This window comes from Vibrio sp. B183, assembly GCF_000740665.1.
In the GTDB taxonomy this organism is placed as follows: Bacteria; Pseudomonadota; Gammaproteobacteria; order Enterobacterales; family Vibrionaceae; genus Vibrio; species Vibrio coralliilyticus.
This window is the reverse complement of record NZ_JPQB01000002.1, coordinates 288,149-391,822: the sequence shown is the minus strand read 5'-3', so window position 1 is coordinate 391,822 and position 103,674 is coordinate 288,149. Positions and strand designations below refer to the sequence as shown.

Annotated in this window: 90 protein-coding genes and 4 pseudogenes (1 of these 94 running past the window's edge); 40 read left to right on the top strand and 54 right to left on the bottom strand. The window is 45.3% G+C overall.

Annotation, left to right across the window (positions count from 1 at the left end; translation table 11 throughout):
• Nucleotides 1-121: 121 nt before the first annotated feature.
• The 8 genes and pseudogenes from IX95_RS01950 to IX95_RS01915 form a co-directional block, all read right to left on the bottom strand.
• Nucleotides 122-747, bottom strand: a pseudogene (locus IX95_RS01950) (recombinase family protein).
• Between the two features lie 38 nt (nucleotides 748-785).
• Nucleotides 786-1,250 (bottom strand): thioredoxin-dependent thiol peroxidase, encoded by a 465-nt coding sequence (gene bcp / locus IX95_RS01945; protein WP_038156316.1) that lies wholly within the window; start codon nucleotides 1,248-1,250, stop codon nucleotides 786-788.
• Between the two features lie 174 nt (nucleotides 1,251-1,424).
• Nucleotides 1,425-1,928, bottom strand: coding sequence for a hypothetical protein (locus IX95_RS01940; protein WP_038156314.1), 504 nt, complete (start codon nucleotides 1,926-1,928; stop codon nucleotides 1,425-1,427).
• Nucleotides 1,928-4,123: a tyrosine-type recombinase/integrase gene (locus IX95_RS01935; RefSeq protein WP_038156312.1), complete on the bottom strand. Its 2,196-nt coding sequence runs from the start codon at nucleotides 4,121-4,123 to the stop codon at nucleotides 1,928-1,930. Before IX95_RS01935 ends, IX95_RS01940 begins: the two co-directional genes overlap by 1 nt.
• A gap of 11 nt (nucleotides 4,124-4,134) precedes the next feature.
• Complete coding sequence (locus tag IX95_RS01930) at nucleotides 4,135-6,483, bottom strand: hypothetical protein (RefSeq protein WP_038156310.1); 2,349 nt, start codon at nucleotides 6,481-6,483, stop codon at nucleotides 4,135-4,137.
• The gene (locus IX95_RS01925) at nucleotides 6,483-7,886 is read right to left on the bottom strand and encodes a tyrosine-type recombinase/integrase (protein ID WP_038156308.1); all 1,404 of its coding nucleotides are present in this window, start codon (nucleotides 7,884-7,886) and stop codon (nucleotides 6,483-6,485) included. The genes IX95_RS01930 and IX95_RS01925 overlap by 1 nt, the downstream gene beginning before the upstream one ends.
• A gap of 76 nt (nucleotides 7,887-7,962) precedes the next feature.
• Nucleotides 7,963-8,310 (bottom strand): annotated as a pseudogene (bcp, locus tag IX95_RS01920) (thioredoxin-dependent thiol peroxidase); the annotation flags it as partial.
• Nucleotides 8,311-8,322: 12 nt separating this feature from the next.
• Nucleotides 8,323-8,865, bottom strand: a complete 543-nt coding sequence (locus tag IX95_RS01915) for a glycine cleavage system protein R (protein ID WP_038156305.1) — start codon at nucleotides 8,863-8,865, stop codon at nucleotides 8,323-8,325.
• 300 nt (nucleotides 8,866-9,165) lie between these two features.
• Here IX95_RS01915 and dapA point away from each other — a divergent pair, with 300 nt between their 5' ends.
• Both dapA and bamC read left to right on the top strand, forming a co-directional pair.
• Nucleotides 9,166-10,044 carry a 4-hydroxy-tetrahydrodipicolinate synthase gene (gene dapA / locus IX95_RS01910; RefSeq protein WP_038156303.1) on the top strand — a complete coding sequence of 293 codons (879 nt, stop codon included), beginning with the start codon at nucleotides 9,166-9,168 and terminating at the stop codon, nucleotides 10,042-10,044.
• A gap of 55 nt (nucleotides 10,045-10,099) precedes the next feature.
• Complete coding sequence (bamC, locus tag IX95_RS01905; RefSeq protein WP_038156301.1) at nucleotides 10,100-11,125, top strand: outer membrane protein assembly factor BamC; 1,026 nt, start codon at nucleotides 10,100-10,102, stop codon at nucleotides 11,123-11,125.
• 74 nt (nucleotides 11,126-11,199) lie between these two features.
• Here the strand turns inward: bamC and IX95_RS01900 are convergent, their stop codons facing one another.
• Nucleotides 11,200-12,525, bottom strand: coding sequence for a Na+/H+ antiporter family protein (locus tag IX95_RS01900; protein ID WP_038156299.1), 1,326 nt, complete (start codon nucleotides 12,523-12,525; stop codon nucleotides 11,200-11,202).
• A 28-nt stretch (nucleotides 12,526-12,553) separates the two neighbouring features.
• Complete coding sequence (gene rnt, locus IX95_RS01895) at nucleotides 12,554-13,213, bottom strand: ribonuclease T (protein ID WP_006963080.1); 660 nt, start codon at nucleotides 13,211-13,213, stop codon at nucleotides 12,554-12,556.
• 204 nt (nucleotides 13,214-13,417) lie between these two features.
• On the opposite strand from rnt, the gene motY reads away from it, so the two are divergent.
• Entirely contained in the window at nucleotides 13,418-14,299 is an 882-nt protein-coding gene (gene motY / locus IX95_RS01890) for a flagellar protein MotY (RefSeq protein ID WP_038156297.1), read from the top strand.
• A 47-nt stretch (nucleotides 14,300-14,346) separates the two neighbouring features.
• On the opposite strand, the gene IX95_RS01885 is transcribed toward motY, so the two are convergent.
• The 13 genes from IX95_RS01885 to flgA all read right to left on the bottom strand — a co-directional run bounded on the left by IX95_RS01885 (nucleotide 14,347) and on the right by flgA (nucleotide 24,962).
• Nucleotides 14,347-14,784 carry a DUF2753 domain-containing protein gene (locus tag IX95_RS01885; RefSeq protein WP_006963078.1) on the bottom strand — a complete coding sequence of 146 codons (438 nt, stop codon included), beginning with the start codon at nucleotides 14,782-14,784 and terminating at the stop codon, nucleotides 14,347-14,349.
• 116 nt (nucleotides 14,785-14,900) lie between these two features.
• A complete protein-coding gene (gene gloA / locus IX95_RS01880) occupies nucleotides 14,901-15,317 on the bottom strand; it encodes a lactoylglutathione lyase (RefSeq protein WP_038156294.1) in 417 nt (138 codons plus the stop codon).
• Between the two features lie 12 nt (nucleotides 15,318-15,329).
• Nucleotides 15,330-15,971 carry an endonuclease III gene (nth, locus tag IX95_RS01875; RefSeq protein ID WP_006963075.1) on the bottom strand — a complete coding sequence of 214 codons (642 nt, stop codon included), beginning with the start codon at nucleotides 15,969-15,971 and terminating at the stop codon, nucleotides 15,330-15,332.
• Between the two features lie 33 nt (nucleotides 15,972-16,004).
• A complete protein-coding gene (locus IX95_RS01870; protein ID WP_019277143.1) occupies nucleotides 16,005-16,697 on the bottom strand; it encodes an electron transport complex subunit E in 693 nt (230 codons plus the stop codon).
• Complete coding sequence (gene rsxG / locus IX95_RS01865) at nucleotides 16,690-17,325, bottom strand: electron transport complex subunit RsxG (RefSeq protein ID WP_019277144.1); 636 nt, start codon at nucleotides 17,323-17,325, stop codon at nucleotides 16,690-16,692. The genes IX95_RS01870 and rsxG overlap by 8 nt, the downstream gene beginning before the upstream one ends.
• A gap of 8 nt (nucleotides 17,326-17,333) precedes the next feature.
• Complete coding sequence (rsxD, locus tag IX95_RS01860) at nucleotides 17,334-18,380, bottom strand: electron transport complex subunit RsxD (RefSeq protein WP_038156292.1); 1,047 nt, start codon at nucleotides 18,378-18,380, stop codon at nucleotides 17,334-17,336.
• Nucleotides 18,380-21,139 (bottom strand): electron transport complex subunit RsxC, encoded by a 2,760-nt coding sequence (gene rsxC / locus IX95_RS01855; protein ID WP_038156289.1) that lies wholly within the window; start codon nucleotides 21,137-21,139, stop codon nucleotides 18,380-18,382. Before rsxC ends, rsxD begins: the two co-directional genes overlap by 1 nt.
• Before the next feature lie 8 nt (nucleotides 21,140-21,147).
• Nucleotides 21,148-21,732: an electron transport complex subunit RsxB gene (gene rsxB, locus IX95_RS01850; RefSeq protein ID WP_038156287.1), complete on the bottom strand. Its 585-nt coding sequence runs from the start codon at nucleotides 21,730-21,732 to the stop codon at nucleotides 21,148-21,150.
• Entirely contained in the window at nucleotides 21,732-22,313 is a 582-nt protein-coding gene (gene rsxA / locus IX95_RS01845; RefSeq protein WP_006963066.1) for an electron transport complex subunit RsxA, read from the bottom strand. The genes rsxB and rsxA overlap by 1 nt, the downstream gene beginning before the upstream one ends.
• A gap of 268 nt (nucleotides 22,314-22,581) precedes the next feature.
• On the bottom strand, nucleotides 22,582-23,274 hold the full coding sequence (locus IX95_RS01840) for a lytic transglycosylase domain-containing protein (RefSeq protein ID WP_038156284.1): 693 nt from the start codon (nucleotides 23,272-23,274) through the stop codon (nucleotides 22,582-22,584).
• Nucleotides 23,271-23,714 (bottom strand): flagellar protein FlgN, encoded by a 444-nt coding sequence (gene flgN / locus IX95_RS01835; protein ID WP_006963064.1) that lies wholly within the window; start codon nucleotides 23,712-23,714, stop codon nucleotides 23,271-23,273. Before flgN ends, IX95_RS01840 begins: the two co-directional genes overlap by 4 nt.
• An 18-nt stretch (nucleotides 23,715-23,732) precedes the next feature.
• Complete coding sequence (flgM, locus tag IX95_RS01830; protein ID WP_006963063.1) at nucleotides 23,733-24,014, bottom strand: flagellar biosynthesis anti-sigma factor FlgM; 282 nt, start codon at nucleotides 24,012-24,014, stop codon at nucleotides 23,733-23,735.
• A gap of 150 nt (nucleotides 24,015-24,164) precedes the next feature.
• Nucleotides 24,165-24,962, bottom strand: a complete 798-nt coding sequence (flgA, locus tag IX95_RS01825) for a flagellar basal body P-ring formation chaperone FlgA (protein WP_038156282.1) — start codon at nucleotides 24,960-24,962, stop codon at nucleotides 24,165-24,167.
• 78 nt (nucleotides 24,963-25,040) lie between these two features.
• Between flgA and flgB the strand changes: the two genes are divergently transcribed.
• The 12 genes from flgB to IX95_RS01765 all read left to right on the top strand — a co-directional run bounded on the left by flgB (nucleotide 25,041) and on the right by IX95_RS01765 (nucleotide 35,102).
• Nucleotides 25,041-25,403, top strand: coding sequence for a flagellar basal body rod protein FlgB (gene flgB, locus IX95_RS01820; RefSeq protein ID WP_006963061.1), 363 nt, complete (start codon nucleotides 25,041-25,043; stop codon nucleotides 25,401-25,403).
• A 2-nt stretch (nucleotides 25,404-25,405) separates the two neighbouring features.
• Nucleotides 25,406-25,840 carry a flagellar basal body rod protein FlgC gene (gene flgC, locus IX95_RS01815; RefSeq protein WP_006963060.1) on the top strand — a complete coding sequence of 145 codons (435 nt, stop codon included), beginning with the start codon at nucleotides 25,406-25,408 and terminating at the stop codon, nucleotides 25,838-25,840.
• Nucleotides 25,840-26,520 (top strand): flagellar hook assembly protein FlgD, encoded by a 681-nt coding sequence (gene flgD, locus IX95_RS01810; RefSeq protein WP_038156280.1) that lies wholly within the window; start codon nucleotides 25,840-25,842, stop codon nucleotides 26,518-26,520. Before flgC ends, flgD begins: the two co-directional genes overlap by 1 nt.
• A gap of 25 nt (nucleotides 26,521-26,545) precedes the next feature.
• Nucleotides 26,546-27,742, top strand: coding sequence for a flagellar hook protein FlgE (gene flgE / locus IX95_RS01805; RefSeq protein WP_038156278.1), 1,197 nt, complete (start codon nucleotides 26,546-26,548; stop codon nucleotides 27,740-27,742).
• A gap of 11 nt (nucleotides 27,743-27,753) precedes the next feature.
• Nucleotides 27,754-28,485 (top strand): flagellar basal body rod protein FlgF, encoded by a 732-nt coding sequence (locus tag IX95_RS01800; RefSeq protein WP_038156275.1) that lies wholly within the window; start codon nucleotides 27,754-27,756, stop codon nucleotides 28,483-28,485.
• Between the two features lie 21 nt (nucleotides 28,486-28,506).
• A complete protein-coding gene (flgG, locus tag IX95_RS01795) occupies nucleotides 28,507-29,292 on the top strand; it encodes a flagellar basal-body rod protein FlgG (RefSeq protein WP_038156273.1) in 786 nt (261 codons plus the stop codon).
• 25 nt (nucleotides 29,293-29,317) lie between these two features.
• Nucleotides 29,318-29,989, top strand: coding sequence for a flagellar basal body L-ring protein FlgH (gene flgH, locus IX95_RS01790; protein WP_006963055.1), 672 nt, complete (start codon nucleotides 29,318-29,320; stop codon nucleotides 29,987-29,989).
• A gap of 113 nt (nucleotides 29,990-30,102) precedes the next feature.
• Nucleotides 30,103-31,200, top strand: a complete 1,098-nt coding sequence (locus IX95_RS01785; RefSeq protein ID WP_269147973.1) for a flagellar basal body P-ring protein FlgI — start codon at nucleotides 30,103-30,105, stop codon at nucleotides 31,198-31,200.
• 9 nt (nucleotides 31,201-31,209) lie between these two features.
• Complete coding sequence (locus IX95_RS01780) at nucleotides 31,210-31,755, top strand: rod-binding protein (RefSeq protein WP_038156271.1); 546 nt, start codon at nucleotides 31,210-31,212, stop codon at nucleotides 31,753-31,755.
• Nucleotides 31,756-33,129 (top strand): flagellar hook-associated protein FlgK, encoded by a 1,374-nt coding sequence (gene flgK / locus IX95_RS01775; protein WP_038156269.1) that lies wholly within the window; start codon nucleotides 31,756-31,758, stop codon nucleotides 33,127-33,129. It begins immediately after the preceding gene.
• A 15-nt stretch (nucleotides 33,130-33,144) separates the two neighbouring features.
• Complete coding sequence (flgL, locus tag IX95_RS01770; protein ID WP_006963051.1) at nucleotides 33,145-34,041, top strand: flagellar hook-associated protein FlgL; 897 nt, start codon at nucleotides 33,145-33,147, stop codon at nucleotides 34,039-34,041.
• A gap of 17 nt (nucleotides 34,042-34,058) precedes the next feature.
• Nucleotides 34,059-35,102: a hypothetical protein gene (locus tag IX95_RS01765; protein ID WP_038156267.1), complete on the top strand. Its 1,044-nt coding sequence runs from the start codon at nucleotides 34,059-34,061 to the stop codon at nucleotides 35,100-35,102.
• Nucleotides 35,103-35,196: 94 nt separating this feature from the next.
• Here IX95_RS01765 and IX95_RS01760 read toward each other — a convergent pair whose 3' ends face one another.
• The 18 genes from IX95_RS01760 to IX95_RS01675 all read right to left on the bottom strand — a co-directional run bounded on the left by IX95_RS01760 (nucleotide 35,197) and on the right by IX95_RS01675 (nucleotide 50,121).
• Entirely contained in the window at nucleotides 35,197-35,484 is a 288-nt protein-coding gene (locus tag IX95_RS01760) for a hypothetical protein (protein WP_019277544.1), read from the bottom strand.
• Nucleotides 35,485-35,532: 48 nt separating this feature from the next.
• Nucleotides 35,533-36,525: a flagellar motor protein MotB gene (locus IX95_RS01755; protein WP_006963048.1), complete on the bottom strand. Its 993-nt coding sequence runs from the start codon at nucleotides 36,523-36,525 to the stop codon at nucleotides 35,533-35,535.
• Nucleotides 36,525-37,382, bottom strand: coding sequence for a flagellar motor stator protein MotA (gene motA, locus IX95_RS01750; RefSeq protein ID WP_006963047.1), 858 nt, complete (start codon nucleotides 37,380-37,382; stop codon nucleotides 36,525-36,527). The genes IX95_RS01755 and motA overlap by 1 nt, the downstream gene beginning before the upstream one ends.
• A 9-nt stretch (nucleotides 37,383-37,391) precedes the next feature.
• On the bottom strand, nucleotides 37,392-38,120 hold the full coding sequence (locus tag IX95_RS01745) for a FliA/WhiG family RNA polymerase sigma factor (RefSeq protein WP_006963046.1): 729 nt from the start codon (nucleotides 38,118-38,120) through the stop codon (nucleotides 37,392-37,394).
• Nucleotides 38,121-38,132: 12 nt separating this feature from the next.
• A complete protein-coding gene (locus IX95_RS01740) occupies nucleotides 38,133-38,630 on the bottom strand; it encodes a flagellar basal body-associated FliL family protein (protein WP_019277545.1) in 498 nt (165 codons plus the stop codon).
• Nucleotides 38,631-38,644: 14 nt separating this feature from the next.
• Nucleotides 38,645-39,652 carry a flagellar hook-length control protein FliK gene (locus IX95_RS01735; RefSeq protein ID WP_038156265.1) on the bottom strand — a complete coding sequence of 336 codons (1,008 nt, stop codon included), beginning with the start codon at nucleotides 39,650-39,652 and terminating at the stop codon, nucleotides 38,645-38,647.
• Nucleotides 39,653-39,654: 2 nt separating this feature from the next.
• Nucleotides 39,655-39,969 (bottom strand): hypothetical protein, encoded by a 315-nt coding sequence (locus IX95_RS01730; protein WP_019277547.1) that lies wholly within the window; start codon nucleotides 39,967-39,969, stop codon nucleotides 39,655-39,657.
• A complete protein-coding gene (fliS, locus tag IX95_RS01725) occupies nucleotides 39,953-40,339 on the bottom strand; it encodes a flagellar export chaperone FliS (protein ID WP_006963042.1) in 387 nt (128 codons plus the stop codon). The genes IX95_RS01730 and fliS overlap by 17 nt, the downstream gene beginning before the upstream one ends.
• A gap of 21 nt (nucleotides 40,340-40,360) precedes the next feature.
• Nucleotides 40,361-41,698 carry a flagellar filament capping protein FliD gene (fliD, locus tag IX95_RS01720; protein WP_038156263.1) on the bottom strand — a complete coding sequence of 446 codons (1,338 nt, stop codon included), beginning with the start codon at nucleotides 41,696-41,698 and terminating at the stop codon, nucleotides 40,361-40,363.
• 340 nt (nucleotides 41,699-42,038) lie between these two features.
• On the bottom strand, nucleotides 42,039-42,872 hold the full coding sequence (lafA, locus tag IX95_RS01715) for a lateral flagellin LafA (protein ID WP_021458296.1): 834 nt from the start codon (nucleotides 42,870-42,872) through the stop codon (nucleotides 42,039-42,041).
• A 191-nt stretch (nucleotides 42,873-43,063) separates the two neighbouring features.
• Nucleotides 43,064-43,870: a diguanylate phosphodiesterase gene (locus tag IX95_RS01710; RefSeq protein ID WP_038156260.1), complete on the bottom strand. Its 807-nt coding sequence runs from the start codon at nucleotides 43,868-43,870 to the stop codon at nucleotides 43,064-43,066.
• Nucleotides 43,863-45,953 (bottom strand): flagellar biosynthesis protein FlhA, encoded by a 2,091-nt coding sequence (gene flhA, locus IX95_RS01705; protein WP_038156258.1) that lies wholly within the window; start codon nucleotides 45,951-45,953, stop codon nucleotides 43,863-43,865. Before flhA ends, IX95_RS01710 begins: the two co-directional genes overlap by 8 nt.
• Nucleotides 45,954-45,983: 30 nt before the next feature.
• Entirely contained in the window at nucleotides 45,984-47,111 is a 1,128-nt protein-coding gene (gene flhB / locus IX95_RS01700) for a flagellar biosynthesis protein FlhB (protein WP_038156256.1), read from the bottom strand.
• Nucleotides 47,108-47,884: a flagellar biosynthetic protein FliR gene (gene fliR, locus IX95_RS01695; protein ID WP_038156254.1), complete on the bottom strand. Its 777-nt coding sequence runs from the start codon at nucleotides 47,882-47,884 to the stop codon at nucleotides 47,108-47,110. Before fliR ends, flhB begins: the two co-directional genes overlap by 4 nt.
• The gene (fliQ, locus tag IX95_RS01690; protein ID WP_006963035.1) at nucleotides 47,884-48,153 is read right to left on the bottom strand and encodes a flagellar biosynthesis protein FliQ; all 270 of its coding nucleotides are present in this window, start codon (nucleotides 48,151-48,153) and stop codon (nucleotides 47,884-47,886) included. Before fliQ ends, fliR begins: the two co-directional genes overlap by 1 nt.
• Before the next feature lie 11 nt (nucleotides 48,154-48,164).
• Nucleotides 48,165-48,923, bottom strand: a complete 759-nt coding sequence (gene fliP / locus IX95_RS01685; protein WP_038156252.1) for a flagellar type III secretion system pore protein FliP — start codon at nucleotides 48,921-48,923, stop codon at nucleotides 48,165-48,167.
• A 14-nt stretch (nucleotides 48,924-48,937) separates the two neighbouring features.
• Nucleotides 48,938-49,306: a flagellar motor switch protein FliN gene (gene fliN / locus IX95_RS01680; RefSeq protein WP_006963033.1), complete on the bottom strand. Its 369-nt coding sequence runs from the start codon at nucleotides 49,304-49,306 to the stop codon at nucleotides 48,938-48,940.
• The gene (locus IX95_RS01675; protein ID WP_038156250.1) at nucleotides 49,306-50,121 is read right to left on the bottom strand and encodes a FliM/FliN family flagellar motor switch protein; all 816 of its coding nucleotides are present in this window, start codon (nucleotides 50,119-50,121) and stop codon (nucleotides 49,306-49,308) included. Before IX95_RS01675 ends, fliN begins: the two co-directional genes overlap by 1 nt.
• Nucleotides 50,122-50,623: 502 nt before the next feature.
• Between IX95_RS01675 and IX95_RS01670 the strand changes: the two genes are divergently transcribed.
• The 11 genes from IX95_RS01670 (at nucleotide 50,624) to IX95_RS25770 (ending at nucleotide 61,349) form a co-directional block, all read left to right on the top strand.
• Entirely contained in the window at nucleotides 50,624-51,448 is an 825-nt protein-coding gene (locus IX95_RS01670) for a MotY family protein (RefSeq protein WP_038156341.1), read from the top strand.
• A gap of 2 nt (nucleotides 51,449-51,450) precedes the next feature.
• Nucleotides 51,451-52,782 carry a sigma-54 dependent transcriptional regulator gene (locus IX95_RS01665; RefSeq protein WP_038156248.1) on the top strand — a complete coding sequence of 444 codons (1,332 nt, stop codon included), beginning with the start codon at nucleotides 51,451-51,453 and terminating at the stop codon, nucleotides 52,780-52,782.
• 12 nt (nucleotides 52,783-52,794) lie between these two features.
• Nucleotides 52,795-53,151, top strand: coding sequence for a flagellar hook-basal body complex protein FliE (gene fliE, locus IX95_RS01660; protein WP_006963029.1), 357 nt, complete (start codon nucleotides 52,795-52,797; stop codon nucleotides 53,149-53,151).
• A gap of 3 nt (nucleotides 53,152-53,154) precedes the next feature.
• Nucleotides 53,155-54,903 (top strand): flagellar basal-body MS-ring/collar protein FliF, encoded by a 1,749-nt coding sequence (gene fliF / locus IX95_RS01655; RefSeq protein ID WP_038156246.1) that lies wholly within the window; start codon nucleotides 53,155-53,157, stop codon nucleotides 54,901-54,903.
• Complete coding sequence (locus tag IX95_RS01650) at nucleotides 54,866-55,885, top strand: flagellar motor switch protein FliG (RefSeq protein ID WP_038156245.1); 1,020 nt, start codon at nucleotides 54,866-54,868, stop codon at nucleotides 55,883-55,885. The genes fliF and IX95_RS01650 overlap by 38 nt, the downstream gene beginning before the upstream one ends.
• A 3-nt stretch (nucleotides 55,886-55,888) precedes the next feature.
• Nucleotides 55,889-56,638: a flagellar assembly protein FliH gene (fliH, locus tag IX95_RS01645; RefSeq protein ID WP_038156244.1), complete on the top strand. Its 750-nt coding sequence runs from the start codon at nucleotides 55,889-55,891 to the stop codon at nucleotides 56,636-56,638.
• Complete coding sequence (locus IX95_RS01640) at nucleotides 56,631-57,971, top strand: FliI/YscN family ATPase (RefSeq protein ID WP_038156242.1); 1,341 nt, start codon at nucleotides 56,631-56,633, stop codon at nucleotides 57,969-57,971. The genes fliH and IX95_RS01640 overlap by 8 nt, the downstream gene beginning before the upstream one ends.
• 16 nt (nucleotides 57,972-57,987) lie before the next feature.
• Nucleotides 57,988-58,428, top strand: coding sequence for a flagellar export protein FliJ (locus tag IX95_RS01635; RefSeq protein ID WP_038156241.1), 441 nt, complete (start codon nucleotides 57,988-57,990; stop codon nucleotides 58,426-58,428).
• A 76-nt stretch (nucleotides 58,429-58,504) separates the two neighbouring features.
• Entirely contained in the window at nucleotides 58,505-59,875 is a 1,371-nt protein-coding gene (locus tag IX95_RS01630) for a hypothetical protein (RefSeq protein ID WP_038156240.1), read from the top strand.
• A gap of 179 nt (nucleotides 59,876-60,054) precedes the next feature.
• Nucleotides 60,055-61,023 (top strand): M23 family metallopeptidase, encoded by a 969-nt coding sequence (locus IX95_RS01625; RefSeq protein ID WP_038156239.1) that lies wholly within the window; start codon nucleotides 60,055-60,057, stop codon nucleotides 61,021-61,023.
• Nucleotides 60,909-61,349 carry a bactofilin family protein gene (locus IX95_RS25770; protein WP_129542192.1) on the top strand — a complete coding sequence of 147 codons (441 nt, stop codon included), beginning with the start codon at nucleotides 60,909-60,911 and terminating at the stop codon, nucleotides 61,347-61,349. Before IX95_RS01625 ends, IX95_RS25770 begins: the two co-directional genes overlap by 115 nt.
• Before the next feature lie 77 nt (nucleotides 61,350-61,426).
• Here the strand turns inward: IX95_RS25770 and IX95_RS01620 are convergent, their stop codons facing one another.
• Both IX95_RS01620 and IX95_RS01615 read right to left on the bottom strand, forming a co-directional pair.
• On the bottom strand, nucleotides 61,427-62,020 hold the full coding sequence (locus IX95_RS01620) for an outer membrane beta-barrel protein (RefSeq protein WP_038156238.1): 594 nt from the start codon (nucleotides 62,018-62,020) through the stop codon (nucleotides 61,427-61,429).
• 546 nt (nucleotides 62,021-62,566) lie between these two features.
• The gene (locus tag IX95_RS01615; protein ID WP_038156236.1) at nucleotides 62,567-63,580 is read right to left on the bottom strand and encodes a hypothetical protein; all 1,014 of its coding nucleotides are present in this window, start codon (nucleotides 63,578-63,580) and stop codon (nucleotides 62,567-62,569) included.
• A gap of 557 nt (nucleotides 63,581-64,137) precedes the next feature.
• Between IX95_RS01615 and IX95_RS01610 the strand changes: the two genes are divergently transcribed.
• From IX95_RS01610 to IX95_RS01595, 4 genes are all read left to right on the top strand, one after another.
• A complete protein-coding gene (locus IX95_RS01610; protein ID WP_038156234.1) occupies nucleotides 64,138-64,527 on the top strand; it encodes a helix-turn-helix transcriptional regulator in 390 nt (129 codons plus the stop codon).
• Between the two features lie 334 nt (nucleotides 64,528-64,861).
• Nucleotides 64,862-65,542, top strand: a complete 681-nt coding sequence (locus IX95_RS01605; protein WP_038156232.1) for an inovirus Gp2 family protein — start codon at nucleotides 64,862-64,864, stop codon at nucleotides 65,540-65,542.
• A 194-nt stretch (nucleotides 65,543-65,736) separates the two neighbouring features.
• Nucleotides 65,737-66,273 (top strand): YagK/YfjJ domain-containing protein, encoded by a 537-nt coding sequence (locus tag IX95_RS01600; RefSeq protein ID WP_235202554.1) that lies wholly within the window; start codon nucleotides 65,737-65,739, stop codon nucleotides 66,271-66,273.
• Nucleotides 66,274-66,312: 39 nt separating this feature from the next.
• A complete protein-coding gene (locus IX95_RS01595) occupies nucleotides 66,313-66,912 on the top strand; it encodes a YagK/YfjJ domain-containing protein (protein ID WP_038156229.1) in 600 nt (199 codons plus the stop codon).
• A gap of 305 nt (nucleotides 66,913-67,217) precedes the next feature.
• Here IX95_RS01595 and IX95_RS01590 read toward each other — a convergent pair whose 3' ends face one another.
• From IX95_RS01590 to IX95_RS26740, 5 genes and pseudogenes are all read right to left on the bottom strand, one after another.
• The gene (locus IX95_RS01590) at nucleotides 67,218-67,934 is read right to left on the bottom strand and encodes a 4'-phosphopantetheinyl transferase family protein (RefSeq protein ID WP_051912421.1); all 717 of its coding nucleotides are present in this window, start codon (nucleotides 67,932-67,934) and stop codon (nucleotides 67,218-67,220) included.
• Nucleotides 67,935-67,955: 21 nt separating this feature from the next.
• Nucleotides 67,956-69,230 carry an MFS transporter gene (locus tag IX95_RS01585; protein WP_038156227.1) on the bottom strand — a complete coding sequence of 425 codons (1,275 nt, stop codon included), beginning with the start codon at nucleotides 69,228-69,230 and terminating at the stop codon, nucleotides 67,956-67,958.
• On the bottom strand, nucleotides 69,223-82,578 hold the full coding sequence (locus IX95_RS01580) for a non-ribosomal peptide synthetase/type I polyketide synthase (protein WP_200876928.1): 13,356 nt from the start codon (nucleotides 82,576-82,578) through the stop codon (nucleotides 69,223-69,225). The genes IX95_RS01585 and IX95_RS01580 overlap by 8 nt, the downstream gene beginning before the upstream one ends.
• Nucleotides 82,575-90,941, bottom strand: coding sequence for a non-ribosomal peptide synthetase (locus tag IX95_RS01575; RefSeq protein WP_038156224.1), 8,367 nt, complete (start codon nucleotides 90,939-90,941; stop codon nucleotides 82,575-82,577). Before IX95_RS01575 ends, IX95_RS01580 begins: the two co-directional genes overlap by 4 nt.
• A 77-nt stretch (nucleotides 90,942-91,018) precedes the next feature.
• Nucleotides 91,019-91,525: pseudogene (locus IX95_RS26740) on the bottom strand (DDE-type integrase/transposase/recombinase); the annotation flags it as partial.
• A gap of 223 nt (nucleotides 91,526-91,748) precedes the next feature.
• On the opposite strand from IX95_RS26740, the gene IX95_RS01565 reads away from it, so the two are divergent.
• The 10 genes and pseudogenes from IX95_RS01565 (at nucleotide 91,749) to IX95_RS01525 (ending at nucleotide 100,072) form a co-directional block, all read left to right on the top strand.
• Complete coding sequence (locus IX95_RS01565; protein WP_038156221.1) at nucleotides 91,749-92,309, top strand: hypothetical protein; 561 nt, start codon at nucleotides 91,749-91,751, stop codon at nucleotides 92,307-92,309.
• A 556-nt stretch (nucleotides 92,310-92,865) separates the two neighbouring features.
• A pseudogene (locus IX95_RS25765) lies at nucleotides 92,866-93,024 on the top strand (RNase H family protein); the annotation flags it as partial.
• A 242-nt stretch (nucleotides 93,025-93,266) separates the two neighbouring features.
• Nucleotides 93,267-93,848 (top strand): hypothetical protein, encoded by a 582-nt coding sequence (locus IX95_RS01555; protein ID WP_081885388.1) that lies wholly within the window; start codon nucleotides 93,267-93,269, stop codon nucleotides 93,846-93,848.
• A gap of 22 nt (nucleotides 93,849-93,870) precedes the next feature.
• Entirely contained in the window at nucleotides 93,871-96,645 is a 2,775-nt protein-coding gene (locus IX95_RS01550) for a DUF4150 domain-containing protein (RefSeq protein WP_038156219.1), read from the top strand.
• Between the two features lie 8 nt (nucleotides 96,646-96,653).
• Nucleotides 96,654-96,788, top strand: coding sequence for a hypothetical protein (locus tag IX95_RS26925; protein ID WP_268745318.1), 135 nt, complete (start codon nucleotides 96,654-96,656; stop codon nucleotides 96,786-96,788).
• Between the two features lie 6 nt (nucleotides 96,789-96,794).
• Nucleotides 96,795-97,274: an AHH domain-containing protein gene (locus IX95_RS01545; RefSeq protein WP_081885387.1), complete on the top strand. Its 480-nt coding sequence runs from the start codon at nucleotides 96,795-96,797 to the stop codon at nucleotides 97,272-97,274.
• Between the two features lies 1 nt (nucleotide 97,275).
• A complete protein-coding gene (locus IX95_RS01540) occupies nucleotides 97,276-97,896 on the top strand; it encodes an imm11 family protein (RefSeq protein ID WP_038156217.1) in 621 nt (206 codons plus the stop codon).
• A 56-nt stretch (nucleotides 97,897-97,952) separates the two neighbouring features.
• On the top strand, nucleotides 97,953-98,579 hold the full coding sequence (locus IX95_RS01535; protein WP_038156216.1) for an imm11 family protein: 627 nt from the start codon (nucleotides 97,953-97,955) through the stop codon (nucleotides 98,577-98,579).
• Nucleotides 98,580-98,798: 219 nt separating this feature from the next.
• On the top strand, nucleotides 98,799-99,371 hold the full coding sequence (locus IX95_RS01530; protein WP_038156215.1) for an imm11 family protein: 573 nt from the start codon (nucleotides 98,799-98,801) through the stop codon (nucleotides 99,369-99,371).
• Nucleotides 99,372-99,451: 80 nt separating this feature from the next.
• Entirely contained in the window at nucleotides 99,452-100,072 is a 621-nt protein-coding gene (locus tag IX95_RS01525) for an imm11 family protein (RefSeq protein ID WP_038156213.1), read from the top strand.
• 87 nt (nucleotides 100,073-100,159) lie between these two features.
• Here IX95_RS01525 and IX95_RS01520 read toward each other — a convergent pair whose 3' ends face one another.
• From IX95_RS01520 to IX95_RS01495, 6 genes are all read right to left on the bottom strand, one after another.
• Nucleotides 100,160-101,500, bottom strand: a complete 1,341-nt coding sequence (locus IX95_RS01520; RefSeq protein ID WP_038156211.1) for an IS4 family transposase — start codon at nucleotides 101,498-101,500, stop codon at nucleotides 100,160-100,162.
• 147 nt (nucleotides 101,501-101,647) lie between these two features.
• Complete coding sequence (locus tag IX95_RS01515) at nucleotides 101,648-101,884, bottom strand: hypothetical protein (protein WP_038156209.1); 237 nt, start codon at nucleotides 101,882-101,884, stop codon at nucleotides 101,648-101,650.
• A 38-nt stretch (nucleotides 101,885-101,922) separates the two neighbouring features.
• Nucleotides 101,923-102,279: a hypothetical protein gene (locus tag IX95_RS01510; protein WP_038156207.1), complete on the bottom strand. Its 357-nt coding sequence runs from the start codon at nucleotides 102,277-102,279 to the stop codon at nucleotides 101,923-101,925.
• 23 nt (nucleotides 102,280-102,302) lie between these two features.
• Nucleotides 102,303-103,043 carry a WYL domain-containing protein gene (locus IX95_RS01505; RefSeq protein WP_038156205.1) on the bottom strand — a complete coding sequence of 247 codons (741 nt, stop codon included), beginning with the start codon at nucleotides 103,041-103,043 and terminating at the stop codon, nucleotides 102,303-102,305.
• A gap of 139 nt (nucleotides 103,044-103,182) precedes the next feature.
• On the bottom strand, nucleotides 103,183-103,359 hold the full coding sequence (locus IX95_RS26200; RefSeq protein WP_038156203.1) for a hypothetical protein: 177 nt from the start codon (nucleotides 103,357-103,359) through the stop codon (nucleotides 103,183-103,185).
• Nucleotides 103,360-103,362: 3 nt separating this feature from the next.
• Nucleotides 103,363-103,674: the 3' portion of a DUF2787 domain-containing protein gene (locus IX95_RS01495; RefSeq protein WP_038156202.1), read on the bottom strand. Its footprint extends 132 nt past the window's final position; only the last 312 of its 444 coding nucleotides appear in the window; its start codon lies beyond the right edge, outside the window; it ends in the stop codon at nucleotides 103,363-103,365.

Genomic DNA, 103,674 nt, shown 5'->3' with positions numbered 1-103,674 from the left:
CTCGCCTAATGCGAGGCTTGCTCAGATTAGATTTCCTTATGGCTATCTATAAGGCCAAAAACACATTTAGGGGCAAAAACGAGTTTGCGAAAAGTGAGGGACGTCAGGCAAACTAGGCTTGCTATGAGAACATGTCCACCTGAAATTCAGCTTTTTTGTTATGAAGCCCACGGGCTTCCAACCAAGAGTAGAATCGACTTTGAGAAATCGATACACCACGTTCGTTTAGTTGCCTAAGAATTTCAGCTTTGGTGGTCTTTGTGTCGAGAAGGTTCAATATAAACGCTGTATGCTCATCAAGCCTTGATTTCACCTTCTGCCCCTTCTGACGACCAGATGATAGCCCTTTGGCCTTACGTTTAGCGTGGCCAGTTTTAGCTCGCTCAGAGCGCTTCTGGGCTTCTACAGCGCTGGCAAAAGACTGCCCAATAACCGTAATTTCAGCATTGTCAACGTTCTCTGAGTTTATGACGGTGTCGCTGTATGCTAAATGTAGCTCACCGTATGAGGTTATTTGACCAATGGCACCTACTAGCTCCATAACTTTATGGCGACCTAACCGAGTGATATCCGATACAATAATACTTTGTTGAGAGGTGATGAGAGAAAATAACTTCCGCTCGCTCAACTCTGTCTTGGTGGCAGACTCGTGCTCTTCTATCCAATCCGTTATTTGTATGCCACGTTTAGCAGCTACGCCTTGATAGCTTCTCTTTGTGAATCTGATACTCGAATGTAGCCAATCATGCCTGCCCCCAAGTTAAGAGTTAATTGCTCATGGAAGCTTATTTGCTGTTTAGGTAGTCTAATACGGCTTCATGGTGATCTTTGGTCTTGAACTTGTTAAATACATGCTCAAGGTTACCAGACTCATCAATCAGGAAGCTTGTTCGTACTACCCCCATATTTTCGCGGCCCATAAATTTCTTGAGTTGCCAAACATTGTACTTTTCACAAACTGTGTGGTCTTCATCGGCTAGCAAAGTGAAGTTAAGCTCTTGCTTGTTGATAAAGTTAGTTAATTTTTGCGGTGTGTCTGGACTGATACCAAGAACAACAACATTGTGGGCATCTAACTCAGCTTTAGTATCTCGTAACCCTTTAGCCTGAACTGTACAGCCAGGTGTTGAAGCGCGTGGGTAGAAATAGATCAGTACCTTTTTTCCCTGAAACTCGGATAGCGTCACTGGGTTATTGTCTTGGTTATTCAGGGTAAAATCTGGTGCGATTTGTCCAGCTTCGATTGCCATTGGTTTTGTCCTTACTTTCTCAATTAATGGTATTTGGCGTAGCGTTATTCGCTACGTCCTTTTTAGGGCATTTTTATTACGTTAGAGTGTACGTTTTTATCGTTAATTTAGTGTCCTGTCTAGCGTTCACACTAAACATAAACAGGACGACCTTTGAGGTTACAGTGCTAAAAGCTACTTTGGTTTTCTAAATTGGGGAGCAATAATATTATCTGAACGAGCCGATACGATTTTATCCATTGCCTTTTCGCGCTGACTTTCATGTAACATCTCCATAAGTTCTTGAACTACCTTAATATGAGTGGCAGTTTGAACGGCTAACGCTTCCTTATGGCTTTGAGCTTCGTCGTAATATTCTTTTTTCTTTTTATTCGCTTGCGCTCTTTCACCTTTCAGTGACTTTATTTCTTTTTGAAGAACTTCAATGGGGGAGTCAGTTGTTTCATCTTGAGCAACTTGTACTTCTAATGACTTATTTTTTATCATTAAAACAACGTCATCATGCCTTCTGAGTGCGCCAGCTGAAAGGCCCGCTTCTTTTTCAACATTGCTTTTGTTGATTTTGAGCTTGCCCTTTCGAGCTTTATTGCGCATCTCTCTCGATGTCAACTTCGCTACATCACCATCCAGCAGTCTTTCCAATGCTTTGATTAGCTTATTTTTGGTTATCTGTGACATTATGAAATCACTCCGTATGGGATAAGTAAGTTCTTAACTTCATCAGGAAAAATGACAGGCTCATAGTCGATACCTAAATCACCCATAATGCGTTCAGCTGCTTGAACTTTTATGTAAGATTCAGAAGCGGTTTGAGGGGTGAGTTCGTTGTTTTCAATATCATAAAGCATGTGGATTTCGGCTTCTTTGCGCTTTGCTTCAGCAAATACGGCATCAACGATGTAATCATTCTTGCAGTCTACACATTCCATTAGGTTAACGAGCGTTCTTAAACCACAGGTGGTCGAAGTACAGTATATCCCTGGCGCAACAGCATGAATGTGTCGGTTTTGAGTTCGAATTTGCTTTTTCCAATAGGTTAGAGATAACATCTCATTATCTACTTTATCCTTGAATAAATTTCGGTCTGTTTTCATCATGTTCTTAGCAAACTCTTTGCCTTTCCCTCCGGCAACCCGCTCCTTGTTTGCCAGTTTCTGATAGATATTCAAGTAGATACGGGCTTTCTGGTCGATTCTTTCTTCATCAATGGCATTGGCAAGAGTCTTTTTCTTTTGTCTAATCTTTTGGAATTTACTGGCGTTCCTAGCGTAGTGCCGGGTCATTGCCATAGACACATGACTAAATTGCTGTTTCAGTTGCGGAAAGTTACAAAGCTCGTAACCAATTAAGTAGTAAGCAAAAGAGCGGCGAAGTTGATGCCCTGTAAATTTATAATCATCACCCACTTCAAACGATAAATTTGGGTCAGATGTTTTTAGGTCAATAATGTCTTCATTGGTTAGCGCAAGTTCTTCGCCCATAGCATTTTCAAACCAAGCTTGAGAATGTTTCCCTAGTTGAATCTTAGTTACTTCACTACAGTCCTCTTTTATTTTATGGAAAAAAGATTGTGAGTCAGGATGAAGTTTTCTTAGTGGTACATGTAGCGCTTGAAGAACTTCATACGCTTTCATGCCGATTTCGGTAGTGACAAATTCATCTTGCTTTGATTGAGAGCCTTTAGTTGTCTTTGATAGGTTGGCATGGATAACGTGTATCTTCTGTCTTTTTATTATCTCAGTCGTGCAGCCCTGAACTGTGTTTAGGTCATACATCTCATCGGCTCTCATTCCTGTTCGAGCCATTAAACCCCATAGGCAGCCACCATTGAGCTTTGTAAAAAGCGATCGAGCTTCTGTAAGTCCCGTGATTGACCATTGCCCAATTGCTAGTTGGCGTTCGGTGTGGAACTTATCAATGTAGTCGTTCTTTATCTCTGGTTTATGAAGACGTATGAGAGTAAGTGTCTCTTCTTCATTTGGATAATTAAGCGTTGCAAAGGCTTCTTGAAAAGCAAATGTGCGCTTTGTATTTATTTTGGACGATTTCCCTAAATACCATTGAATATTACCGTTTTTTAATCTGGCTTCATCACTGACAAGATACTTGGCATAACCCTCATACGCCTTATCAAAGTAGGTGGCGATGTATTCTGCCAATTGCTCTAGCTCATCACGTAGGGCATAAGCTTCATTAATAAGGGCTTCTGACCTTTGAAGACCAAGATAGTAGAGCCTCTGAGGAATGACGGTAAATTGCTCAGCTTCTTTGATTACTAAACCAAAGTCAGAGGCGGTAAGCTTTTTGTTTAGGTTGACTTCAAACGGCAAACCTCTGGCTTCTTTGTAGAGGCGATTGAGTCCGGTGTAAATATCAGATCTTTCAAAGTCGATGCTGGTAAAACCCGTTAGCACCCAAGTTTCGAGTTGGTCAAAATTTAAAGCCGATAAGGTATTATACCCTTCATTTAAAAGTGGGGTAATGACTTTCTTTAGGTCTACTAATGCTTCTTTAAGAGTCGAAAATGAATGGTTATGAGGTGATAGCCACATCATTTTAAGTAAGAGGGTCTTAAGCTGATTTTTTAGGTTACGTTCAATAACTTTACCATCGAGCGTAAAATCAATGGTTAAGGTTTGCTTTGCTCTTGGCTCAAAATAAGGCTGTAGGTTTCTCCAGGCTTCATCATCACCAATTTTACCTAATGATTTACCCGTAACAGTAAAGCCAATCTCAAGGCTTTCGATCTCATCCCAATCACCACGCTCAATAGCTGGCTTTAAAACATCCATTAAGTAATTTGCATGAGCACCAACATTTTCTTGTGCTTTAAGAAGCTTATTTTGATGCTCTAGGTCAGTGAGTTTTATCATTTTAGCCTCCGTCAGTATATGGATAAAAGAGCGTGATCGAGATAGACTCTTGGGTGACGACCTTGGGAATTAAATCGCTTCATAGCCTCGTCATACACATCGTCACTAGCCCCGTCTAGCGTATATTCAAACTGTTCAATTTTCTCATGAATATCACTTTTCGCATCAGGGTACATATCAAGTGTTTCTTTAAGAACATCTATGTATGAAATGAGCTTATAAACAGCTTCAACGTCATCTACCGCCTTGGCTGATTGGCACTTGTAACACATATCAAATTCAGCACAAGGTAAGCTTAGGCCTACAGCATAGTTTGTTTCTCGCTGCGTGTTTTTGCCATCACTAATGGCTTGTTGCCCATTACAAGTTAGACCATTGGGGTTGGTTTTAGCATTCCCTGCTGTGCGCTTTTTTTCCCACTCATCGTGTGACAACATCGGAATGCCACGCCTTTTCACCACAATATCTTTTGCTTGCTCTAAGCTCGTTTCATCATCGAGGTTTTCAATGACCTCTATACTCTGAGATAGGATGACTTTATTTAGTAATGGATGCCCGTTAAGGTAACTTCTCTCTAACGTTTTCTTCGCGTTTTGGAGTAAGCTTTGAGCGCCTTGAATTCCACCTTCGGCATAGGCTTGGTGACTGGTCATTTCTCGCCAGCGACTCGATTGAAGAGAGATATAATAATGGTTTGGCTCAACAGACCAAGTGCGCATTAAATGTGATGAAATAGGGCTGATACCTTCCCAGTCTTTAGGGGTATTACCAACATTTCGTGCTAAAAGCAGCCGTTCATATCTCTTTGGCTGCTTGTCTGCTCTCTCTTTAGAAGATTGCTCAATATCTTTGATTAAAGCTAAATCAGAAGCTGGTACTTTAAAGAAACCACCTATGCCATTTCTATAGTTAAAATAAACGGTGACATTGCCATCACTATCTCTTTCAGAGTACGTGAGTGGAAGTAAAATACCTTTGAGTGGCAAGTCTGTATAGCAAGACAAAATACAGTAGGCGCTATTGGTTGCCCCTTGCCCTGCCTTGGCTTTGTTAGTTGCTTGTGTTTCTTTATGAACAACAGTGCGACCCAGGTGATTATCGACTTTCTTTAACGTGATTGTTTGTTGGTTTCGGTAGGCGTAAAACAGCTCTTTAAACCAAGGTAGGTTGCCAGCCCGATACGGAGATAACAGTTGTAGTTGGTTAACGAGCTTTTTATTTATCTCTTTCAAATCAAAGGCATGATTCACATCAGCGTTGTTATTGAGGGTGAAAATTAACTCAGAGCCATCTTCACTATTGCCATACAGCTTAGATAGTCGTTCGAGTAATAGAATAAACTTCACACCATCACGCTTATCAACGTCAAATTGCTCACCTACCAATAGAGCATCGACCTCTTTGTCCGCTCTGGGCTTATAGCTTGAGATTTTCACAACTTGCAGGCTCTTATCTCGCTCTTCGGTATGAACTTTAATTGGGTGGGCAATATTTCGAATGTTGCTGTCGTTCAGTGAGGTGAAATAGCACATCAAATGATATGCAGCGCCCATCGTAAGATTAAAAGCTGCTCTAGCGTTAATGTTTGTACCATTTTCACTTGTTCCGCCCCATTTAGAATCCAATGATGTAGGGATTGAAACCACTTCTTCATGTTCGCCAAGGGCAATAATAATAGGAAGCGCTTCTGGCAAAGGTGTATTGTTTTCTTTGGCGGCAATAAGCTGTGGTGCGAGAGTGAAGAATAAATGACTCAAACGTGTCACAAGAAGCTCTTCTTCTTCCTCTGAATATCCCTTATGTGACGTTTTTTCTCCTGCAAACCCCCGATGATGCAAAGCCCATGAAGAAGCTGGTAAGCCACACCAATCGAGCGCATTACGAAGGGATGAGAGTGTAGCCGGAGCTGAAGATTCTTTAATACCTAGCTCATCACCATGATTGTATTCCCATAGGTGTTTTGAAGGACTAAACATCTTGATACGATGCCTTAATTCACCATCATTGCCAGCAAACTTCAAATACCCACTTTCGGTAAATGGCTCAACATTTACCGCATCACAAAAAGCAAGATAGGAACGCAAGTTTTCGTAGAATCTAGTGGCGGTTCTTGCTGATTTACCATTATCGACATGTTGGTTGGCTTTCTCGCAAAACCGCCTAATAAATACTGCTCGGCTGTTTATTTTCTCATTTTCTTTGTTACACCCTAAATGCAATAAGTGAGAAACATCGAACTGCTTTGGTTTACTTAACGTCGTATTTTTATAAGGAATCGTCAGATTCAAAGGCACAACATTTTGACTATTGCGCACACGTTTAACGGAATTGGTTTGTCTGGTAATTTTACTTTTCGCCATTACGCCCAGCCTCCGTTTATTTTACGGTTTTTCGCTTTAGCCATGTTGATTTGGTCGTCAAGTTTATTCATGAACTTAATGTATTTCTCAGTGGTTGTCGTGCTTGCGTGTCCCATTAATTCTGCTAGTTCATCCATCAGGAAGTCATAGCCAACGGCACGCTTTTGCGACTCCTGCCAAAGCCAATGAGTTGCAAAGGTAGAACGTAAATCATGAATACGGTAATACCAAGAAGAGTCTACTTCACGTATCTGTTTTCGAAGGTTTGAAAAGTGCGTTTCTAAAGTGTTGCCTGAGTAGGGAGTCCCTTTATTTGAAATAAAGAGGTACTCTACGGCATCTAACACCTCACCTGACTGAACAAGCTCATTGCGCTTGTTTAGGTTCGTAAGTCGTGCGTTACTTTCTTTATATCTCTCTAGTTTTTCGTACAGTTCAATGGGAATTTCTACGGTACGTTCCTTACTACCTTTTGTGCGAGTAATTTTGACTGGTACTGCATCTAAATCACTGTAGTCAGCCTTTCCTATGTCGTGAGCGGGGAAGTGAATAGCTTCATCAATTCTTAGCCCTGCCTCAACACATAGCCGGAAGATTAATTCTGTCGCCTTTGTCAGTGAAGTTACATGTTCATTAAATAAAGCCTTGTGTTCAGGGTGCATGGGCTTGAGCTTTTTATGGGCGGGTGTGTTCTCTTTTTTAGGAAACATCCTCATAATATTGGAGGTTTCATAAGTACGGTTAGCGCCTGATTTTGTGTGAGCCAACATATCGTGCTGGTTTAACTCTTGATGCATTGTTCCAGTTGTGAAATGGGTAACAACATGTTGATCATCATTTTTGATGTAGCCATATTTTTGCATCCACTTATAGAATCCAATAACGGCACTCATATAACTTCTAGCGGTAGATAAACTAAAAGCTTCATCGCCATTAGCACCTTCAATATTATTGCAGTTCTTAAGTAGAAACTCCGCAAATCGCCAAGGCGCACCTTCTTCTTCATACCTCGATAGGGTTTTATAAGTTAGATATTCAGGTGGTATTTCATTACCATCTTCATCAATTTGAGAGTAGTGAGTGGAATCTAAATAACGAGTAAAAGCTAACAAGCCTTTTGCAATCGACCCTGTGTCTTTGACTTTTCCTTCACCACGCAATTTAGACACTAGGTATAGGGACTGTGGGTAAACAACCGTCCCATCAGGTGCAATGATGATATCGGTTTTCTTCAGGCGGGATTCCAGATTGGAAGGGGAAAGGTAGGGTGAGTGCGTCACTTCTCCAGATTCAGTATCGATACTCGCTGAAATTTGTAGCTTTGCTAATGTATCTACCTCGATGGAAAGTAGTTGGTAGTCATCATAAATATCAGAATATTTGTCTTCATGCGTTTCTATCACAAAACAACCCTCAATATGTTACCCGCATATCAAAGATAGATTTGTCATAAAAAATTATCAAGGTTTGTTGTCATGAAAATTTTCTAAGGGTGAACTTCTTCTCACCCCAAACACCGAATTGGTCTGCGGCTGCGTGGTCTTCATCAGACAACAGAGTGAAGTTGAGGTTGTCACGCTCGATAAACTTACCTAGGCGTTTTACTGGGTCAATGCTGACGCCAAGCACTACAACGTTATGAGCATCCAGTTCTGCTTTAGTATCGCGCAGACCTTGTGCTTGTACTGTACAGCCTGGAGTCATCGCTTTTGGATAGAAGTAGAAAAGAATCTTTTTACCAGCAAAGTCACTGAGTGACACTGTGTTGCCGTCTTGATCCAGCAGGGAAAATGCCGGAGCCGGAGTGCCAGCTGTTAGCGTGTTCATTGATTTTCCTTTTTATTGACTGTTCTTTATGAAGTTTAATGAGCCTTGAACGCCAAGGCTTGAGCACAATGCTTCGAATTCTTCCTGCAACTGCATCAAATTACAATCTGCATCAACAGTGGCCGTGATAGCAATATGGAACTGGTTTTGCGTAGACTGAATTTTCGCTTTATCTATGGTCTGCGCGCTGAGTGATGCAAGACCAATATTTTTATCAGCGAAGAACTGAGTGAATTTCTCTGTCAGCCCAACTTCATCATCAGATTCAACAAAGACTTCCAAGCTGTAAGAATTGTCAGCATGAGCATGTTGAGATGTACGTTTCATCATGGTGATGAGATCAAGTTCCTGACCTAATAAAGGCAGTGTAGTTTCGACGCGAGTGACCGCTGCATTGTTGCCGGAAAGCAGCATAATGAGGGTGAATTCGTTGCCAAAAAGCGCAATGCGACTATCAACAATATTGCATCCAGAGTGTGTGACCAGGTGAACCACTTGGTTGCAGACACCGGGGCGGTCCGTTCCTACCGCTGTAATCACCAGATGTTGAGTCATAATATCACTTCGAGCATTGTTATGATTATTAATGAGATAGCTTAGCACAGTTACTGAAGAGAAAAATGTCCGCTCAACAGAAATCTGATGCAATTTCCTGCACTCGTTGCTGACCCTGTCTGAGGGCTTGATATTTCTAACCTCAGGCTGACAACGGGCTGTAAAAAAGGCGTAAGTTGCCAAAGTTCTAACATCTGATAAATATTCACTCAAATAGGTGATTTAAGCGGGTTTAATCCCTTGTCTTTTTCAATCGCCTTACAGTACCATGCAGAAAGTATCTAAATTAGGGAGAAAGACATGTTTTCAGGAAGTATCGTAGCGTTAATTACACCGTTTAATAATGATGGCGAAGTAGATTACGTAAGCCTGAAAAAACTTGTGGATTTTCACGTCGAATCTGGCTCAGATGGAATTGTGGCCGTTGGCACAACAGGTGAATCTGCAACGTTAACCGTTGAAGAGCATGTCAAGGTTGTTACCAAAGCGGTAGAGTTTGCTGAAGGTCGTATTCCTGTGATTGCAGGGACAGGAGCGAATGCTACTCATGAATCAGTCACTTTCAGTCGTTTACTAAACAACTCTGGCATTGCTGGTTGTCTGAGTGTGACGCCGTATTACAACAAGCCAACTCAGGAAGGTTTGTTCCAGCACTATAAGGCGATTGCTGAAGAAAGCGACGTGCCACAAATCCTCTACAACGTGCCAGGTCGCACTGCAGTAGATTTGTTGCCAGAAACAGTTGCTCGTCTGGCAGAAATCGATAATATCGTGGCGCTAAAAGATGCAACGGGTGATTTAAGCAGAATTGCAATTTACCGTGAACTTTGTGGCGAAGATTTTATCTTACTAAGTGGTGATGATTCGAGTGGCCTTGATTTTGTTAAGCAAGGTGGCCAGGGTGTGATTTCAGTTACGAATAACATCGCGGCGGAAGATATGGCGAAAATGATGAAGCTTGCCCTTGAAGGTAAGTACGAAGAAGCCGAGATTATCAACCAACGCTTGATGCCGCTTCATAAGAATCTGTTTGTTGAGTCGAGCCCGATTCCAGTTAAGTGGGCTGCGCACAAGATGGGCTTGATTGCTCATGGTGACTTAAGGCTGCCGCTAACAGAGTTGTCTGAAAATGCTCGTCCAATTGTGGCACAGGCAATGACGGAAGCTTGCATCTACTAAATCAGAATGAATTGCCGAAGCACAAAGCTTCGGCATTTACTTATCAGGAGTTTCAATGAAATTGTCTCACCAGCTAGTTGTTAGTTCGCTAGCTGTTTTTGTTTTAAGTGCCTGTTCTGGTGACGCAACTCAGCGTCGTCAGGCGAAGGACGATTTTGATTACCTCAATACTCCGCCTCTGACTGAGTGGAATAACATCGAAGGTGTGAACCCGCGCAACTACACTAACTACCAGATCCCTCAAGGAGAGTTTAGTGGTGGTGTCGGTCGTGATGTGGATATTCGCCCACCACAACAGGTTCTGGAGTTGATCCCAGGCGCGCGTGCAGAGCGAAAGAATGGCGAAGTAACGCTGTGGCTATTGCGTGAAGATGAGCTGGATAAAGTCTGGCAAACGGCGCTGAAGATGCTGCAAGAGCAGAACATTGCTATTCGTGAGCAAACGGATAATCGTATCGAGACGGATTGGGTTAGCTGGCAGTCTGAAGACGAAGACGCTGAAATCGGTTCTCGCTATGAAATCACCAGTGTTGAAGCGAATAATCGTTACGGCTTTAAGATCTCTTTGATTGATTGGCGCGAAGCAGGCAAACAAATGCCAGTCTCCACGACGAATAAAGAGCGCTACAACGCCTTGATGACCAATCTAGTGACTGCTCGTTACGACTTGGATATTCGTGAGGAAGCAGCTCGTCGTGCTCAAGAGCTGGTTAAGCAGATCCCGATCTCTATGGGCATTGACCGTAGTGGCTTCCCAGTGATCATCGCACGTACTCCTTATAACGTGCTGTGGCCTCGTCTGCCTAAGCTTCTCCCTGAAATGGGCTTCACCATTGAAGAGCGCAACCAATCACAAGGGACAGTGAAAGCTAAGTACGCTGCACCAGATGATGCATTCTGGACTGAGGTTGGCGTTAAGCCGATTGGCCTTTCATCAGGGACTTACACTTTCCTATTTGGTGATTTAGGTAACCGTACTTCTATCAACGTTACTGACTCTTCAGGTAAGCCTGTAGAAGAAGAGCTGCTGAAAGATATGGTGCCAGTCCTGTCTGCGGTGGCGGACAAACACGCTAAGTAACCTCCAGTGGGTAATAAAAAAGCTGACTATCAAAGTCAGCTTTTTTTATGTCTGTTGTTTTGCTTTTGGCTCGGTTAGAGAACCATAGCCGCAATCCAACCAAACACAATCAATGGGATGTTGTAGTGAACAAACGTCGGCACTACGGTTTCCCAAATGTGTTCATGTTGACCATCAGCATTCAGGCCAGACGTAGGGCCAAGTGTTGAGTCAGAGGCTGGAGAACCCGCGTCACCCAATGCAGCTGCTGTACCAACTAGAGCAATTGTTGCCATTGGCGAGAAACCAAATGCGGCAGCCAGTGGTACGTAGATCGTTGCAATGATCGGGATAGTTGAGAACGAAGAACCAATGCCCATAGTGACCAAGAGGCCAACAACCAACATCAGAAGAGCGGCCAGCGGTTTGTTGTCACCGATACTAGTCGATAGTGCTTCTACCAAAGACTCTACTCCACCTGTTTGCTTCATTACGGCAGCAAAACCAGCGGCGGCAATCATGATGAAGCCAATCATCGCCATCATATGTACGCCTTTTGTGAACACGTCATGGGTTTCTTTCCATGCGATCACACCACCAAACGTGAAGACCATGAAACCTGCTAGGGCACCAATGATCATTGAACCTGTGGTTAGCTGGACAGTAAGTGCAGCGATGATACCAGCACAAGCAATTAGGATGTTCTTTTTGTTGATTGACGGCGTGTTTTCTTCAACGTGTGTCAGCTCCGTTTCCTTGTATTGACGAGGCTTACGGTAACTAAAGAAAATGGCTGTCAATAAACCGAAGATCATACCTGCTGCTGGCAGCAACATAGCGACAGGGACTTGGCTTGCCACGACGGACTCCAAACCATTATCGTGCAGGTTTTTGAGCAGGATACTGTTGAGGAAAATACCGCCAAAGCCAACTGGTAACACCATGTAGGGTGTCACTAGACCAAATGTCAGCACACAGGCAATCATACGACGGTCTAGATTGAGCTTCGCAAAAACGCCTAACAGAGGTGGAATAAGAATAGGGATGAAGGCGATATGCACAGGTACGACGTTCTGAGAAGACATAGTCACTAAGATCAGTGCGATTAACACTGCGTACTTAAGACCTGTCGAAGCAGAGCCGTTTTCTTTACCGTGAATACGTTTGATGACACTGTTTGCTAGCAAATCGGTGATCCCCGATTTAGATATAGCGACAGCGAATGTGCCAAGCATAGCGTAGCTTAGTGCAATCGTTGCACCGCCACCTAGGCCACTTTCAAATGCAGCAACAGCATCATTTAGGTCCATGCCAGCAACGAGGCCACCGACGATAGCACTGAATGTCAGGGCGACCACGACATTCACGCGCATCAGTGCCAGAAGCAGCATGATACATACTGAAATTACAACAGGATTCATAGTTTACTCGATTGTTGTGTTTACTTTTTTATTTATTGTTTTCTGCGTCTTCGTCGATCAAAGGCCAACCGCCAAGAGCTTTCCATTTGTTGACGATGCCGCAGAATAGTTCTGCCGTCTTTAACGTATCGTAAAGGGCAGAGTGGGCTTCTTTGTTGTCAAAATCCATCCCAGCGGTTTTGCACGCTTTGGCTAATACAGTTTGACCATAAGCCAACCCACTTAGCGTTGCGGTATCAAACGTTGCAAAGGGATGAAAAGGGACGCGTTTTAGCTTGCTACGTTCACTAGCGGCCATCACAAAGTTGTGATCAAAAGTTGCGTTATGTGCAACCATAATCGCTCGGCTACAATCAGCCGCTTTTTGTTCTTTGCGCACAAGCTTGTAGATCTCTTTGAGGGCTTCGGATTCAGGTACCGCACCACGCAATGGGCTAAACGGATCATGAATGCCGTTAAAATCCAGAGCTTCCTTCTCGAGGTTTGCTCCTTCAAATGGCTCAACATGGAAGTGGATGGTAGAAGCGGGCTGAAGCTCACCATTTTCATCCATTTTAAGAGTGACGGCACAGATTTCTAACAGTGCATCCGTTTTGGCATTAAATCCTGCGGTTTCAACGTCGATAACGACAGGGAAATAGCCACGAAATCGTTTTTTGAGCGTCAATGCTTCGTTTTCTACAGTCATGTTGGCCTAGTATTATGTGACAAGGGCAGCATTATTGCAGATTCTCAGGGCAAGAAAAACCGGATTGTCTAATTAATAACGTTCTGTGGTTATTGATAGAAGTGCAGCCAATCATTACGTTCTTGGCTAGGTTTTTGCATTGTAGGTGTTGTAGAAGTATCAGCGGCAACATTGCGCCGTGCTAAGTAAGAGAATCCGTACCCCATGAAAAGACTGTTAGTCACTAGCCTAACATTAACACTTGCTTCTGTTGCCAGCTCCGCTTCGGCAATGGATGTTCGCTATGCTGCTAAACCCCAGCAGTCACAGTGGCAGATGATTGCAAATACGCCACTAGAGTGTCGCATGGTGCACCCGATTCCAAATTACGGTGACGCGGTATTCTCATCCCATGCCAGCAAAAAGATCAACCTCGATTTTGAGCTGAAGATGAAGCGCCCTATGGGTAAAACCCGAGATGTATCTCTGGTTTCAATGCCTCCCGTATGGCGACCAGGGGACAGCGCTGAGCGTATTACTAATATTCGTTTCTTCCAGCAGTTTGATGGTTATGTGGGCGGACAAACGGCATGGAGCATTCTCACAGAGCTGGAAAAAGGGCGTTACCCAACTTTTAGTTATCAGGAATGGCAAAGTCGTGATCAGCGTATAGAAGTCTCATTGTCTTCTGTCTTGTTCCAGCACTCCTACAATGCGTTTAGCGACTGTATTGCAAATCTGCTGCCATATAGCTTTGAAGATATTGCTTTCACCATTCTGCATTATGACCGTTCAAGTGTGCAGCTAAACAAAGCGTCGCAGAAACGGTTGGCACAGATAGCAGAATACATTCGCCATAATCAGGATATTGATTTGGTCTTGGTATCGACATACACCTCGAATGAAGAAAGTAAGAGCGCCAGCCAGAATTTGTCTGAGCAACGGGCGGAAGTACTGCGTGACTACTTTAAATCGCTCGGTTTACCTGAGGATCGGATTCAAGTTCAAGGCTATGGCCGCCGTCGTCCGGTTGCAGACAACGCTTCACCGCTTGGTAAAGATAAAAACCGCCGAGTAGTGATATCACTGGGGCGGACCCAAGTCTGATAGTAAAAAAGCCAGCGTAATGCTGGCTTTTTTACTGTTCATTCCGATTAGTTAAGTCGGAACTTAGCGATTAGGTTACAGTTAGTGGCAGTGTCTATATCCTGCACCAGTTTCGCTATCTTAGGATTTGGGTGTCGTTTCATGAATTCGATCAGCGCTTTTTTACAGCAGCCCATTGAGTCGACGAAGGCATCACAGTCGCTATTTGGACATTGAGGCACCAAGGTAAGGACTTTTTCTGAAGCTAGCTGAAGGTATTTGAGTTCGTATTTAGTATCGCCAACCGTTCGCCAAAACGAAGCCATGTTGTGGCAGGAAATCACGGAGATCATCAGTCGGTCTTCAACATCAATCTCATTGGAATCACCAATTCGCTCACTTAATGTCAGCGCTTGTTGGTAGTGAAGGATGCTACGCAGGTGATCATCATCGTTCATTGCTAAATCAGCCAGTAGCGTGTGTTTTTCCCACTCGGTGATGCCCATTGTCTTATAACTCTCCGAATTCACAATATCTTGATGTTAAATGATAATTATTATCATGTAAAGTGGAAATAATAGGGCAGCTGAATGCTGCCCTATAGAATCAATGGTTGAGGCGATTACCCCTCAAGGCCTGCCGACGCTTGTTTGTTTTGGATAAGTTCCAGCATATAACCATCAGGGTCTTTTACGAAAGCAATGTGAGTCGTTCCACCTTTTACAGGTCCCGGCTCACGAGTGACATTGCCACCGGCGGCTTTGATGGCATCACAGGTTTGGTAGATGTCTTCAACGCCAATCGCGATATGGCCGAATGCGCTACCCAAATCGTACTCTGTTGTGCCCCAGTTGTAAGTCAGTTCAATCACAGCACCTTTAGATTCATCACCGTAACCCAAGAAAGCGAGAGTGTATTCATACTCTTTGTTTTCATTGGTACGCAGTAACTGCATTCCCATGACTTCAGTATAAAACTGGATCGATTTATCTAAATCACCTACACGTAGCATAGTGTGTAAAATACGCCCGTTTGACATTGCCTTGCTCTCCTAGTTTTCTGGGTAAACTTTTTCTTTAAATTCGCACAAATCTTCGATGATACAACTGCCACAACGAGGTTTACGTGCAACGCAGGTATAACGCCCATGAAGGATCAACCAATGGTGTACATCGAGTTTGAATTCTTTGGGTACGACTTTGAGTAGCTTTTCTTCAACCTGATCGACATTTTTCCCCATCGCAAACTTAGTACGGTTTGAGACGCGGTAAATATGAGTATCAACGGCAATCGTCGGCCAGCCAAAAGCAGTGTTGAGTACAACGTTGGCGGTTTTGCGCCCAACACCTGGCAGAGCTTCTAGCGCTGCTCTGTCTTCGGGTACTTCACCATTATGTTGGTCAAGCAGGATACGGCAGGTTTTAATTACGTTCTCTGCCTTTGAGTTAAACAGGCCGATAGTTTTGATGTACTCTTTGACGCCATCGACACCCAAATCAAATAACCCTTGCGGTGTGTTAGCCACAGGGTAAAGTTTGTCGGTCGCTTTATTCACGCTGACATCGGTAGCCTGCGCGGACAAGAGCACAGCAATTAAGAGTTCGAAAGGTGTACTCCAGTTGAGCTCAGTCTGAGGGTTTGGGTTGTTCTCCCTTAGGCGTTCCAGTATTTGTACTCGTTTTTCTTTGTTCATTTTGAAGCTGCTTTCCAGTGTGTAAACCAGATATTACTGGTTAGTGACGCGAGCTCGTTCAATGGTCGGTTTTTCTTGTTTTGGCTGACGAGCTTCTAGTTGTTTATCTATGATGTTTTTCAGTGCAATGAGTAACCCAACGCCAATAAAGGCACCAGGCGGAAGTAGCGCCAGTAAGAAGCTGTTATCAAACTGGAATATTTCAATGCGCAGGGCACTTGCCCAGCTGCCAAGTAACAGGTCAGCGCCATCAAATAGGGTGCCGTTACCAATCACTTCACGCATGGCACCTAAGACAACAAGGACGCTGGTCATGCCTAGGCCCATCCAGAAACCATCTTGTGCAGAAGGCAATAAATCGTTCTTCGAAGCAAACGCCTCGGCTCGGCCAATGATGATACAGTTGGTCACGATAAGAGGGATGAAGATACCCAAAGACAGGTAAAGACCGTAGGCGTAGGCGTTCATCAGCAGTTGAACACACGTTACCAGAGCAGCAATGATCATTACGAAAACTGGGATTCGTACTTCTTTTGGCACGTAATCACGTACCAGAGAAACGGTGACGTTAGAGCCGACCAAGACCAGTAAGGTAGCGATGCCCAACCCCAAAGCATTGGTCACTGTTGAAGACACAGCCAACAACGGACAGAGACCCAGCAGCTGAACTAGTGCCGGGTTGTTGTCCCACATACCGTTTTTAATCAGTGTTTTGTGATCACTCATTGTTGCCTCCACAATTGCGTGGCTGGTTCTGAATTTGTGCACGATTTTTGTTCACAAATTGTACTGTATTTTTCACTGCTTTGACGACGGCTCTCGGGGTAATTGTTGCGCCAGTAAACTGATCGAATTGCCCACCATCTTTACGTACTTTCCAATCGGCTTCGTTTTCTGGCGTAACTTTCTTGCCAGCAAAGCTCAGGATCCAGTCGGTAACTCGTAAGTCAATTTTGTCCCCTAGTCCAGGTGTTTCTTGATGACTCAGAACTCGTGACCCTAGAACCATCCCATCTTGCTCGATGCCAACAATGATCTTGATTGCGCCGTTATAACCGTCTGGGGCGATCGCCTCTATGGCCAATGCTGTCGGCTCGCCATTTTTACTCGCCATATAGACGGGCATAGCTTCATCAGTTCCCAAAGCGGGATCTGAGACCATTGTGCAGGACTCGTACAAGCTGTTGTCATGCATCTCAGGAGGAATCACTTGGTTGAGTACAGACAGCAGTTGAGCCTGTTCTTGCTGGCTGATTTGGTCTTTAGTCAAATAGTGCGTGAGCGCAACGACACCTGTTGAAGCACAGGCGAAAATCGCGAGTATTGCACCGTTCTTGCGAATAGCGTTTAACATGCTGCTCCTTAGTGGCCGTACGTTCGAGGCTTAGTGTAGTAATCAATCAAAGGCACACACATGTTGCCAAGCAGTACTGCGAAGGCGACACCGTCAGGGAAGCCGCCCCAGCTGCGGATAATGAATACCATAGCGCCAATGAACGCACCGAAAATCAGTCGGCCTTTCACCGTCGTAGACGCAGACACTGGATCAGTGGCAATAAAGAAAGCGCCAAGCATGGTCGCTCCGGAGAGTAGGTGGAGCAGCGGAGACGCCGTCTCTCCCGGAGTTAAGATAGCAAACAAGCCGCTCATCACCGTCAAACTGACAACGAAGCTGACCGGAATATGCCAGTTAATGACTCTTAATTTGATCAGCAGTAGGCCACCCACTAAGTAGGCTAAGTTAACCCACTCCCAACCGATACCTGCCAGACCACTGAACTGAGGCTGGTGGAGAGCTTCTGCAGCGGTATTACCTGTATGGAGTGCGGTCTTGAAGGCATCGAGTGGCGTTGCCATGGTAATGCCATCTACACCTGTTCGAATCTGCTGAAGTGATAAGCCATCAAGATTGAAACCAGTGAAAATCAGTGAAAACGCATCGCCTAAAGAGCTCGTTGTCGGTTGCAGTTCGGTAGGTGAGATCCAACTGGTCATTTGTACCGGGAAGGAGATCAGCAGTACAACATAAGCAACCATTGCGGGGTTAAATAAGTTTTGGCCAATACCGCCATAGAGGTGCTTCGCTATCAAAATCGCAAAAATAAGACCAATGGTGATGAGCCACCACGGCGACAGAGGTGGAATCGCAACCGCAAGCAGCCACGCAGTTACAATCGCGCTATTGTCCCGCAATGCCGACATCGGATGGCGTTTACGAGCCAACATGACACCAGCCTCAAGCAAAAGCCCAAGAATGATGGCAAAGCTGAGCTGAATTAATGTTCCCCACCCAAAAAAGTAGGTCTGGGCGAATAAGCCGGGTAATGCACACAGCGCTACCCATTTCATCAGGTCGGGGGTGCTTCTGCGACTATGAGCGTGGGGTGAGCTGGCAATGAAAAAGGCCACTACTCGTTCTCCTCAAATTTATTACTCTGTTCGCGTTCAGCTTTGCGTGCTTTGGCGCGTGCGATAGCGGCAGCCACAGCCGCTTTCTTCGGATCCTCTGCGGCTACTTCGGTGCTTTCTGATTTAGTAGTGACAGGGGCCGACTTTGCATCCTGCTGCGCTTTACGTGCTTTGGCACGCGCAATGGCGGCAGCGACCGCGGCTTTCTTCGGATCCTCTTCGGCTACTTCAGCGCTTTCAGATTCAGTGGTAACGGGTTCCGATTTGCCTTCTTGCTGCGCTTTACGTGCTTTAGCGCGCGCGATTGCGGCAGCTACAGCAGCTTTCTTAGGATCCTCTTCGGCTAATTCAGCGCTTTCAGGCTCAGCTGTGATGGGTTCTGACTTACCTTCCTGCTGCGCTTTACGTGCTTTAGCACGCGCAATAGCGGCAGCCACCGCGGCTTTCTTCGGATCCTCTTCGTCCACTTCAGCGCTTTCAGGCTTAGCGGTGATTGCTTCCGGTTGACCTTCTTGCTGAGCTTTACGTGCTTTAGCGCGAGCAATAGCGGCAGCAACCGCGGCTTTCTTCGGATCCTCTTCGGCAACTTCAGCGCTTTCAGATTCAGTGGTGACGGGTTCCGATTTGCCTTCTTGCTGCGCTTTACGTGCTTTAGCGCGCGCGATTGCGGCAGCTACAGCAGCTTTCTTAGGATCCTCTTCGGCTACTTCAGCGTTTTCAGGCTCAACGGGGACGGGTTCCTGTTTGCCTTCTTGCTGCGCTTTGCGTGCTTTAGCACGCGCAATAGCGGCAGCGACCGCGGCTTTCTTTGGATCCTCTCCGGCTACAGCGTTTTCCGGTTCAGTAGTGATGGGTTCCGATTGACCTTCTTGCTGTGCTTTACGTGCTTTAGCACGAGCAATAGCAGCGGCAACGGAAGCCTTTTTATCTTCAGTTGCTGAATCAGTACCGTTATCCTGTTGAGCGGCTTTTTTCGCTTTAGCGCGCGCAATCGCTGCTGCAACCGCATCTTTCTTATCACCGGATGAAGTTGCTGGCGTAGCCTCTTGAGTCTTCTGAGCTTTTTTCTCTCTTGCCTGACGTTTGCGTTCTTCACGCAGTTTTGCCATTTCAGAGTTGTCAGGCTCCGCATCACCTGCTTGCATCGCAGCCGCTTGCTTGGCTTTTGCTTTAGCGATTGCGGCTGCTACCGCAGGTTTAACTGCGGGTTCATCTGATTTCGCTTTAGATTTCTGTGCTTTTACGCGCGCAATGGCTGCAGCAATGGCATCATCGCCGCCGGTTTTCTTCATATCTTTGCGACGATCATCTGCCGCTTTCTTGAATCGATTCTCGCGCTCTGCTTTATCACGCTCAAGTCGCGCTTTCTTCTCTTCAAAGCGGACTTTAGCGCGTTCTGCTGCTTCGGACTCTTCTTTGCGAGTACGCATCTCAGCTTTGGCTTGGCGGTAGTATTGCACTAGCGGGATTTCACTTGGGCACACAAAGGCACAAGCGCCACATTCGATACAATCTTTAAGGTTGAGCTCTTCGCATTTGTCATATTCCTCTGCTTTTGCATGCCATTGAAGCTGCTGAGGGAGCAGTGAAGCAGGGCAGACTTCGGCACATTGACCACAGCGGATACAGGCCATTTCGTACTGATTGGGTGAAATCTCTTTACGAGTTGGAGCCAGAATGCAGTTCGCGGTTTTGGTAATCGGAACGTTGGCATGGGGAAGCGTAAAGCCCATCATAGGACCACCCATGATGAGGCGAGGCAGCTTTTTATCTGCTTTATAGCCAAACTCGTCGAGCAGTGATTGAACGGGTGTACCAATCAGTGCTTTGACATTACGCGGCTGCTTAAAGGTATCGCCGGTCAGAGTAACGATTCGCTCAACCAGAGGTTCGCCGTCACAAACAGCACGCTTAATGGCTTGCAGTGAACCGACATTTTGCACCAATAAACCAATATCCGCTGGAATACTGTTCACCGGCACTTCTTTGTTGGTCAGTATCTTAATCAGCTGCTTCTCACCACCCGATGGGTATTTGGTGGGAATGACGCGGATAACGATGTCTTTGTGCTCTGCAGCTTGCTCTAACGCTTTGATGGCTTGAGGTTTGTTGTCCTCAATACCAATAATGGTCAGCTTAGGCTTTAAGATGTGTTCAACAATCTCGATGCCTTTAATGACTTCATCGGCATGTTCTTGCATCAACATGTCATCGGCAGTGATGTAAGGCTCACATTCTGCCGCATTAACAATCAGAATCTCTGTACGAGCCAATCCAGCCTGGATCTTCTTTGCGGTTGGGAAGCCTGCGCCGCCCATACCTGACACGCCAGCTTGACGAATAATCTCAATCAACTCGTCTGGTGTGCGTTGGGTAAAGTCGTTATCTGTCTTGCGTTCAATCCAGCGATCTTCGCCATCTGGAGTAATGACGATACAAGTTTCTGCCAGACCGGATGGGTGGGCAGTAGTGCGAGACTCTATCGCTGTGATTTTACCGGATGTTGGCGCATGGACCGGAAGCATGAAGCTGGTGTCGTATTTAGTCAGCGGCTGACCTTTGAGTACTTGCTCGCCAACTTCCACTGTGATCGTGCCCGGTTTACCAATGTGTTGCTTCACTGGCAGAACGATTTCTTGTGGAATACTCGCTTTGGCAATCTCGCTTTTAACCGACTGCTTTTTGTTTTCTGGTGGGTGGACACCCCCTGGGAAATCCCAAAGTGCGCCTGACTTAATTTGTTCGATGAGTGACAGCATACCAGTCCTTAATTCACGCCATTCTGCGACTTGGCAGAATCGGTAATATCAACAACAGGAATGGCGTCCAGTTGCCACTTCCAGCTCGCTGTAGTGGTTTCTACAGGAATCATTTCAATACAGTCCGTTGGACAAGGTGCAACACACAGGTCACAACCGGTACATTCGTCTTTAATCACCGTGTGAAGAGCTTTAGTACCGCCAACAATCGCATCAACCGGACAAGCCTGAATACACTTAGTGCAGCCAATGCACATGTCCTCATGAATAAATGCGACGGTTTTGACGTTGCCATCCAGATCGTGTGCCGAATCTGTTGCCTCGACGCCCATAAGATCGGCCAGCTTCTCGATGGTTGCCTGACCGCCAGGAGGACACTTGTTGATCTCGTCGCCATTCGCAATCGCTTCGGCATAAGGACGACAACCCGGGTAGCCGCACTGACCACACTGGGTTTGAGGTAAAATGTTATCTATCTGATCGACAATCGGGTCTGCTTCAACTTTAAAGCGGATCGAGGCAAACCCTAATATGGCGCCAAACAGTGCCGCAAGTGCTGCTAGGGCCAGTACAGCAATAAGAATAGCGCTCATTACAATTTCACCAGTCCAGTAAAGCCCATGAATGCTAGCGACATCAGACCGGCGGTGATCATGGCGATTGATGCCCCTTTAAATGGCGCAGGTACATCGGCCGCTGCGATACGCTCACGCATAGAGGCGAAGAGGATGAGAACTAGTGAGAAACCGACTGCTGCACCAAATCCATAAATGATAGATTCGATGAAATTGTGGTTTTCGTTGATGTTAAGCAGGGCGACACCTAAAACCGCACAGTTGGTTGTGATCAGCGGCAGGAAAATCCCCAATAGGCGATAGAGCGTCGGGCTGGTTTTATGCACCACCATTTCGGTGAACTGAACCACAACGGCGATCACCAGAATAAAGCTCATGGTACGCAAATATTCCAACCCTAAAGGTTCAAGAATGTAGCTTTCCACAAGATACGAGCACACTGAGGCTAAGGTCAGGACAAACGTGGTTGCCAACCCCATTCCGATTGCTGTTTCCAGCTTCTTGGAAACGCCCATAAATGGACATAGGCCCAAAAACTTCACCAGTACAAAGTTGTTGACCAGCACAGTGCCGACCAGCAACAAAAGATATTCGGTCATAATTATATATTTAAGAGAATCCGATCCCGATATTATCCTGCTTTGCTGAGTCAATAACAACCAACGAAAGCTAGGGTTTTGTATTGTTGAATAAAAATTATACGGGATATTCCCGTTATCGGGGCTAAATTAGTGGCTAAACCTGTAAAAACCATCATTAAGTAGGGATATCTTTAGAGCTGTCGGGCATTAAGATTTAAGTGCTAATAGCTTGAGAGCATAAGCGACCATGCGGAGTTGTTAACGTATCTGATTATCCGTTGAGTCTTTATAAGGTGATGAGTGGTGGCAGAGGAGATAGTTCGACAAGCGGTGACTGGTTAAATTCGCCAAATAAAAACAGTGTATTAGGCTGTTTTTCAAGTAGTCTCTCTATCTCAATCAAGCTTCGCAGGGCATAAAATCGATGCACATATTGTGTCGTTTCTGAAGGTAGCGCGAGTGTAGAAAACTGTCTGCTGCCAGACTTTTTAATGGCACGGGATACTCGGCCTTCCCCAGCATTGTATGCGGCAATAGTGAGTGCCAAATCATCAAACTTATTGTGCAAAAACGCCAGATATTCGACGGCTGCCTCAGTACTGGCCTGAATATCAAATCGTTGGTCTTGGCTGGCATCGATTTTAAGACCAAAGCGCTGTGCCGTAGCTGGCATCAGTTGCCATAACCCTGCTGCATTGGCGTGAGAGACAGCTTTAGGATCATAGGAAGACTCTAGCATGGGCAGCAATATCAGCTGTGATGGTAAGGATTGAGATGATAGCCGCTTCGCGATGTCCTCAATCAGAGGTCGGTTCACCGCCAAACGTTGTTCGATGTGCTTTTTATAGGGCGTCAGGACAGCCAGTTCGTGCTCAAATTCAGTAAGTAAAGGTGAGGCGTTGAGAGGGTATACAGTACAAAGATAAACCGACAAGAGCTTGTACAATGCATCTTTCCAACCATTGCGAACATTGATCATCTCAACGATGGCTGTTCTTCATAGGTATGTTGGCTTGGTTGAGTGACATGGCACATCAGTTCATGAAAACTGGCAGAGCTGTGGCCGTTCTCTTGATTGAGTGCGTGACACTGCTTAACCAGAGATTCTAGTTCGCGCCATTGTGCATGAACTTTGCCTGACAACGACGGCGGTAATACAGAAAAAAGTTTGCTAATACCTGCTTGGTCGCTAGTCAGCCGTAAAGCTTTCATGGTCTGGCTACGTTCAGTTGCATGTAGATCAAGCTTTCTAAGCAATGGTTTTTGCTCGGCAAGATTTTGGTTGAGTTTCGCTGCATCAAACGACAAATACAGCGATTTTTGCTCTTGTAACAGTGTCGCTAATTGGCGATACGACTTGATGTCATCGCCTATGGAGGTGAGAAAGCGCTGAATCATGCGAGAGGTTTCAGATGCCATATTGAACTCCAGCCTGCGTTACTCGTGACCAGTATGAAACTGTAGAACCGCTTGAGATAGCGCTTTGGTATCCAGTGCCAACTCGCCTTTTACCAGTGCATTACGGACTTGTTCAACCTTTTCCATATCTACGTTAGGCAGTGATTGCATTTCTGCCTGTGCTTTGTCGATTGCAGCAGTATTGGTATTGACCATGGCTTCTGAAATCGGTTGAGCAGCCGAAGATTCTGCGGGTTTCTTGGAAGCTTGGTTTAGGCTGGTTTGGGGTACGTGGCCGCCTGCAACTTTGTCGATTTTCATCAATGGGTTCCTTAGTCATCGTGGTTACAGGTTTAATGCGACCATGATGCGCGAAACATTAAGTCAAAGTAATCACTTTTTTATATCTACCTGAAATGATTATCTCTTTACGAGTCATAAACAACGAAAATGATAACCGGAGTCCAAAAATCAGAATTGGGTCTGTACCTGATTCAGTCCAGTGACCACCGCTTTTATGACTTTTCCTGAAGAACTGTTCTGCACATCAATTTGTTCACCACGCGTTCCTTGCTCAAGGGCGACACCTTTGGTGGATGCAGTAAATCCGTTTTTGGAGGCGGTAATCACCACTTGATTACCTTTCGCGACCAGAGGCGTGGACTCTAATTTTCTTGGATCTAATATCTGGCCCGAGCGTATTCGCCTAGAGGCAACCATGCCGGAAACTTGAGAGGGCTGGGTGAAGAAATCTTGCTCCCGACTAAGGGTTCTCTTTTCAAGCTTAAGGTTCATCGGTGAAATCGCTTGGTCTCGATTGATGCCTGTTTTGGTGACGACCACATTGAGTGTCAGCGCAGATTTGATGGCGACATTGATACGCCAGTTCGCTGAAGGCACATCGCAGCTGACGGCACGTTTTAGGTTGCCGACAGGGAGCACTTTGTTGTCGATACCTGAAATATTCAGCGGTTTGGGGCAAATGGGCAGATGCTCTGCAGCTGCAGGGACACGAATATCGTAATCGAGTTGATAGTCTCCCCATTGTCTGTTGTCGGCTTGAGTCTGGACCTGTTGTCTAAAGTCGGCCTCTACGGCTTGAATAATGGATTGCTTGGCGCCGATATTTTCACTGCTTAAAACGGCCTGACTGGACAGCATGGTACTGACTAATACAGCCCAGTTTAGAGAGGAAGCAATTCGGTTCCTCTGGCTTTTCAATACTTCCGTAATGCGGAAATTGCATTTCCTTTCTTTTTTGTAAGTCATTGATTTTGTTTTGTTATTTTTGTGGCATGCATCTTGTCTTATTCATCCTTATTCGAGCCGACTTTAAAGGAAAGAGACATGGCAATTTCATTTGAAAATGCGTTGGGTGTTCACCCTGATGCGCTGAATTTTCGGGTTCAGCGTACCAAAGTCCTTGCCAGTAACCTAGCAAATGTTGATACCCCTGGGTATCTGGCTAAGGACCTGAGTTTTACCACTGTAATGAATCAGTTATCACCTCATGGAGTGAACAAACCAGTACCTAAACTGCAGGTCTCTTCTATGTACTCGATTCCTTATCAGAACAGCAAAGATGGCAACACAGTCGAGCTGGGGGTTGAACAGGGCAAATTCACACAAAACAACATGGACTTTCAGACCAGCCTGACATTTTTGAACATGAAATTTCAGGGACTGGCGAAAGTGATAGAGGGACGTTAATCATGTCATTTACCGATATTTACTCGATTGCTGGCTCAGCAATGAATGCTCAGACAGTACGCTTGAATACTGTCGCGAGTAATCTCGCTAACGCGGATGCTGTCTCTGCCAATCCAGATGACGCGTACAAGGCGCTAAAACCTGTGTTTGCTACGGTGTACAGCAAAACTCAGTTGTCAGCGAGTAAAGAGAGTTACCCAAATGCTGAAGTGAGAATTGTCGATGTTGTCCAAAGCGCAGGTCAGGCGGAAAAACGCTTTGAGCCGAGTAACCCGCTGGCTAACGACGAGGGGTATGTTTACTACCCAGATATCGACGTAGTGTCTGAGATGGCAGATATGATGTCAGCCACCCGTAGCTTCGAGACCAATGTTGAAGTGCTTAGCAATGTAAAAAGTATGCAGCAAGGCCTGCTTAGATTAGGGCAGGGCAGCTAATGAGCATCGCTTCTTACAACGCTTTATCTTCTGACACTCCAGTAGGTTCTGGGGCAAATACCACCTCGGTGACTGGTAACCCACGAGATGCCAATAGTGCTACATCGTTAGAAAACGAATTCATCAGCTTGATGGTGGCACAGATTCAGAATCAGGACCCTCTCAACCCACTTGATGGCACTGAGTATGTTAGTCAATTGGCACAGTTCTCTCAGGTACAAAGTACAGAGAACATGGCGTCAATGATGCAAAACAGCATGGTTTTGCTCGATAACATGCAGGTTCTGTCTACGGCCGGGTTGGTTGGTCAGACGGTTTTTGTTTCTGGTAATGAGTTTGAAGTGGGTGACGCAGTTCAAGGTGGAAAAATTGAGCTTCAACATCCTTCAAGCCAAGTCAATCTGGTTGTTACCGATGAGTTCGGCCAGTCAACCAAAGTGCCTTTAGGCGCTCATCCCGCGGGTGACGTGGATTTTAGTATCAACCCTGAAGAGCTCGGTCTTAAACCAGGAATGTATACGGTATCTGTTCAGGTTCAGGAGGGGCAATCTGCTCCAAACATTCTTTTAGCCGGTCAGGTTGAGCAAGTTCGTATCCCAAGCTCAGGCGGCGCAGCGTTCGTTAACATCGAAGGTGTTGGCAGCGTACCTTTCTATCAAATCACTCAGTTTGGTGCTTAACCAATAAGGAAGACAGAGGTTAGTTATGAGTTTTAATATTGCCCTAAGCGGTCTTGATGCGACCAACACAGAGCTGAATACCATCAGCCACAATATTGCCAACGCATCGACTTACGGATTCAAGGGAGCACGTACTGAGTTTGCGGCTGTTTACAACGGAATGCAGCCAGGCGGCGTGGAAGTCGCTTCCATCTCCCAAAACTTTGATAAAAATGGTTCGGTGAGCGGAACGGGTCGTGCAATGGATCTGGCGATCAATGGCAATGGCTTCTTTGTGACCAAAGACAGCGCGGGGCAATTGCTTTACACCCGTTCAGGTGTATTTGGCACGGATAAAGACAATTACGTCATCGGTAACACGGGCGCCAAATTGCAAGGTTACAGCGTTGATGGGAACAACAACCTGCTCACGGGTGCAACGGGTGATATCAAGATCTCGACATCCTCATTGGCGGCTAAAGCGACTGATAAGATGGAGTTCATTGCCAACCTAGATGCAACGAATTCGATTGTCGATCAGACCGTGAATACGTTTGACCCTAACAATACTGATTCATTCAACTCTTCTTACACGACAAAAGTTTACGACTCACAAGGCAAGCCACATACCGTTACGCAGTACTTCACTAAAACTGCTGACAATGCATGGGAAGTGAATGTGCAAGTTGACGGCGGTGCGGGCGCTGTTTCCACTGTGGCGATGACGTTCAATCCAGATGGTTCAATTGCGACGCCAACAGGCGCTTATAACGTTTCGTTCCCGGCTGCGGGCGCAAACCCAATGAGCATCGACATTGACCTGTCAGGCAGCACTCAATTTGGCACAGGCTTTGGTGTTAGCACTAACAACCCGAATGGTTACACATCGGGTGAACTCGCGGGTGTTCGCGTAGAGGATAACGGCATGGTCTACGCCACATACACTAACGGTCAGTCCCAATTGCAGGGCCAAGTCGTGCTGGCGGATTTTGCTAACCCTCAAGGCCTCTCAAAAGTCAGCGGCACTGCTTGGACTCAAAGTTTCAGCTCAGGTGCGCCAGTAATGGGTGTCCCAGGTTCTGGCACTTTGGGTGATCTAACACCGGGAGCGCTAGAAGGTTCAAACGTCGATCTGACGAGCGAGTTGGTCAACCTGATGACAGCACAGCGCAACTATCAGGCGAATGCAAAAACCATTTCGACTAATGACAAACTGACTCAGGCGTTGTTTAACGCAATCTAACGGAGCCTGATATGGACAGTTTGCTATTCACTGCAACATCTGGCGCGAGTCGAGTCCTCAAGGCTCAGCATGTTCGCTCAAACAACTTATCCAATGCGGATACCGCTGGTTTTCGTGCTGACATGGAGCGTGTCTCGAGTGTTCAGCTTCAGGGTTCAGGCTTTGATGGCCGTACTATGGTTGTGACCAACTCTGCGTCTACTCGTTTTGATGAAGGTGACATCGTTAAAACAGGTCGCGCGTTGGATGTTGCCGTTATGGGGGAAGGCTATCTGACCGTTCAGACTGCAGATGGCCAGGAAGCGTATACCCGCGCAGGTAACATCAAAGTCGATCCGTTTGGCGCTTTATCTATTAATGGCTTCGCGGTTATCGGTGAAGGTGGCCCTTTGGTTCTGCCAGATTATCAGAAAGTTGAAATCAGCGAACGTGGTCGTATTTCTGTCGTCCCTCCGGGCGGTGGCGCTGAGCTTGAAGTAGGCACGTTGAAGTTGGTGAAGCCGGAAACCACTCAACTGCAGAAAGAGAGCGATAGCTTACTTCATAGCGTTGATGGCAACCCATTTGAGGTTGACCAAACCGTTCAGCTTGCGCCAGAGCATATTGAAGGCAGCAACGTATCAGCAATTGATGAACTGCTGAACGTGATGTCTCTGACACGTAACTTTGAAATGCAGGTGCGGATGATGAAAACCGCAGAGACTTTGGCGCAGGCCGGTAACAAATTAATGTCGTCACGCTAAGCGCGGCGCAAGGAGTAGAAAATGCACTCAGCTTTATGGGTAAGTAAAACGGGCATGGCAGCCCAAGATACCAAAATGACTGCCATTTCCAATAACTTGGCAAACGTTAATACCGTTGGCTTTAAGCGTGACCGAGTAGTGTTTGAAGATCTGTTTTACAGCATTCAACGCCAACCGGGTGCGCTGGTGGATCAGGTTAACGAGCTGCCAGCAGGCGTTCAGTTAGGTAGTGGTGTACGAGTGGTGGGCACACAGAAGGTGTTCACTCAAGGCAATACACAAAACACCAGTCAGGAGTTGGATCTTGCTGTGATGGGGCAAGGTTTTTTTCAGATCGAAAATTCCGATGGCCAGATCATGTACACCCGCAACGGCCAGTTTCACGTTAATTCGGAAGGCTTGATGGTTAATAGCCAAGGCCTGCCTTTAGAGCCGCAAATCCAGATCCCGGAGAACGCGTTATCGGTTTCTGTTGGTGTGGATGGCACGGTGTCCGCTACTACAGCTGACAGCACTGCACCACAAGAACTCGGTCAAATCACCTTGGCGAAATTCATCAACCCAGCCGGCCTAGAAGCCGTGGGCGGAAACTTGTTCCGTGAAACGGAAGCCAGTGGTCAGGCGAATGAGCTGATTGCCGGAGAAGACGGCGTAGGCAGCATTAAGCAAGGCTCTTTAGAAGGCTCAAACGTGCAGGTGGTAGAGGAAATGGTCGACATGATCACGACTCAGCGTGCCTACGAGATGAACGCCAAAGTCGTTTCGGCTGCGGATGACATGCTGAAGTTTGTCGCTCAGTCGGTGTAACCGTTAGGTAATAAAGGAACAGGGAATGAAGGCATTATTGAGAGTGTGGCCTCTGGTTGTCATTTTGCTTGCTGGGTGCGCTGGTCGTCAGGAGTTTACGCCTCCTGAGCCTGATGAAGAAAAATACGCACCACCTACGCTGGATTATTCACTTCCAGCTGCACAAAACGGCAGCCTCTATCGTCATCAATACTCCATGACCCTGTTTCAGGACAGGCGAGCATACCGTGTTGGCGATATGCTCACAGTCGTCCTTTCCGAAGAAACGGAATCGAGCAAAAAAGCCGATACCAAGTATGGCAAGAACTCGAGCGTCGGTTTTGCTGCACCGAGTTTAGGAGGCAAAACCATCGATGAGCTCGCCGCCAGCGTTGATGCTCAACGCGCTTTTGATGGTAGTGCTTCCAGCTCTCAGGGCAACAAGCTCGAAGGCGCTATCACAGTGACAGTTCATGAAGTGCTGCCTAATGGTGTCTTGCGTATCAGTGGAGAGAAATGGATTCGTCTCAATCAAGGGGATGAGTTCATTCGCCTAACTGGCATTGTACGTGTTGATGATATCAGCCGTAACAATCAGGTATCTTCCGCACGAATCGGTGATGCGCGAATTACATATTCGGGTCGAGGCACTTTAGCTGATAGCAATGCTGCTGGCTGGTTAAGCCAATTCTTCAACAGTCCTTGGATGCCGTTTTAATGAAACAGAAAATGACTATGTTTACCGCCGTTCTTAGCTCTCTATCTCTTCGATTCAGCCCGTTTCGCTATGCGCATGAGAAGAGGGTTGCCAATAAAAGAGATTCATTCTTGATGGGGATGCTGCTGGTGTTGTCACTAGGGGCAGCGTTACCTGCTCAAGCTGAAGTTGAAATCCCTATCATGGACTTAGTTGATGTTCAGGGTATTCGTGAAAACCAATTGGTTGGTTACGGTCTAGTGGTTGGCCTAGACGGGCAGGGCGACCGCAATCAGGTTAAATTTACCGCGCAATCCATCACCAATATGCTGCGACAATTTGGTGTTCAAATCGACGACAGTACCAACCCTAAGTTGCGCAATGTTGCTTCAGTGAGCGTCACTGCAACCGTTGAGCCGATGGCAGGTGCGGGCCAGACATTGAATGTAGTGGTGTCTTCCATCGGTGATGCCAAGAGCTTACGAGGCGGTACCTTACTGCTGACACCATTGCGCGGCATCGATGGTGAGGTGTATGCCGTTGCTCAGGGCAACGTTGTCGTGGGCGGCGTGTCTGCTGAAGGAAAAAGCGGTTCTAAAATCGTCATTAATACGCCTACGTCAGGTCGTATCCCTGGTGGAGCGACACTCGAACGAGAAGTACCCAATGATTTTTCAGAGCAAGATAACGTGGTACTTAACCTGAGAAAACCAAGCTTTACGACAGCTAAGAATATTGCTCGTGAGATCAACAACATTTTCGGACCTAAGGTCGCAATAGCAAAGAACAATGTTCGTATCAGCGTCAAAGCACCCAAGGATAGCCAGCAGCGTGTTGTCATGATGTCGATGCTGGAAGAAATCAGCGTGGCGGAAGGACGTAAGCCTGCGCGTATCGTTTTTAACTCTCGTACCGGTACCGTTGTGATAGGTAAGAGCGTCAAGGTCAGTGAAGCGGCGGTGAGTCATGGCAACTTAACGGTCACCATTGCAGAGTCGCAACAGGTCAGTCAGCCAAACGCGTTTGCTGATGGTGAAACAAAAGTTGTCGACCAATCGTTATTAGACGTCAGCGAAGAGCAAGCGCAAATGGTGATCTGGCCTCCGGGTACTGAACTCAACACGATCGTCAGTGCGGTAAACAGTTTAGGGGCGACGCCAACGGATTTGATGTCGATTCTGCAAGCCTTGCATGAAGCAGGTGCGTTGAACGCAGAGCTGGTAGTGATTTAAGGAGTTTTTATGAAATTTGACGGACTGAATGAACAGTCACAAATGAACTCGGTGCTTTATCACGATAACAGCGCTCTGATGAACATAAAGAACAGCAACGAACAAGGAGCCGCACTGGAGACAGTAGCGGGCCAGTTTGAAGCGATGTTTTTGCAGATGGTGCTGCGCCAGATGCGCAGTAGCAGTGACGTGTTGGCCGATGAAGACAGTCCGTTTTCCAGCCAGCAACAAGGTGTTTTTCGCGATATGTACGATGGTCAGCTAGCGATTGAAATGTCTAAAAAACAGCATTCTGGCATCTCAGAGATTTTGATTAAGCAGCTCAGTCCTTCGATTTCGGAAGTGGAATTTGAAACCAGCGTGTCAGCCTTACCGGCAAATGACAACCTCAATGAGGTGGAAGCAAGCTCACACGCAGAAGCATCTGTAACGTCTAATTCGGGCCAAACGCTTCATTCCACTCAGGAGACGGTCGTCTCAGTTAGACAAATGTTGGGCGAAGTCAGCGTGACCACAGCCTTCGCTCAACCATTGATTCGAAAAATGGAGCTGTAAATGAACCTCGTCAATATCGCCCTTTCCGGCCTCAATGCGAATCGCGTGGCATTGGATGTCACGGCGCAGAACGTCTCCAATATCAATACACCGGGATACAGCCGTCAACAAGCCTTGATGGCTTCTGTTGGTGGAACGAAACACGACAAGCTAAGCCCAGGGCTGGGCGTTGAAGTGACCAGCATCCGTCGAGTAACGGATGAGTTTCTAGTCAAGCAAACTTGGGCGACAAACAGCCTTTCCGCTTACGCCACGCGATACAGCAGCACGATGAGCCAGCTGGAAAATACGCTCGGCGCTGACGGTTTCAGCCTTTCAGCTGGTCTGGATACGCTATTTTCAGCCCTTAATGATGCAACGGTAAAACCAGAATCGGTCCCTTATCGACAGCAAATCATTAATGAATCAGAAGCTCTCGCGCGTCGTTTTAATACCCTCACCGAATCACTTTCTCACCAGCATAAAGACGTCAATGACCAGCGCAATGCGGCTATTTCTCATGCCAACAGCTTGATAAGTAACATTGCTGATGTGAACAAGCAGATTGTTGAGATGGAAGGCACAGGGGGTAATCCTGCTCAGTTAATGGACACTCGTGATGCGTTAATTGGTGAGCTGTCTAAAGTTGTGGAAGTGAAAACGACGTCACAGGCCGATGGCAGCTTGCAGGTTACGCTTTCTTCTGGACAGCCACTGGTCATGGGTGGAGATGCTGCAGTGCTTAAGGCCGTGCCTGATCCAAGCGATCCATATCTTGCCGATTTACATGTTGAGTTTGGTACTCAGAGTTTTGCGATTACTGATACACCAGGTGGGCAAGTTGGTGCACTGACCGACTATCAGACGGAGGTGCTAAAACCATACCGTTCTGCGATTGACGATATGGCTAAGGCACTTGCTGATGAATTCAACGCATTGTTGGTAACCGGCCAAGACCTCAATGGCAATGCTGGTAAGCCCTTGTTCAGTTACGACCCTGCTAACCCAGCTGCAAGCCTGACGATTACCGACCTCAAACCAGAGGAGCTTGCTTTGTCTGGTGACGGTAATCCTGGCAATGCCGATGTGCTGGACAGCTTAATTGCAGTCAGCAATAAAGCCGTGTCAATCAGTGGTTTTGGTTCAGTCACATTAAACGATGCGTTTGCTGCCATGGTGGGAGAAACGGCCATCAAAGCACGTCAGGCGGATGCGGATTATCAGGCAAAGCTGTCGATGAGCGAACAAGCAATGGCAGCCCGAGATAACGTCAGCGCAGTAAACAGTGATGAAGAAGCGGCAAACTTGATGACGTTTGCCAACGCTCACAACGCCAACATGAAAGTGATCAGCACAGCAAATCAGCTGTTTGATTCCGTTCTTCAGTTATTCTAATTACAGGGAACTCAGATGAGAATTAGCGATACTCAATTCAGTCAGATGATGCTGCAAAGCTTGCAGATTAATAACGCCGGACTTGGACAAGTTATGCAGCAAATGTCCACCGGTGAACGTCTGACCAAATTGTCTGATGATCCAATGGCATCAGTTCAATTGCTTAACTTAGAGCGTGAAGGCTCAGCCATTACACAGTACAAGAGCAATATTTCCAATGTGAAGACAGCATTATCCAACCAGGAAGTTCAACTTGACTCAGTGAATGAAAGCCTGAAGAAGATGAACGAACTGGTTCTATGGGGAGCGAATGGTACGTTAACCGACAGCGATCGTACTGGCATTATCAGCGAACTTGAAAGTCTACGTTCTTCTGTTGTTTCATCGTTTAACGCTCAGGATGAAGAAGGCCGTTACTTGTTCTCCGGAACTAAAACAGACACGGCAGCTTTGTCTAACGCGAGTGGGAGTTACGTAATCCAAGGCAACAGCGATAAACGCGTTGTCACAGTAGCGAAAGGTGTCACAATGGAATCCAATATGACTGCACAGGAAATTCTGGATCTAGGTGGCAATAACGTTCTTAACGATCTTGATGCTTTGATTGCAGAATTCCAATCACCCACACCAGCTTTTCGAACTACGGTTGAATCGACGCTCAGCTCTATCGAAGCAACATCCAGCAACGTGTTAGCTGCGATGACTGAAATGGGTGGTCGTCACAACAACCTGGATTTGATGGATAGTGCTCATGGTGAGAATAAGTTGTTTGTCGATAAGGTCAGCAGCGATCTCTCCGCACTAGATTATGGTGAAGCTTCAGTTCGTTTGAGTAACTACATGGCCGCATTGCAAGCGACTCAAGCCAGCTACGTTAAGATTAACGATCTCAACTTATTCGACCGCATCTGATAAGCAGGAATTGAAATATGGTAATGAGCACAGTTGAGGTTCGCCCCCACAATGTCAGATTGACTGGGCACGATAGAGCTTCTATTTCTCCTCCTCGTTCTTCGGAGTCTCATGGTGGCATAGGGCAGCGTAAACTAGCTGCCCAAAACCAAACACCAGCATCGTATTCGGTGTCTGGTGTTTTGCTTACTCAGGGGCAGCAAAATGCGACTTCAGTTCAGATTGCGACACGCTCCTTGCAAGCCATTGGCGGTGAATTGGCCAAGATCAAGCAAGGCCTCACTCGGGCAATGAATCTTGGTGCCGGTAATGTTTCTGGTTTAAAAGAAGGCTTAACAGGATCCAAAGCTAACATAGAGCGCATTCTAGACAGCGCACGTTTTGACGGTAACAAAGTGATCGACAACGAGTTGAAGCTCAAGATCGACAAAGCGGATATGCGCCGTTTCTCAATCCCTGGACTTAACATCCATCGTTTGAGTGACAAAGCTGAGCAAATTCGCCTTGATTTCCCGCAAGGCAACTCAGTGATGGTTCAGTTTGATGGTCAGTCTGAGGGCAAGCAAACCGTCAAAATGTTAGACCGGAGTCTGATTCCTCTTGGGCTCAGAGCCACGTTGTCTGAGGATGGTACCATTCTATTTGAATCCTCCGAGAAGGCTTATCAGCAAATGCAGCAAAAGGTGATGGTCACTGGTCAGGGGCATCGCTTTCCAGCAGGGCAATCCAATGTTATGACGCTTAAAGCAGAGCCAGAAGGCATTGCGGAGCTGAGTTTCGATTTAAGCTCTCGAGAAGGCATTAAACAGACCATTGCTAAGGTTAATCAGCACTTCCGTCAGGTACAGGTAGGGCTAGAGCAGGCGAGTGTAATTGGCTCTGAATTGACAATGCAAATGCAGACACTTCATAAGCAGTCTTCGGTTATTTCTGCCCACCAAGTCGAAGACAAACTTAAACTATTCGATGAGAACTCTGACCAATTCTCGACAGCCTTTATGGCACTTAATGCTCAGGCGAACGTAAAACGTCATTCTGTGGTGGCGTTAATGAGAAGCTAAGGCGGAAGCCCGGCTAAAATAATTTACCGATTTTTATTGCTCGTTTGGCTCTTCATTAATTGAAGAGCATTTTTTTGCCTAAAGCAAAGTCGCGTCAGACCAGAAAAAAGAAGTATAGGAAGCAGACGAAAGCCAGTAGCGTTGCCGATAACGTTGGGTAAATAATGTAAGAATCGCGTTTATCAGTACGCTGAAAGCAGAGAAAAGTGAGTAGTACATTGTAGAGTAGCAACAGAGTGCTGATGGCCGTGCCTCCGTTTAGAGTCAGGTTATACAGCTGACTGAGAAACAAAGAAAGCAACACGTAGTCGATGACAATCAGCCACATAAAGGCTTTTTGTAATCCATCTTTTTTTGCGTGTCGGACCGTATATTGAGGCATGTGCTTTTACGTTTGAGTTAACAGGCGCTGCAAGAGCGCCTGAGAGAGTTAAAGTTGCTGAAGCTTTGGCTTCGAAGGAGCTTGAGTATCTGAAAAGTTAATCACTTCTTGGCGAATAACCGGCTGATTAAATTCCGCCTTCTGTTTGGCTTTTTGCAGTTCGCTGTCAGCATTATTACCAAAGAAGGTTTCCAATACCTTGGCGGCTGGCGTGGTGAGGATAAACAGCTCAATGCGTCGATTCTCACTCGATTCTGGTTCATCACCATTGAGTAAGGCGCGATCTGACATCCCTGTGACTTGCAATACTCGTTCGTCGGGCATCCCACCAGCGACCAGAGTGTGTCTAGCGGCATTCGCACGTGACGCGGACAGCTCCCAGTTAGAGCGACGCTCAACATGCCCTTTAAAGCGAGTAGAGTCAGTATGACCGCTGATGATCAGTGGGTTCTCGACACGTTTAAATACAGGCGCTAATGCAAGAAGCAAATCTTCGAAGAATGGCGTCAATTCAGAGCCACCACGACCAAACATGTGCTGTTTGTAGTCGTCTTGGAGAACAATACGTAGACCTTGTGGTGTTACAGTGACATTAACATTCCCCTGAGCGCTGATTTGTCGAACCGCTTCCTTAATGACTTTCGCCAGTGCAGCCAGACGTTCCTGTGTGTCGAATGTTCCGGGAATCAGAGAGTCTGTTTCCGGACCTTCACCATCGCCCTGAAAGAATGAACTGACAATGTGGGTTGAATCATGTCGGCTCGGTACGGAAGAATCGGCGGCCAAATCAATAGGAGAGATACTTTGCGAGGTATCAAACGGATTACCGTAACTCTTATCAAACACGCTCGCACTCTGAAGGTGAGCGACAATCGCCTTACGTTCTTCTTTGTCAACAACTTGCATCACCCATAAGACCAGAAACAGTGCCATTAAGGCGATCATGAAATCAGCGAAAGCGACCTTCCAGGCGCCTCCGTGAAATTCATCGTCATCGACAGTTTTTGTTCGTTTGAATACCACCTGTTCTTGTCTTTGCATTACCCCTCCTGCTCAGCGAGCCACTTCTCCATCTGATTGAATGTCGGTTTAATGTCTAACTGGATGTGTTTACGGCCAGCATCGATGGCAAGTAAGGTTGGCTTCTTCGCCACATAAGCCACAAGTGTTGCTCTGACGCACTCGAATGCGGTCATGTTGCGCTTCACGCGCTGTGCCATGGCATTGCTAAGTGGATCAAGACAGCAGTAACAACCGAAGATACCAACGAATGTTCCAACCAGAGCCGCAGCGACGTGGTAACCCACAAGAGCGATTGAGCCGTCAATAGCCTGCATCGTAATGATGATGCCGCCAACCGCCGCCAAGATACCAAAGCCCGGCAGTGCTTCAGCCGTTCTCTGCATTGAGCGAGAAGGGAGTAGCATTTCTGTTTGAATGGCTTCGATTTCCTGTTCCAGTAAACCTTCTAATTCGTGAGGCGACATTTGACCCATGGCCATTAAACGCAAGTTGTCAGTAATAAATGAAATCAGGCGGTAATCTGAACCAACTTTCGGGTAGGCGAGAAAGATCGAGCTCTGATCTGGAGCCTCGATATGAGAATCGAGAAACTTAAAGCCTCTGCTGCGCGCTGTTTCAAGCAAGTTGTTAAGCAGAGCCATCAGCTCCATGTAGTATTCATATTCTTCGCGTGGTGCAGAGATGGTGGCACGAACTTGCTGACGCATCTCTTTCAGGACTTGTGGCGGGTTACCTATGATCAGAGAGCCAGCAGCGGCGCCAATGATGATCAGAAATTCAGCTGGTTGCCAGATAGCGCCAAGCTTACCGCCCGCCCACATATATCCGCCAAAGACACACAGTAAGACGGTGATGGCTCCAAAAAACTTTTGCATTTGTGACTCCTAGGAGGATAAGTAGTGGTTGAGTTGTTTGAGTGCTTGTTTGTGTAGCTGACAAATCCTCGGAGGCGTCAGATCAAGCACTAAAGCGATTTCGTGAAGGTTGAGTTCGTGTTGATAAAACAGCGTCAGCAGCAGTTGATCTCTTTTGGGCAGTTTATTCAGAGCAAATTCAAGACTGCGACGAGTTTGCTCATGGGACATTCCGTCATAAACAGCGTCAGATTGTGCTTCGATACCGTTTTCAATCAATTGATCCAGGCTTTGCATTTCCCCAGCGAGGGCCGCGTTTTGGCGAGTCAGATAATCTTGTTCGTCTGTTCCCAATGCTTTGATGATTTCGGCATCGGTCGGTTGCCGGCCAAGAGAGCGCATCAGATCACGAGTGACATCATTGAGCTCATGAGCTTGTTGACGCGTTTTTCGTGATCGCCAGTCAAGCCGGCGCAACTCATCCAGTATTGAGCCACGGATCCGACAGACCGCGAAGGCAGGGAAGTTGGGGTCCTCAACGTTTCCGTATCGACGGCCCGCTTCCAGTAAACCAATAAGGCCAATTTGCTGCATGTCTTCGATGCTGCAATGCGGTGTAGCATGGGCTCTGAGTTGATTGACGATACGGTTGACCAGCACTTGGTGCTGTTTGAGCAACTTGTTCTCGTCAATAGGAATGGAAGGTGAACTGATTTCACCTTCGACGCCGTATTCTTCCTGAAAGTTCATATCCAACATGGGCCGTGCTCCTTATTGCACGACGTATTTCGTCAGCAAGACGTCATCGATATCGCGAAGAATGTCGGTTTTCTCAAAGGCTAGCAGCACCGTTTGTTTGACCTGATTCTGGAGCAGGTTAACTGCGCCGTCCTGATGCAGATCTTCGTAGGTTTTGTCGCTGAAAAGCTTCAGTAGTGAATTGCGCACAATTGGCATGTAGTCATCAATATTTTGAATGCGTTCTGGGCGGCGAGTTTCAATCGCGACTTCCAGCATGACGAAGTGGGTCTGGCGCTTTCCTTTAACGCTGAGGACAATTTTGTCCAGTGAGTGGAAGCTAGGCGTCTGAGCTGGGTTGCGTTCTTCGGTAAGGAAGGCAAGGGGAGAATCTGCGAAAAATGATTCTGAATTGTTACTATTCCCCGATTGCTTTAAGAACCAAATTCCACCAACTACGGTTGCGGCTGAAACCAGGGCACTGGTGAGGATCATCGCTGAAAATACCGCGATCATTTGTTTTTTTGTCATAACCCTATTCCTAATTATGCGTGTGTGCTGAGCCAATGCTCTGATGGATCATTGGGATTGTCTGCATTGGCAAACTCGCGACTATCGAAAATGTGTGTTTGTTGTTCACCTTGATGAGGTGACTGGTCGCGTTCACTTTCTCCTGAGCCTACGTTGACGTCGACATGGACAAAGTTCTGGTCTTGCAACTCAGCTCGCAGCCGGTCAGAAACCTGAAGTAAGGCCTCGCGGGTTGCTGCCGCATTAGCGTTGATTTGCACATTGAGGCGGTCGCCATCAACGCGTACCAGCAAGTCCAGCTTTCCAAGCTCTGGCGGATCTAGACGGATCTTGGCTTCTTGCATGCTTTGTTGTGCTTGAAGTGAGACTCTGTCATGCAATACCTGCATCATTTGTTCGCCCCACTTAGCCGCACTGGTATCAACTTTTACCGCTGCCCACTCTGCTGTTTGTACAGACGTTGCTATAGGTTGCTGGTGAGAGGTTTGAGACTGTGGCTGTGCTTGTGTTGAGGCCAAGGTTTGCAGAACATTCTGAACTGATGGGCTCTGGCTTACAGGCGTGTCGATACTCAAAGGCCCGCTTGTCTGCTTCACCAGTTGATGGTTTATACTCTGCGGTGTCATTCTGTCTGACGAATTTGTGCCCACTGAGCCTGTCATAGCATCGAACGTTTGAGCACCGCTTGCTACTCGCTTTTGTTTCAGCTGTAGCAAAGCTAAAGCGTCCGAGGTTGCGGAGTGTTCTTTAAGTAGGTGAGGGCTTTCTATCAGTAGCGTAGTCGTATGATCTGAGCTATTTTCCTGCCCTAGCATTTCCTCGCTATCATCCGTGAAGGTCACGACAGTTTGTTCAGCATTTGGCTGACTGCCAGTAAGCGTCGATGCTGGTTGCCCCATGAGAGTAAAGCCAGTGTTTTGTTCGGCAGTCTGACCGAATCCACGGGCTTTTTGGATCGTACCGTCAGCGGACAGCTGCTCTGGTCTTTGGCTTGTCATGGTGTGCATTGAAGGTGTGTTCATTGCTAGTACTCCATGGTCATCGCAAGCTGGTAAGCTTTTGCACGTTCATGCTGAGCGTCGACAACATTAATCTCTGCTTCCAGTTCGTTAATGGCCTTATCCAGTGCGTCAAAAGCTTGTTTGTGTACAGCTTTCACTTCGGTAATGACAGGCGCGAGTCTAGGATCTTTGAGGTAGGGCTGATGGCTTTCCAGCAACTCTCTCAATTGAAGGTCGTAGCGTTTTAAACCTTGCCAGTCCTGGGTTTTTGTCGCGATATGAATCAGTTTCGCGAGATGACGAAATCGTTCAGGGGACACTTTATGCTTGCTGACCAAAACTCATCCACCCCTCACGTATATTGTTCATGACATGTTCCACACTGGTGAGTTTGTCCAGGTTGTTTTGTACGCTTGCCTGATAAAGCTCAACCTGACAAAAGTCGTATAGCTGGTGGAGGTTCTCAGCGATTTCGCCGCCATTCTCTGCATCAAGTGCGCTATCTAGGCCAACCAAAATATTCATGCACTTATTGATGCCAGCCCCTTTTTCTGCAAGGCGACCTGAGGCCATGTGGCCTCGAACTCGTTCAATTTCGTTGAGTAGTCCGTCTATTAACATCACTACCAATTGATGTGGGTTCGCCGAGGCAGCCTGGGCATCAAGATCGACTTGCTGATAAGAGTTGTAGCCTGAGTCCATTAACATAAAAACGTCTCCTGGTGCCCATTAACCAAACATCGACATGGTTTGGTTCATTTGGCGCATAATGGTGTTCATTTGGGTAAATTGTTTGAGGTAGCGGTCGTAAGCCATATCGTATTTACGGTCCAGTACGACCTGTTTGTCGTTGATGCGATCAATGTTCTGCTTTAGTGCGTCCTTGCGAGATTTAAACAGACCGGAAGAGAACTGCAGGTAAGGCTCGATGATGGTGTCGATGCTATCTAGCAGGTTGCCGTCACCGTTGAACATTGCTTCAAGGCCTGTACTGTTATCGATTTGAGCCTGCTCGAACTTTTCTGAATCGAGCTTCATTTTTCCGTCACGATCGATCTCAATACCGACCTGACTCAGGCGAAGGCCACCGAAATCTCCACGCACAACAGACTTCACCTGGCTTTCAATCGCTCGTAGGGTTGGGTCACTGGCTAGAACAGCCCGAGTGTTGTTTTCCGTGTCTACTTTGGTGTATTCGTCAACGGTCGACATCAACGTGTTATAAGCGTCGATAAATTTGTTGACCTGCTCTTTAGTGGCGTCATTGTCACCACCGACGCTGAGGGTTAACGGCGATTCGCCGGTTTCTTGGGCTTTGCTGACAGTGATGTCGAGGCCATCAATAGCATCACTAAACGTATTGCTGCTGCCTTCGAGTTTAAGGCCTGAGTCTTTCGCCCCTAGCCAAATGATTGCGTCTTTTGCTTCGCTGATTTGATTTAGGTTGGTGAAGGCATCTTCAAACCAACTCTGTCCAGTCCCTGTCGCCGAGACTTCAATCTTGTTTGCTACCCCAGTTTCTTCACTGGAGAGCATGAAGTGGGTTTTGCCACCCGAGCGAACCAAGGTGGCGTTTACGCCCGGATTATCGGGGTCATTGTTGATGGCTGAAGTTAAGTCAGCCATGGTTGCCTTACCATCTCCGTCATTGTCCAGAGTGGAGAGATCCAGCGTCATTGTCTCGCCGTTGATTTTAAACTCGAGCGTACCAGTCAGAGGCACTTCCGTTGTAGACTCCAGATCGGCAGGCATGCCCGTTGATACCTGGTGCGTTGTCGCGACTTGTTCAACAAAAATCTGATAACTGCCCTTGAGCGCTTTGGAGTCAGCACTGGCAGTGAAGAAACCCTCACTCGACACGGTTGCGCTATTTTTGATGATTCCTGATGTGCTGTTGTTCATCTCATTCACAGCAGTCCGGAATTCACGCAATGCCGATTCAACTTTGCCAAGTGCATCCAGTTGAGACTGATACTGGGAGGCTTGAGTGGTGTAGCGTTGTTTGAACGACTGGACATCAAAGGTTGCCAGTTGCTGTGCCATCGTTGCTGGATCGATCGAACTCATCAGAGTACTCCCTTGTCTTTTGTGTATGACCGTTGTGGTTCATACCACCATCATCTTTCTGATTTAATTAGAGAAATAGCAAGATGAATGCCATGCAGTTAGCTTTTAAATATCAATGACTTATGCATTCATTCTTGGTTTTGCGGAAGTACGACTTCCCATTGCTGAGTTCCGCTGCTTCCTTGAATGAAACTCAGCTTTGCTCAATGTTTTAAGGCGACCAAATGGCAGGGTTTGTTAAATGAAAAAGGTTTTGACTAGGAGTCTTAAAACAAAAAAAGCCTCCGCAAGGGAGGCTAAAATCACTGGAGTAAATAAATAGAAGAGTGTCTCTTGCCAATTAGCGAAGTAGAGACATTGCCATGCTAGGCATTTGGTTCGTTTGAGCAAGTACCGTTGTACCGGCTTGCATTAGCATTTGGTTCTTCGTCATGTTTGAAGATTCCACAGCGAAGTCTGCGTCTGTGATACGACCTTTCGCAGCAGCCGTGTTTTCAGATACGTTTGCTAGGTTATTGATGGTGTGGTCTAGGCGGTTGATATTAGCACCTAGTGATGAACGCACTTTGTTGATAGTGTCAAACAGACCATCAACAGTGCCGATTGCTGTTGTTGAGTTAGCAAGGTCTGTGATGTCGCCAATAGAGGCAGCATCGAATTTAATGTTACCTAAATCAGTTGAGATGTCTAATTGTAAAATTTCTGTTGCTGACGTACCGATTTGGAATTGAACTGCAGCACCTAGTTTACCACCTGATAGAAGCTTTTGGCCTGCGCCGTATGAAGTCTCAGTCAAGATACGTTCTGCTTCTTTACCTAGCTCCGCATATTCTGCGTTTAGTGCTGTTCGCTCTGAAGCTCCATTCGTGTCGTTCGCAGATTGTGTAGCAAGATCTTTCATGCGGTAAGCAATGTTAGTCAGCTCCTCTAGTGCGCCGTCTGCCGTTTGCAGCATTGAGATTGCGTCTTGAGAGTTACGCATTGCAACAGACATACCACGAGTTTGTGCTTCAAGTTTGTTTGCGATAGAAAGACCTGCTGCATCATCCGCTGCAGAATTGATACGCATACCAGTACTTAGGCGCTCCATAGCGGTAGAGAGTAGATCGTTTGTGCTGCTTAGTGTGTTCTGTGTAACTAGTGATGCGTAGTTAGTGTGCATTGATAAAGCCATTATGGTCTCCTTCGTTTTTCACAATACTCAGATTTTGGCTTCAGGATTTCCCTGGTCACTAACAGGAGGCGGACGATAAATATCGAAGATTAATTAAAAAGTTTAAATTACTGGAATATTTAGAGAATTGGCGCTGATTTAGTGAGGTTGATTCCACTAATTGGTGCTGTTAGCGCCAATTAGTGGATTAACTAGGCTTCGTATTCGTTGGTAAACGTCTTAAAAGAGAGTGAGGTTGGGATATCACTGAAGTAACCAAAATAGTAACTAGCGCCAAGTAATTTGTATTGGTTCAGCTCTTTTTGGCTGGCAACCCGACTGGCGACCCACTTTAGTTTATGCTTTTTCAGAAAACGAACGATGGGCAAAAAGGCCATTCGGTCCTCTTTATCTTCCAGTGACACCGAGAGTTTCAGCATTGCAGGCTCATAGCAAGCCAACTGCTCAAGTAAAGGGCAGGGTGGAGCAACTTCAAACCACAGCGCATAAGCATATTCTCCGACAAGCTCGATCAGGTTTTCTACCGATGAGGCAAACCCTAATGAATGGCTAAGTTGCAGTGAAGGAATAACATGCGCGAACGCTTTCTTATGGCAGAGAATAACTTGCTGCAAAAAATGTTCACCCTGCGGCCAGACAAGAGCCTCGACCTGAAGGGGGACGACGACGTTGCTGATTAAGTCCGGATGAAATGTATCTAGTTGAAAGCGGGTCTGGCGCAGCGCTAGGTACAGGCTGAACAAATCTAGGCAGTATTTGACCTTTTGAGACAGGTCGAATTGATACACACTTTGTTCTCCGTCACCGCCAAACCTGAGTGTCAGGTGCTGAAATTCGACTTCGCCTGAGTCGGCAGAGCGGATAGCCTGACACGCATGCCGGATGTCGTTGTGGACCAATGCTTCATGGATAATTTGATCATCTTCGGTCTTAAGGTGCTCTTCCATGAGCTTGGCGATGTATCTGTACATCGCCTGATGTGAGTTGAGGTTAGCCAAGGTTTCCTACCACGTTGATTTGTTTTGTTTCTGGTATTTCGTTGTATGACAATACCGCCAATCCTTGAGAAAACGTGCGAGCATAGCGGGCAATCAGCGGTCTAAGCTGCGGCATAACCAGGAGTATTGGTGCCAGCCCTTGCTGTTTTAGCTGCTGTTTAATCAAAGGTAAATTTTGTTGAAACTGAGCCAGAATGTTAGGTTCCACAGGGAAACTGTCGAGGTTCACACTGCCACTTGCTTGTGCCTGCTGAAGAGATGTCATCAGCATTTGTTCCAGTTCATCGGAGAGTGCATACACCTTCAGTTCCACTTTCTGACCTGCGATCAAGTTGACCAGAGTACGGCGCAATGCGCATCGCACATCAGCCGCCAGAAGTATCGGGTCTTTGGTGTTTTCAGACGATTCAAGCATGGTGTTCGAGATAGTACGAATATCTTGCAAAGGCACCTGATCAAGCAAAAGTTGACGATACACCTTCAGCTGCTGTGCTGGATTGAGTGCTGCGCCAAGAGCTTCTGCCAGCTTCGGCGCTTGCTGGGTCAGCCTCTGCATCATGGCATCAACATCATCGTGATTAAACAGCTCTGAAAGGTGGGTTTTGATCACTTTACTGATATGGGTTGCGATGACAGTCGCATCATCTACCACCTGATAACCCATATTGAGCGCTTTGGCTTTATCTGTGTGCTCAATCCAAACTGCAGGCAACTGATAGGCTGGGTCGCTGCCAAGAATGCCATCGACTTCGCCATACGTCTCGCCAACCGCAATCGCCATCAAACGCTCTGGCTCGATAAAGCCTTGCTCTATCGTTTCTCCATTGAGTGAAATGGTGTATTGGTTGGGTTTTAGGCTCAGGTTGTCACGAATACGCACTTCCGGTAGCAAGAAGCCGACTTGCTCAGACAGGTTACGTCTTACACCGCGAATCCGTTGGGTGAGTGGCGCGCCTTGTTCTTTGTTGACCAGATGAACCAGTCGGTAACCGAGTGCTAAAGACAGTGTGTGTACATGTGGAATGTCTTCCCAGCTTAGCGGAGTTTCTTCCTGTTGCATGGCCTGAGTGAGTACTTCGACGTCTTCAATCTGAGCATCATGAACGGGGCTTTTGTGTTGACGCCAGGCTGCAAATCCAAGCACAGCGGAAAAAGTAAAGAAGGCGAGGTGAGGCATGCCAGGTACCATGCCGATGATTAACATCACTGCTGATACGGTAAACAGAGTAGTCGGTGAAGCCAATAACTGCTTTTGCATGGTTTCTGACATATCGTTGTCGCTGTCGTTGATGCGAGTAACGATAATGGCTGCTGCGGTTGCTAAAAGCAGTGACGGTATTTGGGCTACTAAGCCGTCACCAATAGTCAGTAGCGCATAGGTTTTAAACGCCTCGGAGGCAGCAAGTCCGTGTTCAAATACACCGATGCTGATACCACCTGTGATGTTAATGAACAGGATAAGCAATCCGGCGATAGCATCACCTCTAACAAACTTTGACGCACCATCCATAGAACCGTGGAAATCAGCTTCATTTGCCACTTCACGTCTGCGCTGACGGGCAGCTTCCTGATCGATCAAACCCGCATTGAGATCCGCATCGATTGCCATTTGCTTGCCAGGTAAAGCGTCAAGCGTAAAACGTGCTGATACTTCTGAAATACGTTCACCACCTTTGGTGATCACCACGAAGTTGATGATCATCAATATGACGAAAATCACCATACCGACTACATAGTTGCCGCCGATCACCACTTCACCAAAGGCCTGAATGACTTTACCTGCGGCATCACCACCATTGTGACCTTCGAGCAGGACGACTCGAGTTGAGGCGACGTTGAGCGTCAGTCGTAATAGTGTTGCCACCAACAAAATGGTTGGGAAAATGGAAAAGTCGAGTGGGCGTTTAGCCGTTGTACTGACCAACAGCACCAAAATGGCGAGCACGATATTAAAAGTGAACAAGGCATCCAATAGCAATGGCGGCAGTGGCAAGATGACCATAGCCAGCACCATTAGTAAGACCAGCGGAATACCGACAAAGCCTTTTGTGGAATGTTGTATCTGTTTTAACCGATTGAGCATAGGTTGGTGTCCTTGGGTAAATACGGATGATCAGTGTTGCAAATGCTTTGGAATGGCGAAGTGAGGTAAAGGCATTGGCTTTTCACCATTTCCGGTACGGAATGCTTTAAGTTGCATGACATACGTCAGAATATGCGCCACCGCGATATAGAGCTGGCTTGGAACGGCCTGTTCAATCGCAGTGGTGTAGTAAATGGAACGGGTAAGCGGTGGCGAGTTGATGATTTCAACCTGATTTTCACGAGCGATACGTTGAATATGCATCGCTGTTTCGTCCACGCCTTTGGCAACCACAAATGGGGCGTCTGATAACGCAGGGTCATACTTCATTGCCACGGCGTAGTGGGTTGGGTTGGTGATGACCACATCCGCTGTCGGTACCATCTTATCGATTTTACGCCGAGCAAATTGTTGTTGAATCTGGCGAATACGCTGCTTGACCTCAGGGCGTCCTTCGTTATTTTTGTATTCTTCTTTAAGCTCCTGCTTGGTCATTTTGAGCTCTTTCATGTGCTCCCAGCGTTGATAGGGGATGTCAATAACGCCGAATAGTAGTAAGGCAAACCCCATCATTAACAGGCCATCGAATAGAATTTGCATGACGTTAACCACACCTTGCTCCAGCGAAAGTCGCTGCATGCCCAATAAAGGTTGTAGGTGGTTATCGAGATAAGCGTAGAGCACTCCAAAAATGACCAGTACTTTGAGGGTCGATTTCAGCAGTTCAACCAGTGAACGCGTTGAAAACATCCGTTTTATTCCGCTGAGAGGGTTAAGTTTACTCAGCTTTGGAAAAGCGTTCGCTAAACGGAACATCCATCCACCCAGCACCATAGTACTAGCAAGCGTAACGGCAATAATCACGACAAACATTGGCAAAAGCAGCGTAATGATCATGCCGAGGCTGTGGCCGAGCTGCTCGACCATTTGCTTAGGATTCGCTAAATCCTGTTTAGTCAGTGCCATGTTAAAGCGAAAGATACCCGCAATGCTTTCCCAAATTACTGGAAGCTGACTATAGAAATACACGGCAACAGCGAGAAAAATAGCGGCAGTCGTGAACTCTTTCGCTCTGGGAATCTGACCTTCCTGACGCGCTTTCTTGATTTTCTGCGGGGAGGCTTTTTCGGTTTTGTCCTGAGAGGATTGTTCGCTCATCCGCCCCCCGCCATGAATTGATTCAGAAAACGTAGGGTGTCGTTGACCAGCACAGTATATCGGCTCGGCACACCAGACACAGAAATGAGCACGCTGAATAGCCCTAGTAGCATGGTCATTGGAAAGCCTAATGCATAGACATTCAGTGACGGTGCTGCTCGGTTCATCACACCAAAGCTGATGTTTGCTAACAACATGGAGACAATGGCTGGAAGGGCGAGTGCCAGTGCAGATGCAAACATCCAACTAAACAAATTAACGATGCCTTGCAGAGAGGCTGAAGTCAGACCGGAACCGACTGGCCAGACAACAAAACTCTGGATAAGGACATCGAGTACCACTAAATGACCTTCGAGGGATAAAAACAGTAAGGTGCAGAAAATCAGAAAGATACGCCCAAGAATTGCCACGGACATACCGTTTACAGGGTCGTTCATCATCGCCATGCCTAAGCCCATCTGCATTGAGACTATCTGGCCCAGCGTCGTAAAAATGGTAAACAGCATGTGCAAAATCAGGCCAAAGAATAGCCCCCAAATGGCTTGTTCGAAGGCGAGAAACAGCGAAGTCATCGAGAAAAACTCGACCGCTGGCATTGGCGGCATCAAAGGAGCAGAGATCATCACAATCGAGAGCGCCAGTAAGCTACGTACCCAGACGGGTATCAATGAGTCGCCAAAGAAAGGCATGGAGATAAATACCGCGCCTATACGGAAGAAAGGCCACCATAGCTGACCAAGGAGGCGAGAGATTTCTGCGAAAGTGACCTCCATCAGCCAATCATTCCTGGAATATTGTGGAACAGGTAGTCGAACAGCTCCATGATTTTACGTAGCATCCAGTGCCCAGCAAAAATTACCATGAGTAACGTGACCAGAAGCCTTGGTAGAAAGCTCAGTGTTTGCTCATTGATTTGCGTGGCAGCCTGAAAAATCGCAATGCCAAGGCCGACAATCAGACCGGGCACAACCAGTACAGCGACCATGGTGATAATCAGCCATACTGCATTGGAAAACAGGGTGACGGTCATTTCTGGTGTCATGTGAACTCCTGCTACCCAAAACTGGCGGATAATGTGCCGACTGTCATGGCCCAGCCATCGACCAGAACAAACACCACCAGCTTGAATGGAAGTGAGATGATCAGCGGCGATAGCATCATCATGCCCATTGCCATGAGGACACTGGCGACGACAAGGTCAATGATTAGAAACGGAATAAACAGCATGAAGCCAATTTGAAAAGCGGTTTTGAGCTCACTGATGACAAAAGCGGGCAGTACCACGGCAAATGAGATGTCCTCCAGCGCGGTATCGAGTGGCTCATTAGCAATGCGCAGCATTTGTTCCAGAGATGTCTGCTGAGTTTGTGCCAACATGAAATTGCGTACGGGCTTTTCTGCAGCGGAAAACGCCTGCATTAAAGTAATTTCACCATTGTCGTATGGCTGGAAAGCATTCTGGTAAATGTCTGTCCAGACAGGGCGCATGATCAGTAGCGACAGCGCGAGTGCAATACCGACTAACACTCGGTTAGGTGGGCTTTGTTGGAGCCCTAACGCCTGACGCAGGATCGCGAGAACCACAATAATGCGGGTAAAGCTGGTGGCCATCAGAATAAATGCAGGAAGAAAACTCAGGGCTGTCATCAATAACAGAATCTGCAGTTTTACACTGTATTCTTGTTGGGTTGCTCCGTCACTGACAGACAAAATGGTTAAGCCTGACTCATTCGCAACAGAAGGGAAAGCGAAGAGCAGGCTAACCAAACCGATTAGGATCCCCCATCCCTGAAAGGAAGGTGACTTAGTCATGTTTCGGTGGACCTTTACTGAACCGCAGAAGTTAGAGCTGAATCGACGATATCAATCAGTCTCAGACCATATTTTTCGTTCACGACAACCACTTCCGCATGGCCCATCAGAGAGCCGTTGACTTTAACGTCCAGAGGTTCGCCATTGAGTTTGTCGAGTTCTATGACACTGCCTTCTCCAGCTTTCATCAGATCACCCAAGGCGATATCTTTACTGGCAACTTCCAAAGTTACAGTAACAGGAATATTCTTGAAAAAGCTCAGATCACGTTCAGGAGTTGGTACTGCAGCATCGAGAATGTCGGTGTGTGTATCTTCTAATTGAAAGTCATCAAAGTTCAGTTCTTCACCATTAAATGCGGTGGTCTCTGTTGTCTCGCTCATTAAAAAGATTCCTTATCTTGATTAAGAATTAAAACTAGCTGCCCATCATTCTCCGCGACTCGACCAGAAAAAAGATGTTCTTGGCCAATACTGACGGGAGCTGAAGACAATAATTCGATGGGTAATACGTCGTTAGGCTGCAGTGAAATCAATTCACTGAGCGGCATGGTTTTTTTACTAAGTAAGACATTGAGCTTGACGGGAGTCGAAGCAAGAGATTGACAGAAAGGTTCGTACATCGACTCTTTGGGTTGCAGGTCCAGCTGTTCTGTCAATGTGGCAACAAGCAGTTCATCTAGCTTAACGTGAATGGTGCCTTGGTGGTCGTTGAGGTTGACGTCAATGGTGGCGTAAAGACCAGTTCCCTGTGCTGGCTCGAATTCGCAGTCAGACCACATTTCCTCTGGAGCCAGCCAGTTGATGATCAGCCGTCCGATTTTTTCCTGAAGCCGCAAGTCACTATTGTTAAGTGAAGTATGGCTTCTTTCCATTTTAGCGTCGTAAAAGCTGTCAGCTAATTTAATTAGTGTTTGGCTATCGGTATGGATAAATACTCGCCCGCCGCCATCATGTCGGAAAGTACTGATAAAAGATTTATCCATTTCACTTGATGTAAAAGTATGCAGTGAAACTAGATTTATATTGGCTTCTGCATGATGAGTTTTTAACCAGTTTTGCAGCTCATACGTTAGGCCATTACACGAGGTAGATATTAAATCATCCAATTTATCTCGAATAACGTGAATAGGTTTCCCTAACGATTCTATGCTTAGAGGCTGATAATCTGGAATAGATATCTTGCTGCTACTTTCCATTTATATTTTACCGTGTCTTGACAAAGCGATTTTTAAATTTTCTAACTCAATTGGCGCAAGTCTACATAGAATTTTTTGTTCTAAATAACCCCGATTTATAAAATTTGTGACTTTACTCCATATGTTGATTTTAAGTCGTTATATATATCTTCTCATCAAAAATAAAACAGGTTAGTTTGCGATACATACAAATGATGAATGACGATTTTTTGTCGTTATCAGTCTCTTGTTCTGTTTTATCTTTATGGTTTTAAATGATTTTTATTGATTTGTTACATGTTAATTACATCCCGATGATGTCATGAACTAACGGTCAATATATAAACAAGTTCCAATTTCTCGAAATTCCAAGAGATAAATTATTTAATTCGAATGGATGATTCTTCTGTTTATTTAATGGCACTCATATAACATCATGAACACGAAAGCTCCGAAAATATATTTATTAGCTTTACTCTTTCATTGTTCTTCTTCTCTCGCTGACACTGAGGTTGAAGTTCCTATGGATGAAGTAAATTGGCTTTATAAAGGAAGTAGCTTAGCGTGTAATTTGAAGTATGAAGATTCTTCCTATGGGAAGTTTTATTTCCGCTCTGAAGAAGTCAGTAAAATATATTTCCACTCTCAAGTGGAAAAAAACAATAAAAATTGGAACAGCGCTAAGTTATATAGCTCTCCAGCACCATGGAGTGCGGTAAATGAACTCAGGCTCATAAGTCAGAATACCGCTATTAATAATCAGCGTTCTACGTTTCAGCATAATATTGATGACTTATTGAACAATATTGAATCAGGACATTGGATAAAGTTTGCTTTTAGCGGAAGGGACGCTTCCGATAGCATGACTTATATTCTGCCGACGATTCGCATTCAGAAAGCATTAGCCCAATTTCGTCGTTGCCAATCATCTTTACCGGGCATGTCCTATGCTCAAGCCCGAAACCTCACTCTCTCATTTGACCTAGGCCAACGTCACTTAACCGCCCAACAAAAGAATACTCTGGGTGCGCTTTACACTTATCTGCGCGCCGACAAAAACATCAGCAAAGTTTTGATCGATGGCTACACCGACAACGTCGGTTCCAACGTCGCTAACCTAACCATCTCTAAGCAACGAGCAGATTTGGTTGCGAAAGCACTTAAAAAATCTGGCGTAGAGGCCGCAAGAATAGAAGTACGGTCTCATGGTTCTCGATACCCCATCGCTAGTAATTCAACACCAGAAGGGCAGGCTAAGAACCGCCGCGTGACTTTAAGGCTGGTGCGCAATGATGAAGCAGTAGTACCAAAACAAAATATAAAAATGAACGATAGGGAAAAGGCTTAAAGATGGCAGAGACAAATATCTTGTTAGTTGAGCCAAAGGATGAATTTGCTCAGCCAGTCATTAGAGTGTTAGAGGATTCGGGTTACCGTGTGACTCATTTTCGGACTGGGCGAAGTGCACTGCTTGAGGGCGCTGCGCCGATTACTTTGGTGAGTTCAAATTTGCCTGACATGTGCGTCAGAGAGTTCGTCAGTTGTCACCAAAAGACATCAAGCAATGGCGTTGCTATTGCAATCGTTGAACAAGAGCAGGGAATCTTAGCCGCTGAAACAATGAAAGCTGGTGCGACGGATTACCTGCTTCGTCCTTTTGAAAACAGCCAATTAGTAAACCTACTGCGTCGTGTTGAGGTGATTGGCAAACCAATGGCAAACATTGTTGCCGAATCATGGCGGAGCAAACAGGTACTTCAGCTAGCTCACCGTGCAGCTTGCACGAATGCCAGTGTTTTGGTTACCGGAGAATCTGGAACCGGTAAAGAAGTGCTGGCGCGTTATGTCCACGAGCATTCTCCACGATCAAGTGGCCCTTTTATCGCAGTAAACTGTGCCGCCATCCCCGAATCTATGCTTGAAGCGGTCTTGTTTGGCCATGTGAAAGGTGCTTTCACTGGTGCCACTCACTCGCAAAGCGGTAAGTTTGAAGAAGCGAACAACGGAACGATACTGCTGGATGAAATTGGTGAGATGTCGCCAGCGGTTCAGGCCAAACTATTGCGCGTACTTCAGGAGCGTGAAGTTGAGCGAGTGGGTAGTCATAAGCCGATTCAGCTTGATATTCGGGTCATTGCCGCCACGAATAAAGATCTGCGCGAAGAAGTGAAAAATGGCACGTTCCGTGAGGATCTTTATTATCGATTGGATGTTTTACCCTTGCATTGGCCTCCACTGCGAGAGCGCAGCGAAGACATCCTGCCGATCAGTCAGTTCTTCATTAACAAATATCAAGATGGCAGTCAGTGTCACCTATCTCAAGATGCCATGATGGCGCTCAGTCAGTATCACTGGCCCGGAAACATTCGAGAGCTGGAAAACGTTATCCAACGAGCATTAGTCATGCGACACGGTGACTACATTACTGCGCATGATCTGATGTTACCAGTTGAGTTAATCAGCCCTGTCCAGACATCGACGCCTTCTCAGATCATGGGGCATGTCGAGGCTAAGAAACAAGCTGAGTACCAGTATATTCTCGAACAACTTCGCCAGTATGGCGGCAATCGCACCAAGACAGCAAACGCACTTGGCGTCACTACGCGCGCTTTGCGCTACAAATTAGCGGCAATGCGCGAACAAGGTATTGATCTACAGTCGGCCCTAGGCTCGGCTGCTTAAGGAGGATAAGTTATGGCAAGTCAACCAATAAACAGTGCGATGACCGCAGAACAGCTAATGCTATCCAAGATGGATGCAATGCGCGCTCAGATTCAACCGGAGTTCGTGGTTTCTGCTAATCCACTTGATGTGCAGCAGGTGAATCAGCCTCTCTCATTTTCCACAGCGATGACCAATGTGCTTGATACGGTCAATCAGCATCAATCGGCTGCCAGCCAAAAAATGACCGCGGTAGAAACGGGTCAGAGCGATGATTTAGTCGGAGCAATGATTGCTAGCCAGAAAGCCAGCCTGTCATTCAACGCTTTGATGCAGGTACGCAACAAGGTCGTGACCTCGTTTGAAGATATTATGAAGATGCCGGTGTAACCCATGTCAGACTTAACTACCCAAGTTGCAGGTGGCGGGACATTTAGCGCTGCCAGCACACAAACTTCCTCCTCGCGAGGAATGGAAGACTTCACTCATAAATTGAAGCAGCTGTGGTCAAACAGCCAGAGAAATCTGGTTCTGTCTGCTGTTTTGGCCGCGATTGTGGCTGCAATCATTGTGGTGGCTCTTTGGAGCTCAACACAGAGCTACCGACCACTTTACAGTCAGCAAGAAAGATTTGATACCGGTGAAATCGTCTCTGTCCTTGAATCTGAAGGCATAAATTACCGACTTCAAGAGCAAAATGGTCAAGTACTAGTACCAGAAGGTGAAGTCGCCAGAATTCGCATGTTGCTGGCAGCAAAGGGAGTGAAAGCCAAACTGCCAACAGGTTTAGATTCACTCAAAGAAGACAGTTCTCTTGGAACCAGTCAGTTCATGGAAACCGCACGCTATCGTCATGGTTTGGAAGGTGAACTGATACGTACCATTATCTCTCTCAATGCGGTTTCTAATGCCCGAGTTCATCTAGCCATACCGCGTCAAACACTGTTTGTTCGACAAAACAGCGAAGCGCCTTCAGCATCGGTCATGCTTGAACTCAAACCTGGTGAAGATCTGAAACCGGAACAGGTCGAAGCGATTATTAATCTGATTGTCGGCAGCGTGACTGGGATGAAGCCAGAACAGGTGTCGGTGATTGATCAATATGGCCGTTTACTCAGTGCTGATGTTGCCTCAGCGGAAGCGGGTAAGGTCAATGCCAAGTATCTTGAATATCAGAAGAACGTTGAGAAACAAATTATTCAGCGCGCTTCCGACATGCTGACACCGATTGTCGGACCGAGTAACTTCCGAGTACAGGTGGCGGCGGATCTGGATTTTAGTCAGGTGGAAGAAACTCAGGAAATTCTTGATAACACGCCAATTGTTCGTAATGAGCACACCATCTCCAACAACTCAATTGATCAGATTGCGTTGGGCGTTCCGGGAACCTTGAGCAATCAGCCTCCAGTAACTGGTGAAGTGCCAACACAGGATAGTCAGAACACCAATGCTCGCTCAGAAGTAAACCGTCAGTACGCTGTGGGAAGCAGTGTACGCCGCACACACTATCAACAGGGCCAGATCGAAAAGCTCAGTGTTTCTGTCTTGCTCAATGAGGCCGCGGCGCCAAATGGTACAGCTTGGACTGCGGACGAAAAAGCTCAGATTTCTACTATGGTCACTGACGCTGTGGGTATTGCTGCTGACCGTGGTGACAGCCTGAGTTTGATGAGTTTTAGCTTTACACCGCTAGCGATTGAGGCGCCACCGACCATTCCTTGGTGGCAGGATCCAACGATTCAGCAGCCGATGCGTTACGTGATAGGAGGCATGCTGGGTATGGCGATGATTTTCTTCGTGCTGCGCCCACTTATCATGCATCTGACGGGGGCCGATATGCGCTCTCAAGAATTGGAGTTCGCTGAACCTCAGGAAGAGCCTATTTTCGACAATCTGCAAACGCGTGAAGAACGTGAACGTGAAGAGGCACTGAACCGCAAGTTATCTGAAAAAGGCATTGCCGCTTCCTCTGGTCTGGATGTGGGGAATGACATGTTACCGCCAGCCGGATCGCCATTGGAGATTCAGTTGAAACACTTGCAGTTAATTGCTAACGAAGAACCTGAACGAGTCGCCGAAGTACTAAAACAATGGGTAAATGTGAATGAACACAGCAGAGTCAAAGCAGAAAGCAACGCTTAGTCACGTAGAGCAAACCGCTCTGGTTCTTCTCGGCATGGGTGAAGACGCCGCTGCCAAAGTGCTGCGTAACTTCACTCGAGATGAAACCCAGCGTGTGACAAAAGCCATGGCGAAATTGAGTGGGATAAAAAGTGATAGTGCCAACGGCGTTATCCAGCACTTCTTTGAAGACTTTCGTCAACACAGTGGCATCCGTGGGGCGTCAAAAGAGTATCTGTCGAACACACTGCGTAAAGCGCTGGGTAATGACTTAGCCAAAGGGCTTCTCAACAACCTATACGGTGATGAGATTCGGAATAATATGCAGCGCTTACAGTGGGTGGAAGCTGAGGTTTTAGCTCGATTCATATCTAATGAGCACCCGCAGATGCAGGCGATTTTTCTAGCCTACCTGCCACCGGAAAGCTCATCAACAGTGCTCAAGCATTTACCTGAAGACTACCATGATGAACTCCTGTATCGGATTGCTCAGCTTCAGGATATTGACCATCAGGTTGTGAGCGATCTGAATGACCTGATTGAACGCTGTATTGAACAAGTCTCGGTCAGTCAGAGTGCTCCGCTCTCTGGAGTTAAACAAGTGGCGGACATCATTAACCGTTTTGAAGGTGACCGTGGTTCACTGATGGAAATGCTCAAGTTGCACGATGAAGAAGTGGTGAGTGAAATTGAGCAAAACATGTTCGACTTCATGGTGCTAGGTCGACAGAGAGAAGAAGCGATGGATCGCTTGGTTCAGCAAGTTCCACTCGAACTTTGGGGTGTGGCTCTGAAAGGTGCAGAGATTCTTCTTCAGCAAACCATTAAGAGTGCAATGCCACAGCGCATGGTCAAAGCTCTGGAAGACGACATGGAAATTCGCGGTGCGGTACCACTAAGTCGAGTGGAGCGAGCCAGACAAGAAATCATGCAGATCGTACGTGAGCTGGATGAGGCGGGTGAAATCGAACTCGTGCTTTATGACGAACCTACAGTGGAGTAAAGCATGTCACTAGTGAAATCCAATTTACTGCAAGTTCCAGCATCAGGTTATCGCATTCATCGCTTTCCACCACTGGCGCAGCCAATGGCAAGCGACGATGAATTTGCCATCGATGATTCCTGGCAGGAATCCCAGATAGACCTGCAACAAAAGCTTGATGAAGGGTTCCAGATAGGTCTCGAACAGGGACATGAAGAAGGCCTTCGCCAAGGGTTGAGCCAGGGGAAACAGCAAGGCTTACTGGAAGGCCAGAAAGAAGGTTTCCAGAAAGGCTTCGTATCGGGTGAACAGTCCGGTAAGCAGACATTTCTTGAAGCGACTAAGCCAGTAAATGAGCTTTATCAAACCTTGTCACGTTGGCAGTCTGAGCGTGAGCAACAGCAGCGACACATTATTTGCGAACTAGTACAAAAGGTCGCACAACAGGTGATTCGAGCAGAGCTGACTTTGATGCCACAACAAATCCTAGCGCTCGTTGATGAAACACTCGAAGCGATGCCCGGAAAAACAGAGAAGGTGACCGTTCACCTTAACCCTCAGGATCTTGACCGCATCACTCAAATCAATGCGGAATTGCCGAAAGAGTGGAAGCTGGTCGCCAATCCAGAACTGCCGACTGGCGGGTGTCATTTGGTGACCGATGATGCTGAGGCGGACGCCAGCTGTGACTCGCGCTTGCAAGCTTGCATGGACAACGTCAAAGAGCACTTGCTCGAAGAAGTGACACCGGTGGTTGAAGCTGACAATGAGTAATACGCTCGCATTTGATCTTCTGTCTGAACGAACCAGTGAAGCCATTGCTTCGCTGGATTCCATTCCCGTGGCTAGGGTCACGGGGCGACTGGTAAAAGTCACAGGACTGATGCTGCAAGCGGTAGGGTGTCGCTTTAAGCTTGAACAACGCTGCCTAGTTGAGACAGCGGAAGGTGACATGATTGAAGCGCAGGTTGTTGGCTTTGATCATACCATCGCTTATCTGATGCCAATTCGTCGTCTTGGCGGATTATTTGCGGGAGCGAAAGTGATTCCACTGGATGGAGACAGCACAGTTCAGCTCAGCGAAAACTGGATGGGACGCGTGGTGAATGGGCTAGGTGAAGCCCTTGATGATGGACCTGTCTTGCAAGGAGGTGATCGCGTTTCACTTGAGCCTAAACCAATCAACCCTCTAAAGCGTAGACCCGTTGATTCACCGCTCAATGTTGGGGTACGAGCGATCAATGGCCTGCTTACGGTAGGTAAAGGTCAGCGTATTGGGTTAATGGCGGGCAGTGGCGTAGGGAAAAGTGTTTTGATGGGAATGATTACCCAAAACACGGAAGCGGATGTCATTGTAGTAGGCCTGATTGGTGAACGTGGTCGTGAAGTCCGTGAATTCATTGAGTCTAACTTGACTCCTGAAGCGCGTGACAAAGCGATTATCATTGCTGCGCCAGCAGACGAATCGCCGCTGATGCGTCTTAGAGCCATGTTGTTATGCCATCGAGTTGCAGAGTATTTTCGCGATAAGGGTAAAGATGTCTTGCTAATGGTGGACTCTCTGACTCGTTATGCGATGGCGCAGCGAGAAATTGCCCTCTCTCTGGGTGAACCACCCGCCACCCGAGGCTATCCACCATCGGTATTTAATGCCTTGCCGCAGTTACTTGAACGTGCCGGAAACAGTGAAAATCCCAATGGTAGTCTGACTGCCATCTATACCATTCTTGCCGCAGGTGATGATCAGCAAGATCCAGTGGTTGATTCTGCGCGTGCCATTCTTGATGGTCATGTCGTTTTATCTCGCAAACTGGCAGAACAAGGACATTATCCGGCGATTGACGTTAATGCTTCGGTGAGCCGCTGTATGACAGCTTGTTCACAGCCTGCCCACCTGACCTTGGCCAATGAGTTTCGCAAGACTTATTCGAATTACCTTCAAGTTAAAGACCTACTGCCACTGGGAGGTTACCAACCGGGGCAAGATCCAGAACTGGATCGCTCGGTGGCTTTGTATCCACAGCTGACGGCATACCTTCAGCAAGCGGCAGACTGCTCGGTGGATTTTCCTCAAAGCCTGACCGAACTGGCGCAGCTCTTTCAATAAAACTAGGAATTAACGTATGGAAGCGAAATTGCGTGCTGTGGAGAAGTTTCAGAAAATTCAGCAAAAGCATCGAGATAGAATGTCAGTGCAGCTGGAATCGCTTCGTCAACAGCACACAGTAGCTCAGCAGCGTTTGCAACAACTGATGGAACTGAAGCGCCAAGCGCAACCACGATCGAGTCATGTTATGGCTTTACATCGAGAGGCATTACTCAATCGTAGCCGTGTGGATCAGATGCTTCATAAGCTGATTCTCCATCAGGAACATGAGCAGGAGGTGATGCAAGCGCAATGCACATCGTTGCAAAAACAGCTTGAAAATAAGCACCTCAGAGTCAAAGGTCTGGAAAATACTCTCGAACGTTGGAAGGAAGAGCACAATTCTGACATTCGACACAAGGAAGAGCTCGCGTTAGAAGAGATTATCAATAGCCGATTCGCGCAAAAAGCTCAATAATTCGTCACCCGCAAGGCTTTGCGTCACCTTAAACTGCATCAAGCCTGATTTACCTAAGGAGGAGAGAAAGGTTGGTATGCTTAAGTTAAGAGATGCAAACGTCCTTATCATCAAAGAATTTCCGAACAAAAACATTAGCATATCTAGTCTTATGCTCTCTTTGGGAATCAAGCAACATAAGATTATTCATCTGAATTCTCCACATGAAGCGCTTAATCGGACGTTCCATGGCCGTTTTGATATTCTGATTTGTGATCAGAGCTTTCGCAAAAATACAGTTAAGTCACAGGATCTGATTCTTGAGTTGAGAAAGTCGAAGACTATAGATGAGCGCTCGACAATCATTATGGATTGCTCGGATAGCAGTATCCGTGACAGCTCTTATTACTTTGGTGATGTCCACCTCAAGCCGGAAGATAATCAGCGGGATATCAGTGTTCTTATCCGCAAGGTGTTTGAGAAGAAGAATAAGGTTTGGCCTCTGCTTCAGCGCAACGATATTGAGTGTGCTGACGAGATGGAAAAACGCTATCAATTCTTTGAGCAGCACTACTTTGAATATCAATATGATTTCAAACTCAATCGTGCCCACCACCACTTGGTAAAACGTGAGCTTAAACAAGCCACGGAGTTATATGGTGCTTTGATAAAAGAGGCGGGTAAGCGAGATTATTCTCTAGAGATCAGCCTGTTTCTCAATGCACTGGTATTAAATGCCCAGTCAGACGACGCGCTGGAGCTTTACAACAAGTTCAATTCTGCCAAGTTTCAGCTCGGTCAGCCATTTGACGAGATAGGGACGTTGCTGATGCTGCAAAATGGCAGCATACAGGATGCTTATCGCCTGTTGACTCGTTCGGGCTCACGTTGGGGGCTTAGTTTGGCTCATCAGACATCGCTGGCTTTGATGAGCATTGCAGCCAGTCGATATGATGATGCTCTGGTTCACTTCTCCTCTGGTCTTAACACCGCCAAACTGATCAATCGAGACGTTGCCCAGCACACCCTGAATTATCTGTTCGCATTGCTAATGCTTTGGATGCGAAGTGAAGAGGGGAGTGGCTTGTATGAGAAGAAATTTGATCAGGTTGTTAAAGAAATGTCTCGTCACAAGCTCACGGAAAGTGAGAGTCAGCATCTGGCATTAATTCAGCTTCATGCTGAATTCCTCACGGGGGCACGACAAAGTGCGGAGTCTGTGCTGGATAGCTTTACCCGTAAGCTCGACAAAGTGAGCTGTGTGGCGAAAATCCATGCGCTATTTCTTTCTACGGGTTTGTCTAACAAGGACAACCTTACCCTCATTTTTGACAACCTTCTTCATCACGACAGTGTGTTTATGTTTGAACCACTTCCTCCTGTCTGTGCTGCGTTGGTTAAGCGCGTTGATTTTAAGCAGTTTGCCAGTGACATGAAGCGTTTTAATCGCGAGAAAGTTGCTGAGTAGTTGTGACTCTGTTTTCAGGACCAAAATAGCCTAAGCGACCTGTTTTGAACCGCAATTAAATCCAATTTTTATCTCTGGGATAAGGTTTCCGAATTGGAAACCTGACTCTTCTCGCGTCATTTTGCCCTGATAGAATTCCTCTCACTTTAATGATTGTAAGAGTGTGTCATTGAGAAAGTATGGAATCTAATCACTTAACCGTTATGGTCACTGGCATTGAGGGAACGCGCTTTTTTAATCTATCGTTCCGGGCTATTGCAGGGATTAAGTACTCGCTGTTATTTATTGCTGTGGTGTTCTTTACCCTGCTTGGACTTTTGTCGATTCTAGCGGGCGATGCCTCTGATTCCGAACGGGAAAAAAGTGAACTGTTGAGCAAAGCCTATTCTCTCGAAAAAGAGTTAATACGCTCACACGAATTTCAGAGTGACTTAGAAAGCCACCTGACGAGAAAGAAGCAAGATCTCGCTTACGTGACGGACAAACTGCGTGATATTGAGTCTGCGCTGGAGCTTTCCAACGAGTCCTTAGACTTAAGAGATAGAGTTGATAGCGCGGCGCTCAGTACTGCGGTTCGTCATCAGATGATGCAACTGATACCCAATGGACGGCCAGTTAAAGCAGGTTATCTTTCTTCCCATTACGGTCGCAGGGTGCACCCAGTCACTAAAATGAAAGCCATGCATCATGGTATTGACTACGCCGTTAATGCTGGAACTCCAATTTACGCTCCGGCTGATGGCATTATTGAAGTGGCGAGAAAAAGTAATAAAGGCTCAGGCAATTTCTTAAAACTGGCGCACTCATTCGGTTTTACTTCTTCTTACTCTCACCTGAGTGTATTCAAGGTGAAGCGTGGAGATTACGTTAAGAAAGGTGATTTGATTGGTCTGTCGGGTAACTCTGGGTTATCGACTGGGTATCACCTGCATTATGAGGTTCGTTTGGTGGGGCGCTCTCTGGATCCATTGCCTTTTACCAAATGGGAAATGAATAACTTTGACTCGATTTTCGAATCGAATAAGGACGTAAAATGGGATTACTTGGTAAACAGAATCGAGAATCAAATAGCCACTGCTCTCAAACTGTCATCGCGGAAGGAGGCTATATTGAAGGACAACTCAAGCTTACTTGTAACATCCAGATAGATGGTCAAATAAAGGGCAGCATTGAAACCGATCGTAGTGTCACCATTAGTGCGACTGGATCTGTTGACGGTTCGATTCGTGCTGAACGCCTGATTATCAATGGCCGCTTCCTTGGCAAGGTTTACACCAAAAGCTTAGAGATTCTTGAACACGGCTACCTTGAGGGGGAAGTGTCTGCTACAGAATTTACCATTCAGAAAGGCGGCGTCTTTCTAGGCAACTCAAAGAATGTCTCCACAGAGGAAGTAGTTAATCTAGACGCTGCGAAAAAGACATCTAAGCCAAAGGCAAAAACAGAACAAGGTAAAGTCGAGCAGTGCGCTTAACGAGCATAACAGATTCGCGCGCCAATGATATCTCCCGATGGATCGGGAGATATTTGGACAGTTTATTTGGGCTGAATTTAAAAGTGATATTGGATATTCGTTATCAAGAAAACTTCGTCACCTAGTTTTGATGTTGTTTTAGTGTTCCCTTCTTCATTAGTTAGTTCTGTAGTGTGGTACAGGTAACTGACTTCTGCACCAACACTCCATTGCTCAAATTGGTAGTTTAGTCCTGTTTGTGCTCCCAGCACTACTCCATCCAGTTCGTCTGTATCGTAGCTCGCATTGAACATTTCGTAGCCCAGTTTGCCACCTAAGGTCCAGGAAAGTTTCTCCGTGATTGGCACAAGGTAGTCGTACCTTGTATAGAGTGTGCCGACTTCAAGGTCGCTATCTGAGTTGTTTTCTTCACTCGTACCACGATAGTCATAACCTAGACTTAGTTGGTGAGCATTATTGAAGATAACACCACCACGCAAACCAAACACCGCGGAGGATGACATATCTTGGTCTTGATTGACGCCATTGGTTTCCACTTCGATTTTACCGCTAATGCGGGCACCTGCATCAAGGCCAATGAAATAATCATATTTCTCTGAAGCATTGGCAGTGAATGCTGTTGTCGCCATCAAGACACCGAAAGTAACCAGTTTTAAGGATTTGTTTTGCATAGTGTGTTTCCTACATTTAACGCTAGCGATTGGCTAACTCTTTTGTTGTTTTCGCTTTCACATCACGATGAAAGTGGCGGTTAAGGTAGAGATACAAACGACAAAAGCGAAAGGAAATGCACGGAATAGTACGGAATAAAGCTAAATTGTTTTTTATTTATAATTGTTGATGAATTACCTAATTACGTATCCCGTTGTTTATTGGGCTTTTAAACGGTAAGAGAGTGCAAAAATGAAGGGAGCGGTTTGAGCGAGCTATGTGATTACCTTGCGTTTAAGATTTGAGGCTAGGTATGCAGGAAAGGCCTAGTAAATCAAAGGAGAGGAAGCACCGCTGTATAGAGTTTAAGGGCTGCTGAAACGAAAAAAGACGTCCGAAGACGTCTTTTTTCTTGAATTTGGCTCCCCCTGCGAGGGCCTAACCCAAACAGATAGATACTATGTCCTGCTTGGCCTAAGCGTGTATTAGTTACGCTTAGGTTTGAGACAAATGTACCTATCTGTGTACCTAAAGTCAATTGCTGTAATTATAAGCACCGTTTGGTATTACTTTTCATGGAATCTGTTTTTGTATGCATCTTTGAGTATCTTATTCAAAGTCCGATTTATTTTCGACTTTGTATCACCACCAGCAAGATCAACTAGCATCTCCCATTGTTTGTCATTTAATTCCAATGAGTAATCTTTGCTATCTCTTTTATCTGCTGAAAACTTATCTTTTAAAAGCTTTACACTATGGTCAAAATTACTTGTTGTCACAGACAGTAAATCTAGAGTTGATACAATACACTTTTTCTGAATGGCGGTATCTTGTGAAGGAAGAAATAGCCGAGAGATTGTGTATTGTGCTTCTAATCGATTGTAGGTCAGATTGATTAGGTTTTTATTGTTTGTCCTTAACATTTCCCAAGTTAGTAATGGTACCTTGGTATTGGCTTCAATGCATAAGTTTCTAATCGTATATAGAAGGTTTTGTGCTGTCGCTAGACTTATTTGATTTGTGAAACAGTTTAAATGCAGATGATTAATTACCATTATTGCACTATTTCCTTCAGAAGTCGGGCACAAGTTACATATCGAGTCTAGTGCTTCTAGAGTACTATCTAAAGGCTTGCTTTCGAGTCGTTCCAGAAAACTTTTTTCCTTATCCTGTTTGTCTTTTTGTAAAATTTCATTGACCTTTTTGTTAAAGGAGCTCTCATTAAAACTCGACTTGCTTAGCGGAATAAGTTCTGATTCTGAATAAGGATAATGAGATTCGGGTACTTCATGACTATGGGGACGACCATATTTATTTCTCAATCTTTTAAGAACTTCCTCTTCAGCCTCTCTTTTTCTTTTCTGCGCTCTCTTTTGGCTGTCTTTATCGTTTAGCTGTGGCCAAAACCATCTCTCCATACTTTGGCTTTCGTTATGATGCTGGGTTAAATTGATTCTTGAGATGCGCATTATCTTGAGCATAGAAATCAAAAAGTACACCTCCCTATCACTTTGTAACCAGTCGGTATGTTCTTGAGTTATTAAGTAAATTTTGTCTGTTTCAATTAACTCATCTAGCAAATCATTCAGATCGTCCTCTTCATACCTTGGTAATTCACCTGATTCTAACTGATCTACATGGCAGCCAATTCGGAGCGCAACTAACTCGATAAAGTTATGTGTAACTCTTTTACATCGTAAAGAGAGATGTTTCGAAAGTCGTTGTTTACCTTGTCATCGTCCAAATGTGAAAGGTATAGGACATAAAAGCGAAGGTGTTCTTCGGATGATTTTATGAATCTTTTAAATCGTCTGTTTGGCATAATTATGCTCATATTAGCTTGGTGGTTATTAACTGGTTTTTTGGAGGGTTTTAGGTGGGTTTTTTCTTGTTTATCACCATTTATAACGCAAGAATTTGCAAGAAAAAATCTTGCAGATATAGAATTTTATACAAGGTGTCAAATTTATTTTGATTAATGGTTTCTGATTTTTATAAATGAGAATATCACGTTTTTTTAAGATTAGAATCATAAATACATGAACGGAAATGTGCTGATTTATGCTTGGGTGGTGAGGCTGTAAAAATTAACGGTGCTTGCCTTTGATGTGAACGAAATAACCATAGGATTCACATCATGCAACTTATCAGACGTAAAGAGCTCTCGGAGCTGACAGGTATCAGCCGAGCTCATTTATACTTATTGATTGGGGAAGGGAAGTTCCCAAGGCAAGTTCACATCGGTAAACGTGCTTCAGCATGGATAGTGGAAGAAGTACAAGCCTGGGTCGATGGTGTTTGGCATGAGGGTATGACAACGTCACCGAATCTCGAAAATTCAATGAAGTTGGTCGACCGGAAAACGTTGCTGAACATGATTGGCTTTAACAAAGATACCTTGTATCGAATGATAAAAGCTGGAGATTTTCCTCCGTGTGTCTCGAAAGACATTCCTCGATGGAAGTACAACGACATTGTTACTTGGGTCGCGAAGAAAATTACTATCCGCGATGCAAACTGCTTCTAAACACAACGGTATCCTCCCTTCTTTTTTCTCTCATTCCTTGTCCTTTAATTTGATAGTAAGGCAAATTTTCTTTTTGCCACGTGAGGCTAAATGTTCCTGAAATTTTGCGCAATTGTTAATGGTGATTCAATTTTGGTGTGTCGGGAAAGGGCTAAATGTTAACGGAATTAAGTGTCGTTGATGTCTGTCTGGTTAGTATTAATTATTACAGTCATACCTACCTTTACCGATATACTCATTACCCTCTACTGAGTCACCACTAGTGACTCACAGTACACAATTAAAAATAACGACACAGACCTATCTATGAACCTAAACACAGGAGTAGATAGAAATGAATGTACGTTCTAGAAAAAACAAAAACCTCAGACTGACCACCAAGCCAACCTTTCTCGGTAGACCTATCCAGACCGAGCACGGTCCACTCTACATCGACTACTTAGAAAAAATGTACGATACGGTTGATCTTGCATTAGATGACTACCCTCGGTTAATGGCTGTTCGTGTGGATTTGAGGTTTCCCAAGCTAAGGAAAAACGAAAAGAGCGGTAATGTCATGACTGACTTTCTACGCTCATTACAGTCACAGATTGATCACTCAGGCAAACGAAAGAAAAGGGAAGGGAGCGTTAGAGTGCATCCCTGCAAGGTTAGGATTGCTTGGGTAAGAGAGCGTTCTAGCTCGATAAACGACCACTACCACCTAGTACTCATGTTCAACAAAGATAGATTTAACTGGTTAGGGAAAACTCAAACACAACAGGAGAACTTAGGCTCTTTTATCGTAGAGGCATGGGCTAGAGTGGTTGGTGTCGACTATGAAGAAGCCAATGGGTTGGTTCATTTTTCAAAGAGAAGGAATAGCGACAGCGTGGTCATCCACCGCTTGAATAGTAACTCAGAAGAGTTTGATGATGCGTTTGATGAGTTCTTTAAGCACATTAGCTATCTAGCGAAAGAGCGCACGAAGCATTTTGGTAGCGGTAGACGCAATTTCGGCCATAGTCACAAGTAGCTTAAAAATTACGGCAGTCACAATTCCTGTGGGATTAACAACAAACCACAGGAACTCATCATGCCAAATCAGCTTAACGCTACTCACAATCGTTTAATCACCTCACTATTACTCAAGACAGAACGTTTAATGGAAAACCACTCTACTACCACAAGAATGGTCTTATCCTTGAGCATCTCGAGGAAATCGACCGAGTGCTGACTGAAGCGCTCGGCCAATATCCTAAACTTTGTGTCGCTCATTTTAATGTACGTCTACCGAGTGATTTCGATGGAGACCATTCTGAGGTATTCAGTCGTTTCTTTCGTGCCTTGGAGTTGGAAATCAATGAGTTGTGTCTAATGAAGTACAGGCGTAGGCCTCACCAATATCACCAAACGGTCATTCGCCATGTTTGGGTCAAAGCCGATGAGTCCACCAGCCTGTACCACCTTGTCTTGTTCTTTGATAAGCGGCTTTATCTTTGTTTAGTCAAAAGTGGAGACGGGAGGAGTCGCTACTTGTCCAGAGTCAGAAAAGCGTGGGATAAAGCTGTTGAAGCAGACCACGGTAGAAGATGCTTAGGGCTGACGTATTCCGCTACTGATGACATGTATGAACTTCTAAAAGGGGATGAAGCGTTTCCATTACAGTTAAGTGAACTCTTCTATCGGATAAGTCATCTCGCGAAGTCAGTCAATAACTGTAATTTCGGTTATAGTCCACACGAGCCTTTAAAAAATACAGCATGAGCAATTTCTATGTCATTTGCCCTCTCAGAGGAATTACTCATGTCTAACAATACTTACCTTCCCAACATTACCCATTCGAAAACGTTCAACGACTACCCCGTATTTTTCAGTGATAAGGGGTTATACGAATCGGGCTTAACCACCATGACGGAAGTCTTTGAACAAGCAATGGAGGAGTTTGACGCGGCTTTGGCAAGGCGTTTGGATTTGTTTCTACCAGAAGACCATCAAGATACAGACTTTAGTATCCTCAACGATTACTTTAATCTGCTTAAAGAAAAGCTTGAGACGGGTTCTCTGTTTTGTGTATGGCGTAAGCGGGAAGACAAGATGCCATCTCATAACTATCGAGTGATGCTGTTTACTGACTATAGCCAGCACTTTGGTCCCGCTATTTGTTGGGACAAGCGCAATGAACTGGTTGAGCATCTTAAAGGGGCTTGGCAAGAAGCGATAGAAAAGCACTACAGCGGCGAAGCTCGTTCATTGGTGTTTTTCAATGACCGAGGCAATTATGGGGTGGGGACGCGCTGTCGTAGCAAAGACAAGGACATCAAGCATTGTGTCTTTCACCGTATGAGCAGTCTTGCTGAAGCATGGAAAGAAAAGCGTTACTTCTTTGGCTCTAGCTTAGAGTAAAGCAACTACATTTTTTTACAGTGGCGGCTTATCCCATGGGTATATACAACACAGGAGCATTTGTAAAGGTTGCCTGAACGGTTCTAAAGAGATTTTTGTAGGTACGCTTGCTGATCAGGCTTCAGGTTTTTCGCTTGCTATTAGTTGATAAATCTCTGGCTTGCACTTAAGTAGCTCAACATCTTTTTCAACGCCCATACGTCTCAGATAGTAGTGCACTAAGGGCTTTCTAGTCATAACGTCCTTGATTTGACATGTCATAGTCTACCGCTGCTACGCGTTTTTTAAGCTATCTTCCCGTAAGCTCACCGCCGTTTACGTGGAATACTAATGAAGGTTAAAGTAGATTCACCTGCATTGTGGAACTTCCCTTGAATTATCCATCCCTTTCTGTAAGTTTTATTTAAGTCTCGTTGTAAGGATATAGAAAAATCACCTGATTTAATATCAATGCAATTCACCTGAGCACATTCGAAGCCAAAAAAGGATCCAACGCTAGGGTACAAAGCTTTATACAGGCTTTCCTTTGCCGAAAAAATTATAGTGAGACCTTGATTGAACTCGAGGCTACTTTCATTGATAAGTTGGCTCTCTTGAAAGTTGATGATAGTTGAAGCCACTTCTTTTGCGATGTCGGGCTCGATCCAATTTTCTGAGTCGACACCGATGATTTGATGATGTTTAGCCAGTGTGGCAACGGCTATTGCGTGTTTGTTGGTGTGAGTAATAGAGCCAATAACACCCGTTGGCCACAATGGGGTTTGGTCTTTGTTTCTCAGTATTGGGTGATGTTGTTTGGTTAAATTCAATACGGCTTGCTGAGCGGCCAGTCTTCCCGCTAAGTATTCCGAGCAGCGCTTTTCAACGGCACCAGTCAGATCGGATGGGAAGTCTATCGCATGTTGTTGAAAGAGTTCCTTTTTGTAATTTGATTGACAATAAGAGACTTGGCTCCATGTTGTTAGGTTTAGCGTAATTGGACATTCGCTGCTTATTGTTTGTATAAAGCTCTCGTCTCTCATGAAATACATCCCATTATGGTTTTATTGTCGGTATTTTTCGGCTGCTACGGTGCGTGAGCTGATGTTTTCTAAATGCTTAAAGCGAATAATGAAGAATAAACTGATCACTAGAAAGACACTGCAAAAGAGTAGGGACGCTTTGTTCATTACCATGACACCTCCTAGCAGGCTTGCAATAAACCAGGTTAAGGAATAAGTTTGCCCCGCTAATGAAATAAGCTTACCTTGCTCAGACTTTGGTGAGTGTTGCGATAAGGTGGCGGTGTAGATATTGATACTTAGATTTAAAAGTAGGTAGATAAAAAACGAGCCAGCGAACAACAGCACAATATTGTCATTGAGCATGACTCGAGAGACCTCTAGCAAGACAAAGACCACTGCTCCAAACAGCGAAATGCCAACGAGAATCCCTTGTGGGCTCGATTTGTCTTGAAGTCGCTTCTGTATCAAAACTGTATTCAATAATATCGCACAGCCCATAATAACGTAAAAGAAACTGATCTGGTGAGTCGTGAAGTGGTGCACTTTCGCCAGATAAAGGCTTATAGATTGAACATATAAACCGATGGCAAGCTGCAAGAAAAAATAACTGCTTAGTAATAATGTTACTCTCGGGTTGTGCCGAATGTTCAATAGATAGTGGTATGACTCACTAATAAAATTAACCAAACTAATATTGCTATTCGGGTTTGTTTTTAGCGTCTCGATTAAGGAAGATTTGGCCTTGAGTATGTTCAGCAAAGTCAGTATGAAACCAACACCAAATGGAATAATGAGAGAAAGCGGCCCCTCAGCAATACTAGACGTGCCTCCAAGAATTGGTCCAACAATAAACCCTAACACCGTAGCTAATGCGGGCCACTTGAAATTGGTCATCTTGCTATCCAGCGTTTTGCTTACGTCGGAAATCATGGCGTAGACTGCGGTGTAAGTTCCCGCACCAAAACCGGTGATGAAGCGAGCCAGAATAAAGAGAGGCACGCTATCAATCACGATGGCAACGATGCTCAGTAAGTAAGACAACAAGATAATACTTAGTCCAGCGAGAATGGTTTTCTTTCTGCCAAAGTGATCCGATAGGGCACCCAGTAAATATTTTCCAAACAAACTCGCCAATGGGAAAACGGCAAGCGTTATCCCATATATAAGGCTGGTATGATGGAACCCATAGCCCAACAGCAAGCCATAGTCTTGGTTGAGGAATAGCTCAGGAAGAATGGGGAGAATTAATCCTGAGCCAATGGCGTCAATAAACAACACCATACATAGGGAAAAGAGTTTTACCTTATCACTCATCGCTATGTTGATCCGTTAACTGAGATGTCATCGCTATCTTACTGACGATCTGCTGTATGACTTGGTGATTATTGACCCAGTTGTTGTGAGAAGCTTCCATAGGGACAATATGTAGGTTCGCTTGGCTCACATATTGATTAATATGGTTGTCTTCCACTTGATTTACATAGTATGCATGAATGCTTTTGTACTTTTGTGCATACTCTGGATCAAAGCTGTTATCTCCTAATCCGTCGGCTATCGGCTGCTCATCAACTTGCTTAGCTTTAAACAAGGTGATGTCTAGCGGGTAAGGCGCGTTAAATCGCTCTGGTTGATACTGGTAGTTGACGTTGTTTTCAAACTTAGAAACGTCGGTGAATAATGAATGATTCCATGCTTCTTGATAATTGAAATAAGAATCAAGCAAGATCAAATGGTTCACTTTATCGCCTAAGTCTGAAAGCTGTTTGGTGATTTCAAACGCTAATAACCCACCAAAACTCCAACCCACTAGGGTATATGGCCCGTCAGCTTGTAGCTGCTTGATGTAGTCGATATAGAATTTAGCCAGTCTTTCAAATGTCAGCGGATCTGCTGAACTGTCACCCTGTTTGGCTTTGAGGAAGTCATAATAGTTATTAAATAACACTAACTTTTTCTCAGCCAAATCAGGCACTAAGTTGTTGTAGAAAGACTCGGCACCGCCACCACCTGGAGGAAGAATGAAAATAGGGCTTTGGGCGATATCTTCATTGACCACCTCAAACGGAACAAAATCGTTGAAGCTTTCTGGATGAGCGATGTACCCAAGTCGTTTGTCTTCCTCACAGCAGTGGTAAACAATGTTCTCAAGCTCGGTCTTTAATGACTCAGAGAACGCCTTAGCTTGGACATCTGACATTTTAGAATGGATGCCAAAGCGCAACTGCCCATCACTTATCATCCCGTTGATATTGATGATATTTAGTATTTGGTTGTTCGCGGTGCTGTGGCCACTATCTTCGTTCACCACCTGCCAATTTCCTTCACTTGAGTCAAATCGGCCTAAATAGTTAAAGCTGACCTCAGGTAAATCGTTAAAGCTGTAGCTGCCCGTTGATGGATCGCAGGCAAAAGCTCCGAACCCGACGCCTTTATTAGGAATACTTCTCAGCTGGTGTTTGACGGTCGTAATCGTCTTTCCTATTTCGCTATTCGTTGCTAGTTTTACCGGGAATTTGCTGGTAAACCATCCAAGAGTGTGGCTATGGTCGATCGCCTCACTGATATTTTCTCGTCCATGTCCCTCCAAAGTAATGCCATGTTGGGTGACGCCCGTGACATGTTGCAGTGTAAAGGCGAGCGCTGCAAGCAAAAGATCGTTGATTTCAGTGTGATACGGTCTGTTGGCTATCTGTACCAGTGTCGACGTTAACTCTGCCGATATGGATATCTCATGATATTGTGCGGGTTGATCGTCGGCAACGTCGAGCAGCATTCGATAATTCGGAAGATCAGTAACCTGCTTTTTCCAGAAACGATCTTCTGTCGGGCGCTGTCTTGGGTAGTCGCGTATCTCGTTCACCCATTGTCGGTAGCTGGTTCCCTTTTTCTCAAGTGAGCCTCCTGAATATAGGGTTTTGATATGATCTATTACGATGCGCCAGCTGACCGAATCAACAATCAAATGATGAAGCGCAAAGAAAAGCCTTGCGCTTGAGTCTGGGTACCCGTGAAGGTAAGCGACTTGGAAAAGCGGACCGTGGGTTAAATTAAAGTGACTTTGCCACTCTGTAAGAAGCGCATTGAGTTCACTTTCTGTGTAGTGGTTTACATCGACGACTTTTAACTCAGGTTGCACGATTGAGTCATGGTAATGTTGTCGCCAGACTGAGTCTTCCAAGGTGTATCTCACCCGTAACATATCGTGATACTCGATAAGTTCACCAATGATACTAGCGACTTTTTTGACATCAAGTTTTGGAACTTTGACCATAAAGCTCTGATTCCAATGCTCTTTGTTCTTAATGTTCCCAGAGCGAACTTGAGCCACAAACCACTCTTGGATAGGAAGTAAGCCGACTTCGCCAGCTAGCGTACCTTGTTCAGTGAGTACTTCGATTTGCGCTTGAGTACTGCCTAGATGCTCACAGAGTCGTCGTATGGTTCTATACTCGAAGATGCTTTTCACTTGGCAATTGAAACCAATTTTGCGAATCCGACTAGCAACTTGTATTGAGCTGATAGAATCGCCTCCTATTTTGAAGAAGTCATCGGTGACACCTACTAGCTCTACTCCTAATGTTTCTTTCCAAATAGCACAGATTTCAGTCTCTATGTCGCTGGTTGGGGCCTCATAAGTTTCCTGTGGGGCGGACGTTGGAATAGGCAATGCTTTCTTATCGAGTTTTCCGTTTGGAGTAAGCGGGAAAGACTCGAGTTGTACCATATGGGTAGGGAGCATGTATTCCGGAAGTCTTTGCGATAATTGTTCAGAAATCATGGTTTCAGTTAGCTGAGCATGGTCTTCAAGTCGATAATAACCAATCAAGTATTGGCGCTGCTGAGAGCCGGTTTGTTGTTTTTGCAGCAATACGCACGCCTCTTCAACACCATCGATATCGACAATGGCATGTTCAATCTCCCCAAGCTCAATTCGGTAACCGCGTAGCTTAACTTGATCGTCATTGCGGCCAAAATACTCGATATCACCGTTTGGTTGCCAGCGTGCAAGGTCGCCTGTTTTGTACAGTCGAGTAAAACCATGCTGTTTGTCCCCATCAGAGCTGAATGGGTTGTCAATAAAGCGCTGTTGATTCAGCTCTGAGCGATTTAAATAGCCTTCAGCGAGTCCTTCTCCTCCAATATACAGTTCACCAACTTGGCCAATAGGACAAAGCTGTTGAGATTGGTCAAGAATGTAAACGCGTTTCCCTGGATAGGGCTGACCAATATTTTGTATAGCAATGGCAGTGCTAATGGGCTTCACGGTGCTTCCGACGGTACATTCAGTCGGACCATATTGGTTGAACAGTTTTACGTTGTCGTTAGCGAGCATTTGATTCACCACATCGCAGTGAATAGGCTCTCCACCTAACACCAAACTCAGTGGTTGATCATAAGTGACGAGCTCATCTTTACAGGACATCAACATGGATGGAGTGAGTCGTAACGTATTGATGTTTTGTGATTTTAGGTAAGCGACAAAATCCTGTGAAGTAAACTCATTGAGGTTATCGAGTATGGTTGTTCTTCCTGAAGTCAGCAAACCAGAGAAGATAGTCGGTAAGGATGCATCAAAACAGTAGTTCAATAGAAATGCTGAGTTGATGGTATCGACCTCGACGGTCTTGATGAAAACATGCGTGTAATAGGCGAGTGAACGATGGCTAACCATCACGCCTTTTGGATTGCCTGTGGTTCCCGACGTGTAAATGACATAAGCAAGATCATTGGCTGCCGAGAAGGGAGGTGGATTCGACAAGATTGGGTCTTGGTAGCAAGGCTCATCGAGATCCGCCGCTATGGCAAAATCGTCAAAAAACAGAGGTGCATCTACACCGGATTTCTGCGGTAAGTCCGGTGAGGGATGACTTTGATTACTTTGTACAAAGCGGCGATTAGCAACAATCAATTTGGCACTAATATCGTTGAGTATGTAATCGATGCGCTCTTTCGGGTAGTGAGGGTCAATAGGTACATAAGCCCCGCCAGATTTAAAGACCGCAAGTATGGCAATGACCATTTCTAAACCGCGCTCAAAGCATAAGGGGATGAGCGTTCCTGGTTGGATGTCGGTCCCTGTACGTTGTTTGTAACTCTGACGCAAAACATTGGCTAAGGCATTGGCTCTGCTGTTGAGCTCACGATACGTCAGTTGTGACTCACGATACACCAGTGCGACTTCATTAGGGTTGAGTTCAACTTGACGTTGGAACAATTCAGCAATCGTAGACTGGCTAGGGTAGCTGAACTTGGAACGATTCCAATCTAGTAAAATAGTGTCACGTTGAGCATGACTCAGTAGTGACAATGACTGTACTTCTCGCCCAGGAGAATGAATAAGGTTTGTTAATAGCTCGACAAAATACTCGATGTAGCTTGAGATAGTGGTTGCGCTGAATAGGCTGGTTTTATACGACACATGCCCTTGAATCTCATCGCCACCATCGTTGATAAATAACGCTAAATCGAAGCGAGCGATTTCCTCACTATGGTCTTGATCTTGATAAGGTAATAACGGGGAATTGGCGTCATCTTTGTTTTCGTCGCCGAGCCCGAAATTTTGAACCCCGAACATGACCTGAAAGATAGGATGTCGACTTAGGTCTCGCTCAATATTTAGTTCTTCGACCAGTTTTTCAAACGGAACATCTTGATATTGCTGGCCATCGATTTGATCTTGATGAACATGTTCAATGAGTTGGTCAAACGTCTGATGTGGTTCGATGGTGACTCGGTTTACTTGGGTGTTGATGAACAACCCAATCAGATCTTTTGTTTGCGAATAATGCCTATTGGCAATCGGCGATCCTGTTATGACGTCGTTCTGATTCGCAAGTTTGCTGAGCAATACTGAGCAGGCCGTAAGCAATACGGTGTGTACCGTCGTCTGTTTTTCATTCGCTAATCTTCTGATAGCTTGACTCATTTCTTGATTCAGCGTGAATTTTTGGTGATCTCCTTTGTAGTCCACTTGAATCGGTCTTTGATAGTCAGTCGGCAATTCTAGTGTTGAGAAGCCAGTGAGCTTTGTCTTCCAATATTCAAGTTGCTGCGCTAAAACATCACCTTGCACATAGCGGCGTTGCCACTGGGCAAAGTCTTTATATTGAATTGGCAATAAGGCCAGATCGGCTGGACGCTCCGTGCTGTAGGCTTGATAAAGTTCTGAAAGCTCGCGATGGAAAATATCCATACTCCAACCATCGGTTGCAATATGATGCATGTTGATAAGTAGAACGCGCAGCTGGGCTTGCTCAGGCTGACAGTGTTGTTCTTTAGATGGATTGAGCACGTAAAGCTTCACTCTTATCGGATAGTCATGAGTGAGGTCAAAAGGTCGTGCTTTGTCTTGTGAAATCATTGAGTGCAAACTGGCGATGTCAGGCACGATGACTTCATCGATAGTCAGTGCTTTATCACGCACCACTTGTGTGGCTAACTCGGCGTTATCATCTTGCTCAATCACACTTCTTAAGATCTCATGTCTTGCGACTATCTCAGATAGCGCCGCTTTTAACACTTGGCTATCGACCTCTGGTTTGAGCTGATAGAGAGTAGGTATATGGTACGCGTTGGTTCCTTGTTCATACTGTTCAATGAACCATAAGCGTTGCTGCGCAAAGGATAAAGTCGCACGATTGCCTTCAACAATAGGAATGTCTATGGTCTGCTCTGTGGGGAGCGAACTTAGGATATTTTTGACCGTTCTATGTTTGAAAACATCAGCAACTTTGATATTTCTTTCTAGAGTTCGACTTAGTTTGTGTGAGAGTTGAATCGCGAGAATCGAGTTACCTCCGATTCTAAAAAAGTCATCCTCTAACGAAAGTTGTTCAACACCTAAAATGTCCGCGAAGAGTTGGGCGACCTCTGCCTCTTGTTGTGAGTAGGATTCTTCCACAATCTCCACACCGTCGCACGAGTCTGCCTCTTGTGCAGACAAAGGTGGGAATAGTTTCTCTTCAAGACGGTTCACGTCGAGTTTAGAGACGATAATCTGTGCGTAGGGCTGTTGAAGTAGGTCGTAGAATATGGACGCACCTTCTTGCTGTTTGACCGAGTTCAGTGACATCAACGCGTCAAGAGCACTTTCATTTTTTAGTGCGGTATTCGTGGAATGAGAGATGTCATCATCATGATTTCTGACGATGCCAATGTCAGACCATCCAGGCCAGTTTATGGCAATAACCGATGTATCGCTGAATCGATTTGTATCTGCGGCAAGGTAATCAAGGTAGCTGTTGGCTGCGCAGTATTCAATTCGATTGACGTCGCCCATGATACTGGCGAGCGATGAGGTCGACGCGAGATACCTTAGCTTCGTGAGATCGACACTGCGTAGTATGTTGTCAAGCCCGTACACTTTCCCCGCGAAGGCGGATTTCACTTTTTTGATGTCATACTCTGTTGCCGCCAGCGGCGAGACGCCTGCGGTATGGATGATGCCATCAATATGAGTCGCAATGAGGTGCTCAAGTGAGTTGCTATTGAGTTGGTTAGGATCAGCAATGTCTAATGCATGCATAGAGACACTTGAGCCATTCGCTTTAATCTGTTCTATCATGGACAGCTTTTGTTGAATGTAGCGTGAAGGTGCTGTTTCATTGCCAATGTCATTTCGACTGATTAACACGAAGTTGACTCGATGTTTTTCAGAGATAGCCAGAGCGATACTCAGCGCTACGCCGCCCATGCCTCCCGTCACTAAGATGGTGTCATTGTCAGCAATAATCGATTCTTCAATGGGATCCATAGCATCGACAAGATGGTAGCTTTGTTGCCAAAGTTTTCCGTACTTAACTGCAAACAAATGGCTTGAATGATAGTGCGCACCATTGGCAAATACTTGACTAATGTACTGCGCACTTCGTTGTCCGATAGTATCGATATCAATGAGCCCGACATTGACGTGAGCGTATTCGTGTTTGATATTTCGAACCGCCCCTACGAGGGTTGTATTGCTTGAGTTAATCGTCTCGGTATTGCTAATTTGAGCGAGCTGGTTTGTCACAACCAGTAGCGATTTTAGCTGTGGATTATTGAGCAAATACATTCTAGTCAAGAAAAGCGAATAGAAACTATAGCTCAGTCCGGGTTCAAGTTGCTCGTGGTTATCAACGGACGCGGCATGAATAATCGCATCATATTGGCCATGGTTTAGGTGTTTTTGTAACTGTACAAAATGGTCTTCATTTTCAGGGTTGATAAATATTTGGTTGTCATAAACCGAGTATTCGGATTGTTGAATATCCAGATTTACAACAGTGCTAGACGTTGCAAGTGATGAATAGATATTACTGTGTTCCTGGTGATTTCTTATTATTATCAACGCATTATGGTAAAGGGGCTCGCAGCTTCCGTGGCGTAAAGGTTTGCAGGTCGCCCATTGTGGTGTGCTATACCAGTGGCTTTTGTCTAATAACTCCAATTTGTTTTGAGACGCTACGTTGAGACTTTTTTCCATCCAGCATCTGTAGTGATCAAATTGATATGTCGGACAATCTGCGAGGTTTGTCGCGCTAGAGTGATGCAGACACGTATTTAGGTCTGCGGCTGAATATTGATTGTTTTTCCATAGAATGGCCGCTAAGTCCAGTTTGCATTTGATATCCAGCATGGCGCTGCCTTTGCGTGAAGGCAAAGTATTAAACGCATGAATAGACTTGCGATCGGTTGACGTCATGTACTTATTGACAAAAGAGGTGAGTCCTTTGCCTGTGCCGACTTCGATGAACGTGACTTTGTCATCAAAATATTGACTGATGGTTTCAATACACTCTGAAAAACGAACGGCATTTCTCAATTGGTCACACCAATATTGAGCTGACTGTACATTGGAGGTAGCCATTGCACCGGTCAGATTGGTGACGAAAGGCTTACATGGCTCATCAATAGCGATGGTTGAGAGGACTTGTTTGAACTTGTCCGCCGCCTCATCCATCATTCGAGAATGATAGGCGTGTGAAGTCGGTAAGAATATTGACGCAATCTCCGCTTTATCGAAGTGAGATTGCAGTGCCAGAATGTCAGATTCCAGGCCAGAGACAACGATATCTTGTTGAGAATTGATCACCGCAATTTCACAGTGATGGCTCTCAACCGCAGACTCGATTTGGCTGAGCTTCGCTTGTACCGCAAGCATTTTCCCTGGTTGCATAGATTGCATCAATTGCCCGCGTGCAATCACCACTTTAATGGCATCCTCTAGGGTAAAAATACCGGATAGCGTTGCAGCAACATATTCGCCGATACTGTGTCCCATGTAGGCGTCGGCTTCAATGTTCATTTGTTGTAGAAGCTTGGCGAGTGAGTATTCGATGACGAATAAGCAGATTTGTGTCCACTCGGTATCGTTGATGTTGTGGGGTGGCTGCTCATCTTGGCTAAACAGCACATGGTGTAGATTGTCTGCCAAATATGGATTGGCTAACGCAATGCAATGGTCAACAGTGCGGGCAAACTCTGGCTCGCTGTCGTAAAGTTTTCTCCCCATATCAAGGTATTGCGTACCTTGTCCCGGGAACATAAAAATAACATGGTTGTCGAGATCCAAATTAACTTCACTGTATGATTGGTCCGCTTTTATTGCTTGAACCAGCTCATGACAAGAGTTTGCTACGTATGCGTTTCGATATTGATACGGCTCGCGATTATTAATGAGCGTGAAGGACAAATCATCAAGCAATCCCGGCTTATCTATGTTGTTTTCGACATAGTTCAATAATGAGGCTCGATAGCTTTCTAACGAAGAGCGAGACTTCGCAGAGATAGGAATTATCTTCGGAGCGGTTTGCTCTGCTAGCGATTCATCGCTTTTCTCTGTCTTTGTTTTGGGTTGTGCTGCAAAATCCTCGATGACAACGTGGGCGTTGGTTCCTCCAATACCAAAGGAACTCACACCTGCGACTCGGTGCTTAGCTTTTGTTGGTTCCCACGGAGTGTTTTGTGGGCTAATTTCAAAGCAGGTATCGGGTAAGTTGAGTTCGCTGTTGGCTTTTGAGTAGTTAGTTTGCCCTGGCATCACTTGATGCTGCAGCATTTGGACGATCTTAATCACTCCCACAGTGCCTGATGCCGCATCCGTATGACCAATATTTGCTTTAATGGCTCCTAAACGCGTTGTGCTGAGCACGTCACTATCAGAACGCTGATGATCAAATGCTTCTTTAAGCGCTTGTACTTCAATGGGATCGCCAAGGCGTGTCGCCGTGCCATGACATTCGATGTAGTCGATGTCTTTAGGGCTTATGTTCGCCATCCTATGAGCGTTGACCACGCACTCACTTTGACCAATTAACGAGGGCGCGGTATATCCGGTTTTTCTATCGCCATCATTATTCGTCGCGTAGCCACTGATAACACCAAGAATATTATCTTGGTCTTTGATTGCCGAGGTTAAGGGTTTGAGCAACACAACAGCCACACCAGAGCCGGGAATCGTTCCTGAAGCATCGTGGTCGAAAGGTCGACAGTGACCATCACGGGCCATGATCATCCCTTCGCTGTAGGTGTAACCAACTTCTTCCGGCATGACCAGTGAAACACCGCCAGCGAGCGCCATATCACAAGTGCCTAGCTGGAGATTACGGCACGCTTCCACAATGGAAACCAGCCCAGTTGAACACGCGGTGTTGATCGAATTAGCGGGGCCAGTTAAACCAAGGAAGTAAGCGGTTTTGGTGGCGAGTGCGTCTTTTCGGTTTGCCACCGAGGCTTCCCACATGTCAACTTCGCCGGCATGGGCTTTTTGTATCACGTTATTTTGGAAGTAATGATCGGTCCCACTGCCGGCAAAAACACCAATCAGCTGAGATTTACGCTGAGTGATGTACCCCGATGACTCTAATGTCGCCCAGCTGTGCTCCATAAATTTTCGTATTTGCGGGTCGAGGAGTTTGGCTTCATTGGGGGACATGCCCCAAAACAGCGGATCGAACTGTTCGGTGTTTTGGATATGAGTCGAGATGGGCACGTAGTTGTCGTCCGCGAGAGTGGCTTCACTGACACCAAGCTCTTGGCACTCTTCTTGACTGAGAAAAGTCATGCCTTCTTGTTGAGTCTCGATTAACTGCCACAAATCATCGATATTTTCAGCGCCAGTAAAGCTTCCAGATAGGCCAATGATCGCTATTTTATGATCGGTGTTATGGTGTGTTTTCTGTAATTTGTAGCTATTTTCGTTGGCATGACCAAGGCTCTTAATGAGCTTATTAATGGTGTTGTACTTGAATATGTCGGCAATAGAAAGCGTACGAAACTCTTCAAGTTTATTAAGCTGGTGTTTTAACTGAATGCTAAGAATCGAATTTCCACCAATAGCAAAAAAGTTGGCGTTAACACTGATTTGTTCAGTGGTCAGCCCCAAAACCTGCGCGTATATTTGGCAGACCTCTTTTTCCAAATCACTATTGGGTGCAATGTAGTTTTCTTCGGAGACAATGCTAATGTCACCTAGCGCACGAGTATTCAACTTACCATTGATGGTGAGAGGGAGCTCATCAAGTTCAAGTAAGGCGCTTGGAATCATATACTCCGGCAAGTGTGCTTGTAGGTGAGCGGTAATGGTATCGGTGGTAATGGATTGCTGTTTATTGGTCGTGTAGTAGGCCACGAGCACTTTATTGTCGCCACTGCCAATTTGGTTAGTCGTCACCAATGCTGCTACTTGATTAATACCAGATAAAGTTTTGAGCTGATTTTCTATCTCACTGAGTTCAATTCGGTAACCTCTAAGTTTTACCTGACCATCACGCCGACCGATGTACTCAATGCAACCATCAGGTAACCAGCGAGCAAGATCCCCTGTCTTATAGAGTTTTTGCTGTGCATGTGCTCGATTGTGAAAAGGAGACGCGATGAATTTTTCTTGGGTCAGTTCAGGATTATTGAGGTAACCGTCAGCAAGTCCCAAACCACCAATATAAAGCTCGCCAACGATACCAACGGGCACAGGTGCTCGATCCTTGTCTAGGATGTAGCAGCTTCTGCCTTGTATGGGGCGACCAATGGAGACATTCGCTGTGGTAATCGGCTCTTCTATCGAGAGAACGCAAGTAAAGGTTGTACTTTCGGTAGGTCCGTAACCGTTAAGTATATGCGTCGGTTTGTAAGGTGATTGCAGAAGATCATTAATGACGTCTTTGTTCAGCGCCTCGCCACCGATAATCAGACAATCAAGTTGGGCGAATAAGTCAGGTTTGATGGAGTATAAGTTTTCAAACAGTGTTTTGGTGAGCCAAAGTTTGGAGACTTTATGGGTATCCAACATGCGACGAAACTCGTCAGGGCAAGCCAGTATCGATTTAGCGTCACTTGGCACCACTAATTGACTGCCATGTAATAGCGGGGTCCAAATCTCAAAGGTCGCAGCATCAAATACTGGCGACGAGAGAAAAGCAAAGATATCACTACTATCGATGCTGATGAAGTCGTTAAATACTAAACTGGCAATGTTACGGTGGCTAATTAACACACCTTTTGGATTGCCTGTGGTTCCTGAGGTGTATATGACGTAGGCGACGTCATCGGGCCCAGCCGTAGGCTCTATGTTATCGACTTCAGTTTGATAAAAGGGTTCACTGAGATCGATAACCAGTAATTTATCGGCAAAAGACTGATAACTGGACTTAAGCGTCGCTTGGCTACTGTCGGTTTGCTGATGACTGTTGGTATAGGCGGTACGATTGAGCGTTAAGATGAGAGCGGCATTGGTATCTGTCGCTATATGTTCTAATCGCTGTTTTGGCAGCTCTGGGTCCATCGGGACATACGCCGAGCCACATTTTAGTATCGCGAGCATGGCGATGATCATCTCGGGACTTCTGTCGAGCAATAAGCCGATGTTCAACCGATCTGGACTTGTCGTGCTTTGTGGAAGGTCAAGGCTATTGCGTAGATGTGCCGCAAGCTGATTTGCTTTGGTATTAAGCTCTTGGTAAGTGAAAGACACCTCATCGTAGCTAATGGCAATCTGATTCGGTGACTGCTCCACTCGCTCTAGGAAATATTGACCAAGACTCTTGAAGTGGCATTCGGTCTGCGCATTCAACTCTCCTATTTCGATGAGAGATTGACGCTCTTGCTGAGTGAGTAAGGAGACTTCGGTGATGGACTGCTCAGGTGCCGTCACAATTTGCTCTAACACATGACAATAGTGTTGGATAAATTGTTCGATGGTCTCTGGCGTAAACAGACTGGTTTTATAGGAAATCATGCCTTGAAAACACGCTTCACTGCAATCAATGAAGAGTGATAAATCAAATGCAGCAATTTCGTTTTCTTGGTTGATATCATCGCGAGGGATAAGGGGACTTTGTTTTTCGTCTTCTGCGACTTTTCCGAAGCTCTGCACACCAAACATGGTTTGGAAAATAGGGTGACGACTTGGGTCTCGCTCTATTTGAAGCAGTTCTACCAGTTTTTCAAAAGGTAAATCCTGATGCTGTTGCGCCTGAGCAAGTTCACAGTGAACCTGAGCAAATAGTTCATTGCAGCTGTTCTTAGGATCCACTTGAATACGATTGACCTGAGTATTAACAAAGTAGCCAATACTGTCCTTAAGTTGGGAAAAATGTCGATTGGCAATAGGGCTACCAGTGACAATGTCGGTTTGTCCGCTGTACTTGCTTAATACGATAGAAAACACGCTGAGCAAAATGACATGTAAGGTCGTGCCTTGCTGTTGGCTCAGAGCCTGCAGCTTTGAGCTGACGTCGTCGTTGATCGGGAAGTAACAACGTTTTCCTTCGTATTGCAGATAGTTAGGGCGAGAGTAATCGCTTTGTAGGTTGAGAGTCTCAAACCCCTGAAGTTTATCTACCCAAAAGTCCACTTGGGTCTTTAATACGTCATCTTGAAAGTACTCTCTTTGCCACAGAGCGTAATCTCTATATTGCACAGAGAGCTCTGGCAGGTCGATGGTACTTGGGTGGTGATTAACATATGCGGAATAACACAACTGAAACTCACGCATAAAGCAATCCATACTCCAGCCATCAGTGGCGATATGATGCATGTTGATCAGTAGTAGTGTTTGCGCCTCGTCGGTTTGGTCTGCGTCGGATCCATCACTCGCACAACCATCGTGCTCTACACGATACAAGGTTGCTCGGATTGGGTACTCTGAGGATAAATCAAAGGGGCGATTAATATTCTGTCTCATCGCCTCTCGTCTCTCATGCTCCGATGCGGCCACATGTCGACTGACGTTAAAATCGTCTTGATGAACACATTGTGTTACGCCAGTATCTTGATCATTGATAGTCGTGCGTAACACCTCATGTCTAGAGACGATCGTTTGAAGTGCGAATTCAATGCCTTTGATATTAGCGTCAGGGCGTAATTGATACACTCTAGGCACATGATAGGCGTTAGTCCCTCCTTCATACTGCTCGATAAACCAAAGTCGCTCTTGGGCAAAAGAAAGCACTGCTGGAGACCCTTGTTCACGATAGATAAAAGGCTGAGAATGGTTCTCACTATGGAGATGATTCAGCTTCAACAAATCAATGATTTCAGGTTTGAGCGCCACTATGTCTTTCAGCGTGTTTGCCGTTTCAGGGTGATTGGTTGCCTTATATTTGAGTTTGTCGCCTTCCTCCAACCACAGTGAGATACCAATTTTGTTTGCATAAACGAGAACTTGATAAGCTGTCTGCATCATAATTCACCATAAGTTGTTGATTGTTTATGAAAAGGAACGTTTTCGAGAAGAGACGAAATTGTTCGGTAGCTGAAGATGTTTGCCACGCTTACTTGATAGCTCAGTTCAGCCGTGATGCGGTTGGATAATCGTATGGCAGAGATGGATTCACCACCTGCTTTGAAAAAATCATCGTTTATGCCAACTTTGTTGAGTTCGAGCACTTGTTGCCATATGACACACAGGTGTTTCTCAATATTGCTGGTGGGTGGAGTATATGAGTGACTTATGATCGAGTTAGGTTCAGGTAGAGCATTTTTATTGATCTTACCGTTGACCGTTAGTGGAAAAGTGTCCAAAGGTATTAATATGCTTGGGAGCATATATTCAGGAAGTCGATCTCGAAGAATAGAGAGTATCTCTTCACTATCGAGCTGTGAGTTCTGGTGTGAAGTATAATATCCAACCAGATAATTCCCCTCGTCTTTGTTCATTCTACTTTTTGCCAGGACGCAGGCTTGCTTGATGCCTTGAATGGCATGTAGCTGAGTTTCTATTTCTCCGGTTTCAATGCGATAACCTCTTATTTTTACTTGGTTATCATAGCGACCAACAAATTGTAAATCGCCGTTTGGTAGCCACTTAACGGTGTCACCCGTTTTATACATGCGAGAGTATCCCAACGCGGGATCTGAGGCTGTGGTAAATGGGTTGCTAACAAACTTCTCGTTAGTGACATCCGGTAGATTCAAATAGCCATTAGCCAGGCTGCAACCACTCAAGTAAAGCTCACCTTTCACACCTAATGGGACTGGATTTTGATAGGCATCCAACACGTAGACTTTCATGTTGTTGATAGGCTTACCAATGTTGGTGTTGCTGTCGGCTTGTTGATAGTGATGCATGGTGGCATAAACGGTACTTTCTGTTGGCCCGTATGCATTAATAAGTCTTCGCCCTTGTCCCCAAAAATTCATGTGTTTGGGGAGACAAATATCACCACCAACCAGCAGGGTTTGCAGATGCGGTAACTCGATGTGGTCTATCACATTGACTAACGCTGGTGGCAGCAGTGCAATATTAACTTGATGTTGTTCTAGGTAGTGGGTAATGAGTTTACTGTCTTTACGCACAGCATCGGACACTAGGAATAATTGTGCGCCGTAACAAAGTGCACTAAATGTAGACCACACAGAGGCGTCAAAAACAATTGAAGCGTATTGTAAAACGCGGCTGTCGGCGTGAATCCCAATAGTCTGACTTTGGTTGTTAATAAAATTAATCAATGCTCGATGACTTAATAGCGCGCCTTTCGGCTGCCCCGAAGTTCCCGAGGTATAGATGACGTAAGCAATATCATCTGAGGTTGTGCTGGTTGGGAGGTTGGCTGTGTCCTCTTGGTTGTAAAATGGCGACGTCAAATCCACGAAAATCGCTTTATCACTGAGATAGCTGTGAGTTGCTGTGGTCATTGTGCTTTCATCGCTACAATCATGAACAAGATGCTCCAACGTCAGAACCAATTGAGCTTGAGTATCGTCAAGAATGTAGTTTATGCGTGCTTCTGGGTAGCTTGGATCGATTGGCACATAGGCGCCTCCGGCCTTAAGAACGGCTAGGATCCCGACGATCATCTCCAAACTTCTATCCATACAAATTGCAATCAAGCTTCCCGATGAAAGAGGAGACTGAGTTTTGTTGAAATATTGTTTTTGGATCACTCTCGCTAATTGATTAGCTTTGCTGTTAAGTTCCTGATAGGTCAGCGTTTTGCCATCGTAATATAAGGCGATATTATTGGGGTTTATTCGACATTGCTGTTCAAACAAATGGCAAATACTTGCGGTGTCAGGATACGTTTTGTCCGTGTTATTCCAAATCGATGTAATGCGCTCATATTCGTTCGGCATCAGATTGGTAATCGGAGCCTCTTTGATGATGGTCTCCAAGTAGAATAAGTAGTACTGAGTCAGATATTGCTGGTAGTAGGCATCCACACTGTCTTGCTGAAAGTTCAGCTGTAAGTAGAACTTCCCTTTAATGTCGCGAATTTCGACATAAGCAGGAACGTCTTCTAATCCGGTGTTCATATATTGATCAATATCTGTCCCTGCAAACTCATCAATCCCTTTAAAGCTAATGTAGTTAAACGCCATATTATAAATGGTGTCACTGGACTCTAATTCCCTCTGAATTAAAGGGTAGGGATAGAGTTTGTGTTCGAGAAGTTGCGAACGGACATGATTGATGGTGTTCAATAACTGAACAGGATCGTTGCTGGTGTCATTGATTCGCATTGGTATTGGGTTCAAGAAATAACCAAAGGTGCTTTCCGAACCGAGTTTCTCTGGGCGGTTGTTTTGTACGTAGCCTAAAGCAATGTCACTGTTGGCCTTAAATTTCGACATCAGGACATAGGTTGCCGCTATGAAAACAATATCGATATTAATATTGAGCCTATCGCAAAGCGTATTGGCCTTGTCGATCCATGTCGATTCGATGGGAATCAATGGTGCTTGATAATTTGGATTGTTGCACTGTGCTGGGTTATGCAATTCCAAATTCGATTTTAACTCGTAGCCGTTAAGGTGATGTTGCCAGAAAGCTCTACTATCGCTTTGAGTGACACATCGTTGTTCATTCGCAATAAACTCTGCATATTTCATACGGTCTGTTTGTGCAGGTTGGTTATCGTAAACGTACATGTCCATTAGCTGGCTAGAAAATAGATTCAAACTCCATCCATCGGCAATAACATGGTTAAACAATCCAACCACAGTAAAGCTTGAGTTATCGTTCTCATTCACAACGATGTGCAATTGGAAAAGAGTTTGCGCCATATTATTGATTGCCGGATCGGTTGCGAACCAATGGTGACCGAATGACTCTCCATCAAAGGCGTTATAGTCGTCGTCCATGAGCGTATGGATGACTAGGTATTCTTCTGCGCTATATTGTTTTTTCTCGCAGATCAGATAGTTGTACTCAGGGTGAGCGCAAATGACGGAGCGCAATAACTCATGTCGCTGTAAAAGAGTGTTGAGGCATGACACGAGGGTCGAGTGTGAATACGGATGTAAGACCTTGAAGTGAAAGTTGTCGGTATGGACAAGGCGTTCACGTTTGAGGTTTTCAGAAATGATGCCAAGTTGTGTATAACTGACCGGATACATATCCTCATAGGTATCTAAGTCTCGATCACTGAGTTGTGAGCGCTCAACCAGTGAGAAGGGTTGGTAATCTTGCAGTTCAACAACAGGTTGATTACCTTGGTTTTCACGAACAAAGTTCGCGAGTTGTCCGATTGTTGGATAGAGGAAAATATTGGCAACGCTGATCTGGTATCCAGCTTGATTACTCAAATATACCGCTCTGATGGCTAAGATCGAATCACCGCCAATTCTAAAGAAATTGTCACCAGTCCCCACTTGTTTAAGACCAATGACATCTTGCCAAATTTGACACAGACACGCTTCGACTTTATCCGATGGCGCTTGATAGCTACGACTCACGTTAAATGTCGGCTCAGGTAGTGAACGGCGGTCAAGTTTACCATTGATGGTCAACGGGAACGCATCCATCGCAACAAAGACACTTGGTAGCATATAGTCAGGCAGGTCATTGGCAAGGGAGGTGAGCAACAGCTCATCACTGATGGCGCTATCGTCAGCTTTGGTGTAATACGCTGCTAAGTACTGCGTCGAGCCTGCTGTGGTCTCTTTTTTCTTGACGACAACACAGGCCTGCTTGATACCGTCAACGGCTCGGAGTTTGTTGGTGATCTCCTCCAATTCAACACGATGCCCTCTTATTTTGATTTGATCGTCGTTTCGGCCAATGTAATCAATATTTCCATCGGGCAGCCAACGTACTAAATCGCCGGTCTTATAAAGGGTGGAGTACCCTTGTTGTAGATCGCTTTCGGTCGCAAAGAGGTTTTCGACAAACTTTTGCGAGGTAAGCTCTGGTCGATTAAGGTAGCCATAGGCCAGTCCCGCACCACCAAGATACAACTCGCCAACGGCACCGATAGGGACGGGCTGTTTGTCTTCATCGAGGATGTAGACTCGCGTATTATCAATGGGTTTTCCTATCGAGACCGGGTTACCTGCTTTGGTCTCAAAATAAGTAACATCGATAGAGGCTTCTGTTGGTCCGTAGAGGTTATGCAACTTGAAATCTGAGCGTTGCGCTAACTCATAAGTTTGCTCAACCGTGGCGCTATTTAGCGCTTCACCACTACAAAACATTTGTTTGATACAGCTAGGGAGAGCTTTCTCACTAGAGAGTAAGAATCCGTTATAGGCTTCAAGCATACTCGGCACAAAGTGCAATGTTGTCACCTGCTGCTCTAAAATCAGCCTATTTAAATAATCACTGTCTTTGTGACCATCTGGTCTAGCGATGACTTGGGTAGCCCCATACCAATGTGCCCAGAACAGTTCCCAGACGGAAACATCAAACACATACGGGGTTTTTTGCAACACAACGTCCGATTCGCACAAAGGATATTGGTTTTGCATCCATGAAATTCGGTTGACGATACCACGATGCGATAACATAGCGCCCTTAGGCTGACCTGTCGTACCTGAAGTGTACAGAACATAGGCAAGGTCTTCGCTTAGGGAGTAAGGTTCTAGATTACTGCTATCGTTCTGCTGATAAATTGGCTCACTAAGATCGACTGTTAACCATTTGCTACCCGTTTGCTCAGCCAGGTCTTTATTCATGGTGCTGTTAAGTGCAAGCACTAGTTTTGCTTGGGTATCCTCGAGCATAAATCGAGTTCGGTCAATCGGGTAGGACGGGTCAATGGGTACATAGGCGGCTCCCGCTTTTAGTACGGCTAAGACCGAGACCATCATCTCGACCCCTCTTTCTAAATGAAGAGCGATCAATGTATTGGCACTAAGCGGATGACCAGTTCGATGTTGAAATTGCGCTCTAATGTACCTTGCTAATTGGTTTGCTTTGTCATTTAGCTCACGGTAGGTGAGTCGAGTTCCCTCAAAGACAATGGCAGTAGAGTCCGGCGTTTTCGCCACTTGAGCTTCAAATAGTTGATGAATCGTTTTGTTGCGAGGAAAATCTTTGTCGGTATTGTTCCAGTCAATGGTGAGCTGCTTAAACTCTGGCTGCTGAACAATACTCAAGGCTTTGATGCAAGTGTCAGGAGATTGAACGATTTGCTCAACTAGATATTTGAAGCGAGATATCAAGCTAATGATGCTACTGGACTTAAACAATTGTGAAGCGTATCGGATGATACCTTGCAGTGCATCGGCTCGATCGTCGATGAAAAACTCCATATCAAAGCGCGCATATTCATAGATGTCGTTCAAGTCAGCAAATGGCAGCAACAGACTGTCCGCTTCTTGTTTACTCTGAGTTTCTACCTGTCCAAAGCCCTGAACACCGAACATCACCTGGAATATCGGGTGTCGAGAAAGCTCTCGCTCGACCTGTAACTCTTCCATCAAACGCTCGAATGGGATGTCTTGATGCTGCTGCGCATTAACCTGGTCGAGCTGTACTCGTTCAATAAGCTCTATAAAGGTCTCTTCGCCGTTAATCTGTAGTCGGTTGACTTGTGTATTGATGAATAGTCCGATCAGATCTTGGGTTTGTGCGAGATGTCGATTGGCAATAGGCGTGCCGGTAACAACATCGTTTTGGTTACAATATTTACTGAGTAAAATAGAAAATACGCTCAGTGTAATGGTATGCAAAGTGCAATTTGTCTGTTTTGCCAAGGCTCTGAGAGCATCGCTTGTTAGCGTATCAATTGAGAAGGTTTCGTGTTTTCCTTCGTAGCTCACTTTACTTGGTCTAGGGTAATCTGTTTGTAACTCTAACGTTGGGAGCCCAGCGAGTTTGTGTTTCCAATAGTCGATTTGATTTTGGTATGCGTCACCTTGTAAATACTCTCTTTGCCAGTGAGCGTAGTCCAGATATTGAATTGGCAGTTCCGGTAAACTGACCTCAGTCTCGGTGACGAAAGCATCATAATAAGACTGAAAATCTCGTTCAAAGATATCTACGCTCCACCCATCGGAGACAATATGGTGGAAGTTGACTAACAGCGAGTAAGTCGGTGTGATATCGCTTGTACGGTAAATAGTCACTTTAAGCGGATAGTGAGCAGTTAAGTCGAAGGGAGCATTAATGTCTGCGCGAAGCCTTTGTGTGAAATCCTCATCAGCCTTTAATTGCTTTTCTTCAATGAACATAGGTTTATTGCTTACTACTTGAACATCACGAGCACCGCTCTGTTTTATGGTGGTTCTTAAAGCTTCATGGCGCTTTACAACAGCTTGTATTGCCTGTTTGACCACATCAATATTGGCATCATCTTTGAGGTGATATAGGCATGGAATATGATAGGCCGAAGTGCCACTTTCATAGTTGTCAATAAACCAAAGTCTGTCTTGAGCGAAAGACAGGGGAGACGTGTGCTCCTCTTGTTTAGTGATCTCGATTTTTTGCCTAATCGGACAATCCGACAAGATTCCTTCAATGGTTTTGTAGTGGAAAATATCGGCAACTTTGATTTCACGGTTTAGAACACCGCTCATTCTGGTGGATAAGAGTGTTGCGAGAATCGAATCTCCTCCCAATGCAAAGAAATTCTCTCGAATACCTATTTTTTCAAGGCCAAGTATTTCTTGCCATAGGGAGCAGAGCTGGGCGTCGAGCTCGTTGCGCGGAGCAACGTAGTTCTCTTGGGAGCTAAAAGTGGGCTCTGGTAACGACTTTCTGTCTAACTTGCCATTGATTGTCACAGGAAATGTGGCTAGTTGGACGAACGCAGTTGGAACCATATAGTCAGGGAGCTGGTGGGATAGCGTGCTAATAATCTGAGCATCTGTGGTGTGATGGCCAGCTATGGAGGTGTAATAGCAAACCAGGTATTTACTCGCGCCTGCCTCGGTTTTTCTCGACTTAGCGAGAACACAAGCTTGGTCAATGGTGTCGATCTCGCGCAATTTGCATTCGATTTCCCCGAGTTCAATACGATAGCCTCTTATTTTTACTTGGTCATCGTTACGCCCAAGGTATTGTATATTGCCATCAGCCGTCCATTGAGCTAAGTCACCGGTTCGATACAACTTTGTGTAGCCTTGGTTAATATCCTCGTCAGTGGCAAAAATATTTTCGACAAAACGCTCGTCACTAAGCTCTTTTCGATTGAGATAGCCAAGCGCCAAACCGGCTCCGCCGATATATAGCTCACCTGGAGTGCCGATTGGAACACAGCGTTTCTCGCTATCTAAGACAAATGCCATGGTATTGGCAATGGGTTTGCCAATATACACATCCTGATGTGGTAGGGCTTCATAATAAGTGACATCGATCGATGCTTCCGTTGGGCCATATAAATTGTGGAGTTTAAATTTAGCGTTGTCGGAAAGATTATAGGTTCGATTTACCGTCGCAGTATGTAATGCCTCTCCACTACAAAATAATTGGTTGATAGAGGGGTTTAATACTAAGTTATTTGCGAATAAATAACTGTTGTATGCATCCAACATACTTGGCACAAAATGCAAAGTAGTGACTCGCTCCTTGTCTATCAATTGATAAAGGTAACGACTGTCTTTGTGACCATCAGGCTCCGCCATAATCAACTTGGCACCATACCAATGTGCCCAAAATAATTCCCATACGGAAACATCAAATACATATGGCGTTTTTTGTAATACCACGTCTTGTTCAGATAACGGATATTGGTTTTGCATCCAAGTCAAACGGTTGACAATACCTCGGTGAGGAATCATGACCCCTTTAGGTTGCCCTGTAGTACCTGATGTATAGATAACATAAGCAAGATCTTGTGAAGATAGGGCGACGTTTAAATCGTCGGTATTTGCGGTGTTATAAAACTCGGCATTTAAGTCGGTAATAATTTGCTGAGTATGAATATCATCGGACACGCCAGTTGCAAGGTGACTTTGTGTCAAAAGAAACTTTGTGTCGGTATCTTTTAGGATAAAGGACAGACGGTCGGTGGGGTAGCTTGGATCAATCGGTACATAGGCCGCGCCCGCTTTTAAGACAGCCAGGATGGTAATGACCATCTCTAAGCTTCGGTCCAAGCGAAGGGCTATGAGTGTATTGGGCATTAAGGGAGTAGAAGTAAGCACTTGATATTCATGACGCAAGTGTCTGGCTAATTGGTTCGCTTTTTGGTTAAGCTCGGTATAGGTTAAGGTATTTGATGAGTGGACTAACGCAATGTTATTTGGTGTTTTTTTGCATTGCTCTTCGAACAACTGATGAATAGTTTTATCTGATGGGTACGATCTTTTTGTATCATTCCATTGGGAAATGATTGTTTCTAAACGAGATTTTTTCTGGCGGTAGTTATCATTCAGCAATTCCATAACGACTCCACATTCAACTTTAATATCCGAGAGTAATTTACGAAATCACCATATCATGTACTGTTATATTGGAATTATCATGAAGTGGTCAGATGTGTTCCGGTTAGGCTGGACACTTCATTAAGCGGCATTTTGCTTTTAACGTTAACTGGGCTGAAATCCCCAAGAACACTGGGCCTTCTCATCCGATTATCGTCAGCCACAATGTATTCGAGAATCGTTTGACGCACCTCTTCTCTTGTCACGATTGGCTCATATCGTATCGCTTCCACCTTAATGGCATGGAAGACGCCCTCTACACCAGTGTCCCAGCCGTTTCCTTTCCGACTCATGCTTTCAGCTCTCGATAGTCTTTAGAGCAGGACTGGCGACTATGCTCACTATGAACGATCACTTGCTCAGGGAAGCCCGGCGGAACAAAGCCATCGACAGTGCATCGCTGACCAGAATAGTTGTCATCCTCGTATCCTCGACCAGCTCACCATTTTCCGTGAGTAAAGGTCAATGATTACAGTCAAGTACAACCAGCCCTCGTTGGTCGCTAAACAGCCGATATCTCTCGTCCACTCCTTATTCGGACCTGCATCCGAACCGTTGCAGGTTACGAGCGAGACGCCGAAGTTTTAGATGAAGATGTCACGAACCTCAAAACCTGTAACGACAATGCTCAAGGCTTTATTCCCTTCAGCGCTGGAGAGCACCTCAAGAAAAAAACTGACATATAGTTAAGTTTGATTTTTGAGTTTAAATGATATTTACTGTTTATTTATTGGTCGCTATTTGTCCCGTTTTGTGTGGAGATTTTTTATGGGTTTATTCTCTCGATGGAGAAAGTCTTCAAGAAAAACTAATAATATTGTTGATGAATATGTCATTCGTGGTTTGATCGACAAGCATTGGTCGTGCCGTTCTTTTCAAAAAGGGGCTCTAAGAGGAACTGCTTTGTATCGAGGCATTGTTTACAGAGGCGACCCAGGATGGGCAAACAATGGTATGCAGTATTTCTTCGACAATGGATTCACCCAACAACATGAACAGAACGTTGATTGGGAGAAATTTTCAGGAAAATTTGCTGGAGGCCACACTGGAAAAGTGGGGATATCGACAACAACTGACTACGACTACGCTGCGGATTGGGCTCCGACCGATGTGTATGTGATCGACCTTAGCCGGCACCCTTTTGCTTATGATGTGAACAAGAGTGGTCTTGCCGCCCCTAACCCAGCAGACCGTTATCATGTTGAACCAGTTCAGTGTGAAATCAACGTTGCCAACTGGATAAATGCAGAAATGATATTCGGTCATTACAATAGAAATACTCGAGTGTTTACCAAGAACCCTAAGTATGAAGGTGCCTTGGTACTTTAACTTTTCCCTTGAACTGGCTGGAAGTAATCGTCTGGGACGCCTGAAGTAGTAAGACTTCCAGCCCCACAAACTCATTGGGCGAGATAATGCTCTCACGGCGAACGCTCATCAGCTCGATAGGAACGCAGTGGAGAGTGAGGACATCATTCATAGTTTGGTTCTTCACTTCCTCACAAGAACCCTTTGCTTCTACCATGGCCAATCGGTTTAAGGTCTAGCGCCTGAGTGTCTTTTCCTGAAGCTTTGACTTTCATTTCGTTCTCTTGCTTTTTAGTCATGCTGGGCTCATTCATATAAAGCAGGTAACCCATCGTTCTCCTGAGCAACGTTGTATTCCGTGAGGTGGAATAATTGCCGCTCTTTAAAGTCAACTCTGCCATCATCCTCGTAAGTTTTAGGTTTGTAAATACAACCCAAGCCCTCGCGGTGATGCATATACAATCGGGAATATGTTTCACCTGAACCACAGGGGCTTTGCCCGCGTGCGAACGAATAATCTGAAAATAGCCGTTGCCAAAAGAAAAGTGAGCTAGTCCTGGATAAATCGCTGAGGTCTCGACGAGATAAGAAACCCGTCAAAAACCGCCAACTGTGGCAACAGGTGGATGAGCTGAGTTCTAGAAAGTATGTAGAGGTCTTTAAGGTTAAAGCGCACTCTGGCATTGAAGGGAATGAGAGAGCAGACTTGTTAGCGGTTGAAGCCGCTACTGAATAGAAAGTTCTGGGTTAAAAAAGCGGAGTATTGTCATTATCATTCCGCGCACTCTTATTCTGTTTTTTATCGATAACATATAACTCAATATCGATGAATTGCGACGAAAGACCGGAGAAGAGAATGAGTACAGTTGGAACACTGCAAATTTAATGTGAGTCTTATCACGATAGAAACACGCCATCCAAGAGAGTTGGCTGACGAAAGCACAGGTGTTTAATGTGTAATCACTAAGGTTTTAGTAAATGGTCAAGCTTCTTGATGGGTCTTTATCGATGATTCCTCTGAGCTTCCTGCAATTCCATCAGTGGGGTGCATGCCAATGCGATGTTATATTTCCTCTCCAAATGTACTGGGAGCGCTCTATATTGAACACCTTGTCTAACTCTGCTGAACAGACTTCAAAAAAACACGCCCGTATCGGATGGGTAAAAGAAATCCACCCTGAAAGTCATCGTGTGAAAGTGGATTTTTATGGGAATGCCTACGGGCAAGCTGTCTGGGCGGCTTTAGGTAGAGGGTTCACTCGTTCAGAGATTCATTTGGCAATAGACAACCAGCTTGATTGCCGTATTGAGTTCGTCGGTGAGGATTTAGATGTGCCTATTCTCACGGATATTTACCTTTCGTTAGCGGAACAACAAGAGCTCGTCATTAAAGCCAAACGTGTGGTACTGGAAGGCAAAGAGGAAGTCACGATTGGAGCTGGCGAGGTCGCAACTAAGTTCAGTGGCAATGATGGCCGCATTACGACAAAGGCGACACACATCTCGAGTCGTGCTGAAAAAGTCCACAAAATCCAAGGTTCAAAAATTACACTGAACTGACCGAGCTTAATAAGGAGTAGATATGTCAGTCACCATCAATGCGAACGGGCTGAGCATCGTTCACAAAGGCTCTGGTGGAGAAGCGAATGCCACGTTACCTGATGTGTGTCTTACAACCGTCGGTAATGCCGTAGTTCCTATCCCTTATGGAAACAATGCCAAGTCAGCGGATTTAGTGGAAGGTACCACGACCGTCACTGCAGATGGTGGCAACAGTATTGCCTTAAAGGGCAGTAAGTTTGCCAAGAGTACAGGCGATGCAGGTGGGGACAAGAAAGGCGTGGCATCGGGCACGATTGAATCCGAGGCTGAATTCATATCCGCATCACCGAATGTCATCATCGAAGGGAAAGGTGTAGCAAGGCTGTCTAACCAAATGACGATGAACAAGGCCAACACCATGTGCCTCGGCGGGGTTCAAAACCCAGCCGTCACAGTCAATGAAGATGAAGAAGGAACTTACACCGTCTACGTTAAGGCCAGATACCCCGATGGCGTGCTTCTCATGAACGCCGACTTTGATATTACCGATGTCTCTGGTGGTGTTCTGTCTCCCGGTCATTTTGATGACTCTGGTAAAAGCAAAGTATCAGGCTTAAAGCCTGGTCAAATCAAAATTCAGGCTAAAGAAAGTACGGATGAGTTTGTTACGACGCCTGTTCGTATTACCAACCCGCACTACTTGCCGGATTACAATGACTATGATTTTTTTGATAGGTCTGCTCAGGGGCAGCAAACCTTCTGGCACCCGAACCGTATTGCCCCGCCGGTAGAAGGCTGGGGAACCATGGGGCCTAGCCTCACCGCTGACCGGTATTTTGCTGATATTGTGAAAGCCGAAACGAAAGCCCACTTCGAATTTAGACACCCTGATTTTCAGTTCAGCGTATTGGCAGAATCGCTGATTGCGGGGATTGAGAGTCTTTCTGATACCAGCTTTGATTGTGTACTAGCGAATGGCTTACCAATGGTGATGGAAGAAGGGGAAATACTCTCTGTCTTATTTCGTTTACCCAAACATGAAACCGCTGACCGTATGCTGGCTTACATGCGTGCTCGTGGTAAAGGCAATCCACAGGTTTTCAGCAATAACTACCCTTGGGATAAGGCTAAGAAAACACTCAACTCTGAACTTGAAGATCTACTTAGTAAGATAAAGGGGCGTGTTGAATCACTCAAATCCGAGGCCAGTCGGTTGAATTACGTTTACTTGTCTTCTGATATCTATGAAAAGCATGTTAGGACCATTGATACCTATGCTAAAAAGCTGTCCGATAACCTCGGCCAAGCTTTCAAGCGTATGGAGAAGAAAGCTAGCCAACTTATGAGTGATGTGTCGGCTGTCTCGGTCATTCAAGCGCCCGAACATGTTTATTCTGCCGAAGCAGGAACGATTGAGGTGGTGGTGAATGCGATACCGAAGATAGATTTAGAGGAGCAGAAATGGGTGAAGGTCCGTGCAATATACTCCGATCGATGGCAGACACCTATCTATGCTCAAAACCTCAAAATAACCGCTAACTCGGTGGTGCATGAAGAGAACGTATCACTCAATGCTCTACCCTTGAATAGCACGGAATCTGAAACTATAGATTTGGCTGTCGAAACAAATCAAGTTGAAGGTGGTGTAGCGGTATTTGACACATTAAAACCTAACACAGATATCGTGACTGCAGAGTTCGTTGGTGAGCCAGGTATTGAGGAGCAAATAGTTAATATCCAAGACAGCGTTGAGGCAACACTTGATGGTACATACAACGCACTTGTTGAGGACATGAAAGGGTTCCAACAACAATGGGATGAAGAGGGTTACTGGACTTTAGGCGATGGTGTGATTGATGGTGCACAAGCTTGGGGCGCTGATATTGTTGATATGTTGTCTCCTAGTTTTTGGGGAGACGCTGCGGACACTATTTCAGATTTATCTTCTTCTGCTGTCGATAAATTGGCGATTTATTCAGTCGATAAGTTCAATTCCATCACCAAGGCAATGCTTAACGAGAAGGGGCAACTGAAAAATCCGACTTGGGTATTGGAAACATTAGGAAGAGAGTTTGACTCATTCCAAGATAGTGTTTTTGAATCTGTCGATGAAGCGATTGAAGATGTGAGTAAGCTATACGCGGAAAGTCAAGATGTGGTACGAAAGCTAGAGTGTATTGCTAAGCATCGACAGACGATTCTAGAGCTGCCACAGAAAATCTCTAATGGTGATGTCGATGCGGTCGAAACCTTTGTTGATACGGTGTTGATGGAGCTTGACCCTGATTGGGCACAGGAAATAAAGGGCCACGAACAGTTCCCTAACGCAATGGCAATCATAGAAGACCACGATACGATTCTGACTTATGTGACTTATCTGTCTTTAATGCTTGAGGCTATTCCACCTAACTTCTATTTCTACTACGGCGGTAAAGCGGGTACATATTTGATCCTTGAGCTGATTCTCACCGTCGTGCTGGCTATTTGTACTTTGGGCACAGGAGCAGCGGCTCGCATTGCGGCACTGGTAGCACGCTTTGCGGGAGGTGCTAAGAAGGTCAAGGGAATAAGAAATGCGGCTAAAGCATTGGATTCATTCATTAAGGCTGTGGAAAGCTTGATTGATGTACTGTCTGATTATCAGGAGCTAGCTGAAAAACTGGTGAAACGCCCACTAGGGAAATTTAAAGGCAAGCCTGTTACAACCATGACTGCGAAAAAGAAAGCAGTGAAACGAGACGCAAGCTGTAGGCTTTGTCATTCCAACCAACATAAAACGCCTCGTTATAAACGGGGTGAGTTAGAGTATATATAGAGTTCACTATGGCAAAAGGATATAGAGAAGTTGTACTGGATCCGGCTAAAAAAGATCCTAATCACCCTATTAATCATGGGATAAAAATGCAAGTGCATCATTTGTTGTCGCAACAGGGCTTTATCAAATCAAAAAAAGACTAAGAGTTAATTAGTTATGGGTACGATATTAACGTTAAAGAGAATTTAGTAGCTCTGCCTAATGAAATGGATGCAGCCTGTTATTTAAGGGTTCAGGTTCATCGAGGTAATCATCCTGGTTTTGTAGACAATAATGATAGTGATGATGACCATCCTAAATCCTACCATAAGCACATTGCGAATATGTTGAGGAATGCAACTAAAAAGTTAGAAGATAATTGTGCTACTGGTAATGAGAGAACAGTTCGAAGGTATATTAGCCTGTATAGTCGTTCTGTGTTATCAAAAATTAGTGACTTTGAAATACCTTTAACAAAAGCTTACAAAGCATTTGAGAAAAATGAACCTGGCTGTGGTGGAGAAACCTCAGGTCCCGCTTTGTTTGCAAAATATAGTATAGGTGAATCAAGAGTTTGCAATCGAAATGTAGATCATGCAAAGTTTAGTAGTTTTAAACAAGTCCCATATAAGTTAGAAGTCGGTAGATAAAATGAAAGATTACAATGAAGATTACTATTTATTGTTTGCAAATCCAGACTATGAAGAATATGACATTGAACCTGATGACTCTTCAGCAAAGCGAAACTATGACTCAGAAGAGCTTGATTTTGGACAAAAACCTTTAATTTTTACAACCGAAACATCTGATTTGAGCTTTGCTAGTGGTGATTATGAGATATTTTTCCCAATAGGCAGTATTGTTGTTACCGACAAGTTAAAGGTTGAGTTGGAAGAAGGCTTATACGGTTCTAAATTTTATCCTGCCATTGTAAAAGGTGAAGATAAAGGAATCAGAGAGGATGTATGGGCGCTAAATGTCTTTAAACCTTTGGATTGTTGGGACCGAAATAAATCAATTGCCGTATACCCTGGAGGGGCCAAGTCCTTACAAGGAATAGATGTTCTGCCTTCTATTAAATCATTTCATCTTTCTCATGAAGTTTTAGATGAAATACCTGAGAATGACAGATTGATTTTTGTAATGGATAATACTGACGTTACAAATATATTTGTCCATAAACGAATTGTTGATATTTTCTCCAATAATAATATCAAAGGAGTAAACTTTTTCAAAGTTAGTCAATATCGTTTTGGAATGGAATTTGTTTAGAGTTTTACTCTAATCCTAAATAAGTTATTTATTATAGATTAAGAAAAGGTAATGCTTTGAATATTTATGATGAATCTTATTATATTGTATTCCCGGATTATGAATTTGAGGACTATGACAATGACCTCACACCAACCTCATATACGGCAAATACTCATTGGAAGTTTGAAAAGTTGAGTTTTGGTATAAAGCCACTCACTTTTGTCTCTGATAATGATAATTTGGATTATTTGCAGCAAGATTACACTATAGCATTTAGCGTACCGAACTTTGTGGTCACAAACAAACTTAAAGAGCTGCTTGAAGCAGGCCTTTACGGCAGTCAGTTTTTTCCTGCGATCATTCAAGATGAACAAAATAATGCTGTTGAAGGAGTTTGGGCACTGAATACTTTTGATGACTTAGATTGTATCGATCTAAAGAGAAGTCAATTCTATATGCCAAGTGATGGAAGTAAGGACATTGATGGGTTTTCTATTAAACCAGATATGGATAATTACCGACTTCGAGAAGATGTGCTGGATGCTATTCCAGAAAACGAACGTTTAATTTTTCAGCTCGGAAATACATCAAGAGGAAAAATCTTTTTTCATCAAAAAGTAGTCGATATTTTTAAGAAATACGATGTTAAAGGCATCAAATTCTTTAAAGTCAGTGAATTTGAATATGGGGACCAACATTAAAAATTCGTGACCCCAAAGACAACTAATATTATTGAGCTTGATATGAGATGCTTCAGAGTATTAGATACACGTCTCACCCAATGAGGAAGGGAGTTATCGCTCCCACCTTTTGTCGTTGATGGGTTCCATTGCAATATTATGAATATCGCGCTAAGACTATTCAGTATTGAATAGACATTTAACCATCTGACGTATGTTCGCTAGAAGTTGGAAAGTAAAATGAAATACGATCATGAATACTACATTATGAGTCCAGATTATGATGTTGAAGGATATTCAGTAATACCTTCTGATTCTACCGGACTTCGCAGGTTTCATTACCGTGAACTCATCTATGGAGAGCCAGCTTTAAGATTTAGCACCAAGAATAACCAAACGTTAGATGATGATGTTGAGATGTTATTCTGCACACCTAGCTTTATTATATCTGAAGATCTAAAAGAGGTTTTTGATGACGGCATTTATGGCGGGAAACTGTATCCGGCAATAATAAACAACACCAAAGATAATTACTTTTTAATTAATATATATGAATCTCTTGATTGTTGGGATAGAAATCGCTCAGTTTATGAGCATGATGATCCTGATGATGAACCACATGTCATAAAATACAGCCTTAATCATGTTATTCTCGATGAAATTCCGGAGTCAGATAGATTGGTTTTCAAGATAGGGGGAGATGACTTAGCTCCAATAGTTGTACATAAAACCATCAAGAGGAAGCTGGAGAGAGAAATTCCTTACCTCAAATTTTATTCCATTGAAAGTTATCAGCTTGGAGATGAATACTAAAGGGCATGGTATTTGTTTGATTTGTTTATTCGGGAATGCCAAAACGATCATGTACCAAGTCAGACTCTTAAGGTAGGAAAATGAGTCAATATAACGATCAATACTATATTGTTTTTAAAAGTTACGATGAAAACACTTTATACCTAACTACGCATGACCGTTCGGACCATCGTGATTATGAGTACACCAAGTTGACTGGTAGTGAACCAATGTTTTTTGTCAACGCCTATCGCGAAGAAGATTTGGCGAGAGGGCTATTTCGGCCAATTAAGCAAGCGCATATGAGCATCGCTTATCCAGTATTTTCTGATGAAATTAAACAATCCCTTGGCAATATAGACAATGCATGTTGTCAGGTTTACCCCGGTGTGATTGTAGATGATAACGGTAACAGTCATGACGACTACTGGGTGTTTAACGTATTTGAAAAAATGGATGTGTTGGATATGGATAGGTGTGCCATTAGGAAAAGAAACCCCAATAGAGAGGGGCAGAAAATTCAAAAATACTGTTTGAGTGATGAAAAGTTAGAAGAAGTGCCAGAAAAAGAGCGTTTGATCTTTATGCCTAAATTCAGTAGTTACCCTCATATCATGGTGCATGAGAAAGTGGTAAAAGCGTTTAAGAAACACAACGTGGATACGCTCAACTTTGTCAAAGTGTCTGATTGGGTTATGGGCCTTCAGTTTGTAGAGTCTTGATTATACAGTTGAGGGTGTTCCCTTGACTCTAAGTATCAAAAAAATAGTGGGGAGCGTAATTGCTCTGTCTCTTGATCACAAGTCTGGTTAATCAAGAGATTTAGCGAGTTCATACCCCTCAAGGATGGTTTGTAACCTAAACCATCCTTTCCATAATGCCTTTATCGATGCACGTCCCGTTCGCTTAGTGTTCTTCCAACCACCTAATTGGGCAATACCTCTGTAAGCCCATGATATATTAGGTGCTTCTTTCGGAAGCGCTTTACCTTTTAACACCTGTTCACAACTTCGATTGGATAACTCGTTCGATTCATTCATAAACCTCAACTGGAGCAAGCGAGTCGCGACAAAGGCCAGAATGACGCTAAGCCTCTCTAAGTTATCTTTACTTTGCATTCTCAGTTGCTCGACCTGAGTGCCTTCACTTTTCCAGACTTTATGAAAATCCTCTATTAGCCAGCGTAGCTCATAGTAACTGACGATTTTAAGTGCCACTTCCTTACTCGTTACTGGCTCTGAGGTGAGTAAGTACCATGCGAGCTTATCACTACCTCCATTTTTCTCGATACACCCAACATAGTAGAGGGGGATATTGTCGAACGCTTTCTTATTGGCCGGAGACTTCAGCGTGACACGAGCATATTTAATATCTAGGTGAGCAGTGCGAGCTTTTCGGCCGCCCTTTTGCGGTATCTTGAGCACTTTTTCTCCTGCTGAGAGGAGTGTGGAGGCATAGTCATAAAGGCGATTATCATGCTCTTCTATACATCGACTTTGCATAGAGCGAACGAGAAATCGCTGTTGTTGCTCTTGTTTGTAAGTGAGGTATTCAAATAGGTCGGCTTCTCTATCGCACACAGAAATAACGTCTGTGATTTTCTCACCAAGTCGTTCTGCAACATGACGGGAGGCTTGCTCCCACTTATAGCTTTCTTTTTCTTTGTAGGGTCGAGTGGCGTACTGATGTCCTTGCCCGCGCTTTTCAATATCTCGCGTCCAGCGTTGTTGTTCAATTAAGCCAACAACCGTTTTAGTGTCGGGAGCGAAGAGTAAAGTCGAGTGTACAAACACAGCGCGATGTCGGTCGCCTTGATTGGAGTGCCCGAGTTCATCTCGTATGCTGCGATGGGCGTAACTTAGAGAAGTCGTATCTTCTAATGCAAGAAGGGTTGGTTGCTTCAAAGCCTCTTGCGCTGTGACATAAAATCCCGCTTCTGCGATATCTTCTGCTTTGATTTTCTCATTACGGATAAAACGATAAGCGCCTTCCATATCAGCAGGTGAGATAATGAGTTTCGAGACGGGTACACCCGGCTGTTCAGCCAGTGAGGCTGCGAGCGCAACGAGTCTTTGAGTGCGTCTTGGGTCATTAAGGTGAGCTTGACCAAATTGCTTTTGTGCCCAAAGGGCTGGCTCTAAGTAGGTCATGATAATCATCCTTGTCATTGCTTAGATGATCAGATCATGGAACATGCAATTAGTTCAAAAAAAATCCCCAAGCTATGGCTTAGGGATTTGTGTATAAGAGACAGCGTAATTGCTCCCCATTGTCATTTTTAGCTTTGGCTGGTGGCACTACTGTTCTGTGATAGCTTCACAGCCCTTAGGGACTGTAATGGTCGATGCGTCCTTACCTGCCTCTTGTGCTGCTTTTACATCCATTTTGTATTGAGTGCACTTACCTACACTGATGTTGACGGCACCTGTTTCTACAGATGGGTTACCTCCTAATGCTCCCCCTCCCTGAGCGAAAACAAAAGGCGTAATTAGAGTTGCGAGTAGAACGAGAATATTCGTTGTAGTGTGACTCATGGTGTTTCCTTATTGGGTAAAGTTGGATTTGTCGAAAGTTAGAAGGTGTAGACAAAGGTGCCAGCACTGGAAGTGATTTCGATTTCTTTCACGCTGTCTACGGTGCAGTTGTTGCTGTATCCGGTGTAGGTTTCACCGAATTTCAATGAAACGTTTCTAGAGAGTTCAGAGGTTGTACCTGCGGGTAGGCGACAGTTGCCTCGATTGACAGTGACATTGCTTATTACTGTGCTGTCAGTGATAGCTTGAATATCAAAAGTCAGTGTTCCCCAATGTGGGTTGGTGGATATCGACACTTCTATATCGGCGGTGACGGTTTGTGCTTCTTCTTCGCTACAAGCGGTGACTCCGAAAATCAGCACGCTCATCATGATGGTTCGAATGGGGGTATTCATGGGTATCTCTCCGTAGTGGTGAGTTAAATTTGGGATGCACGGATTTCAGCATGTTCATGCATGAACTGCTCTAGATTGAAATCGGTGGGATAGGTAAAAGAAAACGTCGATACACTGGCCTCATCAATCAAAGGCAAGGCTAGGGTGCGTATCGTGGGTTGACTGGATAATCGAAAAAGCAGCAAGAGCGCGTCACATTGAACCGAGAGTCCCAGTGGTTCGATGAGCGCTTTCTCTTGCTGCAAAACTTGACTCGATATCTTAAGCATACGGCTGTTCAGTAATGCAGTGTGTACCGCATTCAATACTTGCCGATGCTCATTACTCCACTCACGAATAGTGGGCAGTGACACATGGACTTTGGCTAACCATGCTTGCTCTTTTGAATGCGCCGAACCCTTGTAGGGTAAGGGTTTGTCTCTCTCCGAGGAGCGACCTTGCCCGTAATTCAGTGCATCAGGAACAAGCGGCAGTAAGTACTTGTTAGTCAACTGCCAATAGAGCATCTCCTGCTTGTTGAGCTTCAGTAATTGTTCTGAAGTTTTCCGATAAACATGGGGCATGCTCATCGAATCACACTCCACGTTAAACACCTCCACAATGATGTCATCAAGGTAGCGTTTAATGCTGCGAGTGGTGCGGTGGATATCGAGTAGGGCTAACTGCTGCTGCAACTCCCTAACGGTAATCCAACGATGTTGAGGAATAAGCATCAGCGTGTGCAGCAAAGCGGATAACCCTTCAATGCTGGTTTTATTGCTCATGACTACACTCTCAATACATCAAAGCTCCAAGACCGGAGGTGGACATTTAATGTCGGGAGAGTAGAGGTGAGTCAGACACATAATGTCCAACGGTGAAAACAGCATCAATCGGACATACTGAAGCGTGAGCCGATTAACATTAACGAGGCTTATGCTTATCACTGAGCTCTGCAATTACTGCCAATAATCCAATCAGCAGCACCACCAGAAAACCTAACGTTGTCAGAGTTCCGATAGCGCCAAAGAAAGGTGAGAGGGTAAACAAAGTAATAAGAGCGGTGACAAGCTTAATGGTGTTTAGGAGAAGGGCAGTCATGAGCTATTGTGGGGTGACGGCTATCTCGTTGTAAGAGTCCATGTCGACATAAGCTAGAAAGTTACACTCCCACAATCGATAGAGCGCTTTAGCATCACGGCTACCTTGTATTGGCAGCCAGCCACGATAGGCCACAAAGAACTGTCCAACCCGAAAATCAAAATCTAAGTTGCGCTCTAGCTCCGGGTAATGGTTTCCCATATAGGCGAAGTCAGTGATGTACTCAATGCTCCATTCTCCTGTCGAGGTGTGGCAAATTGAAATCTCAACCGGATGGAAGCCCCCAGCATCCGCGCTGTAACTTTTATCGCGAAA

Bases quoted from the DNA above. Each gene is read 5' to 3' on its own strand.
- bcp (WP_038156316.1), bottom strand. From the start codon at position 1,250: ATGGCAATCGAAGCTGGACAAATCGCACCAGATTTTACCCTGAATAAC.
- IX95_RS01940 (WP_038156314.1), bottom strand. From the start codon at position 1,928: ATGTCACAGATAACCAAAAATAAGCTAATCAAAGCATTGGAAAGACTG.
- IX95_RS01935 (WP_038156312.1), bottom strand. From the start codon at position 4,123: ATGATAAAACTCACTGACCTAGAGCATCAAAATAAGCTTCTTAAAGCA.
- IX95_RS01930 (WP_038156310.1), bottom strand. From the start codon at position 6,483: ATGGCGAAAAGTAAAATTACCAGACAAACCAATTCCGTTAAACGTGTG.
- IX95_RS01915 (WP_038156305.1), bottom strand. From the start codon at position 8,865: ATGACTCAACATCTGGTGATTACAGCGGTAGGAACGGACCGCCCCGGT.
- dapA (WP_038156303.1), top strand. From the start codon at position 9,166: ATGTTTTCAGGAAGTATCGTAGCGTTAATTACACCGTTTAATAATGAT.
- bamC (WP_038156301.1), top strand. From the start codon at position 10,100: ATGAAATTGTCTCACCAGCTAGTTGTTAGTTCGCTAGCTGTTTTTGTT.
- IX95_RS01900 (WP_038156299.1), bottom strand. From the start codon at position 12,525: ATGAATCCTGTTGTAATTTCAGTATGTATCATGCTGCTTCTGGCACTG.
- rnt (WP_006963080.1), bottom strand. From the start codon at position 13,213: ATGACTGTAGAAAACGAAGCATTGACGCTCAAAAAACGATTTCGTGGC.
- motY (WP_038156297.1), top strand. From the start codon at position 13,418: ATGAAAAGACTGTTAGTCACTAGCCTAACATTAACACTTGCTTCTGTT.
- IX95_RS01885 (WP_006963078.1), bottom strand. From the start codon at position 14,784: ATGGGCATCACCGAGTGGGAAAAACACACGCTACTGGCTGATTTAGCA.
- gloA (WP_038156294.1), bottom strand. From the start codon at position 15,317: ATGTCAAACGGGCGTATTTTACACACTATGCTACGTGTAGGTGATTTA.
- nth (WP_006963075.1), bottom strand. From the start codon at position 15,971: ATGAACAAAGAAAAACGAGTACAAATACTGGAACGCCTAAGGGAGAAC.
- IX95_RS01870 (WP_019277143.1), bottom strand. From the start codon at position 16,697: ATGAGTGATCACAAAACACTGATTAAAAACGGTATGTGGGACAACAAC.
- rsxG (WP_019277144.1), bottom strand. From the start codon at position 17,325: ATGTTAAACGCTATTCGCAAGAACGGTGCAATACTCGCGATTTTCGCC.
- rsxC (WP_038156289.1), bottom strand. From the start codon at position 21,139: ATGCTGTCACTCATCGAACAAATTAAGTCAGGCGCACTTTGGGATTTC.
- rsxB (WP_038156287.1), bottom strand. From the start codon at position 21,732: ATGAGCGCTATTCTTATTGCTGTACTGGCCCTAGCAGCACTTGCGGCA.
- rsxA (WP_006963066.1), bottom strand. From the start codon at position 22,313: ATGACCGAATATCTTTTGTTGCTGGTCGGCACTGTGCTGGTCAACAAC.
- IX95_RS01840 (WP_038156284.1), bottom strand. From the start codon at position 23,274: ATGATCAATGTTCGCAATGGTTGGAAAGATGCATTGTACAAGCTCTTG.
- flgN (WP_006963064.1), bottom strand. From the start codon at position 23,714: ATGGCATCTGAAACCTCTCGCATGATTCAGCGCTTTCTCACCTCCATA.
- flgM (WP_006963063.1), bottom strand. From the start codon at position 24,014: ATGAAAATCGACAAAGTTGCAGGCGGCCACGTACCCCAAACCAGCCTA.
- flgA (WP_038156282.1), bottom strand. From the start codon at position 24,962: ATGACTTACAAAAAAGAAAGGAAATGCAATTTCCGCATTACGGAAGTA.
- flgB (WP_006963061.1), top strand. From the start codon at position 25,041: ATGGCAATTTCATTTGAAAATGCGTTGGGTGTTCACCCTGATGCGCTG.
- flgC (WP_006963060.1), top strand. From the start codon at position 25,406: ATGTCATTTACCGATATTTACTCGATTGCTGGCTCAGCAATGAATGCT.
- flgD (WP_038156280.1), top strand. From the start codon at position 25,840: ATGAGCATCGCTTCTTACAACGCTTTATCTTCTGACACTCCAGTAGGT.
- flgE (WP_038156278.1), top strand. From the start codon at position 26,546: ATGAGTTTTAATATTGCCCTAAGCGGTCTTGATGCGACCAACACAGAG.
- IX95_RS01800 (WP_038156275.1), top strand. From the start codon at position 27,754: ATGGACAGTTTGCTATTCACTGCAACATCTGGCGCGAGTCGAGTCCTC.
- flgG (WP_038156273.1), top strand. From the start codon at position 28,507: ATGCACTCAGCTTTATGGGTAAGTAAAACGGGCATGGCAGCCCAAGAT.
- flgH (WP_006963055.1), top strand. From the start codon at position 29,318: ATGAAGGCATTATTGAGAGTGTGGCCTCTGGTTGTCATTTTGCTTGCT.
- IX95_RS01785 (WP_269147973.1), top strand. From the start codon at position 30,103: ATGGGGATGCTGCTGGTGTTGTCACTAGGGGCAGCGTTACCTGCTCAA.
- IX95_RS01780 (WP_038156271.1), top strand. From the start codon at position 31,210: ATGAAATTTGACGGACTGAATGAACAGTCACAAATGAACTCGGTGCTT.
- flgK (WP_038156269.1), top strand. From the start codon at position 31,756: ATGAACCTCGTCAATATCGCCCTTTCCGGCCTCAATGCGAATCGCGTG.
- flgL (WP_006963051.1), top strand. From the start codon at position 33,145: ATGAGAATTAGCGATACTCAATTCAGTCAGATGATGCTGCAAAGCTTG.
- IX95_RS01765 (WP_038156267.1), top strand. From the start codon at position 34,059: ATGGTAATGAGCACAGTTGAGGTTCGCCCCCACAATGTCAGATTGACT.
- IX95_RS01760 (WP_019277544.1), bottom strand. From the start codon at position 35,484: ATGCCTCAATATACGGTCCGACACGCAAAAAAAGATGGATTACAAAAA.
- IX95_RS01755 (WP_006963048.1), bottom strand. From the start codon at position 36,525: ATGCAAAGACAAGAACAGGTGGTATTCAAACGAACAAAAACTGTCGAT.
- motA (WP_006963047.1), bottom strand. From the start codon at position 37,382: ATGCAAAAGTTTTTTGGAGCCATCACCGTCTTACTGTGTGTCTTTGGC.
- IX95_RS01745 (WP_006963046.1), bottom strand. From the start codon at position 38,120: ATGTTGGATATGAACTTTCAGGAAGAATACGGCGTCGAAGGTGAAATC.
- IX95_RS01740 (WP_019277545.1), bottom strand. From the start codon at position 38,630: ATGACAAAAAAACAAATGATCGCGGTATTTTCAGCGATGATCCTCACC.
- IX95_RS01735 (WP_038156265.1), bottom strand. From the start codon at position 39,652: ATGAACACACCTTCAATGCACACCATGACAAGCCAAAGACCAGAGCAG.
- fliS (WP_006963042.1), bottom strand. From the start codon at position 40,339: ATGTTAATGGACTCAGGCTACAACTCTTATCAGCAAGTCGATCTTGAT.
- fliD (WP_038156263.1), bottom strand. From the start codon at position 41,698: ATGAGTTCGATCGATCCAGCAACGATGGCACAGCAACTGGCAACCTTT.
- lafA (WP_021458296.1), bottom strand. From the start codon at position 42,872: ATGGCTTTATCAATGCACACTAACTACGCATCACTAGTTACACAGAAC.
- flhA (WP_038156258.1), bottom strand. From the start codon at position 45,953: ATGCTCAATCGGTTAAAACAGATACAACATTCCACAAAAGGCTTTGTC.
- flhB (WP_038156256.1), bottom strand. From the start codon at position 47,111: ATGAGCGAACAATCCTCTCAGGACAAAACCGAAAAAGCCTCCCCGCAG.
- fliR (WP_038156254.1), bottom strand. From the start codon at position 47,884: ATGGAGGTCACTTTCGCAGAAATCTCTCGCCTCCTTGGTCAGCTATGG.
- fliQ (WP_006963035.1), bottom strand. From the start codon at position 48,153: ATGACACCAGAAATGACCGTCACCCTGTTTTCCAATGCAGTATGGCTG.
- fliP (WP_038156252.1), bottom strand. From the start codon at position 48,923: ATGACTAAGTCACCTTCCTTTCAGGGATGGGGGATCCTAATCGGTTTG.
- fliN (WP_006963033.1), bottom strand. From the start codon at position 49,306: ATGAGCGAGACAACAGAGACCACCGCATTTAATGGTGAAGAACTGAAC.
- IX95_RS01675 (WP_038156250.1), bottom strand. From the start codon at position 50,121: ATGGAAAGTAGCAGCAAGATATCTATTCCAGATTATCAGCCTCTAAGC.
- IX95_RS01670 (WP_038156341.1), top strand. From the start codon at position 50,624: ATGGATGAAGTAAATTGGCTTTATAAAGGAAGTAGCTTAGCGTGTAAT.
- IX95_RS01665 (WP_038156248.1), top strand. From the start codon at position 51,451: ATGGCAGAGACAAATATCTTGTTAGTTGAGCCAAAGGATGAATTTGCT.
- fliE (WP_006963029.1), top strand. From the start codon at position 52,795: ATGGCAAGTCAACCAATAAACAGTGCGATGACCGCAGAACAGCTAATG.
- fliF (WP_038156246.1), top strand. From the start codon at position 53,155: ATGTCAGACTTAACTACCCAAGTTGCAGGTGGCGGGACATTTAGCGCT.
- IX95_RS01650 (WP_038156245.1), top strand. From the start codon at position 54,866: ATGAACACAGCAGAGTCAAAGCAGAAAGCAACGCTTAGTCACGTAGAG.
- fliH (WP_038156244.1), top strand. From the start codon at position 55,889: ATGTCACTAGTGAAATCCAATTTACTGCAAGTTCCAGCATCAGGTTAT.
- IX95_RS01640 (WP_038156242.1), top strand. From the start codon at position 56,631: ATGAGTAATACGCTCGCATTTGATCTTCTGTCTGAACGAACCAGTGAA.
- IX95_RS01635 (WP_038156241.1), top strand. From the start codon at position 57,988: ATGGAAGCGAAATTGCGTGCTGTGGAGAAGTTTCAGAAAATTCAGCAA.
- IX95_RS01630 (WP_038156240.1), top strand. From the start codon at position 58,505: ATGCTTAAGTTAAGAGATGCAAACGTCCTTATCATCAAAGAATTTCCG.
- IX95_RS01625 (WP_038156239.1), top strand. From the start codon at position 60,055: ATGGAATCTAATCACTTAACCGTTATGGTCACTGGCATTGAGGGAACG.
- IX95_RS25770 (WP_129542192.1), top strand. From the start codon at position 60,909: ATGGGATTACTTGGTAAACAGAATCGAGAATCAAATAGCCACTGCTCT.
- IX95_RS01620 (WP_038156238.1), bottom strand. From the start codon at position 62,020: ATGCAAAACAAATCCTTAAAACTGGTTACTTTCGGTGTCTTGATGGCG.
- IX95_RS01610 (WP_038156234.1), top strand. From the start codon at position 64,138: ATGCAACTTATCAGACGTAAAGAGCTCTCGGAGCTGACAGGTATCAGC.
- IX95_RS01605 (WP_038156232.1), top strand. From the start codon at position 64,862: ATGAATGTACGTTCTAGAAAAAACAAAAACCTCAGACTGACCACCAAG.
- IX95_RS01595 (WP_038156229.1), top strand. From the start codon at position 66,313: ATGTCTAACAATACTTACCTTCCCAACATTACCCATTCGAAAACGTTC.
- IX95_RS01590 (WP_051912421.1), bottom strand. From the start codon at position 67,934: ATGAGAGACGAGAGCTTTATACAAACAATAAGCAGCGAATGTCCAATT.
- IX95_RS01585 (WP_038156227.1), bottom strand. From the start codon at position 69,230: ATGAGTGATAAGGTAAAACTCTTTTCCCTATGTATGGTGTTGTTTATT.
- IX95_RS01580 (WP_200876928.1), bottom strand. From the start codon at position 82,578: ATGATGCAGACAGCTTATCAAGTTCTCGTTTATGCAAACAAAATTGGT.
- IX95_RS01575 (WP_038156224.1), bottom strand. From the start codon at position 90,941: ATGGAATTGCTGAATGATAACTACCGCCAGAAAAAATCTCGTTTAGAA.
- IX95_RS01565 (WP_038156221.1), top strand. From the start codon at position 91,749: ATGGGTTTATTCTCTCGATGGAGAAAGTCTTCAAGAAAAACTAATAAT.
- IX95_RS01555 (WP_081885388.1), top strand. From the start codon at position 93,267: ATGGTCAAGCTTCTTGATGGGTCTTTATCGATGATTCCTCTGAGCTTC.
- IX95_RS01550 (WP_038156219.1), top strand. From the start codon at position 93,871: ATGTCAGTCACCATCAATGCGAACGGGCTGAGCATCGTTCACAAAGGC.
- IX95_RS26925 (WP_268745318.1), top strand. From the start codon at position 96,654: ATGGCAAAAGGATATAGAGAAGTTGTACTGGATCCGGCTAAAAAAGAT.
- IX95_RS01540 (WP_038156217.1), top strand. From the start codon at position 97,276: ATGAAAGATTACAATGAAGATTACTATTTATTGTTTGCAAATCCAGAC.
- IX95_RS01530 (WP_038156215.1), top strand. From the start codon at position 98,799: ATGAAATACGATCATGAATACTACATTATGAGTCCAGATTATGATGTT.
- IX95_RS01525 (WP_038156213.1), top strand. From the start codon at position 99,452: ATGAGTCAATATAACGATCAATACTATATTGTTTTTAAAAGTTACGAT.
- IX95_RS01520 (WP_038156211.1), bottom strand. From the start codon at position 101,500: ATGACCTACTTAGAGCCAGCCCTTTGGGCACAAAAGCAATTTGGTCAA.
- IX95_RS01515 (WP_038156209.1), bottom strand. From the start codon at position 101,884: ATGAGTCACACTACAACGAATATTCTCGTTCTACTCGCAACTCTAATT.
- IX95_RS01510 (WP_038156207.1), bottom strand. From the start codon at position 102,279: ATGAATACCCCCATTCGAACCATCATGATGAGCGTGCTGATTTTCGGA.
- IX95_RS01505 (WP_038156205.1), bottom strand. From the start codon at position 103,043: ATGAGCAATAAAACCAGCATTGAAGGGTTATCCGCTTTGCTGCACACG.
- IX95_RS26200 (WP_038156203.1), bottom strand. From the start codon at position 103,359: ATGACTGCCCTTCTCCTAAACACCATTAAGCTTGTCACCGCTCTTATT.